This is a genomic window from Coprococcus eutactus (assembly GCF_025149915.1).
In the GTDB taxonomy this organism is placed as follows: domain Bacteria; phylum Bacillota; class Clostridia; order Lachnospirales; family Lachnospiraceae; genus Coprococcus; species Coprococcus eutactus.
In genome coordinates, this window is sequence record NZ_CP102278.1 from 2,137,843 (window position 1) to 2,253,185 (window position 115,343).

Here is a 115,343-nt window from a genome sequence, read left to right on the forward strand (position 1 = left end):
GAACGCTCGAAGTCGCTCTTCTTTGCTGCCTGCTCACGATATGCCTCGATGTCTGACCAGTTGCCGATCTCATCCTTGTACTTGTCAAGGATTGGATGCTCTGGTGAAACTACCATGTATGTTACTCCGAACAGTGTGTCGCATCTTGTTGTATATATGCGGAGCTTGTCCTCTTTGCCCTTTACTGAGAAATCTACCTCAGCTCCTGTTGATCGTCCGATCCAGTTCTTCTGTGAAACCTTTACACGCTCGATGTAATCCACGCCGTCAAGTCCCTCGATGAGCTTGTCTGCGTAATCTGTGATCTTGAGCATCCACTCAGACTTAACCTTGCGGACAACCTCGCTGCCGCAACGCTCACATACGCCGTTGACAACTTCCTCATTTGCAAGACCAACCTTACATGATGTACACCAGTTGATAGGCATCTCCTTCTTGTATGCGAGACCAGCCTTGAAAAGCTTAAGGAATATCCACTGTGTCCACTTGTAGTATTCAGGGTCTGTTGTGTTGATCTCTCTGTCCCAGTCGAATGAGTATCCAAGTGAGTGGAGCTGTTTCTTGAATCTTGCAACATTGGTCTTGGTTACTTCCTTTGGATGGATCTTGTTCTTGATCGCATAGTTCTCTGTAGGGAGACCAAATGCATCCCAGCCCATTGGATACAGAACGTTGTAGCCCTGCATTCTTCTCTTTCTTGCCACTATATCCAGCGCTGTGTATGGTCTTGGGTGACCTACGTGAAGTCCCTGTCCTGATGGGTATGGGAATTCAACTAACGCATAGTACTTTGGTTTTGAATAATCATCTGTAGCAGCAAATGCCTTGTTGTCATCCCAGACCTTCTGCCACTTTCCTTCAACGACTTTGTGGTTGTATGTCTCAGCCATTTTTGAAAATGCCTCCTTGAAATTATTCTTTGATATCTTTAATATCAATCAATTTTTGATAATTCTGATGCTTTATGCTTTGATCATTATCTGTTCAGGCTGCAGCGTATTTTCAGCCTTATTCTCTCTAATCTTAACTATATTAGCATATTAGCTGTGTTTTTCAAACTATTTTTTAGTATATACCCTGCATATTCTTTGTTCACCATGATATGCCGGTTTTTGCTTTTCTCTCACTTTCTGCATATCACAAACTGCCGCTCTTATCCAAATACTTTCTTGATGCTGTCATAGTGAAGGAATATCCCCTGTTCTGCATATTCCTTTATCTCATCCAGAGTTGCCAGCTTGAAACCATCGGTCTCCGCCTCCTGAGGTCTGACATCCTTTTCTTCAAAGTCACCTGTGAATTTGTACACATCCACAAAGTAGTTGTCCTTCTCATCCGGGTTATCTCTTCTATATGTAAACTGCAGACCTCCATCGAAATCGCTTATGTCTATACCAGTCTCCTCAATCACCTCTCGTCTGACAGCCTCTATGGATGATTCTCCCGCCTGCACTCCGCCGCCGGATACCTCCCACCAGCCTGCTGCCCACGCCTTTGTCATGACACGCTTGGTTATCAGATATTTTCCCTCTCTGTTCTGAAGCACACCGAGCACTGTGAGGTGATAATCCCCCGGCTTCATATTCCAGTCATTTCTCTTCATAGTGCGCCCTGTCGGCTGCTTGTTCACATCGTAAATATCCCAGTATTCCATCTCTACTTGTCCTCTTTCTTCCTTCTTTAATTGCTCATATTTTTTCCTTATGCTACAATATATTATATGTGAATTATTGAAATTCACAAGTAGCTGACAAGTTTTTTTACGAAATATGGGGGTATACATATATGAAAAAAGGATTATCTTTTCTTGCCGTTGCTGCATTTGCAGCTGCCATTACACTGACCGGATCTATCCCTGCATTTGCACGGGACTCATACGATGCACCTTCTGGTTATCACATCGGCACTTCTGAATCATCCAGTTCCGATGAACAAGACTCTTCTCTGAGTGAGATTGAAAAGGATTTTTCTGCAGATCTTGCAGATATCGCATCTACTCAGACTTATATAAGTTTATATGCTCTTGACTCGTCATACGCAGATATGCTGACTATCCCTGAGTCCTATAACCAGAACTACCAGTTAGGCAAATATGGTCTCACCGGTGCTTTGACATACGAAGTCATAAGTGGTGAATCTGTAAAGGTATCTGACTCTGGTCTGGTTGAGCCCAATTGCGAAATATGGTACTGGCTGAATGGTTTTGGTTCATCATCTCCTATGGAAGGAGCTACCAAAACATATGAATATATAACGGGCAAATCTGTTGTAAGAATCTCAAATGGTAAGAAGTCAACAGATATAACCTTCAATGTTGTGAATTATGCTTACCACTATGCAGATGAAATCCAGAAAACTTTCATTGCAAATAGCATCTCAGATTCCATGACAGAATACCAAAAACTTGAAGCTATAACCAATTATGTAGCAGATACATACAACTACAGCCCAGATTATTCCTCAGGAATATCCATGATAATATCTGGCGGCGGTGACTGCTGGGCAAGCTGTGACCTTATCATGAGTCTCTGCGATCTGGTTGGGATCAAAAATCATGTACGCATAGCTAACAGAGATCCAGGTGCCGGAAGCGGACACCGGAATGTAGTTGCCCTGTGTGATGGTAAACTATACATAGCGGATGCAGGATATGTTGGCGATGCTCCAAGGGGGCGTGACCTGTATGAGACGACTGCATTTTCTAACGACAACGGCGTACTCTACCAGTATGATGGCTTTGACGATGATATAGTCATTCCAGATGGTATCACCGCAATTGGTGAGGAAAGCAATAACGTATTTTATTACTCAGCAAACTATGATTCCATCACTGCAATATCCATCCCTTCAAGCGTATCGTATATATCAAATGTTGCATTTGCCGGAACAAAAAAGCTCAAGAATCTATATGTGGACAGTGCCAATAAATTCTATAAAAGTATAGATGGCGTTTTATATACCAAAGATGGCAAGACCATATACACGGTTCCGAATGGCAAGAGCAAAGTCAGCATACCTCGTGGGGTTGCCACCATTGGAGATTACTGCTTCTATTACAGTTCATCAATTTCATCAGTATCTATTCCGGATACAGTGACCTCTATTGGTGTAGGCGCATTTGGCGATTGTCTTTCACTTTCGTCAATAAAAATTCCAAAGTCAGTCAAAACCATAGGTGACTTCGCCTTCTATAATGACTCCTGCAGAGTCATTATTCTTTCAAAGGACGTGGTGTTTGGCAAAAATGTGGCACCTTATTGCACTCTTGTTGGCTATTCAGGAAGCAGTACAGAAAAATACGCAAAAGAAAACAATATTGGTTTTATTGCCCTTGAATCAGACGGACGCTACATAGGCACAGTCAACGGGAAAACATGCATCAGGGATGCATACGGTAAGATCGTGAACTTCACCGGACTCAGAAATGTAAAAGGTGTTTTAACTTATTTCAAAAACGGCATTAAATGCAATGACAAAACCCTTGTAAAATACAAAAACAAATACTACTTTGTAAAGAATGGCACTATATGCAGAGCCAGATCTCTTGTAAAATACAAAAACAGATATTACTATGTAAAAAATGGTACCATATTCAAGAAAACCCTTATAACCGAACTAAACAAAAAGAAATATTATATCAAGAATGGTATCTGGTGTAGCAAGACCACTGCTCTCGTCAAATATAACAAAAAAATATATTATATAAGAAAGGGTGCAGTCTATACCAAATTTACAGGACTGAAGAAATACAAAGGACATGTATATTCTATTCGAAAGGGCATCGTTGTAAAGAAGGTCAGATGATATGTTTTATAATTACCGGAGGCTGATATGAACACTTATGAAATATTCGCCAGCGTCTATGATGAATTGATGGACAACATTCCATACGATGACTGGTGCACATATATAATAGAAGTTTTAAAAAAATACGGAGTAAACAACGGTCTGGTCTGTGAACTTGGCTGCGGCACCGGTGAAGTCACGGAAAGGCTGGCGGACGCAGGATATGACATGATCGGCATTGACAATTCATACGAGATGCTTGAAGTGGCAAATGAAAAAAAGCTCGATACCGGTCACGAATCCATTTTATATCTCATGCAGGACATGAGGGAGTTTGAGCTGTTTGGCACGGTGAATGCGATAGTATGTGTGTGCGACAGTATCAACTATCTCACCGAGCTTTCTGATATCACACATGTTTTCAGGCTGGCGAACAACTATCTTGAGTCAAGGGGTATATTTGTCTGCGACTTCAAGACACGACATTACTTTAGGGACGTAGTAGCTGACAGCACCATAGCCGAGGACAGGGATGATGTGAGTTTCATATGGGATAACTACTATGATGCAGAAACCGACATCAATGAGCTTGCACTCAGTCTGTTTCTCCCTGAAGAACCTGATGACGAGTGTCCACTATACCGGAAATATCAGGAATTCCATTACCAGCGCGGTCTCACTCTTGAGGACATGAGAAAATGCGTAGCCGATTCGGGTATGGAACTTGTCGCCATGTATGATGCATTTACATTTGAGCCCGCCACAGATTCAAGCGAGCGTGTATATGTGGTTGCAAGGGAGACGCATCAGGATAACAAACACTATGAATAGACTTGTCTTACCGTCATTAGTAATATAAAATAGTGAAGATTGTCCTATATACATCATTATTATAATGAGATTACCACCGAGGTGACAGGACAGATCTCAAAATATAATAACACTAATAAACATAGAACAGAGAGGTATATAACATGAGTGATCATATAATAAGAGGTATGGCAGCGAACAATCAGGTAAGATTCTTCGCCGGTACAACAAGAGATATCGTGGAGACCGCAAGGTCTATCCACAACACAAGCCCTGTGGCAACGGCTGCACTGGGAAGACTGCTCACAGCAGGAGCACTTATGGGCGCACAGTGCAAGAATGAATCCGATGTACTTACACTTCAGATCCAGTGCAATGGTCCGATAGGCGGACTGACCGTAACTGCAGATGCACACTCCAGAGTCAAAGGCTATGTCAACAATCCCAATGTGATACTTCACGCAAATGACAAGGGCAAGCTGGATGTTGCAAAAGCCCTCGATCTGGGTGTTTTGTCAGTCATCAAGGATATAGGCCTCAAGGAGCCTTATGTCGGTCAGACGCAGCTCGTATCCGGTGAGATCGCCGAGGATCTGACATATTACTTTGCAACATCAGAGCAGATCCCTACTTCTGTCGCCCTTGGCGTACTTATGGAGAAAGATAACACAGTAAAACAGGCTGGCGGATTCATCATCCAGCTCATGCCATTTGCATCGGATGAACTCATCGACGTTCTCGAAAAGAGACTGAACGAGTTCTCATCCATCACAAGTTTACTTGATGAAGGCAAGACTCCTCTCGACATCATCAAGGATGTATTTGAGGGATATGATGTGGTCGTGACGGATGAACTCCCTACAGAGTGGCACTGCAACTGCAGCAAGGAGAGATACTACAATGCGGTACTCAGCCTCGGGAAGAAAGAGATCGCAAGTCTCCTTGAGGAGGGCGAACCTATAGAGGTCAACTGCCAGTTCTGCAACTCACATTACAAGTTCTCACCAGACGAACTTAAGGAGATGCTTCTTAAGGCGGCTGCCAGATAAACAAGCATCCCGCCATAAAACCCCGGATGGCTTCGCACCACATGCAAAACCATCCGGGGTTATTTAATATCAGGTTATCACCAAAACCTTATACTATTTCCTAAGCCAGTTTTCCGGCATCAAGATGATAACATCTATCACACAGAAGATCGATATCATCCGAGTTATGGGATGACAGTAAAATAGTCGTTTCCTTTTCTTTCTCTTTGATAAGGATCTGCCTTATATCTTTTACCATTTCCTTATCAAGGCCATTAAATGGTTCATCCAAAATGAGTAATTGCGGCTGCTCCATGAGCGCCTGGGCAAGTCCCAGTCTCTGACGCATTCCAAGGGAATACTTTCTGACTGAGCGTCTGAGTTTCGGATCAAGACCGACCAGTTCCATATATGAACATATATCCTCTTCCGTTATTTTCCCGCGCAGGTCAGCCAATATTTTTAAATTCTTAAAACCACTGTAGTAGGGGATAAATCCGGGATTCTCTATAATTATTCCTACATTCTCAGGGAAATCAATATCTTTTCCTATCTCCTTCCCCCCCACTTCTATCGTTCCGCTGTAGTCATTGTAAAATCCGCAGATACACTTCATAAGCATAGTCTTTCCTGAACCGTTTCCTCCTACAAGTCCTACTATCTCGCCCTTATCAACCTTTATGGATACATTATCCAATATTGTATATTCCTTCGTCTTTAACGTTACGTTATTTACTTCTATCATCTATTCCTGTTCCCCCCTTAATCTGTCAACATTTAACTTCTTTGAAAAATGCATAACAAGTAAATATCCCACCACAAGTAACACCCCCAATATCAATATGGATATCCAAGGCGACATGACATATTTCCTATAATAGTTCTGGAAATGTATCCATAATATGGAATGACTTACAGGGAAAACCCACATCCACTTTGACTTCACTGCACAAAATACTATTCCTACTGCTATGGATATCATCACCACCCAGAATGTCAAAGTCTTTTTTCCATATATAGATGCTAATAACATGGCTAAACTACAGGATAACAGGAACATAAACAGCAACAGATAGCTAATTGCAAATGCCTCATACGGCGACATCTGGTTGTACAAATTCATAGGTATCAGATCGTACATTGCACTGCTCTTATCACTTTCTGTAACCACAAGACTCCACCCATTTATCAGGAATGAAAATGAAACGGTCTGTACCAGTGTTGATATTATGACAAATAACAGATATGTGAGAAGACTTACTATCTGAAAAACAATCTGTCCCATGATCCAGTTAATTCGGCCTGTCCTTGTAAGATAAAAATATGTATTCCCACTTACTCTGGGGAAATCTGCCATTATAACCAGATAAACCAGAGGCATAAGCAGAAGCAATACTCCTGAATTTGCTACTGCTATAACCGGCTCCATCGCGTTTATCGGCTGCCCCATCCCCATTGATAGATTCCGCATTGGGAGAAGTACGATTTCTCTAACCATCACAACCAGTACCACACACATCAGCATCCTGGGATTTGTAATCCACTCTATATATTCTCTTCTGAAAACACACGTGATCTGTCTTGGAGAGATCTTTCTGTTCATGCACGCACCCCCCTATACTTTTTTATCCACAGCTTGTATCCCATATAATAGAAAATAACCGCCAATATAATAAACATATATATCTTTAAATTGAACAGAACATGTGCTGCAACATAGTTCAATAAAAACGGCACACACAATACAATATATATATTCTGGGTAATACTCACTAGCCCACATGATATTATGCTTAACAAGGCTCCCCAGCAGATCATGTTAAGGCTGTATTTTACCACCTGCCATAACATTCCAAATATATTTTGGTCTTCCAGTCCTACAACCTGACTCTGTCCAAAATCATAATAAGAGGGAAAGAACACACATACAATCGATGCAAATAATAAGAACCCCATAAGCAATGCAGCCACACCACCAATCAGGCTGCTGCAATATTTACTATGAATATATTTTTTTACTCCTATCCTGCTAAAATGGAAATAATTATTATTCGTTCTAAGTTCATCACATATGATCGGAAGGGATGCCACAGAAGTGATGAGTGGAAGTGCAAGATACAGATTACCATAAAGCACAACCGAAAAAGCATCTGCCCAGGTGGTGATCCTCCTGATATCATCATATCCATACACGATAACCTCTATTATAGAGACCGTCTTTTCCCCACTCACTCCAATTCCACTGCAAAGACACATAGACAAAATAACAAACACATTTATCAGCACAAAATAACCATTAATGTTGTTAATCAATCTCCGCATTAATATTTTACCTCCAGTTAATTTCTGTACATTAACCTCTAATTTCCATGGAAACTGTTTGCAGCAAAATCATCAGTGACCGTTCCATCGATCATGTCTACGTTGATATACACTAGACCATTTTCCTCGTCTGAAAATGAATAAGAAAAATCATCTTCCTGATAACCATTTGGTATAAGGAACGAATAAACCGGTCTTGCCTCCATGATTATTCCCTCATCTTCTACTGACTCTTTCTCCGGATCATATAGTGGTCTGAGTACATATTCGATCCGCACTTCCACCACATTAAGCCTGTTAAAGCCTGACATTTTCTCCTCAACGAGTTTTAACGCACTATTGAAATCAATTACTTTATCAGCCATATCCTCACTTTCTACATCTACATTGAGCTGTGTTACACAATCTGATACCGTATCAGGCTTTTCCACATCCAGATCAACGCCTGATGTCATAGCCACTATAACCACCCCACCACCTGAAATATTATTATCCATGGGATACGTCAAATAAGACAAACCGACACCTTTATACATCGGCTGGTAAAACAATCCAACATAGTCGTTTCCCTGATCGTCCGTTCTGACATACACGGTCTTGGCTTTATATGTAAGATCACCTTTCAAATACTTGAATTCATTCACCCACCTATCTGTTCCTGCGATCACATCCTTCAGGCTTACGGATGTTCCATCCAGATTACAGACCAAATCCGGACAATCTTCTCTGCCTAAATACACACGATTGGTTATCTTCAAATAATTATCCGATCTCACATACTGATTATAACGCCCTAACCAAAATCCAAATGTACCATTGTCCTGTATCCATCCTTCACTGTCTTTGTCATAAAAATTCCATCCGCCTCCAGCGGTTTCTGATCTTTCCCAGTCCACATCGCCTTTCCCAATAAGATCAGCGAATTCATCTCTGTTATCAGTGAACTTTTCTTTGGCCTTAAAATATACCACGCCAACATCTTCTACATCAGAAAAGTCTATCTTAGATGGCAGCTCCAGATTATCCGGCTTGTACGTTATATCCTCGATATCAACATTCTTTAACTCCTGCGGGCTGCAGTAATCCACCCCTTCAAGATCTATCTGCTTGCTTTCGCCGTAGCCGTTCATATTTTTCTTTACCTGATCCGGTGCTTCCTGACATCCGGATAGTATGCATACACATCCCAGAAAAGCCAACAGTAATTTTTTCATTGTAAATTCCCCCTTCACGTCAAATAGCCAGACAGTATTTTGATTACAATCTGGCTATTCTATGTTTATATTACCATTATATCTTTTTCCTTTATAATTTAGAAAATAAAATATCCCGAACTGTAAAGAGAATTTAATATACTTGGGTTTGTTATTGCGGCCCTACCTGTTACACTTGTTCCTTTTTTTACCTTATCTGGTGAATCAACAGACTTACAGGTATTTAAAAATACACTCAAGCCACCTGAAGATGATTGAACATATACCCATCCGTTACCACTGCAACTGAAGCTTGAAATTACAGCACTCACTACCTTAGTTGAACTCATAGTTCCCGATACAGTCTTACTTGTGATCACATCACTTGATGGCGCTCCCTTAGTATATCTCAAAGACCATCCAGCCGTTGCAGCCTTAGTGGAAATTGCAGTTATCATTATTGCAGCCACTACCAATATTACGATCTTCCCCATATTTAATATCGACTTTTTACTATTCATATACACTTGCTCCCTTCTGATTTATTTGTGTTACTTTCTTTTACCGTTTTCCTGCTTCTGTGTTTATCAATACTTCTGGCCGCTTGGGTTCATACAGGAGCCCCCAACAATTATGACCGGCTTTCTCTCTTGCAACCCACTCAACAACTTTTGCAAGACCTGTATAAATCATCTTTTTCCTGTCATTCACTCCCCCTGTCCTCCTTTCACTAAAATCTTATTATGCCCTTATATTTAGTATATCTTTATACTAACATTATTTTTGTTACTTACAAGTACATTGGTCATGAACGACATATTTCTGGTCGCAATCGACATTTTTCACACTTATCTTTCATCACTTATTTTATTTATATATGCTATAATATATTTATATAATTAATTGAAAGGAAAACACTTATATGGAATATATATGGGAATTATTTATAAATTTACTTGGCACATCCCTTTTTTTTATATTTGCAAATGGCAAACTGGACAGAAAAGAAATACGATATATCTACGCTAAACAGACCATTGCCTGCATTATCATTTCTATAGTATTGTGGATTATGAATATATACAACATGCCTACCATATTAACAATACTTTTTGTTCTCATTTTATTTCATTACATATATGTGGAAATCTTTTTTTCGGCTTCACATATAGAGAAGTTCTTTTGGGTAATCGTCTTTGCAATGACATCCATATTTGCGGAAGCACTTACCACAATAATTCCCACACAGCTTTTTCACATAGACCTGTCCGAAGAACTAATGGGGGGAACTCTGAGAATTCCATTCACATTACTTTACATGCTGCTCATCGCAGTGTTTGTCATCACACTATTATGTTTTTCATCCAGAACATTTAAACTTAACTTCATAGAAAAGATCAGTTTTATTTTTATATCCGTACTATGTATAATAATCGAAAATCTAATTGTCGTAACACAGACAGTTAAGTACAAATCTCATATAAGATTACTTACAAACACCTTGTATATGGTGTTCTTCCTTGTACTAGCTTTATTTGTGGCACTCACTATATATGTATATCAACTTGGGATTCAAAGAGAAAGATTTCTCCAATTGTCTAAAGAACAAATTATTTCTGATATGGAAAACAAGCAATACGAACAGATTATAAGTTCAATAGCTGAACTCAGATATTTAAAGCATGATATTTATAACCATCTTAATGCTTTAAATACATTGTTATCCAATCAGGATTATATCGAAGCCCAACATTATATACATGAATTGTCCGACTCAATAGAATCCGACCATTATATATTAACTAGTGGTAATTCTACCATGGACAGTATTCTCACAAACAAGTTCATACAATGCAAATCGTCTGGAATTAAAGTCAACTACTCTGTTTTTTTACCAGAATGTATACCTCTTTCCGACATCGAGATATGCTCAATTATCGGCAATCTATTTGACAATGCCATTGAGGCCTGCTTAAGAATATCTAGTGACGACGAAAAATGCATAGACCTAAATATAAAACCTTTTCAACAAATGTTATCAATTGTGATATTAAATACCTCTGACGGTATATATATCCCACACAAGTCACACACATTTGCATCAAGAAAAACCGAATTGTCTAATATAAATCACGGACTTGGTTTATCACGTATAGAAACCATCGTGAAAAAACATAACGGAATGATGGACATCACTCCATCAAAAAAGGATTTCACTGTATCAATACTGCTACCATTATCTGAAAGCGAGGTATAGGTTGATGAATATTAAAATTGCTATATTAGAAGATAACAACATACAAGCTGGACAATTGATTAAAATTATAAATAATTGGGGAAATAATAAATTGCACGCTATTTCAATTACACACTACAAAACATCAAGTGATATTCTTAATGATGAAAATGCGATAAATTGTAATCTGCTTTTCTCTGATATAGAACTAGAAAAAAATCTACGCAAAACGGACACAATAGAACCTTGTGACCAAAACGGAATTGAAATTTGTATTCAACTTCGAAAAAATGGTTTCAAAGGCGATATAATTTTTCTCACAGCTTTTAAAGACTATGTTTTTGATGGTTATCATGTACAGGCAACAAACTATCTTCTAAAACCTGTAACTTACGAGACCATAGAAAAATGTCTTAACAACTATACAGCCTTACATCAAGCCGATTATTATTATATACATAAAGATAAAAACATAAAGCAAATTCCATACAATTCTATAATTTCTATAAGCAGATTGGGACATGATTGCTGTATTAATACTACGTCCGGACTTTATACAGAACGTACCTCTCTTCAAACTATAGAAAAACATATGCCTGTCCAATTTGTCAGATGTCATAAATCATGCATTATAAACATGAATTACGTTACATCCCTTTCAGGTTCCACTATACATCTTTCAAATAAACAGACGCAACTTGTCGGTAGAACTTATTACGAAAGTATAAAAAATGCACTATTAAAAATGGTTCGGAATTCGTACTAAGGAGATACAAATGATTGAAAAAATTTCTTCCAAACTTGCTATTAATTTATTAAATAAAATTCATGTGGATGATCATGATACACAATACGAGATACTGGAATATGGAATAGAATGTATTATAAATATGCTTATTCCTATATCCTTTTATACTATACTTGCTGTTTACATAAAATTTTTACCCCAAATGCTAATATGGCTTTTCTTTTTTCTCTTTTATCGTAATTTGATAGGCGGTTACCATGCCGACTCGCACATAAAATGTATTTTTTTTAGTTCTCTTTATGGTTTAACAGCTATATATTCAATTCAATTATTATCATGTATAAATCTCTATCTCCAAATAATTACACTTTTTTTACTTTTTATAATTCACATATTAACAAAACCTATCATTCATCATTTAGATGATGATACTCCAGAATATATAAGAAAATATAGAATTAAAATCTTCATATTCTTTGTTATTTCATGTGTTTTGATTCTTATTTGCAACAGTCCTATGACATCAATCAGTACTGCCATATTTACTGGTCTAATCAGTGCTGAAATATTATATGTAATTGCGTGTTTTAAACATAGATACCACTAATATTTCTAATATGTCATCTGTTTAACTATTCCTACCTTGCATCCCTCACTCATGCCATCAAATTTTCGCCATTTGCCCTTATTTTTACTATATTTTTGTACATTATAATTATTGCATTGGTTTTTTCACTATGCTAGAATGTTAAACGTTGTAAAGTAGACTAAATTAGAAAGAAAGAGTGAAAATTATGAAGATAACAAGAGATGATATCAGAAATGTGGCTATCATCGCCCACGTTGACCATGGTAAGACAACACTTGTAGACGAGCTCTTAAAGCAGAGCGGTGTATTCCGTGACAACCAGGAGGTCGCTGAGCGTGTCATGGATTCCAACGATATCGAGCGTGAAAGAGGTATCACTATCCTCTCCAAGAACACTGCCGTAACATATGGGAACACCAAGATCAACATCATTGATACTCCGGGTCATGCCGACTTCGGCGGTGAGGTCGAGCGAGTTCTGAAGATGGTAAACGGCGTAATCCTCGTTGTTGACGCATTTGAGGGACCTATGCCACAGACTAAGTTCGTTCTGAAAAAAGCTCTTGAGCTTAATCTTGCAGTTATCGTATGTGTAAATAAATGTGATCGTCCGGAGGCACGCCCTGATGAGGTCGTTGACGAAGTTCTTGAGCTTCTCATCGAGCTTGATGCAAATGAAGATCAGCTTGACTGTCCATTTGTATTTGCTTCCGCAAAGTCTGGATATGCAACCCTTGACTCATCTGCGCCGGGTACAGACATGAAGCCTCTGTTCGACACTATCATTGATTACATTCCTGCCCCTACAGGTGATCCTGATGCAGGTGTACAGATGCTTGTCAGCACCATCGACTACAACGAGTACGTTGGACGTATCGGTGTCGGCAAAGTCGACAACGGTGTCCTCAAGATAAATGAGGATCTCGTCATCGTAAACGAGCATGACCCAGACAAGCTTGAGAAGGTTCGTATCGGAAAGCTTTTCGAGTATGAAGGACTTAACAAGATAGAAGTCAAGGAAGCACAGATCGGCTCTATAGTTGCAGTTTCAGGTATCGCAGATGTACAGATAGGTGATACTCTCTGCTCCCCTGAGAATCCTGATCCAATTCCTTTCCAGAAGATTTCTGAGCCAACCATCGCCATGACATTCATGGTAAATGACTCTCCTCTCGCAGGCAAGGAAGGCAAGTTCGTGACATCAAGACATCTCCGTGAGAGACTTTTCAGAGAGCTGAACACAGATGTCAGCCTCAGAGTTGAGGAGACAGACACAACTGAGGCATTCAAGGTTTCAGGTCGTGGTGAGCTCCACCTGTCAGTCCTCATCGAGAACATGAGACGTGAGGGTTACGAGTTTGCAGTAAGTAAGGCTGAGGTTATCTACAAGGAAGATGAGCTCGGACATAAGCTTGAGCCATTTGAGATCGCTTATATAGATGTACCGGATGAATTTGCCGGAACAATAATCAACATGCTGAACCAGAGAAAAGGTGAGCTCCAGGGAATGGCTCCTACAGGAAACGGAACCACAAGACTTGAGTTCTCTGTTCCATCCCGTGGACTTATCGGATTCCGTGGAGACTTCATGACTGCTACCAAGGGTACCGGAATCATCAACACAACATTCGATGAGTATCTCCCATACAAGGGTGACATGAGCTACCGTTCAAAAGGCTCACTCATCGCATTTGAGTCAGGTACTTCGATCACATACGGTCTGTTCAACGCACAGGAGCGTGGAACTCTGTTTATCGGACCAGGTGAGCAGGTTTATGCCGGTATGGTTGTCGGTGAGAATCCTCGTGCAGAGGACATGGAAGTCAATGTCTGCAAGAAGAAGCAGCTTACCAATACTCGTTCTTCAGGATCAGATGACGCCCTTAAGCTTTCACCTCCAAAGGTGATGAGTCTTGAGCAGGCTCTTGATTTCATCGACACTGATGAGCTCCTTGAGATCACACCAAAGTCATTCAGGATCCGTAAGAAGATTCTTGACCACACTCTGCGTTACAGAGCTAACAGAAAGTAGACCGACGAACGAAATATAACTATAACATAAAAGAGATAACTCACACTCTGATGCGAATTATCTCTTTTCTTTTTTATGCTATTTATCGGCGGTTATTTATCTACTTGTTTTTTAGGGTCTTTTTTTGTCTTTTTTATGTAGTTTATCTATTTGTCCTTTGGGGCTTTTGGGCTTTTTATGTAATTTATCTATTTGGGCTTTTCTGTCTTTTCTGTAAATCATCTTAACCCATGGGCATCCTGACCCATGTAATTTGTAACACCATGTTTTTCTATTTTGTTTAGAATTCAAATGTATTTGATACAAAATTATACTAACTTCCAGCAGGAGTCGCATTCTAGGATAACTTCTTTATTTTTTATACCTTGCCCCCAATTACAGGATGATTCAGGATAATTTTATCCTTTTTATCCATAAACAGACCGATTAGGGAAAAACTCTTTATCTACAAACAGACCGATCATAGAAAACCATATTTAATTCAAATGGAAGTCAGAGCACATAAGACTATCCGATCATTCAGCTCCCTCAGTTTAAAAAACGCCCTATTTTAACGCCATATTCTCTTCTAGCTTCTATCTTCTGGCTTCTATCTTCTGGTCACTGCGTCTATCGGTCTGAGTTTCGTGGCCCAGCGCGCCGGGAAGTAGCCCGCTGCCACACCGAGAACCACAGAGCCCATCATCCCGGCAAGCGCCAGCCACCAAGGTATATATGATATATTTGTCCCCTTCGCCAGATGGAACATACTTACAGCACATTTGTCTATGATCACCTTTACTCCGTAAGAACAGCCAACCCCAAGTACACCGCCTGCCGCACCAATAATCGCTGCCTCGGCAAGGAACAGAAGTCTCAGCTCATCAATATCGCAGCCGAGAACTTTGAGTATTCCTATCTCATTTACACGGTCAAATACCGAAGTGGTCATGGTATTGCTTATTCCGATCACGGCTACCACGAGCGCTATCGTTCCTATGCCTCCAAGGAGCAGCTGTATCATCTTCAGATACTTTTGTATGGTGTCAAGGTATTCCTTTGCATTCTCTGTCTGGTATCCCATGTCCTGAAACTTCTTAACAATAGCATCCACATTGTTGGTGTCGTCCACTGTCACGATCGCCGCAGTGTATATGAACTCCCGGTAGCTATTGCCATTTCCATCCACCGGCTGCCCTTCAAGCTTTCCATCCACGCTCACTCTCTTTAACAGACTCTTCAAATAATCCATATCACAATAAATCGTCTGTGACTTTTCACTGTAGGTTGAAGTATACACCTCTCCCTCTGTATTATCTGAATCGTCATCGGAAGCTATGTCTGCACTCCCATCTGCCAGCACACCCGTAAGTTTCAGCTTGACTGTCTTTGCATTCTCATCCCCCCAGCCAAATACCGTATCAAATCGCCTGCCTGTAAGTGAACCAATGCCCTTTTTCTCTTTTTTTTCAAAGCTCGTATAGGTGTTCGGATTAAAGAACAATTTTCCTACACTGCTCCCTGCCGCAAAGCCCTTGCCATCTGAGTCTTTTATCACATTTTCGCCATTTATAAGTTTCCATGTTGAAAGTTCATCGCCAGGAACACCCACAAGATTTCCATAATACTCATATTCCCCATACTTCATAGTGACAGGAACTTCGTATACCGAATAACATCCACTCACATTCGAAAATTTTGAGAATGTCTCTATCGTTTTGTCTGTTATCATCCTGTCCTTGTGCTTGCCTCCGGTCTCACTGTATACCTTTATCTGATTAACACTTCCGCTATCTACGACAGAATCTATCATCTCTTTTTTCACACCGAGTCCTACAGACATCAGCGCAACTACTGAGATAACACCTATCATTACTCCCAGAACGGTCAGAAAGGTTCGAATCTTTCTCCTTTTCATATTCATAAGGCACAAATGCCATATCCATCCCATATATCATCTTCCCCCTGTATATTGAAATATCAAGTTTTCATAGAAAACTTGATACATCCATATTAAACACCAGCCACACCCTAGAACTCTTCAAGGATTCTCTTCTTTCTCTTATTTCTTCTAATCGTTCCCGCTATCAGTGCCACTATCAAAATTACAGCTATACACACTGCGATTATGATATTCTTATTTATTTTCGTTGTTGTATCTTTTATCTTTTCCACATTATCATACACAGGAGAATTCACAGTCACTTTAAACTTTCCTGTCAGCTCTGTCTCATTTCCCTCTTTGTCCTCATATGTAACCACAACATTTGACAATTCACCCGTCTCACTTGTAGTTGCAGATGCATTCGTCAGGATATCAATGCTTCCACTTTTTCCAGTGTCTATATTTCCTATAAATGTATCATTCTCCTCCAGATAATTACTCTCCACTCTCACTCTGACATTGTAGAGCATGCCTGCCCCCATATTGTTGACACTGCCTATGACCTCTACAGAATCTCCAAGCACAGCATCGTCATCCACATACAGATCAGTGATGGATGCCCTCTGCTCAAGTTTCACCGGAAGATATATCACATCTGTAGCAGAATACGGATTTCCCCATATATCGTCATATTCATTTACTACACTGAGCTTATAACTCTTTTCCGCAAGTCCGTCAGCAGCCCGGAGCCTGAATGTAAATGTGCTCTCCTCTCCGTTTGGAAGCTCCTCCAAAAATCCATTGCCTGCACCTTCAGCGGGCACGATATCTCCTGTATCTGATGTGACAGATATTTTTAGATTATCTACATATCTGCTGCCGGTATTCTTTATCGTCACTGCAAGATCAAACGTCTGCCCTGCAATGATCTCCTTCTGTACTATCTTACAATCCACGACCATGACCTTTGGCTGAGATGCCTGCACTGTCATGGCAAATGGCTGCATACACAGGCACACTATCACAGTCATCATCAGCACTGCATATTTTTTTACTATAGTCAATTTACTTTTCATCATATTTATCATCCCTTCTATTGAACACCCAACATACAAAATAGCCCTCATTGTATGATTACATTTCGACACAGCATAATTGATCAACGACGTCTAGTGCCATGTCTCTTTTTGTTCTGTGCCAGTTTTTCAGTACGTCTTATTCCACTATCTTTCCATCAGCTATCTTTATTATCCTGTCTGCCTCCCTCGCAAGGTCAATGTTGTGCGTTATGAGCACCAGAGTCTGATTCAGTTTCTTCACAGAATCCTGGAGCAATGTCAGAACCTCATTTCCATTCTTTGAATCCAGCGCTCCGGTAGGCTCATCTGCCAGCACCAATGCCGGTCTGTTGGCAAGTGCCCTTGCTATTGCCGCCCTCTGCTGCTGCCCACCGGAGAGCTGATTTGGCAGATACTTTTTTCTGTCCTTAAGTCCCAGCATCTCTATAATGTGGTCTATATAATCTCTGTCCGGTTTTCTGTGATCAAGGAGTATCGGCATTCTTATATTCTCCTCCACCGTCAGAACCGGGATCAGATGATAAGCCTGAAATACAAATCCTATCTTTCTCCGCCTGAACACCGACATTTCCTCATCGTTAAGTCTCGTTATATCCTTGCCGTCTATGATGACATTTCCACTGTTAGGAGTATCCACTCCTCCCATAACATGCAGCATGGTAGATTTGCCGGAGCCTGACGCACCAACTATAGCAACTGTCTCTCCCTTTTCTATGGAAAGGCTCACATCATCGAGTCCCCATACTCTCGTGTCACCCTCACCGTATATTTTTGTGACATGCTCCATCTTTACTATCTCCATGTGATACATTCCTCCTATCTTCCATATCTATCTTGTGTATTACCAACTCTTGTGTTTGTACACTTTCTGTTTCATGTTATCTTTGATTTAAAGTTAATCTAAGCGCATCTCCTACTCCTCAAGTGTCAGATCTTCCGCCATACTCTTCGGAAGTTTTCTAAGTGGCAAATATATACTTCCAAACACCAGTATGACCGACAGAAGTATCCCTGCTGCTATCGCCAACACAGATGGTGTAAATCTCATCGGAATTACAAGTTTTAAGAAACTGTATTCACCAAAATATATCGCCGTGCCTGTCACTATTCCTATCACATCTGCAAGTGCTACCGCCATGATTCCCTCAAGCATAACCGTCTTTAAGAGTATTTTTCTCGACATTCCTATGACCCTCAGCTGCGCAAATTCCTTCCGTCTCATATGAAGATTGCCCGCTGTTGCATTTATGATGTTTACTGCGCCAAGTGCAAACACAAGAGCAGCTATCATCAGGATCACTCTGTTAATACTCTTAAAGCCCTTGATCATAATCATACTGTCAAAATACATATTCATCTCATAAATACCGTCTTCTGTATAAATGTCTGACTGTATATCGACGATCTCTCCATTGGTTATCTTATTCGAATCGATCTGATATTCCATTCCGGATATTTGATTTTCTGTATACCCGGTCTCAGCAAAATAATTGTCCAGAGTTGTGTATACCTGTAATCCTTCATCCCCGATAACCTTATCACCCATATCAAGGATTCCCTCCACCGTGTATGTGTGACAGCGGCCTTCCGCCACAAGCCTGTTATACACGTCATTTGCTATATGCATTCTTTTTTCAGTTCCCCGATCAGCCTTATCGCAGCCATTTACTGCATTATCGGCATCTTCCACAGCCTTCTGAGTCTCCGAAAACAGAAGTGCCGTATCTACTATCGATATGGTATCTCCAACCTTATAATCATTCATCAGCAGATGATTCAGAGTTTCATATGTGATATCTCCATTCCACAGTTCGTTATCATGCTCTGCACTTCCACCTGCCACCACCAGTATTCCACGGTCGCTCAAATCCACTGTGCCATCCGTCAGATATTGGTTCAAATCTGTGAGGTCATCTTTATTGAATCCCCTGAATCTGATCGCCGACAGTGAAGTCTGCGCGGTCACTGACGATAGATCCTTTTCATATCTTTTTTTCGTAGAGCTGAGTACTTCGCCGTACATAGTTTTGTTCAGATAATCTTCCGTGAATCTTGAATACAGCTCCTCCGCATCAGGCACATATGCATTTGTCTCATACACCTTTCTTGCAGATATGACATTTCTGCTGTCTGCAATCCTCCTCATGTGTTCTGCATCCGGAAGTCCTGCCTCCACGGTATCAATGTCCTGAAACTGCGAAGGCAGGTCATATACGGACAGCTGGTATGGTCCGTATTTGCTGTCTAAATAATCAACAGCATTATCCAGTGTTCCCGCCACACTCATCACTGCTATAAGCGCTGCTATACTTACCGAAAGAGAAGCAACCGTCTTTACGAATCTCCCTTGGTTTCTGAGTACGCTTTTTCTTGCGTATTCGCCTTCCATTCCAAAGATCCTGCCCATAAGCCCTCTGCCCCGATCCTTTATCCGGCCGGCTTTTATCCTGAACTGTCCTCTGACAGCACTTATAGGTGTCATGCTCACAATGACCTTACAGTTATCTCTCATAACAAAATACAGATCTCCAAGATAACAGATGAGCACAGGGATAACCGGCACCAGATGATATCCGGCACTGACTCCTGTAAACACTCCAATTACAATGGTGATCAGTCCCCCCAGTATAATCCCTATAAGTATTCCAATACACTCAAGCAATGCTCCCATTAGATATACTATTCTCTTGAGCTGTCCCTTTGTTGCTCCGATACATCTGAGTATTCCATAATCCTTTATCTGCTCCATCATAAACATCTGTACAGTGTTTCTGATGATCCCAACTGCAAATATGGCAAATATATACGCTATGAGAAGTATTGTCCATACAATGACCATGAGCATGGAGCCGTCTGTCGTTCCGTCCTGAAAATATAGCAGCGCCAGACCATCGTTCAGCTCCGCATTTATATCATATTTTTCTGCAATAACATTCATATTGTGTTCCATGCGGTATGGATTATTTCCTGTGGCGTATATCGCATTCTTATACAACACCTTGTCTGGAGAATCCCCACTCCAATCAGTATATTCATATCTGCCTATATATGCCTTCTCAATCATATCGTCAGCTGCTATCTGCTCTGCCTGGGATCTGCTCTCCGCCATTAACACAAACTCGTAATCCCTGTCTTTGCGCTCTTCATCCCGGGCATGAAGGAGATAAGAATACGCAATATTAAGTCCGCCATACAACACTATCACTGTGATCACCACACCTATGATAGTAATAAGACTTCTTCCCCTGTTTGCCTTCAGATATTTTTTTGCCAGATCTTTATAATCCCCCACTTCAGTTCCTCCCTGTATAAGTCCTGCCACACAAAAAAGATGGCATGCATCATCTCTTCATTCAATAATGATACATTACCATCTCTTTCTTACTTTTCAGTGACTATATGATTTTCTTTTCTTACAGTTTAGTAAGATAACACCTTTTCCGGGGACGGAGGTACCTGCCCCCTCCGTCCCCACAGGTCATTATATTATATATGTACAAATGTTATCTCAAAACATGTATACTCGTTCAACACGCTCTTGACTGTTATCCTGCCTCCCATACCTTCCACGATAGACTTTGTGAGAGAAAGTCCTATTCCCACACTGTTAGGATTGACCTCCTGGTTCACTCTGTAAAACCTTTTAAATATATTTGGAAGTTCGCTCTCCGGAATTCCCATTCCATGATCCATGACATATATTCTCGCAAACAGATCATTCTGTTCCACGCTGAGATCGATCTCCGTTCCATTTTCAGAATAGTCTGAAGCATTCTTGAGCAGATTGATGATTGCCTCTGTCAGCCAGTCTCCGTCACATTCCAGCTTTATGTTACTATCACACTTTATGACAACCTTCTGTTCTCTCTTATCAGTCAGATAACGCACTCCATCCGCAGCCTGGGCACAGATGACCTCCATATTCCAGCTCTGTTTCTGAAATTCTATCGCTCCTGCCTCAATACGTGCAAGCTTAAGCAGGGACAGCACCATCCACTCCATCCTTGAAAGCTGATTCCGAGCCTCTGTAAGCACCTGTCTTTTCCTATCGGGATCTGTGACCTTATCATCCAGCAACATATCCACGAATATATTGAGTGAGGCAAGCGGGGTCTTAAGCTGGTGCGATATATCTGATATTATATCTCTGAGAAATATTTTCTCTGAGAGCTCCTTTTCCCTGCTCTCCCGCAGAAAAGACACCATCTTATAAAAATTCGTATATAATATACCAATGGTTCCCTGCCTGAATTCCTCCTCAGTAACAACGTCAGGAGAATCCATCACCTTCACCATCTTTTCAGATATATTCTCAACCTCACTGTACACTTCATCCATGCGCCTGTAACCTACTATGCCTGATATCACCAGCGCCGCCGCTATCATCACTGTAGATATGACCGTATATAGTACATTCCCGCCAAATGCAATATACAGCCACACAGCAAGTATCACAATTGATACAAAACCTATCCATACAAAGCTGTATATATATTTCTTTCTCTCATACGAACTCTTCATCTGTTAATCCCTGTTGTTGTCCCCTGAATTTCTGCAGAACCTGTATCCTACGCCTCGCACAGTCTCTATACAAGAAGCATCATCTCTCAATTTTGTTCTGAGCCTTTTCATATACACCGAAAGCGTATTGTCATCGATCAGTACGCCATCCACATCGTATAGTCTGTCAAGCAGAGTCGCCCGTGAAAGTACGATTCCCTCATTTGCCACAAGTTCCTTTAAAAGTCTCAGCTCATTCTGCGTACAATCTATGAGCTTATCACCCTCATACAGCCTGAATTCCGATATAACAAACCTGTGATTTCCAAAAGTATACACATCACATACGCCTTTCCCGGACATATCATATCGTCTGAGATTTGCGGAGATCCTTGAAAGCAGTTCCTTAAGTCTATATGGTTTGGCAACATAATCATCTGCCCCAAGTTCAAGTCCCTGCACTATATTGATCTCCTCAGACATAGCTGTGAGGAATATTATCGGGATTCTTACTCCAGTATCTCTCAGATATCTGCAAAAATCATATCCACTGCCATCCGGCAGCATGACATCCAACAATATAAGGTCTACAGTCTCTCCCATAAGTGATCTGGCCGACTTTATATTCATCGCATGCTTTACTTTATATCCCTCTGCCTCAAGTACGAACACTGTCCCCATTGCAAGAGCCTTATCATCCTCAACTAATAAAATAGTCTTTTCTGCCATTTTATTTGCGCCTCCGCTTATCACATCTTAAATCCACCATTCTTGTATGCATTTTCTGTTCCTGGATTGCCGTCATCACTCCCGATCTCCACAGAATGGTATTCTACATCTCTTCATTTATGATAACGCTCTTTATTCCTGCTACACTATTGAGGGCTTTCAGTATACCTGTTACCGCCATGTTGCAATTTTCTTCTGATACACCGCCAAGGTCAAGATATATCATTATCTGGTCTTCACCCTTATATACATCAATATACCCCATATAGTTTTCTTCATCACCATTTTGTGAAGAATAATCCGACATCACCTGCTGGATCTCTTCTGCTTTCTCATCTGTCACACCGCCGTCAAAATACACACTATATAAAAAGCTCTCTCCGTCAAATCCAGCGACATGTGCCTCATAGTTCAGATCAAGCTGATCTATTCCTAATATACTGTCAAAGTCGAATTCTTCATCTTCTCCAAATCCATCTTCGTCATATTCCCCATAATTATCTGCCATATCTTTATTCTCCTCCCCTGTTTTCTTTTCTTCTTCTGCTGCCTGCTTATCTGCCTCTTCTTCCGCTGCCACTTCCTCCGGTCTTCTCTCAAACCGCGCATATCCACTGTCATATTTTAGATATATGACATTCTTTTCTTCTTTACTGATGTATATTTCCTGTCCAATCTTGAGATCGATCCCCGCTGCCGAATAATTCTTTGTCGGCGGATCACTTCTGTCAACTGTATCGATCACACCTGCACCCTCATAACCTTCCGGTAAAGCCTCATCTCTCCCCGTTGCAAAATAATAATACATTTTTCCATTATACATTACCTGCGGCTGCTCAATGACTCCCCTATCCATCCCTGTGGAATTCTCCCCCGTGGATGTCACATTTCCATTAGCACCTGAAACACCCTCGCCTGAATTGCCACAAGCCGTACATGCCATGATGGATATAATCGCAGCACATATCACTATCCCTCTTCTTATCCTCATACAATTCTCCCTTTATATTTTTCAGATTATGGTTTATCAACATTATTGCTGATCTGCTGTATGTTCATGTTAACATGTCCCAGACTTTATTTCCACTCACATAATCTTAATAAGTTCTAGCACGCATTCTCTACTTCCGTCCATCCATATCCTCATCCCGGACATATCTCGCATTGAACTCCATATTGATCTCACGGAGCTCCTTCTTCCCATCAATATAATCCTGGTACATCTCTGTGATACCACACATGCATCCGTCACAATAAGCATCTATATTTCCCAGAGAATCGGCAACTATCTGCTCCCGCTCCTGTCTAGTCGTATCCTTGATAAGATATCCCGCCATAAAAACCTCCTCGCAATAAAAACAGGCACTTGTAGTTTTCTGACGAAGAATATGAAACATATATACAAACGATAGTGAAAGCGACCGATCTTCAGCGCTTACCTGCTGATGTGAAAGCCGCAGCGCCCTTATCGCGGCTGAAACATCACGCAGATGTAAGCCAGCTGAAGTGAGGGTAGCTGAATGTGTTTGTATATATGTCTTCATATTCGAGTCTAAAAATCACAAGTGCCGTCCGTCTATCTAAATTACTGTCTAACCTTAATGTGAACCTCACGGAGCTGCTGCTCTGTAACCTCGCCAGGTGCTCCACACATAAGATCCTGTGCATTTCCATTCATTGGGAATGGGATGACCTCTCTGATGTTCTCCTCATTTCTAAGGAGCATGATCATTCTGTCCACACCAGGAGCCATACCTGCATGAGGTGGTGCTCCGAACTGGAATGCATTGTAGAGTGCTCCGAACTTCTCCTTCAAATCATCCTCTGTGTATCCTGCGATCTCAAATGCCTTGACCATGATCTTCATGTCATGGTTTCTTACAGCGCCTGATGAAAGCTCGATACCGTTGCAGACGATGTCGTACTGGTAAGCCAGGATATCAAGTGGATCCTTCTCATTTAACGCCTCAAGTCCGCCCTGTGGCATTGAGAACGGATTGTGTGTGAAGATGATCTTCTTGCTCTCCTTGTCGTACTCGTACATTGGGAAGTCATTTATATAGCAGAAACGGAATGCGTTCTTCTCGTTGAGGTCAAGTCTGTTGCCAAGCTCAACTCTGATCTGTCCTGCAAATGACGCTGCAATCTCAGGCGTATCTGCGATGAAGAAGATAGTATCTCCAGCCGTAAGGCCTGCAAGCTCTGCGATCTCACCCTTCATATCATCAGGAATGAACTTGTCGATAGGTCCCTTGTATGACATATCATCAAGAATCTCCAGATATCCAAGACCGCCCATGCCGATGCTCTGTGCAAACTTGAGCATCTTCTCATGCTGTCCCTTTGAAAGTTTCTTGTGTACATTGATGGCACGCACTGTCTTGCCATGGAATGGCTTGAATGTACATCTCTGGAAGAAATCTGTGAGATCTATTATTCTGAGTGGGTTTCTGAGGTCAGGCTTATCTGTACCGAACTCAAGCATAGCCTGCTTGTAGCTGATGATAGGATATGGAGCCTGTGTAACCACTGCGCCCTCAGGTGCAAACTTCTCAAATGTTGCTGAGAGGACTTCCTCTCCAACCTTGAATACGTCCTCCTGTGTTGCAAAGCTCATCTCAAAGTCAAGCTGGTAGAACTCACCAGGTGAACGGTCTGCTCTTGCATCCTCATCTCTGAAACAAGGAGCTATCTGGAAGTACTTGTCAAATCCTGATACCATAAGAAGCTGCTTGTACTGCTGAGGTGCCTGTGGAAGTGCATAGAACTTGCCCTTGAACTTTCTTGATGGCACGATGTAATCTCTTGCGCCCTCAGGTGATGAAGCGCAGAGGATAGGTGTCTGGATCTCAAGGAATCCCATCTCAGTCATCTTCTGACGAAGGTAGCTGATGACCTGACTTCTGAATATCATGTTGTCCTTAACCTTTTTGTTTCTAAGGTCAAGATATCTGTACTTGAGTCTCACATCCTCACGTGTCTCCTTGGATGTCTGAATCTCAAATGGAATCTGCTTATATACCTTACCGAGTATCTCTACAGTCTTCGCCTCAAGCTCGATAGTACCTGTAGGGATCTTTGGGTTGTATGTCTCCTCATCTCTGTGCTCAACGATACCCTCAATTGATACACAGTCCTCCTTTGTTATTCCGTCAAGAAGTGAAGTGTCTCTCATTACTACCTGGAGCACTCCATACATATCACGCAGATCGATAAATGATACTCCACCATGGTCACGGATATTCTCTACCCATCCGGCAACCTTAAGTGTCTGTCCCACATCGCCCTCAGTGATCTCGTTCATTGTTCTGTTACGATAAATGTTCTCGATTGTCATCTGTTCTCTCCTTTTCTTTACTATTTGCCTGTGGCTTTATATCCACATTGACTTTTTCAGGATTACGCACCGGCTATTATTTTTCTTGCAAATAGAAAAAGCTTATGTTCATCCTGAATCAGATGCACATATACATATGCAAATATTCAGGACGAACATAAGCTCTCTCAAATTCCATGTCGGTTACTTGTCTGCTCTAATGTCCGCGGTACCACCTGATTTACTGTTCTGCGATCTTATAAATACATCATCGCACCCCAGTCCCTCTCAGTCACCTTGTTCATGACCTCTCTGCGTATCGTGCAGCTACGGCTCCCCTACTCGACATATAACACGCATCCCACTATGGGCTATGTCTTTCAGCTTGCGGCTGGTAAAGTGTTATTCACATATATTCACTCCGCCGGACTCCCACCACCACCGGCTCTCTGTGGGCGATAATCTATGCTACTTCTCTTCGTCATTGCCTTCTATATGGCGTCAGCAAATATCTAACGCCACATTATTATATTCTAGTGATTCAGGTTCTGTCAACTATATTTATGTATATTCCCATCATCATCCTACAATCTCTGCACCAAACGGCATGAGCGCCAGCTTCGCAATCTTAAAGAACTGAAGACCAAACGGAATACCGATTATCGTTATGCAAAGCAGCAGCCCCAAACAGGCGTTCTCTATCGCCATAGGTATGCCACAGCAGAGCAGCCATATGATATTCGCTATCAGTGAGCCAACACCACCTCCATACACGATCTCCTTTCCAAATGGGAAGAATGCAAGTCCCGCAAATTTAAAGCACTGCATTCCAAGTGGAATTCCTATTATCGTTATACAGCATAGCACCCCGCTTGCCACCCATGAAATTCCGCTCAATATTCCGCCACATAAAAACCATATACAATTTCCAAGACATCCCATGATATCATCTCCTATCTGCACAGTGCAGCCAGCACCCTGACTGCCGCCTCATACTCACCATTATCTCTCGTCTTCCGAATCTTCTTAAGAGCCTTCTCAGCTCCTTCCATATCAACGAACAGCCTCGACCAGTAAGCCCACAGCTCCTTCATCTTGAACATCGTGTTGCCCCTGCCCACATCCGACTCACAATAATTCCTGTATAGTTCATCGTGGAACGTGAAGAATCTGTTCCAGTCATATGTTCTGCCAGTGGCAGTGCTCTTTATCCGCTCTGCAAGACAAGGGTCAGCGATCATTCCCCTGCCTATCATAACCTTCATTATATCAGGGTAATTACCGATGAACCTCTCGTAATCCGCCACACTGTTTATATCTCCATTGTAGCACACTGTATCTGTTCTTCCATACGCAGCCACACCTTCGGCAAACACTTCCATGTTTGGCGTATTCTTATAGAAGTCCGTCTGTACACGCGGATGTATTATAAGTTCACTCACCGGATACTTCTTATATATATCTATTATATCCTCAAACTCCACAGAACTGTCTCTTCCTATTCTGGTCTTTATAGACACATCCATCACACCAGCGGCAAACACTTCATACAAGAAATTGTCAAGTCTCTCTGTATCATACAGCAGACCTGCACCTTTATACTTTGTTACTACAGTCTTTGATGGACATCCAAGGTTGATATTCACCTCACCGTATCCAAGTTTCTTTAAAAACTTTGCCGCCTTCACAAATCCCTCACCGCTGTTGGTCAGAAGCTGCGGCACCACATTTATCCCCTGATTGTTTTCCGGCAGCACATCCCTTAACTCTCTGTTTCTGAGTGGTCGTCCTTTCGCCGGGGCAATGAACGGCATAAAGTATTTGTCAACGCCTCCAAAATATTTGTGGTGTGCATTCCTGTATATGTATCCTGTTATCCCCTCCATCGGGGCAAGATATATCAAACCATCCCTGTTGTTCATACATCATTCTCCCATTAAACTCGGTATAAATATCCTGCAAACGACATTCCATACGAAAAAAATATAGAGACATTCATCACTCACATGACAAATGCCTCTACATTATAAACTATATTGTTCTATTTGAACAGATTCGTAACAAACTGTACAAAGTCGATTCCAAATGACTGGAGGAGTAACAACGCAAGCAGTACCGGTGCCACAAACTTTACCATGACAATATAGAGTCCCTTTCTTACAAACTTCTCGCCATTTCTTGTAACCTCGTCTATAACCGTCTTAGGCTTTACTACCCAGCCGATAAGTATACATGACAGGATAGCCACAAGCGGCATGAAGATGTTGTTACTCAGGTAATCCATCACATCGAGAATCTGGGCTGTAGCTCCATTTGGAAGCTTGAGCTCAAAGTACCATATGTTGTAACCGAAACATACGACCAACATTCCGACAACCGCATATACAGTTGTTATGACCGCACTCTTCTTTCTCGTGAGATGGAACTTATCCATAAGTCCTGACACTATCGCTTCCATGACCGATACTGAGGATGTGATCGCCGCAAATGTAACCATGATGAAGAACAGGGCTCCGATGACTGTTCCGACCTTACCCATGGCATTGAATACCTTTGGCAGTGATATAAACATAAGTCCAGGGCCCGCTGACATACCTTCCGTTCCAGAGAACACATACACCGCAGGGACTATCATCAGACCAGCAAGAAATGCCACAGCCGTGTCAAATATCTCTATCTGATTGATCGACTTCATAAGGTTAACATCATTCTTAACATATGAGCCATATGCAACCATGATACCCATGGCGACACTTATCGAGAAGAATAGCTGTCCCATGGCATCCATGACAACCATGAAGATATCCCTGAATGTCATTCCCTTAAAATCAGGAATCAAATATACCTTCAGTCCATCAAATCCTGTTCTGATCGTACCATCATCACCAGTATGCTTGATCGTCAGTGAGTAGATTGAAATTCCAATTATAAGAAGTACCAATATTGGCATGAGCACCTTGCTAAACTTCTCTATTCCCTTTTCAACACCACAGAATACGACAACGCCTGTGGCCGTAAGGAATATAAGTGCAAATACTATAGGCGCAGTCTGGGCTGTTATAAAACCGGTGAAATAACCATCACCAGTGGCAGCCTCTGTCTGACCTGTAAAATATGCTGTCATATACTTCAGAACCCATCCTCCGATAGTACAGTAATATGGAAGGATTATGACCGGTACGATCCATGCCAGACCGCCAAGCCATTTCCACTTCTTATGTATAAGACCATAAGCTGTGAGCGGTCCCTGCTGAGTCTTTCTTCCTATTGCAATATCTGTTGTGAGCAGTGTGAATCCAAATGTAAGTGCAAGTATTATATACACAAGTATAAACACACCACCGTTGTCCTTTGCCGCAAGATATGGGAATCTCCATATATTTCCAAGTCCTACCGCGCTTCCCGCTGCTGCCATAACAAAGCCCAGCGTCCCCGTAAAATTACTTCTTTCCTTCTTATTCATAATCTCCCTTTCTGTTTTTGCTTTTATTTTTTGCTGCCCAGTCCCCTGTCTGAACAGTTACTTTTTCTTTTAGCCTTCAGCTTTGCCGATGCCGCAAAATATGCACGGCATCTAGCAGGATAATTTCTGAATGCGCCATATATATTATATAAATAAAAACCATATGTCAAGAATTTACCGGCAGGTCCGATCTTGTCCTTCAGTGTCTTCGGATATCTTCTTCCGCCAACCTCAGGATGATTTCCGTCATTTATATAATTTATCAGGTCATCCTCAGTGCATATATTCTCTGGCAGATATGTTCCCGCCAGCCCTACACAATTCTCCTTATGGGCATCACTTCCACCGAAAACCGGTATGTCATAATAAGCTGCCAGCCTTCTAGCCATCTTATTCCTCTTGTCCGACTCACAGCAATTATAACCCTCTATAAAATCAAAGTGCTGTGCATACAGCCGATGCTCGATCATTCCCAGCCTTCTCGTACTGCCAAAGCTCATGAACTTTTCTCCAAACGGATGTGCCGGACCTATTATCCCACCACACTCATGCACAAGCCATATTACTCTGATAAGTGCCATTCCTCTATGCTCAAACAGTTCATAAACTTCCTCAGGCGTATCAGATGGCAATACTATAAGAAAATGTCCATAGTCAAATGTATCGTATTCTATTCCTCTCAGGACAATAAAATCCTTAACTTTTTCCTTCTGACTCAAGTATGCCCTGAAGCCATTATATGAATCGTGATCAGTGACAAGCATCCCATGAAATCCACGCTGCTTTAACAACTGAGTATAATCAACTATCTTTACTTTTGCATCAGGCGAACCCTCAGCTGTATGACAATGCATATCAAATCTCACTTTATGTGTATATCCACCCATGTAACCATCTCCTCTGATCGTAGCCAAAGACACGCCATTAATATTCTGCCCCGCTGCCGAGCCATTTTATCTGTGAAAACGGATAATATATAAATTCAGCCTTAGCAAGTATCTTCTCCCGCTTTACATATGTATTTGTCCAGAATCTGGAATCAGCTGAATTGGTTCTGTTATCCCCGAGCATAAGATAACAGTCCTCCGGAACATCATAGACTTCCCTAGATCCAGAATCCGTGTACATGCCTTCGCTCAGATAGTCCTCCTTCAGTGGAGTATCACTGCCATTTATATACACCTTTCCATCCTTTATCTCAACCTTATCACCAGGAAGCCCAATTATTCTCTTGATGTATATCTCATTCTCATCATCCGGCCACCTGAATATCGCTATATCACCACGTTCCGGATCAGAAAACTTATATGTAAGCCTGCTGCCTATGATATTGTCGTCAAGCTGTATAGTCTCAAGCATAGATCCCGTTGGTACGTTGCAATTCAGTATCACAAAATGCCCGATCAGGAATGCCAATACTGCTGCTATCACAACTGTGACTATACAATCAAGTACCTCACTTTTATAGTCACGTTTTATATTGCTTTTCTCCAGCCTCATCTGATGCCATACAGCACCGCCGTGCTGCGAATCGCACACCCCCTCATCCACAAATCCAAACTGTGCATAAAAAGGAATCATGTTCTCCTTACATGTCAATACAACTCCATCCAGCTTGCATCTTGCAGCCTCCTGAACAACCTCGTGCATCACCTTTGATGCATAACCATTATGCTGATACTCAGGAAGTGTTGACACGCCAAATATCATCAGCCAGCTTCCTTTTTTATCATATAACTCTTCCCCCGCATACATGGCATCACACAAATCTCTTTCATTAGTAGTCATGCCATTTATGCCGGCAATTATTCTTCCACTTTTTTTCAGCACCCAGAAAGTCTCTCTGTGCGTTTTTAATCTCCGCTCTATGGACTCCCTGCTGGCAGCTTCAGCGGTAGGAAATGTCTCATTTTCAAGTATCACGAGCTGTTCAAGGTCCTTTTTACCTGGGTTAGTAACCTTCATAAATGTCTAAACACCTCTTTTCTAAAACACCTATTCTCCATTATCTCACATTAGAATATTGTGTCAAGAAAAAAGGACACATACAAATCAAATGTTTCTTAGTAATTGTTCCACCCTATGAAACATCTGCTTTATATATGTCCTTTTATCGTCTATTGTGCAGACGCATGAAAGGCGCTTCGCGCAGCGTCTGCGATATTACTCTACACTGTAGTTTGGTGCTTCTTTTGTAATGTGGATGTCGTGTGGATGGCTCTCCTTGAGTGATGCTGCTGAGATCTTTACGAACTCTGCCTTCTCATGAAGCTCCTCGATATTCTTGGCACCACAGTAACCCATACCTGAACGAAGACCACCTATAAGCTGGAATACTGTATCCTCAAGTGATCCCTTGTATGCAACACGACCTTCAACTCCCTCTGGAACAAGCTTTCTTGCGTTCTCCTGGAAATATCTGTCCTTAGAGCCATTCTCCATAGCTGCTATAGAGCCCATGCCTCTGTATACCTTATACTTACGTCCCTGATAAAGCTCAAAATCACCAGGTGCCTCATCTGTTCCTGCAAACAGACTTCCCATCATACATACATTAGCACCGGCTGCAAGAGCCTTTGTGATGTCTCCTGAATACTTGATTCCGCCATCTGCGATAACTGGGATTCCCGCGTTCATAGCAGCATCATATGCCTGCATGATAGCAGTGATCTGTGGAACACCGATACCAGCAACAACTCTTGTTGTACATATGGAACCCGGTCCGATACCGATCTTAACTGCATCTACACCCATATCTATCATGGCCTGTGCACCAGATCTTGTCGCTACGTTACCTGCGATAACCTGAAGGTCTGGATACTTCTCCTTAACCATCTTGAATGTTCTCAGAACGTTTGCTGAATGTCCATGTGCTGTATCTATAACTATGGCATCAACTTTTGCTGATACAAGCTCTGCAACTCTGTCGAGAATGTTGGCTGTACATCCAACTGCTGCTGCGCAGAGAAGTCTTCCCTGAGCATCATGTGCTGAATATGGATACTTAATCTGTTTCTCTATATCCTTTATTGTGATAAGTCCCTTGAGATGGAAGTCATCATCAACGATAGGGAGTTTCTCCTTACGTGCCTTTCCAAGAATCTCTCTTGCCTCATCAAGTGTGATTCCTTCCTTGGCTGTGACAAGTCCCTCTGATGTCATTGACTCCTTGATCTTCTTGGTGTAATCCTTCTCAAACTTGAGATCACGGTTTGTGATAATACCTACAAGTTTTCCATTCTCTGTGATCGGTACGCCTGAGATCCTGAACTTGCTCATGAGTTCATCTGCATCAGCAAGTGTATGCTCTGGAGATAAATAAAATGGATCTGATATTACACCGTTCTCTGATCGCTTTACCTTGTCAACTTCCTCTGCCTGTTTTTCGATCGTCATATTCTTATGAATAACTCCGATACCACCCTGACGAGCCATGGCTATTGCCATTCTGTGCTCTGTAACTGTGTCCATACCAGCACTCATAAGAGGAATATTCAACTTAATCTTCTGTGTCAGCTGTGTTGTAAGGTCTACGTCATTTGGTAATACCTCTGAATAAGCAGGTACCAATAAAACGTCATCAAATGTAATTCCTTCGCCAATAATCTTACCCATTTTCTTATCTCTCTTTCTGTAAAATATTATAATAAATGCACTTGCCGTGCTTATTATCTGTCTCAATCTGCCTTTATAGAGAAAACACATCACCCAACACTTATCGCGTTGGGTGATGTTACTTTTTAAACATGCTAACAAATTATAAACTGCTTGTCAAGGAAGTTCTGTCTGCCACCTATCTGTCACTTCTCTGTTGTGGATATTACAGACTCCGTTCCTACATTTGTCTCTATTACATCAGGATCAGCAGGGTCTCCCGGATACACGTAAGTATCCTCAACGCCAAAGTCAATACTGTCGTCGCCCACCTGAGCTATAGATATCTCCTGTCCAGCATCAAATGCCTGATTTCTTGGGAGAAACAATGTATTTCTGTCTATATATATCGTCTCACTGAGAAATGCATCATCCAGCCACACAAATGTACACTCATTGAAATTTCTTCCATGGATATAATAACCCTGAAGTTGTTCAACGGTATCTGCCTGAGCCCCAGCCGATATCTCTGTACTTTCCTGCTCCTCCGTTGTCTGACCGGTTTCCGTCTCATCCGCAGGTGGTAAATATATTCCCTTTTCCACGTGAGATATGCTGATCTTTTCTATTCCATATCTCATATTTGTCGGTTCATATGGCCAGCCGTCAGGATACATATATCTCTTGCCATAAAGCATATCATACTCTATGTTCTCAAGCTCATCATCGTAGTTCTCATCGCCAGGCTTATACTTGGACTGGAACTTCTGAACATAGCTCTTCTCAAATCCCAGCATATCAAACACCTTTGTGCTGAGCTGATATGCTGCCAGGTCCTCATCCTCCACTGGGAAGTTATCCATATTGCTCCACACAAAGTACTCTGTCTGGTAAAGGTTACCGTTCTCTACATCATCATCTGTGAGTTCAAATCCCGGCAGATGGTCTCCATACATTACAAGCACCACAGGCTCATTGAAGAGCTTAAGACGCTCTATGATCTGTCCTATAAACTCATCCATCTCGTGCAGCTGATTACAATAATATGTCCACTGCGTATCAAGAGCCTCATCGCCTGTTCCGGCAACCCTTATCGGATAGCTGTAATTCTCCTCATCAAGTTCAGAAGGATATCTTCCATGTCCCTGAACACTAACCGTAAAGATGAAATCCCTAGACGTAGTGAAGGTGAGAGTCTTCATGATCTCACCAGTCAGAACATCATCCTTCTCCCAGTTTTTCTGAGTGAGATGCAGATTATACATATACTCCATCGGTGTAAATGTGTCAAATCCCATATTCTTGTACACCTTATATCTGTCATAGAATGTACCGTCATGGTTATGCATTGCATGTGTTGAATATCCGTCAAGCTTGAGCTGTGTAGCCATCGTCTCTATGGTCTGTTTGCCCAGAATCGTCTTATATGGATACTCTCCTGCGCCAAAATATGCCACATTGAACCCCGACAACACCTCAAACTCAGAATTGGCTGTACCTGCGCCAATGGCAGGCATCGTCAAGAATCCTGACGTACACTCCTCCTTCAGCTTTGTGAAGTTCGGTATAGGATTCTCATTGAATGTGAGATACTTCACATAGGACGGATCCATGAACGACTCAAGCTGCACAAATATCACATTTGGCTTATCCTTACCCAGAGTTGAATCTGTTGTACCTACGCTGTCCAGATCATCCTTTATCTCCAGCATCTTATCCTCGCTGTAATCGCTCGGCTGTCCGATCCCGACATCCACAACACTGTTGGAGAAACAATATACAAATCCATAATTGTTATACGCCGTTGCAAGATTTGCAAAATTGTCCGATATAGTCTGTGCATTAAGGGCTATCTTGGTGAACAACATTACACAGAAGAACGTTGCCACTATGAACACCGTGGTCCTCGTCCTGTATATGTTGCCCGTAACAGTTGGTGACTTTATGAACAATATGATCACTCCCGCAAGTGCAACAAAGAGCAGGGCTGCAATGAGAACTATCTGCCAAACATCAAAATATTTGTCTATGATAGTTATCGTATTTCTTGCCATCAGCATATCTATGGCTGAGAATGGTGTTATTCTAAATCCAAGAACTATACAGTTGGTTATACCCAGTATCAGCCAGGCAAATGAAATAACACAATATCCAAAAATTCTCTTTCTCATAAGCAGCGAAAGCGTCAGGGTAAAGAAAATAATGGAACAATTATATAAAAAGATCAATGGCTGATTCCATACATATTCCACCGCTTTGAATAACGAATGTCTTCCAAGTGCTTCTAGAACGACATCCAGCACAATCGCCAGGATCAGGCAGATGAAAACTGCCGAATGATGAAAATTCTTAAGTCTTTCTTTCATAACTTACATATTACCTCATAAACAATTATTTTTATTTTGCAAATTTCTAAATTATTCATTTTAAATTTACATTTATTACCATTATTCAACTAATATCTAATACTAAACGATTGTGATTGATTATATCACTACATTCCATTTATTCAATAGTAAAAATATATTAAATTTTATTACCAATGTAGGCAATCATTGATTTATGGCACAAAAAAAGCCAGGAGAAAAATCCTGACTGTGAATTAATAAGAAAGAGCGCGAGACGGGAATCGAACCCGCGACCCTCTCCTTGGCAAGGAGATGCTCCACCGCTGAGCCACTCGCGCTTATCTGCTGTGTTTCTCACAACAATATGGATAATACCACATCAAAGCCAAATTGCCAACATTTTTTTGAAAATTTTTTACAATTTTCTCAAATTAATTTTTCAAAAACCCTATCAAGCTATATTTTTCACAGTGTATCCGGCTTTCTCCACGCATCTTATAAGTTCATCATCCGTAGCCTCTCTTCCAAGCTTTACGACAGCCTTCTGTTTCTTCAGATCAACTTTTGCGTTCACATTCTCCAAACTGTTGAGTGCATTCTGCACCCTCGCCGAACAGTTGCCGCAGTGCATGCCCTCTATATAAATGGTTTTTACAGCCACAACTTTTTTTATCTTGTCACCTTTAATCTTCACAAAGCCGCCACCACCACAGCAGCCGCCCTCTCCTTTAAAATGCTTTGCAGAACTGATAACCGCGCCTACAACTATAAGCAGCAGTATGCATATAACAAGTATCGTTCCACCCATTTTTACTCATCTCCTTCGTCTCTAACAACAAGTACCGCATCCGCACGGCTTTACACTTACACCTGTAACTGCCTGATTCTCAATATAGCCACCAGCCATCAACCCTGCTCTTATTATACGGTTCCATTCTTTTGCCGACAATTCTATGCTCGATGAATCATCAAGCTCGATGACACAAGCATCCTCTATTCCACAGCTTTCTCCGCAGGCAACCTTATACATATTTTTTCTGTTGATCGCCCCAATATCCTCCAGTGTATTCACCATTCTGTACACTGTAGCCGAACCGATCTTGCTGTCCTGCTTTGCCGCTTTATAATATATCTCCTTACAGGACGAGCATTCCTCCCCAAGGATTATATCCAGAAGTATCATTCTCTGTCTTGTTATCCTGCAGCCACGCTCTCTCAGTCTGCTGATAACGATCTCCTTCTGCATCGCTGTTCGCTGGATACCTGTATCATCTATATTCTTCTTGTCCGTCACTGTTTTATTGTCAGTCATCATACACGCCTCCTTGAAATAGTCTCAAACAAATCCAATTGCTAATTGATAATATTATCGCCAAGGTTAGTATGCACTAACATAAATTAGTTGTCAATAACGAATTGCAGTAAATCAAGATAAACCAAATCAAGATAAATTACTTTTGTATAATAATCCTTCCAGTTTATACATGTCCTACTTTTATGCATCTGCTTTTATGTTTTTATCTTTGAACTCTATAACTGCCTTGAACAGATCACCATCTATGCTCAGCTTAAAGTCAGCCCTCATGAGTGTGCAAAGGCTGTTTGCTATAGAAAGTCCCAAACCGCTGCCCTCTGTATTTCGCGAACTGTCCCCACGGACAAATCTCTCCATAAGCTCATCACTTGACACATTTAAAGCCTCTCTGGAGATGTTCTTGAACTCAATTCTCACTGAACCGGCTTCATGGATCACGGATGCATACACTCTGGTTCCAGGCATTGCGTATTTGCTTATATTGGCAAGGAGATTATCAAATACTCTCCACAGATGCTGTCCATCAGCCCTTATGACTGCCGGCACCTCTGATCTTGTGAATACGACCTTAAGCCCGGCATTTGCAAGTTTATCCTCATATTCTGCAACAGCCTGCTCAAGCAGCATATTTGCATCTATCTCTGCCCAATTTATCTGGATATTGCCGGTGGATGCCTTGGATGCCTCGACCAGATCCTCTATGAGTTTTTTCAGTCTCGCGGACTGCCTTGAGAGAACTTCTATATATTCCTGTCTTGTCTTCTCATCCATATCATCCTTCTGCAGCAGATCTACATAGTTGATTATGGATGTAAGCGGGGTCTTTATATCGTGAGATACATTTGTTATGAGTTCCGTCTTCAAATGCTCGCTCTTCATTCTGGCCTCAACGGCCTTTGACATGCCGTCACTTATCTGGTTGAGATGTTCACCGTGTGCACGGAATACCCAGAACATCTTGCTTGTGTCCGCTTTCCTGTCCAGGTTGCCCTCCGCCATCTCCTTAGCGCATTTGTATAACTCCTGTGTCTGAATGATATATGCCACTATTCCGACTATGCACAGCCATTTTAAAATGATATAAATCACTACCCAAAGGAGGCCTCTCATGCTGCCAGCCGCCAGGATTGCCACAAAAATTATCTCTACTATTGTTATACCTATATAAGCCCATACGCCCTTCTGCGTCAGGGACATATGACTTTTCACATACCTGAAACAAGCTTTCGCCTTTCCTGCTATCCACTTCAGTGCGCGGATTATCAGACAGTCTGCCAAAAATGTTCCCGCCTTCACCTTCGCAACCATGTTGTTAAAGAAAAATAACGCCACAGAATATAGACATGCCACCGGCACCAGAAACGCAATGTACTGTATATTTTCTGATACAAATATATTTTCTGATTCAAATGTGTAGTTCCTATACTGATTCACACACATGGATGCAATACCGCTTTCAACGCAGATCCCTACTGCTGCTGCAACAGAGCATACTACCATAGCCAGCACAAGCTCCGTCGGAGCCCTCTCAAATCTACCGAGTGTTATCGTCTCCTTCCCTGTCTTTACGCCGGCGTTGACCATTGAAAATATTGACATGACGATGCACAGCAGCAACACAACTGCAAATCCTGCCAGTATCCCCTTACTCTTCGTATTCCATACTCCAATGTATTGGACCATTTCTGGATTTGACGCTTTGATGTTGTCTACAGCAGCCTCCACATCCACATAGCACTTTCCCGTGATATTTATAAATGAATATGTATCATAGCTTAGCACAAGACAGTAGCCATTCCCAGATGAACTGCCAATCTCGTCTGTGTCGTCAAAATACAGTTTTTCAACTGAACTCGGGTAATAATCGCCATACATGATATCCTGTGTGGTGATAGACTTGCCATCCGCTGTCAATACAGAATCTGTATCATTCTCCACAGTATCATTTTCGTCATTTTCTTCATTATACGTGTATTCGTCATAATATGGATCGTTCTCCCACAGCAGGGCATTGATATACTGCTCCCCCTGTTCCATATCACCTAGATTGTTAAACACAATATATCTTTTAACAGGCACTTCTATCGTGCTGTCATAATCGTTCGTATATATATTGTCGTCCAGTCGAGCTTCGTCATTTATCAGCTTTATATTTCCGGTCGTTACTTTTATCTTTCCAGTATTTGCATTTGCATCATCACTGCAGGCTGCCGTCAGCATATAGCCGATATCGCCTCGTTCGCTCATATCCGCATACCGGTATGACGACTTGATCGCAGATGTTGTATCCGCGTTGGTCAATCTCCGGAAAACATCAGCCGCGGTTATAACCTTATCTCCGTTATGATCGGCGCTCACGAGCTGACTATATGTTGTAATGCTTTCCAGCTGCGACCTTGTATCCTGGATGTAAGCATTCACCTTTTCGGTAAGCGCATAATTTGTGTCCTCCACATAATCATTTACAAGCCTCTCATACGGCGTAGCGCCCTGATCATCATCACTGTACACTCCAAGGTAGCTTCCCTGCAGCACCAGACCGCCTGTATACAGCGTTCCATATGCCAGCACCGCCACAAGAATATATATTCCAAGTTTAAAGAACACATTTCCTCGTATCTTATAAATCGCCTTATCCACTATTGTACCTCCATTTTATAACCTCTTCCCCAGATAACCTTTATATATCTTGGGTCTGAAGGATTTATCTCTATCTTTTCTCTAAGATGTCTTATGTGTACTGCAACAGATCCTTCCGCTCCCATAGGATCCTCCTTCCACACTGCCCTGTATATTTCTTTTGTAGAAAATACCTTTCCCACATTCTGCATAAGAAGTTTCAGGATGTCATACTCCGTTGGGGTGAGGGGCATAACTTCTCCATCAAGTGTGACCTGTTTGGATTTGTCGTCAAGCTCTATTCCTCCGATAACCAGCTTATCCTTTGGTGTCTCTCCACCTCCCAGCTGCATGTAACGCCTGAGCTGGGACTTTACCCTTGCCAGAAGTTCCACCGGATTGAATGGTTTTGTCACATAGTCATCTGCGCCGACCTCAAGTCCCAGCACCTTGTCGGTATCCTCACTCTTTGCCGTCAGCATGATAACCGGCACATTGCTGTTTTCTCTTATCTTTGCCATGGCTGTTATACCGTCCATCTGAGGCATCATGACATCCATTAGCACAAGCTGTATATCTTTGGCATTTACCATGTCAACAGCTTCCTTTCCGTTATAAGCTTTGTATACCGAATACCCGGCTGTCTTGAGATATATCTCTATCGCTGATACTATGTCTTTTTCATCGTCACATATTAATATATTGTACATTTTTCATAACCTCACCTTTTAATCATTTAACATCAGCCTGCCGGAGTCTTATCAGGCAAATAGCTGACGCAGCATATCAGGTTTTGCATGAAGACCTGGCACACACATTTATTCTCAGCATACCACAATCACCTCCTATTCTCAATTATCCTCATACTGCCATTAAGAAACAACCGTTCGAAAGTTTAAGATATCTTTAAGGCTTGCACAATTTTGTGGTATACTGGACAAAGATATCAAAATAGAAATGGAGTTTTATTTATGACAAAAAAAGATGTACTTGAGATCAGGCACCAGTTTGCCCCATCCACATGTTCTATCAGTAAGATCTGCGGATGCTATGTGGACGGTGACAACAAAAAGGTTGCAACTATAAAAGAACAGTTCCTCACCATGCCAGAGGAAGAGACATTCAAATATTTTGAGATATTTAAGAAAACCCTTTCAGGAAGCATAGGAAAGAATCTGGTGACAATGCCATTTCCAACCTCACAGGAGTTTGATGGCGGCACTCAGGAATTTCTCAACAGACTGAGAAAGAGTAATCTTGAGGACGATGAGCTTATAGATGAATTCTATGATAAGGTCATCGAAAACTATGACTACACAGGTAACTACCTTATCTTATTGATACATGATACATACGACGTTCCCGGCAAGACCACGGATGGAATCATGATGGATGATGCATCTGACGAAGTATACGAATATATCATGTGTTCTATATGCCACGTCAACCTATCCAAGGCAGGTCTCAGCTACTTTGATATGGACAGCACATTCCACAACAGGGTACGCGACTGGGTGGTTGATATGCCTGACATCGGATTCCTGTTCCCAGCATTTATAGACAGGGGCACTGACATCCACAATGTCCTGTATTACACCAAGAAACCTGAGGAGCTACACGACAATTTCATCAGCAACCTGCTCGGCACCTCACTTCCTATAACAGCAAGTGAGCAGAAGGATGTATTTCAGGAAATCGTCACCGAAACACTGGGAGATGACTGCAACTACGAGATGGTAAAGACTATCCACGACAATCTCAATGAGATGATAGAGCAGAGAAAGGACAGTCCTGAACCTCTAACTCTCTCCAAGAACACTATAAAGAACCTGCTGACCGAGAGCGGAGTATCAGACGAGAAGATGGCAGACTTTGACGCCCACTATGAGAAGGTAACCGCTGCGGCAGCACCGCCTGAACAGACATCTGAGAACCCTGATGATGAACCAGCCATAGTTGTACCACGTGAGAAGTCAACCGTCATGTACGCAACAAATGTTGCGAACACCAAAACTTTTGAGGTGAAGACTCCGGATGTTGTCATCAAGGTAAATCCCGAGCGCACAGATCTCGTGGAAACCATGGAGATCGACGGAAGGAAATGCATAGTCATCCAGATATCTGATCAAGTCGAGGTAAACGGAATACCTATCAACAACAACTAGCGGCTGTTGCTTATTTTAAAATCCAGGATAAAGTGTTTGCACACCGCTACTGCCTGAAACAAACAGATAGCGTTTTCAGCTTGTTACACAAACAAAAAAATCAAAACGGGAGCTGTTCTCACAGTTCCCGTTTTCATAATCACCTAAATACAATAATGCATTTATACATATATATTATCTTTGAAGCTATGTGCCAGCATTTCAGCACATTTGCTTTCCTGTTTATCAGTTTCCCACTGCTTGAGCAGCTCTTCCTACTGCTTGAGCATCTTCTTTTTCTTCAATATCAAGGCTATCACAATACTTATAACGAGTATTATACCGCACACTATCTCAAAGCCATACGGTACATTTGCAAACGGCATCCACTTTGTGCCCACATTCATTCCATACACACCCGATATAACTGTTGGTACAGCCATGACAATGGTTATAGCTGCAAGGAACTTCATGGCATTGTTCAATCTGTTGTTGATAATCGTAGTCATGAGCTCCCTCGTACCACTTATGATATCTCTGTATATCTGTGTCATCTCTATAGCCTGCTTATTCTCCACCAAAACGTCGTCAAGCAATTCCTTATCCTCCGGATACTGCTTGATCCTACCATATCTGGTCAGCTTGTCGAGGACTACCCCGTTCGCTCTCAGTGACGTAGCGAAGTATACAAGGTTGGACTCCAGCTCATGAAGATCTATGAGATCTGTATCCTCAGTCTCATCCTGGATACGCTGCTCTATGAGCGTTCTTCTTCTATCCATGACTCTCAGATAATACTGATATGTTGTACAGTTTCTGTAGAGTATCTGATACATGAACCTCATCCTCTTCTTGGTACTAAATTCTCTCACCTTGCCTTCCATGAACGCCTCAAGCACAGGCGTCTCCTCAGCACATATGGTGATGATACAGTCTGCAACAAGTATGATACCAAGAGGGATTGTGGTATATGCCTCTCTCTCATTTCTTATCTCTATAGAAGGGATATCCACGATTATCAGTGTGTAGTTGTCCTCCACCTGAACACGCGAGCTCTCCTCATCATCCAAGGCAGCTCTTACATCCGCCAGATCTATCTCAAATCTCTCGGCTATGCTCTTGCTCTCATCTATGGTCGGCTTTGTCATCACTATCCAGGCTCCAGGACCATATTCCTGTATTTCACTCAAAATTCTGTCATCTGTTCTGTACAGTGTGATCATTTCCTGCGCCTCCTGCCACATAGATTACAGCATGTCTCAAATGCACAATACCGCCTGATAATATTAACATAAAAAACACGGCCTTTCAACAAAGTTTTATGTAAAGGCCGTGTAATATCTATGTATATGTTCCGACGTTTATACCGCGTCCACACGCATTTGTATCCGACGCTAATCAAGTGCCTTTCTGTGGGCTACTGTAACCGTCTCCTCGTAACACGAGAAGGCATCCTCGACCTTCTTCTGGTCAGGCTTCTTCGTGAACAAGCTCACAATAGGAACTATGATGAGACCGCCCACCATTGCAACCGCACCACAGTTAATAGGTGACTGCATCACTGATGGGAATTTGAACAATCCCCATGTGTTGCTTATAAAGTTCAACGTCATGATTCCTGTTCCCCATACAAAACATGTCCAACACGCTGCAACTGTTGTCTTCTTCCAGTATAAACCATACAGGAACGGTGCAAGGAACGCACCTGCTATAGCGCCCCATGAAACGCCCATGAGCTGTGCTATGAATGTGATCCTGCTTGAGTACTGCACGATGGCAATAACAGCCGATACAGCAACAAACATAACAAGCATGATTCTCATGACAAATATCTGTTTCTTCTCACCCATCTTAGGAGCAATGACCGGCTTTATAAAGTCGATGGTGAGAGTTGAGCTGGATGTAAGGACCAGCGAAGAAAGTGTGGACATAGATGCTGAGAGCACCAGTATGACCACAAGTCCCATAAGGGCTGCAGGGAGTTTCTCAAGCAGATGCGGAATGATGGCATCGAATCCCTCTACAGCAACATCGGTTCCTGTCAATCTTCCAAAACCACCGAGGAAGTAACATCCACCGGCAACTATGATAGCAAATAGAGTCGATACAACCGTACCTGTCTTGATTGATCTCTCATCCTTGATAGCATAGAACTTCTGTACCATCTGTGGAAGTCCCCATGTTCCAAGCGAAGTCAGCACGACAACGCAGAACAGATTGAACACATCAGGTCCTAAGAATGACGCAAACACCCCTGGGGTATCTGACACCGCAGGATCATTTATCCTTGCAAGACTGTCAAGTGCTCCTGTGAGTCCTCCATAATTGTTCAGTACTGCATATATAACTGCAACGATGCCCACCAGCATGATAAGCCCCTGAATAAAGTCATTGATGGCCGTCGCCATGTATCCTCCAACAATTACATATATACCTGTAAGTGCAGCCATTACGATAACGCAAATCTTATAATCAACATTGAACGCCATTCCAAACAATCTGGAAAGTCCGTTGTACAAAGATGCAGTGTAAGGTATCAGGAATATAAAAATGATGACCGACGAGAACAGCTTCAGTGATTTGCTGGAATATCTCTTCTCGAAAAACTCCGGCATAGTTCTAGTGTCAAGCTCCTGTGTGAGAAGCCTTGTACGTCTTCCAAGAACTACCCATGCCACCAGCGAACCGAGCAGCGCGTTTCCAATTCCTATCCATGTGGATGCAATTCCATACTTCCATCCAAACTGTCCAGCATATCCGATGAATATGACCGCCGAAAAATAAGATGTTCCATAGGCAAATGCCGTGAGCCATGGGCCAACGCTTCTGCCGCCAAGAACAAATCCATTCACATCTTTTGTGTGTTTTCTTGAGTAAAATCCAACTCCCAGCATAATTGCAAAGAAAACAACAAGCATAATAACTTTGAGTACCATAGTATCCTCCCAATACATTTTTTGTCCGCCTTTTGCTTTATTGCGTTGAAGTGTATCAACTTTAAAGTTTTGCGGTTTAAATTGCTACATCTGATTATAAGTTATACCCCTAACATAGTCAAGAAATATCCACAAAAAAATGCAGCGTGCATATCAATCACTGCACGCTGTATTTTTTTAATCTAACTCTTCCGGTTCATAATCATCACATATAAGGCTGTCCCCATTTATTTGATATCTACGACATATAATTCTTGTACATAATATAAGCAAAATATACCGCATACACAGCCAGCATCACTATTCCGCCCGGCTTGGTGAGTTTCTTCTTTCTAGCGCTGCATACCCAGAGAAGTACAGCTGCGACTATTGCCATGATGCCGTCCACAAGGAAATTCTTCTCAAACTGCACCGGAGTTATGAGCATCGTAGTTCCGGCAACGAAAAGTATGTTGAATATATTGCTTCCAACTATGTTGCCTATGGCTATATCTGTCTGCCCCTTCTTTGCTGCTGTACATGATGTCACAAGCTCCGGAAGAGATGTACCAAATGCCACGATGGTGAGTCCTATAAGTCTCTCTGTCATGCCTAACTTGCCGGCTATATATGACGCTGCATTTACAGTAAAGTTACTTCCAACCACAACAAGTGCCAATCCTATGATTATGAACAATATAAGTCTCGGTGCCTTATCCTTCTCCGTAATCACTATAGAATCACTCTCACTATTTCCTTTTTTTGCACTGATAACCAGATATACAAGGAATATGATAAACACGATATAGAATATCACGCCCTCAAGTCTGCTGAGCACACCGTCAAAATAACCCATGCCAAGTATCATGATAGATGCAGCAATTACAAATGGTATATCTATTCTGAGCGTATTTTTCTTTATAGGGAGTGCTGCAATAAGTGCTGTGACTCCAAGGATTACCAGTATATTTATTATATTGCTTCCAAGTACATTTCCAACGGTGATCCCGGCCCCCTCTGGCGATAATGCCGCTTTTATGCTGACTGCCGCCTCTGGAGCACTTGTGCCCATCGCTACTATGGTAAGGCCTACTACCATCTCTGGAATATTACACTTTACCGCTATCTTGGATGCACCGTCCACAAATATATCCGCGCCCTTTATCATAAACACAAAGCCGAGCACCAACAACAGTATCTGACCTAACATTTTTAATATCTCCATACACTATCCCCTTACAATTAACTAATTTCTTTATCTATATTTTTCTCATTTTATTATTCGTTCTATTTTTCTTTATATTCTTTAATTAGATTCTTTAGCTCATTATGTTACGCGTAAACGCTTAAAGCTCTCTTCGTACCATTATCATTCCCGCAACACTGTCGAGCAATTCCTCAATTCCAAGACCATCCGCCTTGATATTGATATGGCAATATTTCTCATAGAGCTTTGTCCTCTCGTCATACAGATCCTTCAATGTCTGTCCAGTCTTGAGTACAACTCCCCTTCTCTTTATATTTCCAAGTCTGTTTGCGATTTCCTCGTACGGAAGGTTGATGTATATGACCATATCCTCCGCCATATACTTCTCCATAGCCTCCCTGCAGTACACCGCACTGCCGCCTGTAGCTATAACCATATGCTGCTCCGTTATCCCCTTGTTTACATCATTCTCTATCTTTAGGAAACCTTCGTCACCATACTTTGCTATTATCTCTCTAAGCAACATACCCTGACTGTCCTGAATAAGTATATCCGCATCGACGAATTTGTAACCTAAAACCTTTGCAAGCAGTACGCCTATCGTGCTTTTCCCAGCTCCCGGCATTCCTGTCAATACTATATTGTTCATTGTTTCTTTACCTCCGGTATAACTGATACCTCATCCTTCAGCGTCTTTAACACAAAATGTGTCTCCGTTGCGGACACTCCCTCGTATCCTTTTACAAATCTGTACACCTCATCCAGTCCAGCTGCAGAATCTGTCACTATCTTAAGTATAAAATCAAAATCCCCCGTCATATAGAAACACGCGACAATACTGTCATTTGTCTGTATAAGCTGAGCAAATTCATCATAATACTTTGGATGTTTTAATCTAACCTCCATAATGGCAACCATCTCATTGCCGAGTTTTTTCTGATCAACCTCGATCGTATACCCTTTTATGACTCCGCTGCTCTCCATCTTTCTTATCCTCTCTATCACCGCCGAGACAGAGAGATTGATTTCTTCACTGATAGATGACGCTGTCAGTCTGGCATTCTTCTTCAGGCACCCCAGTATCTTGTAATCAATATTATCCATTCATCCAACCTCTGTAAAAAAATTTATGAGGATATGTGATCCTCTTTATCTCTATTAAATCGCTCCCAAACATTTTAACACAAACACCCACATAGTCAACGTTACAGATGACAATAATGTGGATATAACGATTATATTTGACGACAGGACATAATCATTATCCATGTTCTTTGCCATTATGTAGCCGGAAACCGTTGCAGGAGCTCCCACCATGATGAGTATCGCCACGATCTCACTAGAATCAAATCCCATCCAAATGGCTGCCGGTAAAAATATTATCGGCAGTATCACCAGCTTTATCACTGTTGCAATCAAAGAAGGCTTAAGTCTTGTTATCGCCTGCTGAGAGTCAAATCCCGCTCCTATTGCTATGAGTGCTATCGGCGTTGCCGTCTGCGCTATGTATCCTATCGTTCTGAGCGGAATTGCCGGGATAGGTATGTCAAATACTGAAAATGGAACTCCGAGAACAATTCCGATTATGATCGGATTCTTCAATATATTGATAAACGCCTTCTTTATTCCTGCAGTTCCTCTCTGCCTGTCATTTCCTCCAAATGTGAGTGCTATGACAGATATGACATTATACATCGGCACTGCCGCCACTATCATGAGTGGTGCCATCCCCGAGTTGCCACATATATTTTCAACAAATGCAACGCCAAGCACCGCAGCACTTCCTCTGGCTGCCCCCTGAACAAATGCTCCCACCATGGATCTGTCTTTGCAATAGATCAACGCGAACAACCATACAAGCCCAAACATTATTATCGTTCCAAAAAAACAGAAAAGGACAAACCTTATATTCAGATCATCCAATATGGATGTTGTAGCTATATCCCGGAACAGCAAAACAGGAAGAGCAACTTTGAATACGTATTTGTTTGCTACATTAGCAAACTCTTCCGTTATGAGATGTATCTTCATAAGAAACCACCCCAGAAGTATCACCAGAAATATCGGTATCGTCGCGTTTATACTAAAAACAAAGTTACTCATTATCTTACGACCTCACAAATTAAAATTTTTTCAAAATACCTATTGACATTTTCCCCTATAATGCATATAATGCAAAAGTCGGTTTGATGAACAGGCAATAATGCCTGATTCAATATAACACAACAGCCAATTATTTTCAAAACGTTTTCGAAAGAAATCAAAAAAAAATAAAAAAAGTTGTTGACAAACAAAACTGACTAGTATATAATAGGTTTTGCGTTGGTCGCAAAGGACTAACGGGGTGTGGCTCAGCTTGGCTAGAGCGCTTGATTTGGGATCAAGAGGTCGCAGGTTCGAATCCTGTCACCCCGACTTTCAAACCAAAACACTGTTAAGCATTATGCGGGTGTAGTTCAATGGTAGAACACTAGCCTTCCAAGCTAGATACGTGGGTTCGATTCCCATCACCCGCTCTTTATTTTCGCTAATATAGCGGGAATTGGTACGTGTCCGTAGCTCAGCTGGATAGAGCAACGGCCTTCTAAGCCGTGGGTCGGGGGTTCGAATCCCTTCGGGCACACTTTTGTATCTTAGCTACTACTCTTTTAGCAAGCTAAGATATATTTTTATAAAATTGCACTTAGGTGTAATTTATATAAGCCTATGGTGGGTATGGCGCAGTTGGCTAGCGCGCCAGATTGTGGCTCTGGAGGCCGAGGGTTCGAGTCCCTCTATCCACCCTATTCTTTATCGCGAATATTAGCGATGCTATTGGGTTATCGCCAAGCGGTAAGGCACAGGACTTTGACTCCTGCATTCGCTGGTTCGAATCCAGCTAGCCCAGTTATTAAAGTCCAAGTATATTTGGGCCATTAGCTCAGGCGGTAGAGCACTTGACTTTTAATCAAGTTGTCCGGGGTTCGAGTCCCCGATGGCTCACTTTCCCCTTCTTACGTGAAGGGTTATTTTTATTTTACAAATAAACAGCATACTATATATTTATCTATAATCATATAATTTATACATGCGGATATGGCGGAACTGGCAGACGCGCTAGACTTAGGATCTAGTCCTTCGGGGTGCAGGTTCGATTCCTGTTATCCGCATTTTTTATTATTCATTTTCCCTACCCAAATCAAGCCTACCCATTTTAGGCACAAAAATAACTGCTACCCTGTCGGATAGCAGTTATTTTTATCTCTTATCAAAACTGATATCGCTATTACTCTGCATCAGCTGTAACATCTGCTGCTGCCTCTGGAGCAGGAGCCTCAACCTCATCTTCCTCGTCATCGAAGAAATCATCATCGAAGTCATCATCGAAATCATCATCGAAGTCATCGAGGAAATCCGGAGTGAGATATGAATATACTGCATATGCAATACCTGCGATAGCTGCAACAGCTCCAATGATAACAAGGATCACAAATAATGTGCTTTTTGCCTTCTCCTCTGTTGCGTCGCCCTTAACTAAAATTACGTCATTACTCTTCATCGTTACAATCCACCCTTTCTTAACCCTACAATGGGTTTCATTATGATATTATATTGATTTGAAAGATAAAACATACTGTCTAAGTCTTCCAATACCTGTAAAAAATTATATCATACACCATCCATTATTTCTATATATAATTTATAAATAAATCTGACATTATACCAGCGGTGTAAGATTATTCACTTTTCTTTAATTTGGCAAACGAAGCAAACATTTTTCTTACTCCGCATCTGTCAAAGTTCACAGTAACCTCGTAATCCTTGTCGCCCTTCTCAAGGTTTTCTACAGTTCCCACACCAAACTTGATATGTCTGACTCTGTCTCCAACCTCATAATCAGGCTTTCCAGATGCACTTACAACAAAGGCTTTGCCAAATGCCGGCTGTGTCGACGGCTGGCCATAGGATTTCTGTCTTGCATAGCTGCTATATGGATTCTTCTGTCCATATTCTTTTCCAGGGGTTCTCGGCTTATAGTTATATGAGCTGCCATATGAGCTGTCGCTGTATAAGTCTCCTCTGTTGTACCTGTCCACCGATTCCGTCTCTCTTCTCTTTGCCATGTTTCTCATATCCGCTTCATGTTCAAACAGCAGTGGCGGAATCTCCCTTATGAATCTGGACACATCACTGCTGATACGGTTACCATGCATCATTCGCTCTCTAGCCGCGCTCAGATACAGTTTCTTCATCGCCCTTGTGATTCCCACATAGCAAAGTCTCCTCTCCTCCTCAAGTGCGTCAGGATCGTCTGAATTTAACGCCATTCCACTAGGGAATACCCTGTCTTCCATTCCGCATATAAACACATACGGGAACTCCAGTCCCTTTGCACTGTGAAGAGTCATGAGCTTCACCTGGTTGTCATCTTCCGACATGGAATCAAGATCTGACACCAGCGCAATTTCCTCAAGGAATTCGCTCAGTCCAGCCTCCTCATTCTCGTCAACAAATTCCACTACTTTATTCCGGAGTTCATCTATATTCTCAAGTCTTGTCATTGATTCCTCTGTATGCTCTGCTATGAGTTCCGACTCATAGCCCGTATCCTCAAGAATCCTGTCATACACAGCATCTAGGCTCTCACCGTCCTGCAGCATATCCCGGAAAGACTGTATAAGCGTTGCAAACTGCTTTATCTTTCCGGAGGTTTTCACCGCCATTCCTGGTATCTCATCAGCCCTTGCTGCGGCATCCATCATTGACAGTCCATATGCATCCGCAAATGATTCCACCTTGCTGAGGCTAGCCTCACCTATCCCTCGCTTTGGCACATTTACCACTCTTCTAAAATAGAGATTATCCGTGGTATTGTTTATAACCTTGAGATACGCAAGCACATCCTTTATCTCTTTTCTCGCATAGAAATTCGTGCCGCCATACACTCTATATGGAATGTTGGCATACACCATCTTCTCACCGAGCACACGGGACTGGGCATTTGTTCTGTAGAGTATGGCTATATCCCTGTAGCCAACACCTTGCCTTACAAGCGTCTTTATACGGCTGGCAACCAGATCTCCCTCCGCATACTCCGTATCGCACTGATCAAACGATATCTTCTCTCCAGCATCCTGATCTGTCCAAAGCGCCTTATCTTTTCTGCCCTCATTGTGCTGTATGACAGCATTTGCAGCCGCCAGAATATTGCCGCACGATCTGTAGTTCTGTTCCAGCTTTATGACCTTTGCATCCTCATACTCCTTCTCAAAGTTGAGTATATTGGTTATATTCGCGCCTCTGAACTTGTATATAGACTGATCGTCATCACCCACCACGCAGAGATTCCTGTACTTTCTCGCAAGCATCTTCACCATCAGGAACTGGATATGGTTTGTATCCTGATACTCATCCACCATGATGTATCTGAATCTGTTCTGATATGTATCGAGGACGTCCGGATTATGCTCAAACAGCTCCACCGTCTTATATATGAGATCATCAAAGTCCATGGCATTGTTCTTCTTGAGTCTTCCCTGATATTCCGTGTACACCTCCGCCACCTTGGTAGCCGCATAGTCCGCGGCATTTCTGCGCGCAAATTCATCAGGAGACATATACTTCTCCTTCGCCTTTGATATCTCACTCATAAACATCTTTTCGGGATATCTCTTAGGATCTATCTGAAAATCCTTCAATATACTCTTGACTGTACTCTTCTGATCATCAGAATCATATATATCAAAATTCTTTTCATATCCGATCTTATCTGCATATCTTCTGAGTATCCTGACGCAAAGAGAATGAAATGTACTCACCCATACACGGTCTGCACCCTCACCAACTATCAGATCAACTCTGTCTCTCATCTCTCTGGCCGCTTTGTTTGTAAATGTTATAGCCAGTATATTAAGAGGATTCACCCCCTCATGATCCATGAGATAGGCAACCCTGTGTGTTATCACTCGTGTCTTTCCGCTTCCTGCACCGGCAAGTATGAGAAGTGGTCCATCCACATGCTCACAAGCCTGCTGCTGCATATCATTAAGTCCTGCCATAATTCCTCCTGTATAAATAAAAAACGCCATTATGTATATACCAAACATATGTTTTATTTCATCTGTTCAGTATAACATAACAGCGTTTATTTGCAAATGAATATATTATTATTTATCTGCCGCCTACACAAGCTTTGTTCCGCAGTTACCACAGAACTTAGCTCCGTTTGTCGGCTGTCCACAGTTCGGGCAGAACTTCGGTGCAACACCATTTCCTGCTGCCTGGCCGCCCATCTGATTATTCATCTGATTATTCATCTGGTTCATTGTTCCTGCCATCTGATTGGCCATCGCCATTCCCATCTGCATTCCTACCATGGCATTCGCCATATCCGTTGCATTGCTTCCGGCTGTTCCCGCATGGCCACCCCTTGCCATGGAATCAACCATATTGACCTGCTGGAATCTATTCATATCCCCAATCATTGAATACTCAGCAGCCTGATCCGCACGTTTCTGTATGTTCTCCGGATATGTAAACTCACTAATTCTGAAATCTGTGATGGTGAGTCCGATTCCCAGAAGCTCCATGTCCAAATCTTCCTTGATACCCTTAGCTATATCAACCGAGTTTGCCATGAGGTTGAATACATCCCCTCCAACCTTTGTTATCCACTTCATGAGAAGGCCATCCAGAATGCCTCTGATACGATCTCTTATATCATCAACAGTAAACTGCTGCTTGATACCGGCAACCTTCTCAATAAGAACATTGTAGTCGTCTATCTTGAATGAGAACTTACCATTTGATCTTACCGGAAGTCCACCAGGAAGTCCAGGAGCCTGAAGTCTGATAGGCGAACTGGTTCCCCAGTTACATGTAAATTCCTTTGTATTTACAAACAGCACCTCTGCGCGAAGTCCTGAATTGAAACCAAACTTGAATCCCTTAAGTGTTGAAAGGAATGGTATGATCTGTGAATCAATAGTATAGCTTCCCGACTCTGTAAATATACCTTCCACAGCTCCATTATACAGGAATATAGCATCCTGCCCCGGCTTGATGATAAGCTTTGAGTCCTTCTTTATCTCTCTGTTGGTCCACTTCCAGAAGATGACGTCATCTCTGTACTCTTCCCACTCTACAACATTTGCAAACTGATTTGAAAATAATCCCATCTATATGCTCCTCTCTGTCAAAAGGATTTACTGTAATCCCATCTTTGCCTTAAGTGCTGCAAGCTCATCCTGTACATCAGCATTAGGTGCTGCATCGTACTTGCTTGCAAGATCATCAACTGAATCTGCAGCTGATGAGTTAAGCTCGCTCATGGCGTTTGCCTTGTCAAGCATTGCGTCTGCCTTTGCTTCCATTCTTGCAAATGCATCCATAGAAGCTGATGAATCGCCGATACCGCCCATCATCTTGTTCATACGCTCCTGAGTCTTAGCAACCTGAACCTTAGCCTTGATTGTCTCTTTTCTTGCATTCAGATCACCGACATCCTTTGTGAGCTTGTCATGCATCTGTCTCATCTTTGCTGCGTTTGCTGCGGCTGCGTCATATGCCTGCTGGAGAGCTACCTGTTTCTGTGTGAGCTGGTTCTTCTTCTCGAGGAACTTCATTGCGTCTCCCTCGTTGCCGGCAACAAGTGCCTTCTCTGCATATGTCTGCATCTTAGCTATCTCAGCATCACACTCATCTAACTGTCTCTTGCATCTCTGCTCCTCTGCCATAACTGTTGCTGTCTCTGACTTAACCTTTCTGAGATCCTCCTGAAGGTCTCTAAGATACTGATCGATCATCTTCTCTGGATCCTCAGCCTTGTCAAGAAGTGCATTGATGTTTGATGACATGATGTCCTTAAATCTCTTTAAAATTCCCATAATTATACCTCCGCTTTGTAAATGAATAGTTATATATAATATTAATGTTGTCTCCTGTCGACGACACCATCATTATATGATGTATATGTTCCATCCTCAATGCAAAGACCGAAATGTTGCTTTATCATATAATCTGTTTATAGACACGTTACCCCCTGTAAAGTATCAGTCGCCACCTTATTCAACATTAACAATCATATCTGTGCTAAAAATCCTATACAACTCCGTCGTTAATATCGTCGAAGTCATCGGATATACGTCCGCCTATTCTGAAATCAGGCTTTCCGCCATTTTCTGATGCTCCACCCTTTGCGCTGTCGTCTGTGATGGACTCCTCAAGTCTGACCGGTGTCCTGTCTCCAAATCTTTTCTTTTTGTCATCTGGGTCATTGTCCCTTATGACATGTATAGAAGAATCCTTCTCCATTATGTCCTGCGCTCTGACCGGCTCCCTTGACGCCTTTACTCTGATTGGCTCCTGTTCTTTCTTTTCATCAAAGTCAAACTCCCACTGAACCATCTCCGGCTCGCCGCTGTTTTCCTTATGACTCTCTTCCTTTGAATGATTCTTCTCATAATAAAGCTCATTTGCAAGAAGCTGGCTTATCTCGAGTATGTCTGCATATCTCTCCTGCTTCTTCATATCCATAAGACCTTCCATGAGTTCTTTCTTGTTGTTCTCTATTATTTCAGACTTCTTTCTGAGTGACTCAAGAACTCTGTCGCTCTCCATGCTTATCATGTTGTATGCCTGGTTGACAGTCTCATTGATCTCCATGAGCATCTCATTGGTGTATATAATGGATGCAGCATATATCTCGTTGGCTGTTCTGAGCGCCTGTCTGTCCTGCTTGCCAAGACTCTTTACTTTTCTATCGACAAATAATGGACTTGGCTTACTAAGTCTAATTCTAGATGCAGCTTCCTCAGCATCTGCGATTATCTCGTCTGCCTCCTGCTCTGCTTCCTTGATTATCTTGCTACGTTTATCAGTTATCTCATGATATGCCTTCAGTTCCAAATCTATAGTTGTCTTGAGTTCTTCAACGATCTCAAGTACTTCTTCTTTATTGACCAAAACCTTGCCAGCTGCAAATGGTACATTCTGACCTTCTCCGACTATATCCTGTATTCTATCAAGCAGCTGTTTAGCTTTTCCGTTCTCCATAATAGTGCCTCCGCAATAGTGCCTTTGTAAATAATCTGTTTTATCATATAGATATATACTAGTTTATTCTAGCATCTTTCATAGTTCATTTCAACAAATGCCCTTGATTTATTTCTTAACATTGCACGCTTTATGTCAATCGATGGCAGGCTTTGCATCATCCCTTGGGATTCCAAGGAAATCCTGTATGAGGTGTCTCGAAAAGAGTCTACCCTCCTCACTCTCAAAAATACGCTCCGGATGCCACTGAAATGCAAGTATGCTCATTGCTGGTGACACGAAAGCCTCCACAGATTCATTTTCTTCGTCGACCACTATCGGATAAAACATAGTCGACATATTCTCAAGATACACACAGTCGCTATGGAAATTATTTATCTTGACATATCTGTCCGTATTGACTATCCGAGCCAGATGATCCACCCCTCTAGGTCTCGGGACTTTAAATCTTGCTGAATAAGATATCTTTCCGCCAAACAGCGCATTTATATGCTGCATCCCCCTGCACACACCTATCACCGGTATGTTGTTGTGAACACAGTACATTATGAGCTGTTCCTCCATGGCGTCACGTCTTGGCTGCAGTTCCGCATTATGCGGTTCTAGGTAATGTCTCGGATGCAGGGTTCCGCCCCCGGTCACTATCAGCAGATCAAACTGCTGGTCTACCACCGCATCAAAATCCTTCGTAAAGTTGGATACTGGCAGAAGCCTTATCCCCATACTCTCATAGAATTCAACATATGCAGCCTCCAGAACATCCGTGGATTTGCCATACATGTTATGTCCTTCTCTCTGTGTTATAAGTGCGCGCAGCATATGTCATTCTCCTTCCATTATCTTCCCCTTTGCACAGTCAAGTGTTATACAGATCTGCTTTTCTACAAAACTGTATATGCAGTCGCCACATCCTATCGCGGCAGGAATGTTAAATTCTGCACACCTTATCGCCATATGCGACGCCACACCGCCGTACTTGGTTATAAATCCTTTTATCCCCTTTGCAAATATCCAGTCATAGCCTGGATCTGCTTTTGGGAGAACCACTATTTTCCCAGCCACATCTGCAATATCCTCATGATCTTCATTTTCATAATTCTCAAGAAGTACCACCTCACCGGTCACACATTCTGAGGTGATAAAATTCGGTCTTGCCTCCCAGACTTCTATACATCCAAGCTGCCCCGGGCTGTACACAACATCCGGGAATATCAGCATGGAATCTGTCTCAAATGCTTTCTTATTCTTCTCTATTATCCTCAGCCAGTTTTTCTTTATCTCACCGGCCGGCTGGCTCACGGCGAGCTGTATATCCGTAACTTCCAGATAAGCCATATCCTCCTTGGCTATTCCAAGCTTATCCCCTATGTCTATGAGTATGTCTATAGCAAGGCTGAGTGTCTTCGTAAACTCAAATTTGAAATACTCTCTCTCCTCCATCGAGTCGCGTAGGAAATCAACAAATTCTTTAAGTTCCACGTAAAAGCCTATATCTTCTAGGGCATCCAGCATCTTTACCATATCCAGGGACGTATGCTTAAGCTGTTCTATTGTCTGCCTCTGTTTTCTTGCCACTGCGCTTCCTTTTGACAGATCGAACTCGCGGTGGGCATAGGTATCACATGTTATATCATATGTTCCGGATCTCAGATGACCGTATTTTTCGTCAAATGTCACCCTGGTTATCCGTCCATCGACAAGATCTTGAAAATCAGAATCGTACTCTGATGCCACTGTGTAAATTGACATCATGAAATCATCTATATCCTTGTCCGTAAACAATCCACGATACACAAGTGACCTGCTTATAGCCTTTGAGATAAACGCAAGCCTTGCCTGCCTTGCAAATTTGGGTGTGCCATAGTGCTTGATGCTCTCTATGAGCTGGACGAAAAACTGCAGCAGTGTTATGACATCATTGTGTGCCATTAGCCAGTTGCTTCTGGTATTTTCCCGGTGAACCCTGAGGCCATTTAATGCCCGAAGATCCTTCATCCTGTTCCGGTTGAAATTGCATATCGCATTGTTGGTGAGATTAAACAGAGAGTCCGAGAGATCCTGTATCTCCTCGCGGGTGAAGCCCTGTGTTTCCAGCTTCCTAAGTTTGTCCTCCGTTGCAAAATCATACTCTGAAAATGCAATCTCAAACTCTATCTTGTCGTGAGCAGTCGGATCCGCTATAAGCTTTCTGTTGTAATACTCCAGAAGTTTTTTCTCCAGCCTGTCATCCACATCATCAGGCATAAGCCCAAGGAATGACTTTCTAAGCGATATATACGGCTTGTTGCCAAGCTTGTACATAAGATCCCCGTCAACTTCCTTATACCCTATGTAACTCAGCCCCTGATTCCACGCGGAGGATGTTATGATCTCCCTGTAGAGCGAATAGTCAAGTGGGTGCGGATTTTCTCCTATCATCTCAGCCGGATTCCAAAATGCCATATCTGAAAGTATCGTATTCTTTTCACCAAGCAGGTCGCCTATCTCCCTGTATTTTTGGCATGCCCTGTCCGCCGCAGCAAATATCTCCTCGTCAGAAATGGAACATTTCTCTGCTCTGATGCTGGCCGCCAGCGGTCTCACCTGAAATATAATCACAGCATTCTTCTCATCCACGGCAAATTCAACGTCGATAGGATAATCTGAAAATACACCCTCAAGCTCTCTCATCGCCCTTATGAGTGCATGCCAGTGCTCCGGCAGACTGTCCTCATGTGCATTTCTTAATATATATACTGTCTTCCCTCCGCGGCCGCTTGTGACCGCATCTGTGGAATCCTCATCGTATGTTATCGCATAATACGGTCTGTTCTTCTTCAGCTCCCTGGAAAATATAACTCCGCTGTAACTTATACTTTCGACCTGAGTCTGTATAAGCACCTGCTCATCTGTGACATCATCGAGGTCGCATTTGTATGATTCAAGCACCTCTCTGATAGCCCTCATAACCTCCTCGGGATTTCCCGGATCAACGCCGAGAACGCTCTCGTAATGCCCGGCATTTGAGGTGTTCATGCCATCTTCGTTGGAAGACGAACTTCTCACCACGATCTTTCCAGCTCCAAATTCCCCACCTATATCCTTCGCCATGCTATACGGATCCCTCTCAAACTCTCCGCCAGTCACGATCCTCATTTTCTCTATTCTTGAATATTTCAGTTTTCCATACAGATTCTTAAGTACATCCGCTTTTGAAGTAATCTCGCCAGTCATCTCCGGACTCCTTTCTGATTTTAACCTGCCCTCACCGGACATTCAAAGAAAAAAGCTGCACTTAGTGTATACTAAAATGCAGCTTACATCAATTCTAATTTGGGTATTTAATTATGTGTTATCTTACTGTGAACAGATCATCCACTGACTTCCTCGGAGGCATCTCCGGTGCAAATGCAGGATAACCCATGGCTACAACTGTAGCCACTGTCTGCCCATCAGGTATTCCAACTATCTCTCCAACCTTGGCATCATCAAATATTCCAAGGATAACAGTTCCAACACCTTTTGCATGAGCAGCAAGGCAAAATGTCTGTGTTGCAATACCGGCATCGAACATTTCCCAGCCGCTTCCCTTGCTCGTGCTGGCCTCTCCGTTCTTCTCATATCCACATATGCCGTCCTTCTTTGTTATGACCATGAGCTGTTTTGACCTGCTGACCGTTTTCTGATTCAACGGGAAGTCCATGACTCCCTCGGCAGCGATCTTGGCGATCACAGCTTCGTCCTCAACAAGAATATACCTGATCACCTGTGTATTCTTCCATGATGGAGAGTAGGATGCAAGCTCAACTATGTCTTTGACAACGTCAACCGGCACCTTCTCATCTGTAAATTTTCTCACACTTCTTCTCGTCTTAATACATTCAATTGCGTCCATACTTTCCTCCTTATCGGCATTGTTTTTATCTTGTTTTTTCATACTTATATAAGTCCCTGGATATACAGTATTCCGCTTGTAAACTTGTCCCCTATATTGTTCACATAGTCTCTGTACTCCCTATAGTCTATATAATACTTCTTTCCCCAGGAAGATACAACAAGATATTCCTTTCCTCTTACATTTCTGACACCGGTTACAGTAACATAATGTGAATGGACATTCTCCCTTATGGATGTCTTGATGTTTCCATCCTTTTCCACATACATGCTGATTCCCTTCTTTCCAAATGGATTGTATCTGTTAGGTCCTATAGACAGTATCACCGGCTTGTTCTTGCGTATAAGATGCTTTATATCCTTGATCATTGCATCATCGGACTGCATCATCTTCCATTTTGCCTTGAGTCCGATATCGTTGAGCATAAAATATCTGTTCATCGTATGTTTGAGTGCTATGCCCAGCATTCCTTTGTGCATCATAAGTATGACATAGTGAACGTAGAAGAACTTTACATACTCCAGATAATCATGCTTATTGTAAAGCCCTTTCGGCTTGTTTATCTTCCTTATGGCATCAGTCATCATATTCGGATTCTGCTCCGCAAGATACATTGTCAGGTCTGCCATGGCTATGACTCCACATCCCACCTTCTGCATCTTCTTCGACTTTGACCAGTTCTGGTTGCCGCCATAGCTTATGAGGTTCATATTCTTTATCTTCACGTAATCTCTATTGGTTAAATATAAATCTTCCATATTATTCCTTTCCGATCTACGCATATATGCGTTCAAACAAAAATCTCATGGATCGTTACCCGTATTGTAACACGATTCTTCATCGACATCAAGCATTCTTAACTGTATTAAGTAGTATTAAAAACTACATTGTTTCGACGCATTTAGGTCTTTACTTTTTCCGGATGTTCTGCTATAAGATTATATGAGTTGGATAAGTGATCGCGGCTGCATTTATGCAGGTGAGGAAAGTCCGGGCTTCACAGGGCAGGATGCCGGATAACGTCCGGTGGAGGCGACTCCCAGGCCAGTGCAACAGAAATAAACCGCCATATCCGGTATTTATACAGATATGGTAAGGGTGGAAAGGCGAGGTAAGAGCTCACCGCTGCTGTGGTAACATAGCAGGCTCTGTAAACCCCATCCGAAGCAAGACCAAATATGGTTCCCGAGTGGAACCTGTGGAATGATACAGTTGCCCGCTGCATTCCAGGTAGGTCGCTTGAGATTTATGGCAACATAACTCCTAGATAGATGATCACTCTCGACATAACCCGGCTTACAGTCCAACTCATTATATCTGAATAACAAAAACGGAGATGACAATCAACACTTTTGATTTGTCATCTCCGTTTTGTATTAATATATAATTTGAAACATCTCAGATGTCAAAGCAACCTCCGCCTACAAACTCTCTGAGTATTGAGTCTGCGGGGATATACTCTAGATCTATATCTCTGAACATATCCACAAATCTCAGGAGCCGCTGAGCCTCTTCATAGTATTCCGAGTCAGATGAAACAGCTTGCAGAAGTGGCTTTGCAGACCTTCCGACCGCAGTGTACTCATAAATAAGTCCCGAATTGAACATCGCATCAGCTTCATTCTCATACGGAAAGATATGTGTCTCCTCGCCCTTTCTTACCGACTTCCACATCGACAGGGTTTTCTCCACATCATTTCCTCGTGTTCTGTGGTCGCGGACCATTCTCCTGAGAAGTCTGCCGTCCATAGTGGATACTTTTACCTGCTGCTCGTCACCGCCGTCCACATACAGCTGGTTCAACGGACTTATGTATATCTTGTACTTATCAGCTTCATCCAGCGCATATGTCATCGCCGGATTGAGAGAATGTATGCCCTCCATTATCAACACATCCGAATCTGCAATCTGAAGATGATTTCCGCGATACTCTCTCTTTCCTGTTCTGAAGTTGAACACCGGCAGTTCTATCCTCTCACCGGAGAGCAGCTTGCACATATCTGTGTTTAGCTTTTCAAGATCCATCGCCTCTATGCACTCAAAGTCATAGTTGCCATTCTCGTCCTTCGGATTATCCTCTCTGTTGACAAAATAATTGTCCGCCGCGATGGCGTGGGGGCTCAATCCCAACGCCATAAGCTGTATACCCAGCCTGTGGGAAAATGTAGTCTTGCCAGCAGAGCTTGGTCCCGATATCAATATTATTCTTCTTTTTTCAGCAGCAATTCTTCTGGCGATCTCATAGATACTGTTGCTCTGCATCACCTCACACACCAGCACCAGTTCCATTCCGCGCCCTGAATCTATCATCGCATTCAGTTTCTCAACTGAGTCAATGCCGACCTTTCTCGCCCATTCCTTCGAAGTTTCTTTCAGGGATGATACACCCTTATCCAGACTTTTTTTGACCATAATAACTACCAACTTCCATTTGTCATATTAACTCAAGAGCCCGCTCTATACACTCCTGTTCATGGCGCAGCTCCAGGCATCGCTTTCTCGCATTATCCGTTTTCGCATGTTCAAGTCCGGATATGATATTGACAAGAGATCGACTTCTGTCCTCCAGATAATCCTTCAAAACAGCGCTGTGGCTTTCCAGAAGTCTGCGTCCATACTTGAAATATATTTCCTGCAAGTCAGAATTATGTGCGAATCTATCATTTTCAGATCTGGCTATACCGGCTATGTCATTACCGGTTGCATCCATTCCATTCCTGTCATTCCCGGCCCTGACCATGTCATTTGTTTTTTCTTCATTCCTCGAAGATTCGCCCACATCAACGCTCATGACAACATAATATTTGCCTGCATCCACAAGCATCTTCTCATCGGTTATGAACCATCCCTGTTCATGTATATATCTTCTGACATGTTCAAGCTCCGACTGGGGCTGCAGCACGAGCTGTTTTGCGGTGTCCACAACCGTTTTTCCGGCACTTAGTATATCAGTTATTAGTATTCCGCCCATGCCGGCTATTATTATCGAATCTGTCTCCCCTGGCTTTACCGTGTCAAGTCCATCGCCGAGCCTCAGGTCTATCCTGTCATCCATACCCCATCTTGCTATATTTTCCCTTGCTATCGCGCATGGACCCGTCCTTACATCAGACGCTATGACATGATCAGCAATGCCATTTGCCACAAGGTATATGGACACAAATGCATGGTCGCAACCTATGTCACACACGCGTCCGCCGGGCTGCACCATATCCGCAACGGTCTGCATTCTGAGTGACAGCTCTATATTCTTTTTATTTGTATCATCCGCCATTATATTCGCAGAGCCAGCCTTCAATTCCGGCTGGCCCATTCTCCATTTCATTATACATTTATTAGTTGTAGAGGAAATCCTTGAGCTTTCTGCTTCTGTTTGGATGTCTCAGCTTTCTGAGTGCCTTTGCCTCTATCTGACGAATACGCTCTCTGGTTACGTTGAATTCCTTTCCAACCTCCTCAAGTGTTCTAGGCCTTCCATCATCCCATCCAAATCTGAGCTTTATAACTCTCTGCTCTCTCTCTGTGAGTGTGCTGACAACATCATCGAGCTGCTCATGGAGCAGTGTCTGATTTGTAGCCTCAACAGGTGTCGGAATGCTCTCATCCTGAATGAAATCTCCAAGATGGCTGTCCTCCTCCTCACCGATAGGTGTCTCAAGAGATACCGGTTCCTGTGCGATCTTCATGATCTCCTGTACTCTCTCCTTTGGAAGTCCCATAACCTCGCCGACCTCCTCTGGAAGAGGCTCTCTGCCGAGTTTCTGAAGAAGATCTCTGCTGACTCTTGTTACCTTGTTGATGGTCTCAACCATATGAACAGGGATACGGATAGTTCTCGCCTGGTCAGCGATGGCTCTTGTGATAGCCTGTCTGATCCACCATGTAGCGTATGTTGAGAATTTGTATCCCTTTCTGTAATCGAACTTCTCAACAGCCTTGAGAAGTCCAAGGTTACCCTCCTGTATAAGGTCAAGGAACAACATTCCACGGCCAACATATCTCTTTGCAATGCTTACAACAAGACGAAGGTTTGACTCTGCAAGTTTCTTCTTTGCGGCCTCATCACCGGCCTCCATTCTCTTTGCAAGTTCTATCTCCTCCTCTGCGCTTAGCAGTGGTACCTTACCGATATCCTTGAGATACATTTTGACGGGATCCTGGGTAGTACTTGAAATATCCCCTGTATCGGTGAAGTCGATCTTCTCAACCTCCTCCCCCTCTGCGATGACGTCCTCGTCAAGTGCTGGCTCCTCCTCATCCGTATCTGTGATCTGGAGAATATCCACGCCATTTTGCTCAAGAAAATTGAATATCTTCTGCATGGTATCAAGATCCAGTGCAACCTCCTTGAGGTCGTTGAAGTGCTTTATAAGCTCTGTGTCCTCGATAACGTTCTTCTTGCTGTGCGCAATTGAAAGGAGATCCTGAAGTTTCGCATTAAACTTCGCGTTGATCGCCTCATCATCGCTCACCTTTATCATCTCATTCTCATTTGTGTTTGTTGTATCCATTGTACTCATATTATTCCTCCACATTATATTGTTGATCAGATCACAACTCTGAATTTTTCAATTTTCTTTCTGTCTTTTATAAGCTGCTGCACTTTCGTAATGTCATTCTCGCTCTCTAGATGCTTCTTTATACTTGCAAGCTTGATCTTCTTCACCACATCAGTTATGGCTCCGCTAATCTCCTCCTCCGTCATGTCTATGGACAGATCGGTCTGAAGCATGGATGCCACTAGTCTCTGCTCCTCCACATCCTGAAACGTGTTAACTACGATAGCAGGCTCCACCTTGTGCTGCTCCCGGTACTGGGAAAACAGCTTCTCAGCAACAGTCCTGAAAACCCCCGGATCAAAGTCCTCCTCGCTTATAACACCGTCAAGCTTTTCAAAAAGCGATGGCTCATTGACAAGCCATGTAAGCAGCAGTCTAGCTGTTTTATTTTCCCCGACATCTCTGCCCTGTCTTCCATGTGATGCTGTCCCGCTGCCGGTTCCCGAATCAGGGTTCGTCGTCTGTTCCTCAAGCCGGCGCTCCTCTCTCTCCACAACATCTGGTTTTGGGGTTCCCGCCACTCCATAGTCGTGAACCTTCTCCGCAAGAGCGTCCCTGTTTATCACATAAGCACGTGCTATTGCATCTATATAATTATTGCGTTCAAGCGGATCTTCTATATATGAAATCTCTTTCGCCACCTGATTCTGGAACTTGGTGCGCTCCCCAGGATCGCTCTGGTCATACTCCTCAGAATATATCCTGGCAAGGAACATCATTCCACTCTCCGCTTTCTTTATCCGATCCTCAAATGCCTCGCTGCCAAGATTTCGTATAAACTCATCCGGATCCTTGTACGGACGCATATTTATAACTCTCGCACCGACTCCGACCTCACGGAGTATTGCAATGACCTTCTTTGTAGCCGCAACGCCTGCGCCATCACTGTCATATGCCAGATACACCTCGTCGGCATATCTCTTGATTATATTGGCATGTCCAAATGTAAACGCAGTTCCGAGGGACGCCACCGCATTGTCAAATCCCGCCTGATGCATAGATATGACATCCATATATCCCTCACAGCATATAAATCCCTTTCTCCGGCTCCGCCTTGCAATATTCATGGCAAACAGCGTATGACTCTTGTCAAAAACCGCAGTGTCACTGGTGTTGATGTACTTTGGCTTTCCATCGCCCAGCACACGTCCGCCAAATGCTATGACCTTGCCATTGATATCCAGTATCGGGATCATGGCTCTGTTCCAGAACTTGTCCACGCCGCCGTCCTTCTCCGTGATATCCACAAGCCCGGAATTCTTAAGCTGTTCATCTGTATATCCCTTGTTCTTCAGATACCGGTACAGATCATCCCTGTATATATCTGCATATCCAAGGGCAAATCTATTTATAGTTTCATCCGTGAGACCTCTAGTATCACGGAAGTACTCATAAGCCTTCTCTCCCCGCTGTCCATGCTTCAGTATATAATGGAAATATGCCGCCGCAGTCTTGTTCATCTCCTTCAGAGCAATCTTGTACTGCTCTCTGGAACGTTCTTGAGCACTCATGGACTTCTCTGGCAGCTGTATGCCAGCCCTCTCGGCAAGCCGCTCAACCGCCTCCGGGAAATTGAGATTTTCATATTCCATGACAAATGTAAATACATTTCCTCCGACACCGCAGCCGAAACAATGATACATCTGCTTTTCTCTGTTTACCTTAAAAGATGGAGTCTTTTCGTGATGGAAAGGACAGCAGGCCTCATAGTTGCTTCCCTTCTTCTTCAGGCTCGCATAACTGCCAATGACATCCACGATATCATTGCGCGACAAAACCTCGTTTATCACTTCATCCGAATAATACAATCCGCTTCCTCCTCAAACTTTCCAGGACTTAGGTATATATATGCTCTTGAACATCTCTATAGCATAATTATCCGTCATCCCGGCTATATAGTCACACACAACTGTTTTGGGGTCCTCCCCCATATATATCATCTCAACACATTCATTGGTAAGTCTGCTTGCATCCTCGCTGAAATATTCATACAGTATCCTGAGCATCTTATCCGCCTTGATCTCTTCGCTCTTCGCTATCGGGTTTGTGTAGAGATATGTAAACATGTACTTTCTGAGCTTACCAAGCGCATCGCCTATATCTGGCGACATGCTCACCTGGTCCTTGCCCATACTGGTCTTTATGACATCATGTATAAGACAGTTGAGCCTTGTTCTTGTAGTCTTGCCAAGTATATCAGTAATATTCCCAGGAAGATCCTCCTCCTTCAGTATATTGCCCCTTATGGCATCGTCTATATCGTGGTTTACATAAGCTATCTTGTCCGCAAGTCTGACGCACTGTCCCTCTAGAGTATGCGGAGTGCACGATGTCTTGTGGTTCAGTATTCCGTCCCTGACTTCCCATGTCAGATTGAGTCCCTCACCTCTGTTTTCAAGGCGCTCAACCACCCTGACACTCTGTACGTTATGACTGAAATTGTTGCCTGCGCATGATGCAAGTGTGCGCTCGCCAACATGTCCAAATGGCGTGTGCCCAAGGTCGTGTCCAAGTGCTATCGCCTCAGTGAGATCCTCGTTGAGCCTAAGTGACCTGGCGATCGTCCTCGCTATCTGTGCCACCTCCAGGGTGTGTGTAAGTCTAGTTCTGTAATGATCATCTCCGGGGGACAAAAATACCTGTGTCTTGTGCTTGAGCCGTCTGAACGATTTACAATGCAAAATACGATCCCTGTCCCTCTGGTATACCGTTCTCAGATCACACTGTTCCTCCTGCCTGTCGCGCCCCCTTGACTGGTCACTGAATGATGCATAAGGGCTCAAGATCTGATGTTCCTGTAATTCCTGTTCTTCACGTATTGTCATAGTTTTCTCCTATCCACATATACAAACAAAACCTAACAATATCTCTTACAAATCATATTTTATTAGCCACACATTTTTATTATTCTGTATTTTTTCTCATAATCCTTTTTTTATTTTTCTTTTTTTCAAAGTTTTTTGAAAAAACTAAAAAGTGCACACTCAGACAGCATATTTTTCTCATAGCCTTTATGAATGTACACTTTAATATTTTTTTCAAACACGCAATATCAATTTTTGCCAAATCGGGATTTATCCTGCGCAATACCGACCTCGCTTCCATCCCTCGCATCTATCATCACAAGCTGTATAGGATACGAGTCGTCATTGCCTCTTTCTCTATCAAGCTGAGCAAACACATACACCGGTATCGCCTCATACTCTCCATCGCCGGTCTTTATCCTGAAATATGTAAGTCTCACATCATTAAACTCCACCTTGTTATATCCGGTGTAATCTGCAAAGTGCTCAGTCATACATTTTTTCAGACTCTCAACAGCTTCATCCCAGCTTATGAGAGAGCCCGCTTCCACCGCATCCTCATCTGAATACATCGGCCATGTACATATAAACGAGACAAGCCCGTCGCTGTCAAATGTTATACTGTACTGCGACTTCTCCATATAGTAGTAATTATTCGGATCAAAATTACCTTCATCACTCTGATGAGATATGGTGTCTACACCAAATGCTTCAGGCTGATACAGCGGCTGTCCGCTGACTGCTGCCCCAAAGCTAACTGAATATCCGTTTTTTTCATCCCAACACACCTCCGAACCACCGTTTGCGTCATAGTATCCATATTCCCTGTAGATCTCATTTTCGGAAGTGGCTGCCGCATCCTTAAACCCCCACTTTGCCATATAATCCATAGTCTTTGTCAAAGCCTCGCTCTGGGAAAGTCCACATTTGTTGTCCTCATCGACCGCCGCCCATATCGGGGCATTTCTGTTGATGCCGTCAAGTTCCTCGCTGTCATATGTCATATACGACACATATGTTGCCCCAAGCTTCTGCATATCCTCTGGCACTTCTCTCTCCGTTGCAAGCTGCAGTTCAAATCCCTCATCCGTGGACCAGGACTGGTCAAAGAAATACAATATGTATTCCGTGCCGTCGATCTTACCTATAAAATAGTCACTGCCGTAATCAACCGCTGCCCCTTTATTCTCAAATATTGCGTCCTTCTGGGCCTGGCTCACTTCATCTTTGAGATCGTATGGATACTCAAACACTCCATCTTCCTCATCAAATATATTTTTTAATATAGTCTCTCTATCTGCCACGCCGATCTTGCCCATTGTGAATTTTTTCACATACATCCTATCTGCATCTGGAATCTTTATCTTGTCCGTCTTTATACATGCCGACTCTACGGTTCCGCAGTTATCCGCAGGAATGTCTATGTCAGCACTTCCCGGTATTCCCAGTGTTCTCGCAATTCCACTCACACTGTCGTCATTTTCTGTAGTAGCTTCCGTGGTTTCATTTACAGTCGGAGCATCGCTTCCACTGCTGTATTCCTTCACATCATCCCCCTCTATAACCGACACATTTGTTCCTGTGCTGTCATCTGCCTTATCTCTACATCCACTGCATGCCAGCACCATGCACAGTGCCGCAGCGCATACCATCCATCTTCGCCTCTTCATATTTATCCTCCCTACTTTCCTTCACCAAGGTAAACTGATATATAATCATACTTCTGCGAATATCCATCATCGTTGGATATCGACATATATGAATCTTCTATCTCACTCTCATCTACAAGGAAATACACCTTCAGATCGTGTTTCTCGCCGTCCCTGTTCATGGTTATTCCTACGTCCACAAGATCCGCTTTCTGTCCATCGATCTCTGCATATACCGGCGATGCAAATGTCACCGATCTGCTGTTCTGTGCACTCACATCCTCTCCTGAATAAAAATAATTTGTTGTCACTGGAGGCTGCAGCTCATTGGACTCATCTATCTCTCCTCTGTCCAGGTAGAAAGAAAGTGTATCAACTACCCCATCTTTACTGTATGAAACATCACTCTCATATGTCATGTCCACAGTAACAAGCCTAAGACTGCTGTCGTTATAGTCTCCCCAGCCTGCAAATTCATCATCAGATGTCTCTACAAGTCTCCTGCACCTAAAAGTCTTGAACTTTCCATTTGCGTCCACAAGGCTGCTGTCCAGGCCGCCGAACCAATACACGATGTCCCTTTCCGGTATATCACCGATATTGTCATTTATCTCTATATCGTTGACTGTCATCTTATATCCTGATCTGAAAAACTGTTCTTTCAGATCCACGCATGAAAATGTATCTTCTTTCAAGGTCGCGCTGGCTGCTGTATCATCTGTTATTCCAGAATCGTCATATACAAATTCTCCCACAAAAGTCCATTTTGAAGGATCTTCACCTATAGCTTCATTTACCGACATTCCCTCGATAACTTTATCCAGATCCTCGTCCGTGATCGCGCGGCCTGCATATATGGTTATGATGATTGATTTCTCTTTTATCGGAATATATACCAGCTTGTTGAAGGAGTAATCTACACCGCCCCTCTCAAACAGCAGACACTCGTACTCCCCTGCTTTCAAAGTCCTGGCATTTGCAATATCCCTGTTAACCACGTCATACGATTCGCCGTCCCACTGGGATGCCGCCACCGATATTCCCATGTCCGGATCCCCATTATCATATTTATCTGCCTCAAAGCGGATCATACCGGCAGGCAGATAACTGAAATTTATCTCAACATATCTTCCAGCAGGATTTATACTATATGAATAGCCATCACTTCCGACCACGGAATACTCATCTGCAGAATCATATTTTTCTACAGTCTTTTCCTTCTCAACATCAGTTTTCTCTTCAGCATCGTCACCCATCGTACCAAAGTCTTCCGAGACTTTTTCCTGTGAGGCACCATCCTTATTCACCTGTATCGTGCCCGTCGCAGTATGTCCATCCTGACTGACCGTAAATTTGTATATCGTGACAGCAGCATGTATCGACACCGGGATCAAAATCACCGCAAATATGAGTATCGCAGCCACACGGGCAAACCGTCTAAACTGCCCATATTCTTTTTTTAGTCCCGTCTGGCCTTTTATTGTCTCAGAATCTTTCGTATTCTCATAATCTTTTATTCCAAGCAGGATCCTCTGTTTTCTGTCCTCATACTCTGCCGAAAATACATGAACACTCTCATTATCCGGATCATTCTGTGTGCTTTTTTGTGCACTATCCTGTATATATTCCTGCTTTTTCTTATTCTCCATACAGCATCATCTCCTTCACAAGTAATTTGTGTGCCCGGCTGACAGCTCTCTCATACTTCTTTCTCACAGCAGATTCCGACATATTCATGATCGCCGCCGTCTCCCTCACACTGAGCTGCCGCTCCGCTCTGAACCTTATCACCAGTGCATCGTCATCCGAGAGCTTCCCCATCACAGCATCCAGGATCTGTCTGTTCTCAACAGTCTCGGTCATATCACTCTGTCCGACAGAACCGCCACCCTGCCAGATCATATTTTCAAAGACATCAGCTGATTCGGAATCTCCTGAAAACGCACACACCTTCTCAGTAGCTTTTTTGTTCTTTCTGTACATATCTATGGCAATACTTTTTGCGATCCTGGTTATGTATGCAGCCCTCTTCTCCTCAGACATCCTCCGCACGGTATCTCTGTGTCTGATTATCCGAAGAAAGGTTTCCTGAACCGCCTCCTCTGCCTGCCATTTATCTCCCAATATGACATTTGACAATCTGAAAATCTTCTGCTCATACATGTTGTAATATTCTTCTATAAGTTCACTGTCTTTTTTATCTTTATGCATGATCTCCCTGTTCCTTTTTCGTGTTCTATCCAAAACACATTTTTGAAATACCATATAGGCATGTCCTTTTGAACGTTCACTATATATAACGAATAGATTACCACAAATGTGACATCTTTTTTTATTTTGTCCAAACTTTATTCTGATGCTCACACAATTCTTATTCTCACACAAAAAGGACAGTCACATCCTGCTGTGAAATCCACTGCAAAATATGACTGTCCTTTATTCCCTTAGTTTATTGTGTTTAATTTTTGTTGATCTTTTTTATTCTTTTGTTTATTCTACTTCATAAGGCCCTGATCGTTCAGATCTGTTGCCATATCCAAAAGGCTGAAATTCTTCCATGTATCATCCTTGTAGACGACACCTCCCTTGTCATCACAGCTATCTATCCACTCCTGCTTTGTCTTCTCAAGTTCTGTGTCCACCTGAGATTCCGCGGTTTGGTAAGCGAAGCTCTCTAAAATATCACTGTCATGATCGGTTAATACCGCAATGGCATAATATGCATTCTGGGACTCATATACCTCTGTGCACTTGCCTGCTGTGAGTTTGTCCATAACATCGTTCATATCGTCCGAATATCCGCCCACATAACTCTGTTTCTCCTCTGAATAGCTGTCCACGCCATATTTCTTGGCAACCTCTTTGGCATCTGCACCGCTGTTGATCTCCTTTACGGCTGTCTCTGCCTTCGACTTCATATCAGCAAGCTCCTTGTCTTCAAGATTTTCATAATTGCCACCGTCATCAGTCATTGGATTGCCATCATCGTCTAGCTTAACCTTTGGGAATGTTAGATAGTATATCTTCTGAAAATTGTAATCCTTATACTGCTTCTTGATGTCGGCGGTCAGCTTCTTTCCAAGTTCGTTACGTGTGTTTGTCTCTATCTTGTTCATTATAGAGGTGTCATTGAACACTGAGTCAATCAGCTCATCGCTTATTCCATATTTTTCACGAACTGACTTCGGCACATACGAAGTGAAATCACTGATCAGTCTGTCTCTGGTATTCTCATCATCTTCCGTGAACTCCATTCCTGCATCCTTAGCTGCATCCCCTGCCATCTTGGTCTCCACGATATTATCTATAACCGTCTGCTTGTACTTATCCTCATCATTTTTGATATCATCATACTGAACCGTTCCTGACAGTATCTCAAGTATACTGTGCAGCATGAGTTCACCTTTACCTATATTATATTCACCAACAGTCATGACCGCATCACTGCTGTCTGTACCGCTCGCCTCACTCTGTGACTTGCTTTCCGATGCGCTTCCAGTCGTATCTGATGTACTTCCACATCCTGTCAACATAGACAGTCCAAGTACCACCGCACATATACAGCTTGTCAATCTTAATCTCTTCATAATCTACATCCTCTGAATTCTAGATTTCTCTATTTATTATAAACTGAAATCCATGTGCTACCTAAACCGTAAACCCCCAGTTTCCGAAGCACATGTTCCTCACTTGTTATCGCCCCTATTCACTATCTCCTTCAAAATAGCTACTTAATATTGTCTTTATCGTCCCCGCCTTCATCTTCATCAAGGAGCTCGTCTAGATCATCATCATTGAGATCCTTTTCATCTAACTTCAGTCTGGTGATATCGACAAGCTGTTTTGTGACCTTGCCCACTGTGCTGTCATCATCTTCCTCATCTGTCTCAACAGCTTCTCCATCCGGATTCTCTATCTTATCGTACAGTCTCACTACAACCATGGAACTTGCATACGCAATGACTCCTATAAGTATAATAAGCCATAACACCCATGTGTAATAGAGGATCTTATTGTTTGACGCATAGAGCGCTATAGGCAGTACCCATATAAAAAACATATAGAACCATGATCCAAGATTCGCAATACATATCAGAAATGAGTTCTTTATATAGTTACCTGTCGTGTTCTCATATCTGGCCACCATCGGGAAAAGCATTGGAAGTGTAAAACTGAGGAACACTGCCTCAAGTGCCATAAGTCCGAGGATCAGTGCGTATCCCAGGCCTCCCATCGAAAACGAAAGTACATATTCCACATACATCGCTGCCAATATGACCAATATGACAAGCCACACCTTGGTGGCCGGTTTGAAGTTCTTCTTAAATGCAGACCAGTAGCTCTTCCATACCGGTCCCTCCTGATCCTTCACAAGCTTTGTTGTAAAGGCATACATAGCAGTAGTTGCCGCTCCTATGGTAAAAATGGGAATACTTGTGATTATAAACAAAATATTGATTATAAATAAGTCTCCGAATTTCTCCAGCTTCTGAAATATATTTGTTTTGATATTTCCATTCTGTGCCATATGTTCTCCTCAAAAAATACAAGGCACACAATTGCTTGTGTACCTTGTGTGATAAATATTGTATATTGTTGCAATTAACCCTTTACAGCTCCACTTGTCATACCAGCAACGATATTCTTTGCCAGGCACAAGTAAACTATGATAACTGGGAGGATTGAACATGCGATGAACATGTAAACCTGACCCATATCAAACTTAAGGAAGTCAGCTCCACGAAGAAGTGCTATCAGGATAGGCAATGTCTTCTTGTTGTCTTTCTTAAGAATAAGAGCTGGTGTGAAGTAGTTATTCCAGCTTGAAACGAATGAGAAGATCGCCTGTACTGCAATAGATGGCTTCATAAGCGGAAGCGCTATCTGATTGAAGATACGGAACTCTCCTGCACCGTCTATACGTGCTGACTCAAGCAGCTCCTTCGGAAGTCCTGCGTCCATGGACTGCTTCATGTAGAAGAATACTACAGGTGAAGCAATTGCTGGAACGATCAGCGGAATAAAGCTGTCCATAAGTCCCATCTTGTCAACCAACTGAACGAAACCTAATGCAGTTACCTGTGTAGGGATCATCATGATTGCAAGTATGAATGTGAATATTACCTTCTTCAACTTGAAGTCGTATGCATAGATTGCAAACGCTGTTACTGTTGAGAAGTATGTACATAAGAATGCTGTGCATGCAGCAACTATAAAACTGTTAAGCAAACCTGTAAATATAGGCTGTGAACCATGGATAATATTTTTGAAGTTCTGAGCAGCATATTTACTTGGAATCATGGTGAATCCACGATTAAGTTCAGCATTCGATCTTGTCGCATTTATAAAAAGTACATAGAACCAGAACAGACACAGAATTGATATAATAACGAATACTGTATACGCTATCACTCGTCTCGTCTTGACTGGCAAACCTTTTTCTTTCTTTCCGTCCATATTCATCCCCCTTTCTATTTCTCGGTCTGCTTATTCATTTTGAATACAATCATACTCAAGATACCGGTTACAATGAACATGAATACGGAAAGGGCACCGCCCATACCATAATTCTTACTGAACAAGTGCTTGTTCAGAGCCATGATAAGTGTCATGGTTGTGTTCTTCGGTCCACCTGCACCGTTTGTCAGGATCTGCGGAACATCGAACATCTGGAGACCACCGATAAGAGATGTGATCATAACATATATCAAGATAGGTCTCAGTATAGGAAGTGTGATCTTGAAGAACACCTGGTTAGATGTAGCTCCATCCACCTCGGCCGCCTCATAAAGTGATGTGTCAATTCCAAGCATACCTGCCAGAAGAAGAATCGTTGTATTACCAAACCACATCAAGAAGTTCATGAATGCAACAAGTGTTCTTGCTGAACCTGTATGTCCAAGGAAATCGTATGGACTTCCCTCAGCTACTACTCCCATGCTCTGTAACATGCCATTGATAGGGCCAACCTTGGAGAACAGAGCAAAGAACAGCATCGCAAAAGCAGATGCCATGATCAGGTTTGGAAGATATATAACTGTCTGGAAGAATGCCTTACCCTTGAGTTTCAGGCTTGGGTTAGCAAACCATGATGCAAGGAGAAGTGATATAAGGATCTGTGGAATGAATCCCATGATCCACATGATCATTGTATTTCCTAAATATTTCCAAATGTCGCTACCAGAAAACATTGTTTTATAGTTATCCAATCCCACCGGGTCAGGACCAATTTCCATAATTCCATCAAAGAAGTGCTTGAAAAAACTGTTATAGATAGTTGAGCACAGAGGAACCAACTGGAAAATTATGAAAACAACCGCAAACGGAATCAAGAAAAAGTATCCCCAACGGTTATAGCGTACTACATTGCCTTTTTTACTTTTCATTCTATAACCTCCCTAGTCAAATCTGTATGAGCATAAAAAACGTGCCTGTCTGGCACCTGCCAGACAGGCACGCGTATAATACTATGCTTGTGTTATACAGACCTATTATTGATTACTCTACTGTGATTGCTGGATACTTTGTAGCAACATCCTGCTTGAATGCCTCAATAGCCTCATCATATGTAGCGTACTGACCTGAGAAGTAATCCTTCATGATCTTCTGGAATGACTCGTTACATCCCTGATCGTAAGCTGAAAGGTTTGAAAGATCAATCTTCTCAACATTCTCTGTGAATAATCCGAATGGGTTCTGTCCACCAAGAACTGAGAATCCAAATGAATCATCTGATGCTAAGCTTGACAGAACGTTCTTATTGTTTATACAATCACTATCCTTTGAAACGATATCCTTAAGGATTGTCTCATCTGTTGTCATCTTTCTCATGATATCAGCAACAAGTGTTGGGTTGTCTGTACCTGTAGCTGCACAGATCCATGTACCGCCCCAGTAGAATGCCTGAGGTCCTTCTGTTGCGCCCCAACCGCCTGCATGTGCGATTGACTTCTCATCATCCTGACCCATTGAGAAGTTGATCAGCCAAGCTGGTCCGAAGTATGCGAATACCTTACCGTCTGGATAGAATCCTGCTGACCACTCATCGCTCCAAAGGTCACCAGTTGTTGTCTGTCCAGCTTCGTATGATGCCTTCTCTGCATCTGCCCAAGCCTTGAACTGTGGATCGATGTTGAGCTTGCCATCCTCAACCCACTTGCTTGATACGTTGTTTGAATATACACGGTATGAGTCATTAACTGTTGCTGTGAGCTTGTAACCCTTAGCTGCTAACTCTGAACCTGTTGCATAGAATGTATCCCAATCTGATACGTGCTTCTGAACCTCTGCAGGATCATCTGATCCCCACATATCCTTTGCGATTTCTCTGTTGTAGATAAGAACACCAGGTGTTGACTGCCATGATACACCCTTAAGTACTCCGTTTGAATCCTCAAGAATCTTCTTTGTGTAATCATACTGGTTAGCAAGTTCATCATCTGTGATACCAAGATCTGATACTGCCATTGTATAATCTGTATCACTGTACTTAAGTGCGTAATCAGCCTCTACGAGGAAGATATCGATCTTGTCATCTGCTGATGCATCTGCCTGCTTAAGTAACTGCTGATCCAGGTTGTTCTGGTATGCATTGTCATTGTTTGGTGTGATTGTCCAAACAACGTCTACATCACCAATCTTACCATGTGTTGCATCAACCTCTTCGTATCCTGGATAGTGATCTGTAATTCTTGACTTGAACTCCTCGTTCCAAGCGTAGATGTTAAGAACCTTGCCCTCATCACTGCCGCTTACTTCTGCCTCTGAAGTAGCATCTGATGCGTCGTCCTTTGCTGCCTCTGTTGTTGTGTCGTCCTTCTTAGCCTCTGTTGTTGCGTCATCATTACCACCACAAGCTACGAGTGAAAGTCCCATAGCACATGCTAATGAAAGAACTAATGCCTTCTTGAATTTTCTCACAAAAAAACCCTCCTTAAAAAATATAATCTTTTACTCAAATGTGGCAACTTGCCAAACCCCTTTCATACCGGCTAGGCAACCAATAATCAGTCATCTGTCAATTTAGCCAACTTTCGAGTTTGTTTTATGAACTTGATAAGCAATTTTACTAATCGTTGCTAACAGTTCATTACCCATTTTACATCGCTTTTCCTTAGCGACAATGTCATTATAGGACATATTAGACAATAATGCAAGTACTTTTTTCGCTTTTTTATGGTAAATTTGTAAATAACTCAGCTAAATAGCCTTATTTAACCCTGCTGCCTATGTATTCTTTGATCAAATCCGCCTCTTTTTGTGGATTATATACAATCAAGCGGTCAGGACCAGACATTTCGGTCATCTCTACATTGCTGTGCGACTCTGCATATTCTTTATAGTATGAATTGTATGTGCCAGCAGGGTCTTCCTCGGAATTTTGCACCAGATCTTCGTATGTCTCCAGTGTATCATCATCCTGATGGAGAAACGGATCTGTAAAAGGATTGCAGTATATCATATACATAGGTGTATTTTGTGGAAAACCAAGTGCAGCCACCTTGTTAGCATTTTTCACAAGGTTCTTGTCCTCATTGTACATACCCTGGGTATAAAGTCCCTTTTCAATAATGGCATTTCTCCTATCCATCTGATCCTTTGTGTATATATTGTAGGAATTATCAGGCAGCACACTGTCTGAAAGTCTCTGTCCGCCAATCTTGACAAGCTCAAGCATGATTTTATTTTCAAACGAACAATATGCATCCTCATCCATTCCCTCATACTGATCTGGGAAATACATCTGGAGTCCCACTATCGCCTCCACCTCGTCAGGATACTCATCTGCCCAATCCACAGCCAATGTTCCGCCGCTCTTGCTCGCCACAAGTATATATGAAGTTCTTCCTGTGACAGTCTTGACTGCCGCTCTTGTCTCGGCCAGCATTGAGTCTATGTCCTTCGGCGCATCCCAGTCATCACTGTAGCCACTTCCGCTCCTGTCCACATATATGAGTTCATAGTCAGAAAGTTCATCGAACAACGGTTCAAGTGCTATAGAATCATCTGCAGTCTTATTCGAGTGTATGAACACAAGAGCATGCTTCGCTGTTTCATCTCCCCTATGTACGACATGTATCTCATGTCCGTCTATCTCCACCATCTGTCCCGGAGGGGTCATATACTTCTCCTCTTCCTTAAGTGCTTTCCTATGTTTTACATTTGCATAGATAAGCACGCTGCCAAGTGTCACGATAGTCGCCAGCAGGACTATCCCCACGGCCTTAAGGATCATTTTCCCCAGTTTCTTTCGCTCTTTATTCTTTTCTTCCTTTGTCATACCCATGCTCACCGACTTCAGCGGCTCATTATGCGCAAGTTTCGGGATCATCTTCTCCCCCCCGGCTGTCGCGCTCTTCTTTTGTGCATTTCTCTCGTTAACTTTCTCATTGCTTTTTCCATTTGTTTTCTTGTCAATACTCATACCCGCGCTTTTACCTCTATCTATTTTTAGTAATTGTGTCCAATTTTATATGGCACAGCATAATACAATCTATCATATACCAACAAATGTTAAAAGTAAATAAATTCTAATTTACCTCGGTTTACTTATATTTTTCTTTATGCTACTATCAAATACAGAACAGGCCAAAAGTCTTTCTTAAATAATATAGAAAGGACATAACATCAAATACTATGTCAGGAAAGAACAAGAAATCAAAGAATAAGCGCTCATCCTCCAACTCGCAGGTAAAGCCGGAGGCTCTGGCTAAACAGACGAAACAGGCAGTTCAGGATGTGCCAGCAAAACAGACGAAACAGGCTGCTCAATCCGGGCTTCAGGAAAACAGGGACATCAAGGCAGCCGATTACCAAAAGTGCAAGCAAAAGGCTAACAGCAAGCCGGAAACAAATGGCAAATCCGAACCCGATATCAAGTCAAAATCAACCGGCAAAATAGAGGTTGCCACAGAGAACCAGCCAGTGAAATTCCGCAGGATAAGCGTAGAGGGTGTGGACGACCGAATGCCCCACAGCAAACCGGCGAAGAAAAGCCTCCACGCTGACAGCAACCTTGATATGCTGGGAATGAGTAAAAAGCAGCGCCGCGCTGCCAGAAAAGAGCTCTATCAAAAGAACACAGAGGGAATGTCCCGAAGGGAAAAGTTCTCCTATTTCTTTGACTATTACAAATGGAGAGTGATAACTCCTATCCTTGTCGTTGCATTTTTATGTTATCTCGGAGGCACCATATACATGAACAAAAGACCAGTCGCCCTGGGGTTTGTCGTGTTGAACGCACAGGATGCAGACATTGTCAACCTGTCATTTGAAGATGACTATATCGACCACTTCGGCATAACCGGCAGCTATCAGTTCAAGGAGTCGGTCGGACTCGATATCGACTACGACTATTACCTCGAGCACTCCGAATACGTCCAGACCAGCAATAGCACCGACTACAGCATCCTGTCATCGGACTGTGATCTTGGATCTTATGATGTAATAATCAGCAACACCACAGGAGTTAAGTACTGTGCAGCTCAGAACATAGCAAAGCCCTTAAAAGGTTATCTGAGCGAGGACGCATACGCCAAGCTCGAACCTTATATGGTAGAATTTAACGATCCAAACGGAACAGCAAGAACATACGCCATCGATATCAGTGACACACAGTTTGCAAAGGATCTGGATACCGGATACGCAGATGTATACGTAGCATTTCCGGGAGTCATAGACAGAAATTATACCAACTCACTCAGGTTACTGAATTATGTCCTCGGCATAGATCTAACCGAATAATAGATCACTGTAAATCATATAAAAGGGAAAAACGCATGATGCATTTGCCTCCCGTCACACGGAAAGGATAAAATACATCATGCGTTTTTCGTTTGCTCATATCAATATATTCTATTATATATATTTTTGGGGGATCTGCCGCTATCAGTCCTCAGAATCCATATTCATAACCTGTCTCTTTCTTGCAAGCTCGTCATTAGCAAGATACTCATCATATGTAGTCTGCTTGTCTATGAGACCGGTGTTTGTTATCTCTATAATTCTATTGGCTGTTGTCTGCACAAACTGGTGATCCTGTGAGGAGAACAATACGACTCCAGGGAACTTGATAAGTCCGTTATTGAGCGCTGTGATCGACTCCATATCCAGATGGTTTGTAGGCTCATCAAGGATCAGTGTGTTTGAACCCATGATCATAAGCTTTGACAGAAGGCATCTAACCTTCTCTCCTCCTGAGAGGACTTTGACCTTCTTAACTCCATCCTCACCTGCAAAGAGCATTCTTCCAAGGAAACCTCTTACATATGTGGCATCCTTCTCATCTGAATACTGAGTGAGCCAGTCTACTATCACAAGGTCGTTGTCGAACTCCTTGGTGTTGTCCTTAGGGAAATATCCCTGTGAAGTTGTAACACCCCACTTGTAACTTCCCTCATCAGGCTCCTCCTCGCCTGCAAGTATCTTAAAGAGCATGGTTGTTGACTTTGTATTTGGTCCTACAAATGCTATCTTGTCGTCATGTCCAACTGTGAATGAGATATCATCTAGAAGCTTCTCACCGTCAACTATCTTGGAAATATGTGACACGGTAAGCACTTCATTTCCGATCTCTCTCTTAGGTCTGAAATCGATATATGGGTACTTTCTGCTCGATGGTTTAATATCATCCAGCTCGATCTTCTCAAGAGCACGCTTACGTGATGTCGCCTGCTTGGACTTTGATGCATTTGCCGAGAATCTCTGAATGAACTCCTGGAGCTCCTTGATCTTCTCTTCCTTCTTCTTGTTCGCTTCCTTCATCTGCTTGATCATCAGCTGGCTCGACTCATACCAGAAATCGTAGTTTCCTGCGTAGAGCTGGATCTTGCTGTAATCTATATCTGCTATATGTGTACATACCTTATTAAGGAAATATCTGTCATGTGATACAACGATGACTGTGTTCTCAAAGTTGATGAGGAACTCCTCAAGCCATGCAATAGCATCCATATCAAGGTGGTTAGTAGGCTCATCTAGAAGAAGCACATCTGGATTGCCGAAAAGAGCCTGTGCAAGAAGTACCTTGACCTTGAGTCCGCCGTCCAGATCCTTCATCAGGCTGTAGTGATACTCTGTGCCTACACCAAGGCCATTCAAAAGTGTTGAGGCATCTGACTCAGCCTCCCAGCCGTTCATCTCAGCAAATTCAGCCTCAAGCTCTGCCGCCTTTACTCCATCCTCATCTGAAAAATCTTCCTTCATATATATAGCGTCTTTCTCCTTCATAATCTCGTAGAGGCGCTTATTTCCCATAATTACTGTGTCAAGCACTTGATAATCATCATACTTGTAGTGATCCTGCTGAAGTACTGAGAGTCTCTCTCCGTCATTCATGGTCACATCACCCTTTGAAGGCTCTATCTCTCCTGAGAGTATCTTTAGGAATGTCGACTTTCCGGCACCATTTGCACCGATGAGTCCATAACAATTGCCCTCTGTGAACTTGATATTCACATCCTCGAACAAAGCTTTCTTACCAAATCTCAATGTTACATTATTAGCACTAATCATTGACGTATATACCTTTCACTATTTGTTCTGTCTGCGTCCGCAGACGTCTCCATTATCAGTGATTAAGTATATCAATACATACCTTTGGTGTCAACTTTACTTTATGTACAGGGCTGACACATTTGTCACGCATCAGCCCTGCTCTTCCATCGTCATTTACGCTTTTCCGCTTTTTATTTGAGATTTCTGACTATCGGATCATACAGATCAAGTTCGCAGTGCTCTGTGTCTGTAAAATGATCACAACTCAGACAGCTCTTGCCTGTCACATCATTTGTGTGACCCTTGCATGAACACCTCTTCTCATATGCACTGCATCTCTCTGCTACTTCCTTGTAAGTTTCTGCTGAACTTCTCATGTCAATCTCTCCTTTGCTCTGTTTGCTATACATTTTTCTGCTGCCCTATTATTATCTGCATTTTTCACCACCATATTCATATAAGATCAGATTTTCGATCTTCGCCATATCTTTGCCATTCAGATGTTTGAATTCTTGACATTGCACTATATATTAAGTACAATCAAAAATAAAAATTTTTAAATGATTGGAGATGAAGTTTTGGGCGCGGGTTCCATAATAAACATTATAATTCTGGTGGTGCTAGTGGCACTGTCTGCATTCTTTTCATCAGCTGAGACGGCTCTTACAACCGTCAGCAAATTCTCCCTTAGATCGCTTGCTGACAACGGCAACAAAAGAGCATCAAGGGTTCTAAAAGTCACTGAGAATTCAAGCAAGCTGATAAGCACTATTCTTATAGGAAACAACATAGTCAATATATCGGCATCATCTCTCACAACTACATTTGTCACAAAGGCTTTCGGAAGTGCAGCAGTTGGAATCGCAACAGGTATCCTCACACTCGTTGTTCTTCTCTTTGGCGAGATCACTCCAAAGACTATTGCGCAGAGATATAACCTGAAGATATCACTACTGTATATCGACATAATCCAGTTCCTCATGGTTGTTCTCACGCCTGTGATATTTATTGTAAACAAAATTGCAGATTTTATTTTCTGGGTAATAAGGCTTGACAAGGACGGTGGGAACCAGAAGATGACCGAAGACGAACTCATAAGCATGGTAAACGTCAGTGAGGAAGAGGGGGTCATCGAGGGCAAGGAAAAAGAAATGATAACCAACGTTGTGGACTTCGGAGATTCCATCGCCCGTGATGTCATGATACCAAGGGCAGACATGACGATCGCATCTGTGGATATGGCATACGAGGATCTGCTGAATCTGTACATGGAAGTTCCATATACCAGAATTCCTGTGTATGAGGATTCAAGGGACAACGTGATCGGCATTCTCCATGTGAAGGACTTATTCTTCTACAAAGCAACACATAACATCAACAATTTCAGTGTGCGCAATATCATGAGAAAGCCACTGTATGTATATGAGTATCAGAAAACAAATGATCTTCTGCACTCCATGAAGTCCGATTCCAACACAATGGCGATAGTACTCGACGAGTACGGCATTTGTATCGGACTGATAACCATCGAAGATCTCATCGAAGAAATCATCGGAGATATCAAGGACGAATATGACATAGAGGAGCACAACAATATCATCAAGATCGATGATGGTCATTACAACATAGATGGATCTATCAAGCTTGATGACTTAAATGACGCACTTGAACTAAACATAGAGTCCGAGGATTATGATTCTCTCGGAGGTTACATCACAGAGCTTTTGGACCATATTCCATCAAAGGGTGAATCCGTTACAGACAATGCCTGCATATACAAGGTTATCGAGATGGATAAAAAACGAGTTGCCAGAGTGCTTGTGACAATGATGCCAAAGGCACACAATGATAACGAAGAATAAATGCAGATTTTTCAAATAACTACAAAACAAACGGCTATGTGAATGATTCCATAGCCGTTTGCTTTGCGCATTTTCACCATTTTCACAAATTTATATGTTTTATCGTAAAACAACCTTGTAATGTAGTTTTGAATACTATATAATATGTCATGTTGGCTTTAACATAGCAATTTGCGCATTTGGCGCAGCGATACAGACATACTACTATCCAAATATAACAAGAGGTGTCTACATGGATAAAAAGACTAACATAAAAGATATAATATCAATGGCCGGAGGCCTTGATTACATAAACCCGAAGGATATCCCGTCGATCGACCTGTACATGGATCAGCTAACAACATTCATGGAGGATCAGCTTGGCAAGAATAGGCGCAACGACGAGGACAAGGTGATGACGAAGACAATGATCAACAATTACACCAAGAACAACCTCCTCCCATCGCCCAACAAAAAGAGATATTCCAAACAGCACTTGATTCTGCTCATATATATTTATTACCTGAAAAATATGCTCAGCATAAATGATATACAGACACTGCTGCAGCCACTTATTGACGGATATTTCAACGCGAACAAGGACGGCAAGGATATATCAGATATATACGCCCATCTCTATGAACATCTGTCGCAGCATTACGGTGACATCATAAAGGACATTGTGAGAACTGCCAACAAGGCGGATGCGATGTACGATCCTGAGAAGGATTCATATCTCCATGACCTGAGCATGATATCATTGCTGTCCGTAGACATATACGCCAAGAAGAAATATGTTGAGCACCTTGTAGATAAACTGAGACTCGAATCCGAGGACGAGGCACGAGTTCAGGCACAGAAAACACAAAAAGCACAGAAAGCAAAGGAACAACAGGCTGCCACCAAAAAGTCCAGACAGCAGGCTGCCGCAAAGTCAGCAAAAAACCAGCAGAGCAGACCTTCAGGCGACAAATAATTCATATAATAAATAAAAAATGCCGGCACAGATACGCATGAGGTACCTCCTCAATATGCATTATCCGTGCCGGCATTTTTTATTTCTGACTGTCGTCCTTCTTGTCAGGCTGCTGAAAACTCTTCATTCTGGAGAATACCAGCTCATATCCATCCTTGCCATAGTTCAAAGATCTGTTGACTCTACTTATTGTAGCTGTGGACGCTCCAGTCTTCTCCGCCACCTCGAGATATGTATTATCCTCTTTCAGCATCTTTGCCACTGCAAACCGTTGTGCTATAGATAACAGCTCATTCACCGTACAAACATCCTCAAAGAAATTAAAGCACTCTTCCTCTGTCTCCAATGTAAGTATTGCCTCAAACAGATCCTGTACTGCTTCTGTGTGTACTGTTTTTCCCATAATCAAGCTCCTTTATAACTTTCACAACTTTAGTGTGATAAAGTAGTTATACTATATACCACTTTTTTATAATTTGCAATCCTTTTTGATCCACACTGAAAGTCCTCGTCTGTTCACATAGAACTCACCGCAGCCTTCTTCGTCTATCTTTATATCATACTTGGCATTGCCCATAACGTCAGCGAAATGTGTGCCAGCAAACTGTCTGCCGACATACATCCTCTTGGTTCCGCCAACGCCGTCTGACATAACAACTGCCAGTCCAGAATCTTTATGTTCCTCATCGCCCTCTCTAGTCCAGCCAACCACGTCGCTGTGATCAAAATAATCATGCTGATTACCATAGGCATATTTCTTTCTGAGTTTCAAAAGCTTGTTTAATATAGTCTTCTTGGACTTCACCTTTATCTGCGGTATTCCGGCGTAATCGCCGATGTACAGGCACGGATACCCTTGCTGTCTGAGCAGAACAACCGCGTATGCCAGAGGCTTGAACCAGTCCTCAACATACGACTCAAGTATTCCTCCAACCTGTGATTCGTGGTTGTCAACGAACGTGACTGCCTTCTCTGGATTGCTCATCATCAGTGATCCCTTGAGAAGATCCGCCATGTTATACGCTCCATCGGCAACTGACGCATCGTGGAAGTTGAAATGCAAAGGCACATCAAACAGAGCCGCCTGATCATCCGTTGCCTTTATATATCCATTCAGATAATCCACATTCCAGTGCCAGAAATCTCCCACTGCAAATATGTCTTTATGTATAAACTCAGGTGCATCCTCATTAGTCTTCTTCCTTGATGTCACTGGTATATCAGAAACCGCTGCAACAAAGTCCTTTATAAACCATGCCGGTATAGCCTCAGCCTCCTGGAATCTGTATCCATCCACATCTGTATTCTTCTCATACCACTGCGCCCAGCTCATGAGCTCGTCATAAACTTCCTGATTGTAGAAATCTATCTCGCAGCCAACGATATAATCATACTTTGAAAATTCCTTCTCTGCCTCCTCAGGATTTCTTCCCTCAAGCGCGCACACACGCTTTCTGAATTCGTCCTGCTGCCAGTCTATTCCCGCAAAATGCCTCCAGTTCCACTTGAACTTTGAATATTTTGTCTTTCTACCTGGGAATGTGAACTTTGAAAGTGCACCCACTGTCTTTTTGTTTCCTATCATCTGTGGAATATCCTTGGAATTGAAGTCCGCAGCTGTCACCTTCTCTATCTTATCTGCACCGAGCTTCTGTCTCACTGCCACATCTGCATACACATTGATACCCTCAGCCTTCATAGCCTTGATGGCTGCCAGATATTCTTCCTTCGTTCCATACCGGGTTCCCACCGAACCCTTCTGATCAAACTCACCCAAGTCGTACAGATCATAAGGTGCATAACCCATATCCTCTTTGCCCTGTGCCCCCTTTGTTGCAGGCGGAAACCATACAGCCGTAGCCCCCATCTTCTTGAGTGCAGCAGCATCCTCTGCTGCTTTCTTCCACAAATTCTGGCTATCGGTCGTATTTGCTGTAAAATACTGAACCAAAAGTCCGTTATCCTTCATCTCAATACCTCCGTTTTTGGCATTTAATCACCCTTATGAATCATTATATCAAATCTGAATATATGAGTAAAGACCGACAGACAAAAACAGTTCGGGACTTCACTCGTCAAAAGGAAGTCCCGAACTGTTTTTATATAGTATAGCATACATACGAAAAGCAATCATAATAGCGTCCGCGCATATCATAAGCAGTCACCGGCTAAAGCCCTATGACCATTTATAACATATTAAAGATTCTTTATTCTCTCTATAGCCTCAACTGTATTCTCGTATGTTCCGAATGCTGTGAGTCTGAAGTATCCCTCACCGCTTGGGCCGAATCCTGAACCTGGAGTTCCGACTACATTTGCGTTCTCAAGCAGGTAATCGAAGAAATCCCATGAAGACATGTTATCAGGTGTCTTGAGCCAGATATATGGTGCATTTACGCCGCCTGACACAGTATATCCTGCATCCTTAAGCCCCTGTGATATAACCTTTGCATTGTTCATGTAATATGCGATCTGTGCCTTTGTCTGAGCCTTGCCCTCGTCTGAATATACAGCATCACCTGCTGCCTGAACAATGTAAGGAGCTCCGTTGAACTTGGTTCCATGTCTTCTTGCCCAGAGGCTATGCATGGACACTCCGTCAGCATCCTTAAGATCCTTTGGAACTACAGTATATCCAAGACGGGTTCCTGTAAATCCTGCATTCTTTGAGAAGCTTTTAAGCTCGATGGCACATGTTTTTGCGCCCTCACACTCGTATATAGTATGCGGAACATCCTCCTCGCTTATATATGCCTCGTATGCAGCATCATAAATAATGACCGCACCGACTTTATTTGCGTAGTCTACCCACTCCTGGAGCTGCGCTTTCTTGATGGTGGCACCTGTAGGGTTGTTCGGGAAACACAGATATATGATATCAGGTGTCTTCTTTGGAAGTTCTGGTGCAAAGTTGTTGTCAGCCAAGCATGGCATGTATATTACATCGCTCCAAAGTTCTGTATCCTTGTCGTATGTGCCAGTTCTTCCAGCCATTACATTTGAGTCAACATACACTGGATATACAGGGTCACATACTGCTATCTTGCTGTCAGCTGTGAATATCTCCTGGATATTTGCTGAATCGCTCTTTGCTCCATCACTTACAAATATTTCATCGGCAGATATGTCTACGCCTCTATCAGCGTAATCGTTCTTTGCTATTGTATTTCTGAGAAACTCATAGCCGAGATCAGGGGCATATCCCTTGAATGTCTCTGCCACTGCCATCTCATCTACTGCTTTGTGAAGTCTCTCAATGATCGCAGGTGCAAGTGGCTGTGTCACATCCCCGATGCTGAGTCTGATAACCTTCTTGTCTGGATGCGCAGCGCTGTACTCTCTCTGCTTTCTTCCAACTGTTGAGAAAAGGTAACTTCCTGGAAGCTTTAAATAGTTTTCATTTGCCTTAAACATGTTATTCCTCCTGTGAAAATATATCAACCTGACCGTCAAACACTTTTCTCGCCGGTCCTGTCATATTTATTGTTTTTTTATTTCTATCGTATTCTATGTGAAGTTCTCCCCCGCCAAGCTGAACCGTCACCACATTGTTTGTATAGTTTTTCGCCATGCATGCCGCAGCTGCAGCACATGCTCCAGTGCCACACGCCATAGTCTCTCCCGAACCGCGTTCCCACACTCTTATCTGAATAAGATCCCGGTCAATAACTCTAACGAATTCCACATTTGTTCCCGAGGGAAATGCATCATGTTTTTCCATTAATGCCCCTATAGACATAGTCTTTTCACCGTCAGTCACACAAGCCACATCTAGACCATCTAGCCACACGACCGCATGAGGATTGCCCATGGATACCCGGATAAACGATATCATTTTACCAGATACATCAATCCGCTCCTCCAGCATTTTCTCAGTTAGAGCAGCATCCACTGTCATTCTATCCCGGCCTATCTCCGGAGCACCCATGTCCACAGTGACAATGCTCTGCCTCCTGTCACCCGATATGCACCTTAGATATTTTATCCCTGCAAGCGTCTCTACAGAAATTCTTCTACTCTCTGTCATATGATTGTCATACACATATTTGCATACGCATCTTATCCCATTTCCGCACATCTCGGCTATACTACCGTCAGAGTTATAGACAGCCATACTAAAATCAGCTTTATCAGAGGGACCAATAAGGATAAGGCCATCACTTCCAACACCGCGGTGTCTGTCGCTAAGCAGCCTCGCCAGTCTCTGCGGATCATCCACTTTCTCTTCAAAGCAATTCACATATACATAGTCATTTCCCAAGCCTTCCATCTTCGTGAAATGCATTCATGACCTCCAGAACATATTTTGTCAAATACACGACTTTCTCTGTAGCGCAGGCTATCAGAAAGAATCCGTATTATTTAATATCATATATGCCATCTCAACTATATTGATACCATGATCCATACTTTTCTTCTGCAGGTATCTGTGTGCCCCCTGCTCATCATACTCATAGTCATTCATAAGTTTGAGCTTCGCTGCCTTGATAACTTTCTTTTCTTCTTCTGTTCGTTCCTTCGGCTGAGACTTACGTTTTTTTCTCTCCCACAACAGATTCTCTATGGTGAGAGATACAGTATTTACAAAGTCCGCTGATTTGACAGGCATAGAAATACATACCACACCGCTGTCCCGTACTTCCTCGTAGTTCTTCCGGCTACTTAGAACTATCATGTCAAAATACTTCGGGATATAACTCTCCAGGTCAGTATACATCATATCCGAGAATTTGTATCCACATATTATAACTCCATCATCACAGGCGTCCGCTGCCTGGGCGGCCTGTGAACCAGTTGTACACACCTTTGTCACACTTATACCGTTGCGGATGAGCAGGTTCTTAACGCTTTTTGCCTCTTCTATTTTGGGAAACACCACTATTACATTTACCAAATCTGTGTCCTCTCAATCGTGTGCCTATATCTCTTCAAATATATAGGTAAGCAATTCCCCGAACCGCTTACCTATACCACTCATCGTTTTTTTAATTGTAAAAAATCAGACTTTATAAAGATAATTTGAAATCTCCCAGTCTGTAACCTGTCTTGTATACTCATTCCACTCATCCATCTTGGCTTTTGTATATCTCTCAAAGATATGATTGCCGACAGCCTCCTTCATGAAGTCACTCTCGCTCATGGCGAGTGTTGCCTCTCTGAGGTTTGCTGGAAGGCTGTGGATATGGCGTTCCTTCTTCTCCTCTGCTGTGAGGTTGAATATGTTTGTATCTACGCTTGCTGGGACTGGAAGCTGACGCTTAATTCCATCAAGACCAGCCTTGAGGCATACAGCCATTGCAAGGTATGGGTTTGCTGTTGGATCTGGACATCTGAGCTCAACTCTTGTACCAGCGCCTCTTGCACTTGGTATTCTGATGAGTGGGCTTCTGTTCTTTGCTGACCATGCGATGTAGATAGGAGCCTCGTAGCCAGGAACAAGTCTCTTGTATGAGTTTACAAGAGGGTTTGTGATGGCTGTCATCTCTTTCATATGCTCCATGATACCTGCGATGAACCAATATGCCTCCTGACTAAGACCAAGCTTATCGTTCTCATCTGCAAATATGTTCTTGCCATCCTTCTGAAGCGACATGTTCATATGCATACCCGAACCACATACACCGTATTTTGGCTTTGGCATAAACGTTGCGCAAAGGCCATGTCTCTTTGCAATAGTCTTGACAACGAGCTTGAATGTCTCGATGTTGTCAGCTGTCTTAAGTGCCTCTCCATACTTGAAATCTATCTCATGCTGTGCAGGAGCAACCTCATGGTGTGATGCCTCTATCTCAAATCCCATCTGCTCAAGAGTAAGTACCATGTCTCTTCTTGCATTCTCGCCGAAATCTAATGGGCCAAGATCAAAATAGCTTGCTCTCTCATATGTATTTGTGGTAGGCATACCATTCTCATCTGTCTGGAAGAGGAAGAACTCGCACTCAGGGCCAACGTTCATCTTGTATCCCATCTCCTTGGCCTCTGCCAGAGCTCTCTTAAGTACATATCTAGGATCGCCCTCGAAAGGTGTTCCATCCGGCTTATACACATCACATATAAGTCTCGCAACTTTTCCCTGCTGTGGTCTCCATGGGAATGTCTCATATGTATCATAATCAGGATACAGGTACATATCTGACTCCTCTATTCTGGCAAATCCCTCGATCGATGAACCATCAAACATGATCTTATTGTCAAGTGCCTTCTCGATCTGGCTCGCAGTTATCGCTACGTTCTTAAGGTCACCAAAAATGTCTGTAAACTGGAGTCTGATAAACTCTACGTCATCTTCTTTAACCTTCTTCAATATGTCTTCCTTTGTGTACTTTCCCATCGTTATACTCCTTTTCTACACATTCTCTGAGCAGCCGCATGCCACTGCACATATATGCAGCATCTGCGCACTGCGTAGCTAGAGTAATAATAAACTTTGACAGTCTTTTTGTCAACACGGTTGAACCGATGCTTTTTTATCATTATCTCAGATCTCTTCTGCGAAATACCGTCCATGTAGCTACTATCATTGCCACACCATAAACTGCCGCGATACCCATTGCTATTCCAGCATGTCCCCAATCAATATTCCATCCCCCCATCTCATTCACTGCCACAAATGGCAGATATGACAGGAACTTTTCCAGCTTTTCTGACTGAAATATCAACGGCATGACTGTAAGTCCAAGGTCTATCACAAAAAACAGCAGTATATTTATCGACACTGATGCAGCCTTTGATGTCAGTGAAAATGCGATGAATACGCACGTCATGAACATCATTGTCAGAACAAAGCCTTCACACACTATCGATCTCAACATATATAATGCGACATCCCCATCAAAAGCCCTTCCAAATCCTCCTGCAATAGAAGAACCAACTACATATACAAGTATATCCTCCGCAGCTAGTATCCATATAGCCACAACATATACTATGATCTTCGAAAACATTATATGTACACGACTGTGTCCCTGTGCAATGGCACACTGTATATCTCGCGACTTATAATCGCTGGTGATCAGAGATGCCGCCATGAATCCAAATAACATTCCGGACACCGTACTTCCTGAAAATGCTGTCAGAAGATAATTAAACTGTTCAAAACCATTCAATTCCATCCCGAGCAGATCTCCCACAAATCCTACAGATAACAGATATATCACATCCTGAATAAAGAACACTATGAGGCAAACCCTGAACCCCACACTCTTCCATAACTTATAGAATTCTGCTGACAATAATCTACGCATGGCTGCCACCCCCTATCATCCTTATAAAGTAATTCTCCAGGCTCTCCTCCTCCATGTGATACTCCGCCACAAATACCCTCTCGTTGTACAGTACCCACGCAAATTCATCAGGGTCTACTGGTCTGTCTATCACCATCTCCGGCCCGTTCACGAACACCTGGGTAATGTTGTATCTCTCTGCAAGAATCGACAATACTTTCTGCACATCATTTGTCTTCAGCTTTATCCTGCGGCCGCATCTCGCATCTAACTGCTGAGCAGAAATGCAGTCCTTTATACATCCGTGATCTATGATTATATAATCAGTCGCCAGCTCATGAAGCTCTGTAAGTATATGGCTTGATATGAGCATAGTAACCCCAAATCTCTTGTTGAGCTGTTTAAGAAGATTCCTAATCTCCACTATCCCCACAGGATCAAGGCCGTTGATCGGTTCGTCTAGCAGCAGCAGTTCAGGGCCAGACAGCATGGCACAACCTATTGCAAGTCTCTGTTTCATTCCCATAGAGTAATTACGAAACTTTCGAGGGCCAACACCACTAAGCCCTACATTGTTGATTGTCCTCTGCACCAGCTCGTCATTATCTATTCCCCTAAGTTTCATATTGAGCTTTATATTTTCCCTCGCATTGTAATTCGCATGTAGGCCCGCATGCTCACTTACAGTTCCTATCCTTGTCCTCGCCTGAACCAAGCCTTTTTTGTCCGAACTTCCAAACAGTTCTATCGTCCCCTCATCTGGAAACAGGAGTCCATTGATATGATTGATCATGGTTGTCTTTCCAGCACCATTTTGTCCTATAAAACCATATATTTTTCCTCGTTCAAGCGTTATATTCACCCCCGACAAAACTTTGTTTTTGCCGTATGACTTGGTGAGATTGCTCACCTTTACTACCGTATCCACCATTTTCCCTCCACCTTTCTCTATTTTCTTCTTATAACATACCTCACAAATAAGCATTAAAATCGTATAAAAAAACCACTATCCAATAATAACATTGAATAGTGGTTCTGTATACACTTATCACTGATAAGAATTAATCCTGAACGTATGGTAATACTGCAATCTGTCTAGCTCTCTTGACAGCAATTGTGATTGCTCTCTGATGCTTAGCACATGTTCCTGTGATTCTTCTAGGAAGGATCTTACCTCTCTCTGAGATATACTTTCTGAGTGCGTTTGAATCCTTGTAATCAATCACAGCCTCTTTATTAGCACAATACTCGCAGACTTTCTTTCTTCTACGGATATTTCTTCTCTTCATTGGAGCGTCAGCTCTATCAGTTTTATTGTAAGCCATTGTATTTACCTCCTGTTTTATTTGAATGGTAAATCGTCCTCTATACCTTCTGGTATGCTCATGAATCCCTCAGTGCCTGCATTGCTCGGCTCAGGTCTTCCTGCCGGCTGATATCCACCACCTGATGTCTGTCCACTGGCAGCTTTGCTCTCTGCAAACTCCTGCTCCTCAATGACAACATCTGTTGTGTATACCTTGTTACCATCCTTATTCGTGTAGCTACCAGTCTGAATTCTGCCTGTAACGGCAATCTTAGTACCCTGCTTAAGATACTTCTCTGCGAACTCTGCACTCTTGCCGAATGCAACACAGCCTATGAAATCTGCATTCTGGTCGCCATTTCTATTAAATCTTCTGTCTACAGCCAATGTATATCTTGCGATGGCCATCTGACCGTCACTTGAGTTTGACTGTGAATATCTAACTTCTGGGTCTCTTGTAAGTCTACCCATCAATATTACCTTGTTCATTATAGAATACCTCCTATTACTCGGCGTCTAATCTAACGCAAAGATATCTAAGAACGGATTCCATAATACGAATGTTAGCCTCAAGCTGAGCTGGAACATCAGCGTCTGCATCAAACTGAATGAAGTAGTAGTATGCTTCGCCCATCTTCTGAATCTCATAAGCAAGCTTCTTAAGTCCACACTCGTTAACATCTGTAATTGTTGCGTTAGCCTTCTCAATATAAGACTTAACCTTATCAACAACAGCTGTTCTGGCTTCCTCATCAATCTTTGCACTAACAACTAAAGTCAATTCATATTTGTTCATTACATTGCACCTCCTTATGGTCTCTGGCCCACAGCTGTCTGTGAGCAAGGAATATGATTAATACATCACAAGGATTGATATTATCATATTTTTCCAGGCAATTCAAGCACTTTTTTGTTGAAAATAAGTTGCAAAAACGGATAAAAAACAACTTATTGCATTTACCTGAATTCAGTTGCATGCTTTCTTATCCATAGCGGGAACAAATTCCTCTGGCATCTGTAGTTTTCTCTATGTTCTATGGCTACCGCACTGAAAAACGTTCTCCACATATCCGTGTATTCATCCTCCTCATACTCCGCCCGCTCCAGAGTCGTGAACTCCTCATCCGTAAGATGCTTCACATACATACATTCATCTGCCGGATGCACCACAGCCGTGCGTCTGCCGTCATCGACTATAACCCAGTGTTCCGACGGCATCCTGTCAGCAAAATGCCCCGCCACCAAAAGCGACACGTCGCACCGAGGCTCTATATGGCTTACATACACTTTTCTGTCCACCGATGTGAAACGCGTCATCTCACGGAACTTGTGTGACTCATTGCTGACATTTCTCACAAGCTCCATAATGCACATGACCTCCCGTTTTATAAGCATGTGCTCGATATCTTTTCCCACTTTGAACGCAAGTATCAGATACCTGTACACCGCATCCACAGCATCTTCCCGCCAAGAGCGGAGCGCATAGAACACATTCCGGTAGACCAGATCTGATATACGCCTCACCGATCTGGTAAACTTCTCTGCCTTATCCGAGTCAGCATCAACATGTACATACTCTGCAAACATATCAAGCTGTGCAACTGGTTCCCTGACTATCCTGACATCGTCATGTCCTACTTTCAATGCATACTCCCACGCCGAATATATGCAGGATGCCGCATCCTCATAACTGCCTCCACACGTAAAAATCATCATAACGCGCTTCCTCCTTGAAGTCCTATATCGAACAACGTCATCTGCCTGTACTGTTCATTCTGATGGGTGACCTGCCAGTTCTCCCTGCGGCTCATATCAGTCATCTCACCGACGATATAATCTCGCTCGATCGGAATTCTGTACATCATACGCCCACCGCATGTTATAAAGTAATGCGCTCTCTTCAGCACCACCCCCATCTTCTTCATACTGTCAAAGTCAAGGCTTCCGTATCTACGCGCCCTGACTATCCTCGCCGCTGACTTTGGTCCTATTCCGGGAATGCGAAGCAAAAGATCATACGGCGCAGTTTGTACCTCAACCGGAAACTGATCTAGATGTCTAACAGCCCAGTTGCACTTTGGATCCATGCGCTGATCCAGATTCGGTTCATCAGCCGTGACTATCTCATCAGCACGAAATCCATAATACCTGAGAAGCCAGTCAGCCTGATAGAGTCTGTGTTCTCTCAGCAACGGAACCTCTGTCCCCAGTGACGGAAGTGCTGAATCATCGTTGATTGGTATGTATGCCGAATAAAACACCCTCTTCAGGTCGTAACTCTGATAAAGTCTCTGAGCAGTATGAATAAGAGTATAATCCGAACCTCCATCAGCACCCACTATCATCTGTGTACTTTGTCCTGCCGGTGCAAATGGTCTTCTTCTGTCTGTATCTCCAAACATAGACGGAAGCACTGTACCTGTTCCGCCGACAGTTGAAATACTAATTTCGTCTGCAGATTCTCGCAATGTACTAGCTTGAAGTGATGACGCTTTGTCTGTGTCCGGAAGTTCGACTTGTCCTGCTGCCACATCAGATGCCAGAAGATCCTGCTCCAGATTCTTCTCGTTGAATATGCTCCCAGTCAGATATCTGTTTATACTGCTTCTCTCCATGCGCGCAGACTTTCCAATCGCCAACCTGTGCGACTGTATCGTGCTGGTAAGCTTGCCCATGGGGTCAAGAATGGTCTTAAAACTCTTATTTGGAGCAAGTCGTTCCAGCCCCTCCTCAGTTGGCAGTTCCATATTAACACTTACCCTGTCCGCTAAATACCCCACCATACTTATAAGTTCATCGGGAGCTCCCGGTATCGTCTTGACATGTATATAGCCGTTGAACCTGTACTTTGTCCGCAGCATATAGAGTGCCTCACACATGAGCTGCATGGTATATGTAGGGTTCTTCATAACCCCGGAACTCAGGAACAGGCCCTCTATATAATTCCTCTTGTAAAACTCCACGACTAGATCGCACAGTTCTTCCGGTGCAAATGCGGTTCGTGGTACATCATTGCTCTTTCTATTCAGACAATACTTGCAGTCGTATACACAGTGATTGGTCATAAGGACCTTCAGGAGTGATATGCACCGTCCATCTGCAGCAAAGCTGTGGCATATCCCGCAGGACACACTATTGCCAAGGGCTCCTTTCTCGCCTTTTCTGTCCACTCCGCTGGATGTACAAGCCACATCATACTTGGCCGCATCAGCCAGTATCTTTAATTTTTCATTTGTTGTAAGTCCTTTTATTATCTCGCTCATACGTTCTATTATACGAACATTAGTTCGATAATACAAGTAATTTTATACAAATTTCTGTCGGTGTCCTTCCTGTCCCAGGTTGGCATAAAAGGGGTCAGGTACCTCCGTCCCCAAAGAATCCGCAGAGACTGAAAAACCGGATATATCCAGGCATAACGCCTTGAATATATCCGGTTTGCATATTGCTTATATTGTCTAACTGTTTGTCAGTTTATATCTTAGAGCTGTGGACCTGCAGCAACTAATGCCTTACCTGCTGCATTTCCCTCATACTTAGCAAAGTTCTTCTGGAATCTTGCTGCAAGATCCTTAGCCTTTGTCTCCCACTCTGAAGCATCAGCGTATGTGTCACGTGGGTCAAGGATTGCTGGATCTACACCAGGAAGCTCTGTTGGAACCTCGAAGTCGAACATAGGGATCTTCTTTGTAGGAGCCTCATTGATAGCACCGCTAAGGATTGCATCGATGATTCCTCTTGTATCCTTGATAGAGATTCTCTTGCCTGTTCCATTCCATCCTGTGTTGACAAGATATGCCTTAGCACCACTCTTCTCCATCTTCTTAACAAGCTCCTCTGCATACTTTGTAGGATGCAGCTCGAGGAATGCCTGACCGAAGCAAGCTGAGAATGTAGGTGTTGGCTCTGTGATACCTCTCTCTGTACCAGCAAGCTTTGCTGTGAATCCTGACAGGAAGTAGTACTGTGTCTGCTCTGGTGTAAGGATTGATACTGGAGGAAGTACTCCAAACGCATCTGCTGAAAGGAAGATTACGTTCTTTGCAGCTGGTGCTGATGATATAGGTCTTACAATGTTCTTGATGTGATCTATTGGGTAAGATACACGAGTATTCTCTGTTACGCTCTTATCAGTGAAATCAATCTTGCCGTTTGCATCAAGTGTAACGTTCTCAAGAAGAGCGTTTCTCTTGATAGCGTTGTAGATGTCTGGCTCTGAATCCTTGTCAAGGTCGATAACCTTAGCGTAGCATCCACCCTCGAAGTTGAATACGCCGTTGTCATCCCAGCCGTGCTCATCATCACCGATGAGGAGACGCTTTGGATCTGTTGAAAGTGTTGTCTTACCTGTTCCTGAAAGGCCGAAGAAGATAGCTGTGTTCTCACCGTTCATATCTGTGTTAGCTGAGCAGTGCATTGAAGCCATTCCCTTAAGTGGAAGGTAGTAGTTCATCATTGAGAACATACCCTTCTTCATCTCTCCGCCGTACCATGTGTTAACTATAACCTGCTCATGGCTTGTGATGTTGAATGCTACACATGTCTCTGAGTTAAGTCCTAACTCCTTGTAGTTCTCAACCTTAGCCTTTGATGCATTGTATACTACGAAATCTGGCTCGAAATTCTTAAGCTCTTCCTCAGTTGGCTTGATGAACATGTTTGTTACGAAATGAGCCTGCCAAGCAACCTCAACGATGAAACGGATAGCCATACGAGTATCAGCATTTGCTCCGCAGAATGCATCAACTACGAAAAGTCTCTTGTTTGAGAGCTCCTTCTTTGCAAGGTCCTTAACTGATGCCCATGTCTCCTCTGTCATTGGATGGTTATCGTTCTTGTACTCATCTGATGTCCACCATACAGTATCCTTTGAATTCTCATCTACTACGATATACTTATCTTTAGGTGAACGGCCTGTATAAATACCAGTCATAACGTTAACTGCGCCAAGTTCACTAACCTGTCCCTTCTCGTATCCCTGAAGGTCAGCCTTTGTCTCTTCCTCGAATAACAATTCATATGAAGGATTGTGTACGATCTCTGTTGTGCCTGTAATGCCATACTTAGTTAAATCAACTGTTGCCATTTTTCTTAACTCCTTTTCTTTAAATGTATTTCATTGATAGGTGCATGTCGCCTGTACCCTGCCGGCACCGCAACTATACAGCACTCAATAATCTGAAAATAAATATGAACACTTTCTCTCATATTCAGTTGAAAGTATACCCAATTAGTCAAAATAAATCAATATGATTATTGAGTTTTTTTTGTAGTTTACAGAAACTTCTCAATTATAATCTGAATTTTATATTTATTACTTGCATAACCTAAGATAATGAGCTTCCACGTCTCTTCTCAAGGAATTTTGACTTCACTATCAGAATATCACCTGTCTGTATCTTCAGATCACCTGTCGGCAGTATAGACATATTATCCCTGAGTACCATATATATATTCACACCATACTCCTCCGTAGCCTGGAGTATGGTCCTGCCGCAAAACTTGCTCACATCATCTACGAGCAGTTCTCCAATCTCGTCCACATCAACAACTTTGGACTCCTCGTTAGCATTGTTCTGATACTGCTCTACAAATCCGGCACTTATGATACCTGTAGGTATCGCTACCAGCAGAACTCCCATAAATGCTATGACTATCGCCATGCATTTGCCCATCAGCGTGATCGGGTAAATGTCTCCATATCCCACGGTAAGAACCGTGGACACCGCCCACCATATTCCGCTGAAAGCATTGCTGAACACCCCTGGCTGTGCAGCGTGTTCCGTGCTGTACATGCACAGACTGCTCGCCATCATCAATATAAATATGATGAACATAGATGAAATAATCTGCCTGCTCTTTCTTACCAGTACAATCTTGATGACATTGAAACTATCATACCTCGAGTTGATCCTGAACAGATGAAATATCCTGACGACCCTGAGCATTCTGAATGCCACAAAACCAGAAAGGAAAAATACCGGTATGATTGTCAAAAGATCGACAACACCGTCATACGATATTAGAAACTTTCCTATCGCCTTTCCTCTGGTGCATGTGGGATACAAAAAGTCCGCCGTCCATATGCGGAGGGTGTACTCAACACAGAATACGCCTGTAGTCACCCACTCGATAACACTCAGTATTCCATAATATGGTTCAAGCTGATCGTAGGTCTGCAGGAACATCACCGATATGTTAGACAATATGACAATCACTATAAATATGTCAAATGCCCTGCTCAGCAGATTGCTTTTGTCTCCTATCTGTATTATGTCAAATATTTGTTTTTTTAGTTTTGTCTTGTTTACCGCCATTGTATCCCTCTTGATTATGCCTGTTAGCTATAGTCCTTCCCCTGCAGATGGCCTATTTATCCTTGAGAATATCCATCATCTCATCTATCATCTCTTCATCCTGAAGTCTGAACTTTATCTCAACACGTCTGGATGCATCCATGTCAACCTCTCCATCATCACCATATATCGGATTGCTGTAGGACTTTCCATTTGCCGTAAGCACTGTCCTCAGCTGTTCTTCCTGCCCACTGCTGATTATGCCATTGCTCTCCGTCAGGCAGTACCTTGCCACCGAAAATGCTCTCTGCTGTGAAAGTTCGAGATTGTATATATAGGAACCATTCGTATCCGTATGTCCCTCTATGATTATCTCCGAAACGTAATCCCTGTAATCATCACTTAAAAGTACACTACAATACTTAGGAAGAAACTGGTTGATAAATTTCTTTCCATCCTCCTTCAGTTCACTGTCCGACACGTCAAACAGCACTCCAGCGTCAAATGTGATCGCACCGGTCTTCTCATCTATCTTAACATTTAGTGAGCTGCCTGAAAACTCATCCCTGAGTGCCTTTACCAGATCACTTCTGATTCCAGCAATTCTGTCGAGTTCTTTCTGCTGCTCACCAAGCATCTTCTCCTGATCAGCAATTATCTTCTTCTGCTCGTCAAGCTGTTCCTGTTTGCTCTCATACTGCCTCTTGGACTGCATGAGTGTGAACGATATAATAAGAATAAATATCAGAAGCAGAGCAGCCATCATGTCCGAATATGACAACCAGTAGGACGTTTCTTCATCCTCGTGTCTTCTTCTCTTTCTGCTCATGACCTATCCTCCCCACTATTTACACCTATAGCCCTCGGACGGTTTATACGCCCTCTGAATATGTCATTCTGATCCCTTGTCAGTGTTCGGATATCCTCTATATTCTCCCCCATAGCTCTGAGATATGGAAGAAGTTTTTCCTCTATAGCCTTCTGTGTTGCAAGCATCGCCTCGAGCTGTTTTTTCTGGAAGTGAAGCTCCAGATTGCCGTTGTCGTACGCCGCATCCGGCTTGACGTATCTCTTGAATTCAAATATAAACCCATCAAGCTTATGATATGCCTGTTCAAGCACTGACTTAAATATCAGGTTAAATGTCAGAGAAAATATCATTCCATATATGGACGTATGGAATGCTACCTTTATTCCATCCATAAGAGGTCCGATACTGTTTGTTATCTCCTCCGCCGAGCCCGTGTTGAACGCCTGGAGTCCAATGGAAAGTCCGATGAATGTTCCAAGAATACCAAGTCCCGTCATGGCTCCCGGCACCAGCGAGAGCCTGCCCTTCTCGACCGCATCATCGATAAGCTGATAGTTTATGAAATCCTCGATATCACAGGAATACTTTCCTTCCTCGTCATTTTCAAGACGTTTCATCTCCTCAATGTAATCAACATACGAGTTTCTGAGATGTTCCTCGTTAAATATACCATATCTGGTCTCCGTGCGGTAGAGTTCCCACAGAAGCTTCTTTTCCTTGGCATAGTCACCCTTTATGTAGCTTATCGCTATATGAAAATCCTCACCCATCTGGTCGATGTGCTTCAGATGCTTATATGCGTACACAAATATAGCACCGGTTATGGCAAACATACACGCACTTATCATCACATTTGCCAGATTCAGGCTGTCATTCGTGACGTTAAGAAGAATACATATCCCCAGCATCGCCACGTACACAACCGGAAGCCATTTCTTGTTCAGTTCCACCCTCATATTCTGCTTCTTGCGAAACGATCTTGCAGCCTTCTCATTCTGCGGTCTGACTGTCTTCAGTCTGTTTCTTTTGTTCATATTGTTTCCTCCCATTGAACACCAGCCATGCAAAATTTGCCTTCGGCAAATGGCTGGCGCTACATGTCAAGTTTTCATAGAAAACTTGACACATCCATACAATATATCCTTTCTGCCATGTTTTAAACAACCGGCAGCAGCAGACTCCCCCGTTCCACCTTTTCTATTTTATCATAGTTAAAAAACAGGGATTTTACCAGTTGAAATACTTACTCTTTTTAATATTTTTAACTGCTATATCCATCACAATGTGCACACCGCACAATTCGCCATATCCTTTTTGTGCATTTTACAAATAAGGTCATATTTTTTTAAATTTTGAAGATTTTATTTTGCAAAACGTTTTTTTTCTGTACATATTCTGTTCATATTTTATGTTTATACTGAACTCAGTTGTTAAGGAGAACGTAATTTACTCTTTGTTGTTTAAGTTGTTGTAAAAAAGAACCGCTGAGATTTATCAAGTGGTTCTTTTTTTGCGCTTTTTTAGTCTTTTTCCCCAGCAACTTATCGTCTTCACATGTTGCCTATTATCCATAACTTGGCTATTTAGGCGTTAAAGGAATAAAAGCTGATATACAGATGAGATCAGAACCTGTACACCAGCTTTCCTTGTATTTATCTTTTTTATATTTATCTTTATATATTCATCTTCATGTCTATATCTGTCAACTCAATATGCAAGGACGTATTTCCTACTCTGTAGGAAGCTTTGCCTGCTCAAATATCTCAGCAACCTTGTCATCAGGCTTCTTTGTGAGAAGTGAGACCACAATGGCTGTGATAAATGCTGCTGCAAATCCAGGAACGATCTCATAAAGTCCTGTTGGTGTTGCAAGGAACTTGTACCAGAGCATGTCAACAGCAAATCCGACTATGATAGAAGCAAGCGCTCCGTTGTAATTCAGTCGCTTCCAGTACAGTGACAGAACGATGACCGGTCCAAACGCTGAACCGAAAGCGCCCCATGCATTTGACACGAGTGCCATGATTCCCTCGCAGTCTGGGTTCATAGCTATGGCAAGTGCCACAACTGAGATGATGATTACCACAATTCTTCCTGCCCAGAGCATCTCCTTGTCAGATGCACTCTTCCTGAATATAGGCTTGTACACATCAGACGAAAATGCTGATGATGAAGCAAGGAGCTGTGAATCAGCTGTACTCATGGACGCTGCAAGGATAGCTGAGAGAAGTATACCAGCTACAAGTGCAGGGAACACGCCTCTTACAAGTCTGATGAATACCTGTGAGTTGTCTGTAAGTCCGCCACCGAGATACTTAAGGCCGACCATACCAACTACGGATGCCATAACGAGAATGATTCCTGTCCAGCAAGTACCGACTATTCTGGACTTCTTCATCTCCTTCTCTGACTTGATCGAAATGTATCTTATAAGAATATGTGGCATACCCATATATCCAAGTCCCCATGCAAGTCCTGATATGATATTGATCACACTGGTCTTGTCAAATGAACCACTTATAAGGGCATTGTAATAATTGTCTGGAATGACAACATCAGGTGCTATAAAGCCAGCGCCCTGCATGGTGATGACCGCAATGATAGGTGCGATCATGAGAGCTGCAAGCATCAGAAGTCCCTGGAAGAAATCCGTCCAGCACACTGCATTAAAACCACCAAGGAATGTGTACACGATGATGATGACTGCAGCGCCGATCATGGCTGTATTCCTGTCGATGCCCATAACAGTATTGAACAGAGTACCGCAGGCCGATATACTTGACGCAGCGTATATACAATATGCAACCACAAATATAACTGCACATATTATGAGAAGCAGCTTATTGTCTGACTGAAAACGATTTGTCAGATACTGAGGTATAGTGATCGAATCGTTGTACGCTATCGAGAATCTTCTGAGTCTCGGTGCTATGAATATCCAAGCACATGCTGTTCCGATGAACAGACCAACTGATATCCACATGTTGCTGAGTCCTGTCGCATAGAATGCTCCGGGCAGTCCCATGAGAACCCACGCACTCATATCAGAGGCTCCGGCGCTGAGTGCAGCCACCAGACCATTCATATCTCTTCCTCCAAGGAAATAATCCTTCTCTCCGGCATTCCCCTTGGATTTGAAGAAGAAATAAATTCCTACACCGATTACCAGGACAAAATACGCTATAAACGCAATCATCTCGTAAACATTCATTAGTTAATCCACCTTCCATAATAATTATAATTTATCTGCTCCGCACCAACTTTACCACTGCAGTGCAGTATCTCACTGTCAGTGCACATAACAAAGCAAATTTTACACGGAAATATACCAAAATGCAAGGTTTTTCAGCATTTAGCGATTTTATCTGTTTTGCCAGTTTTCTGGCGGCAGGCCTCACAGCTGATATCTGCCAGTGCAAACCTCCCAAGCTAACTGCCTGATCCCTTCCTGATAAAACAGCCGGCTCACGGCGGCATGTCCGGTCGCGATCCCGGAAAGCTCACCATTGAGCCGGCTGTTTTATTCTCTCTATATAGTCTTTTAATCTCAAACTTTTCAGTCCTGTGATTCGTCTGACTAGCTAAGCTTACTAATTAGAATCCGATATGTCTGTTATCTGTGATTCTCTTTGCCTTACCCTCTGAACGTGGAATGGTCTTAGGCGGAACCAGCTCAACCTTTGCGCTGATAAGCAGTGTCTGCTTGATATTTGTCTTGATGCGGGATGCAATAGCCGCAAGCTTTGCAGCATCGCCCATATCCACATCTTCCTTGAGCTCTACCTGAACTGTCAGCTTATCCTGTGAATTCACACGATCAACCACGATCATATAATGAGCTGAAGCCTCCTCCACGCCGAGAAGGACTGACTCTATCTGACTAGGGAATACATTTACACCACGGATTACAAGCATGTCGTCTGTACGGCCTGTGATACGGCTCATCTTGACTGTTGTTCTTCCACATGCACATGTGCCGTGTGTTAGTGTGCATATGTCATGTGTCCTGTATCTGATCATAGGTGTACCTGTCTTGGTAAGGGTTGTAAACACAAGCTCTCCAGGAACTCCGTCTGGAAGCGGCTCCTCTGTGACAGGATCAATGATCTCTGCAAGAACATGATCCTCGTTGATGTGCATTCCGTTCTTCTCGAAGCACTCAAATGCAACACCAGGTCCACCGATCTCTGTTAGTCCATATATATCAAATGCATCGAAGTCAAGAAGCTCCTCAAGGTGCTGTCTCATCTCCTCTGTCCAAGGTTCTGCTCCGAAGTAGCCTGACTTGATCTTCAGTTCTGATGGATCGATGCCCATTTCCCTGATGGTCTCTGCGAGGTATGTAGCATATGAAGGTGTACAGCAAAGCATGGTTGCGCCGAGCTCTTTCATCATCATGATCTGTCTCTGTGTGTTGCCTGATGACATCGGAACTACCATGGCACCAACCTTAGTCGCGCCCTGATGTGCTCCAAGTCCACCTGTGAACAATCCATAACCATAAGCTATCTGGATGACATCATCCTCTCCGCCACCAGCGCACTTGATAGCTCTGGCTACCATCTCCGTCCACACATCTATATCATTCTGGGTGTAGCCAGATACAACAGGCTTACCTGTGGTTCCTGATGAACCCTGGATTCTGATGATGTCCTTCCTGTCTGCTGCAAACAGTCCAAATGGGAAGTTATCCCTGAGATCTGTCTTCTGCATAAATGGCAGCTTGACGATATCGTCTATGCTGTTTATATCCTCCGGCTTTACTCCCGCCTCGTCCATTCTGGCTCTGTATGCCGGTACATTTGCATATTCAAGTTCTACTGTCTTTCTGAGTCTCTCACCCTGAAGCTTTCTTCTCTCCTCAGGATCCATACACTCCATCTCTTTATTGTAGATGTAATGAATCTTCTTCTGTCTCATAACTTCACTGTCCTCCATAAGATAAATCAGGTCAACCTTTGTGCAACCTGCCGATTTTGTATAACGCTTTAGCGCGCCAAACAACTAAATTGTACATATATATAAGGACTATGTCAAGGAAAAGCCATTAATCGCGGAATATTCGCAGGATAATTTCCATATATTTCTGAGTCAGCATCGAATATTTGCGGTAAAAAGACATCTTTGCCACATAACTTGCTCTTGCATTCCGGATTTTCAAGTCGTATATTAGTATTTGATAACAAAATAAGGACGCGGGAGCTTGTAGTACAGGCTGAGAGGAAGGTACAACCTTCGACCGAAAACCTGATTTGGATAATGCCAACGTAGGGATGCCTAATAGTGAACGGCTGTAAGCTCTTTAATGCTTCACACAAGCCGGTTCTTTTCCATAACATCTAGGAATTTATTAGAGTGCAAATTTTATTGGAGTTACCAGATCGGTAACTCCTTTTTTGTGCAGATAAAAGACTTTGGAGGAAAGTGCTATGGTAACAGTGAACGGAAAAGCTCTCGACATCACCGGCCAGAATCTGGCGGCATTTCTCGAGGAATCCGGCTACAAACCGGTGCGCATAGTTGTTGAGATCAACGAGGAGATCATACCGAGAGAGACTTACGCAGACATTACATTTAACGACGGCGACTGTGTGGAGGTCGTGAGTTTCATGGGAGGAGGAGCATTATAATGAAAGAAGACAAGCTGATAATCGGAGGACACGAATTCAATTCAAGATTTATTCTGGGTTCAGGAAAGTATTCCATGAAGCTGATCAAATCAGCCATAAAGGACGCTGGAGCAGAAATCATCACTCTGGCCGTCCGCCGTGCAAATACAAAGGAAGAGGAAAATATACTTGATTTCATACCGGAGGGAGTTACTCTCCTGCCAAATACAAGCGGCGCGAGGAATGCCGAGGAGGCCGTGCGCATAGCAAGGCTTGCAAGGGCTTTGGGCTGTGGAGACTTCGTGAAGGTTGAGATCATGCGTGACAGCAAATATCTCCTTCCCGACAACCAGGAAACGATAAGGGCAACCGAAGCACTGGCAAATGAAGGATTTGTTGTATTGCCTTACATGTACCCGGACCTGAATGCCGCCCGTGATCTGGTAAACGCGGGAGCCGCAGCAGTCATGCCCCTTGCATCACCTATAGGCTCTAATAAGGGACTGGCTACTAAAGACTTCATCCAGATCCTCATCGACGAGATCGAGCTTCCGATCATAGTTGACGCCGGTATCGGAAGGCCATCCCAGGCATGTGAAGCCATGGAGATGGGCGCTGCCGCCATCATGGCCAACACTGCCCTCGCCACAGCCGGAAATCTGCCACTCATGGCATCGGCATTCAAGGACGCAATAAATGCAGGCCGAAAGGCTTATCTGGCAGGTCTTGGAAGAGTTCTCACCAGAGGGGCATCCGCTTCAGATCCACTGACCGGATTTCTGCATGACTAAAGGAGGGGCTCAGATGGACAATAAAAAATCAATCAAACACTCACAGACGGAGTCCCCGATAAATCATTTTCTGATAGACTCCGAATATCTTTCACCGGAGGCGCTTGCTATCAAGCACCGTCTGGAGACAGATCCATCGTCAAGGAAAAGCCATATGGAATACCTTCCGGGCATGGAGGTTATTGAATCTGACATCCGCAGCAAGGTCATGGAGCACATGGATAGCTACGACTACAGCAGTTACACAGGCAGAGACGTCATGGCTGCCCTTGAACACGAGACGTGCAGCATAGAGGACTTCAAGGCTCTGCTCTCCCCCGCCGCCGAACCATTTCTTGAGATGATGGCGCAGCGTGCAAGCTGTGAGACTAGCAGTCACTTCGGCAATACTGTCTACATGTTCACACCACTCTACATAGCCAATTACTGTGAGAACTACTGCGTATACTGCGGATTCAACTGCTACAATCACATCAACCGAATGAAGCTCTCCTCGGAGCAGATTGAGAAGGAGATGAAGATCATCGCAGACAGCGGCATGGAGGAGATCCTTATACTAACCGGTGAGAGCCGCAGCCAGAGCGACGTAAAATATATCGGCGAGGCATGCAAGCTTGCAAGGAAATACTTCCGCATGGTCGGTCTCGAGATATATCCGGTGAACACCGATGAATACCGTTATCTCCACGAATGTGGCGCAGACTACGTGACAGTATTCCAGGAAACCTACGATGCAGACAAATACGAAACTCTTCACCTGATGGGGCACAAGAGGGTGTGGCCATATCGTTTCGACGCGCAGGAGCGCGCCCTCATGGGCGGAATGAGGGGCGTTGCATTCTCGGCACTGTTAGGACTCTCCGACTTCCGCAAGGATGCACTGGCAACAGCCCTTCACGCGTATTTTCTTCAGAGGAAATACCCGCACGCAGAGATTTCTCTCTCCTGTCCAAGACTAAGGCCGATCATCAACAACGATCAGATCAATCCTCTAGACGTACATGAGAAGCAGCTCTGTCAGATACTGTGCGCATACAGAATATTCTTGCCATTTGCCGGAATAACTGTATCATCAAGGGAGAGTGCCGACTTCAGGAATGGTATAGTAAAGATCGCAGCAACCAAGGTATCGGCAGGCGTGTCAACAGGAATCGGCGACCATGAGAGCAAATACAGCGGCAAGGATTCCGGAAGCGAGCAGGGTGATGAACAGTTCGAGATCAACGACAACAGAAGTCTTGAACATATGTATTCAGACATAGAAGGTGAGGGACTGCAGCCAGTCCTCAACGACTATCTGTATGTGTAATATCACCTGATTAAGCAAATACAGATCTGAGCAATCTACGCACTATAACATACCGCCACTTGCAGGCGGAGAAAGGAAATGTAAATGTATACATTTAATCCTACTTTATATTTTATAACTGACAGCACCGGTCTGTCCGAGGAGGAATTTCTATACAGGGTGGAATGTGCCCTCGACGGCGGTGCAACGCTCATACAGCTTCGGGAAAAGGATCGTACAACCCGTGAGTACATACATCTAGCGTACAAGGTGCATTCCATAGCGCGCCGCTACAATGTACCACTCATCGTAGACGACCGTGTTGATGTAGCTTTGGCGGTTGGCACCGAAGGCGTCCATGTGGGACAGACCGACATGCCTGTCTCCATAGCCAGAAAACTCATGGGGCCTGACCGCATCGTGGGTGCAACCACCAAAACTGTCACTCAGGCCGTGGAGGCATATGAGCAGGGGGCTGATTATCTAGGAGTCGGAGCCATCTACCCTACTACCACCAAGGTCAAGACTGTACTCACGACCACAGACACACTGAGGGATATCTGTGCAGCCGTACCTATCCCTGTAAACGCTATCGGAGGACTGAACAAAACCAATCTGGATGTTCTCACTGGAATACCCATCGCAGGAATATGTGTCGTATCTGCGATAATGAAGTCCGATAATCCATGTAAATCGGCCCACGACCTACTGATTTTGTCAAAACAACTCCAAAATAAGCTTCAAAATGGAAAATAACGTCCTTATAAACCAGGGAATGCATCAAAATGTCAATAAATACCTAATAAAATTAATTTTATGATTGCAAATCTTCACATTTCCATATAGAATTAGTAATACGAGGTGAAATTATGGAAAATTTAGCAATCGAAAATACAGACAACAATAACAACGACAAAAAATCGAATATTGTCGTAAATCAGAAAAGTAATTTTAGACGCGGTTCTGTAGAATTGATGGTTCTCTATCTCCTGAGCCAGAAGGACTGCTATGGATATCAGTTAACACAGCTCATCGAGGAACTTACAGACGGTGTCATTTGTATCCCTATCGGTTCCCTGTACCCAGCACTTTACAAGCTCATTGACGCAGGATACATTTCCGATGACAAAAGACTTGTTGGCAAGAGAATGGAGCGAGTTTATTATCACATCGAGGATACTGGAAGAGAGAGACTTAAGATTCTTCTTGAGGATTATTCAGCAACAACAATCGCTATCCAGACTGTACTTGCTTATCATCCAACCAAAGGAAAAGAGGGCAAACGTAAGAAAGACTAAACAGTCAACTAGGAGCGTATGAGCATTTTGTTCATACGCTTTTTTATTAGTTTTTCTACGCAATTATTTATATATATTTGTGCTTCTCCTTGGGATATATTTTGTTCCCGCCAGCTATATTTCAATAAATTTTTGTCAAATTATACAGCTAAATTGTCAAAAAATTATTGAATTGTATATACGCTAGTATATAATATGTATAGAAATCTTAAATATTGTTACGCAGAGGAATTTTATATGAAAAGTGACTTGCAATTCAAAGAAGACTCAAAACTAATACATGAATACTTGAAAGCAATCAAAAAGAAGCTACGCCCTCATACTAAAGCAGAAAAGAAATATCTGACCGAACTTAAAAATGCCATGTATGATTATGCTGAATCCTCTGGCGACAAACCAATAACAATGGAGGAACTCATTGAGAAATTTGGAGAGCCTAAGGAGTGTGCAAATCAATATAATGTAGAATTTGATACCACACACACTGATAGCAAAAGTAAGAGACTTACTGCCGTTGTAATATCACTTGTATTATTCATTGCTCTAATTATTACCATCTGCTTTACAATCTTTCTGCGCAGCGAATTGAAAAATTCCCGCAATTCTGAAATTTCAAAAATCGAGTCTAAAACAATAATAATACAAGAACAAACGGCAACGGAAACCGATTACCAGGAGAGTCGCAAAATCACTCCAGTTTCTCAACCAACTATTAAATAAAAATGGAGGGATTATCTATGAAACAAAAACTTATTACATTAGGTCTTATTGTCGCAATGCTCATCTCTGTTATATATGTAGCACCTGTACAGGCAGCTGAAGCAGATGATGACTCCGAAATTATAACATGCAAAGTTATTATATACGAATACCCTACTGAACCCACTGAAAATTCAGCAGCAAGAGCAACCTCTACAAAATCAGCTTCTAAAACAGTCGTCTTCCAAAATGCAAATGGCGATGTTCTTTGGCAGGTAACTCTTGATGCAACTTTCAGATATAACGGATCCACAAGTGTTTGTACAGCTGCAAATGCATCAACTCAGACCTTTTCATCCAGTTGGAAAACTCGGGTATCCAGCTGCTCTAAATCTCAAAACAGAGCATATGCAAGTGCATACGGCAATCGATACTCTGTCAAAGGCAAATTACTAGAGACTGTAACTCAAAATGTTACCCTAACATGTTCAAAAACAGGAGCTATATCATAACCTGTATATACACTCAAACAAAACAGTCTAAATAAAAACCCTGTTATCTTATTTTTGGCACATAAGATGACAGGGTTTTTTATTTTATTATCCACTTCTTATTTTACTATCTTGAACGTTCTTGTGATTGATCCTGAATATCGTCCGCTAAAGGTGATAACAACTTTGTATGTTCCAACCTTTGATCTGGACTTTGGATATGTAATCTTATAATACTTTGCCGAGACTGTCTTGCCATCGCTGTCCCTGACTACAACCGAAGGTGTCTTTGCCTTTCCATCATACTTATAGGATGTTTTCGACAAATTCACACTCTTTACAGATTTTACTGTAATGTATCTCTTATTGCCACATACTTTGCATGTGTGAAGTACTTTTCCATCTGTCTTTGTTGTCGCATATTTCACAACCTTGCCCGAATATGAATGGCGGCACTTTCCAGATACTGTCACGGTAAATGATGCAGATTTTGTCCCTATCTTAGCAGTAATCTTCGTTGTTCCCTTCTTGAGGCCTGTCACGACACCCGACTGGCTGACTCTGGCAACAGACGGATTAGATGATGTCCACTTCACACTTGACGTAACCTTATATGAAGTTTTTGAATAATTTCCAAGCACCGCTCTCAGTGCGTATGTGGACTTCTGTGCACGGTCTATTGTCTTCGGTCCCGTCACCTTGAGTGAAGTTATATTCTTCGTACTGACTTCCACTGTGGCGCTGCACTTACCTGTTGCCTTTGCCACTTTCTCCGACTGGGTTCCAGCTCCCATGAACTGGGCAACCGTTGTATTGTAGAACGACGCTGAATCATTGAGAAATGTACCTATTCCCACATACCTGTTGTTCGGATCTATCATCGATGTGTAGTGACCAGTCACAGCATTCTTGGTTCCTGCCACATAATCCGCCTTCTCGCTTGCCCACTGGTCAATAGCCATCGTCATGCCCTCCGACCAGTTCCATGCTATAACCTCGGACGTAACCCATCCGCTTCCCGGATACTTGAAACTGAATACGTTTTTTCCGTTCAATCTCTGGTGATACATAGTTACACTCGACTCTGCCGCCCTAATACGCGCTATCTTTTCAAGTCCTGCAGACCACTTTATAGGAACATAATCCTTAAGTGTCAGTTTTTTACCGTTCATCTTAATTCCCTGCTTACATGCCTGGTATCGAAGCTGGTTAATCTTCTTAACCGCTGCCGCAGCGCCCGATGCATACTGTCCTCCCATCGCTATGAACACACATCCTGAGGAAGGTTTCGATACATCCGCCGGTATAGTTGCAGCCTGAGCCTTATTGACATCAACCGGTATCAATGACAACAGCATCGCCAGCCCCAGCACAGCTGTGATAATCCTGCCAAATACTTTTTTCTTTCGTACTCCCATACTTTTCCTCTCCTTTAAACATATTTTTTTATTATACACTATATGGGAGCATATTTCATCAATATCTATGCAATGCTTTCGCTACAGATATCGCTATAACAAATTCCAACACTGTAGTTACCACATATATCGCTATACATATAGCCACTTTCTTACCAGAAGACAGTTTCTTGTTATTCACAATCGTCGTAGTTATGGTTGCCATGGTCGCATTGATCAATGCACCTACCGCACCGCCAAGCACCGCAAAAATATTTATAATATACAACACATAGAACACAACGACCCAGCCCGGCAACTTTGGCACCTGGTACTGTTGTCCTGTGCTCATATCTATTCCATCCATCAAAAGCACAACTCCGTCTATCTGGCCTATCACCAATGTCAGTTCCTTTCCAGCCAGCGGCACAGTATAACTCATTCTTGAAGGTATAAACTTTCTCTTGTATTCCAGCGATCTGAGCTTGAACGCCTCACCGCCATTGATATACACACTGCCCTTCATATACTCCACCAGATACACAACTCCATTTATCTGGACATTCCAACTGTACCTCTCCACATTTGCCATAAATTTGTTCCTCCTATAAAATAAAATTAGCAATAAGTAAATTATAAAAAAACATATCATCCTACAAGCTATTTATGGTTGCAAGTCTCGCAACCGGCAGTTGCAAGCCTTGATTTTATTGACTTTCTCCTGTTTTCGAGCTTTCATTAACTATCAAATCGCTATTCATGTGCTCATTCTTTATATGATTTCTGCAGATGCAAAAGCCCCACACCGTACGAAATATCTCTAAGATATATCATAACAGTGTGGGGCTTTTGATCGTAACTGATGATCAGATCAACCAGCTTTTACACGTAACTTGTTGTGTTGATCTTGACACCAGGTCCCATTGTTGAAGCAATTACAACACTCTTAAGGTACTGACCCTTAGCAGCTGCTGGCTTTGCCTTAACAATAGCATTTATTAAAGTCTGGAAATTCTCGTTTAACTGTTCCTCTGTGAAAGAAACCTTTCCCACTGGCACATGGATAATGTTGGCTTTGTCAAGTCTGTACTCTATCTTACCAGCTTTGATATCTGTGATAGCCTTTGTTACATCCATAGTAACTGTTCCAGCCTTAGGGTTTGGCATGAGACCCTTTGGTCCAAGTACACGGCCAAGACGTCCTACAACGCCCATCATATCAGGTGTTGCAACTACAACGTCGAAATCTAACCATCCCTCGTTCTGGATCTTTGGTACGAGCTCGTCTCCACCAGCGTAATCAGCGCCTGCTGCAAGAGCCTCGTCAACCTTTGCACCCTTAGCAAATACGAGAACTTTAACAGTCTTACCTGTTCCGTGTGGAAGTACTACAGCACCACGAACCTGCTGATCAGCGTGACGTCCATCAACACCGAGTCTGAGGTGTGCCTCTACTGTCTCATCAAACTTAGCTGAAGCCATCTTCTTAACTAAAGCAACAGCCTCTGTTGCCTCGTAAGCAGCTGTCTTATCATAGAGCTTGCTTGCATCTACATATTTCTTACTCTTTATCATTATTATAAACCTCCTGTGGTCATATCGGGAGCGACCCTCCCACTAAATATCTGTATTACTCTTCAACTGTAACGCCCATTGAACGAGCTGTTCCAGCGATCATGCTCATAGCAGCCTCAAGGCTTGCAGCGTTCAGATCCTTCATCTTAAGTTCAGCGATCTCCTGAACCTTAGCCTTAGAAATTGTTGCAACCTTAGTCTTCTTTGAGTTTGCAGAACCTGACTTGATGTTACATGCCTTCTTAATAAGAAGTGCTGCAGGTGGAGTCTTTGTAATGAAGCTGAAGCTCTTATCCTGGTATACTGTGATAACAACAGGAATAACCATGTCACCCTCATTAGCTGTTCTTGCATTGAATTCCTTTGTGAAAGCAACGATATTTACACCGTGCTGACCAAGTGCTGGTCCAACAGGTGGTGCAGGAGTTGCCTTTCCTGCAGGTATCTGTAATTTGATGTATCCTTCTACTTTCTTTGCCATTTTAGCATTCCTCCAAAATACTGTGGTAATAACGGGCAAAACCCTTCCACTTGATAATTACAACTTCTTGATATCAGCAAACGCAATATCAACAGTATTTACTCGACCAAACATTTCTACTTCGATGGCTACGGTCTGTTTTGCAGTATTAATTGCCTTAATTGTTGCTACTGTGCCTTCCCAGGCACCTGAAGTAACCGTGATAGAATCACCCACTTCAACGTCGATGACAACCTCATCTGAAGTCTGATACAGATTGCTCAGTTCTTCCTCTGTGAGCGGAACAGGCTTTCTTGGATCTGATCCAACAAATCCTGTGACACCTCTTGTATTACGAACAACATACCATGTAACATCATTCATGATCATGTTGATGAGAACGTAACCAGGAAGTATCTTCCTTTCTATTGACTTTGGCTTGCCATTCTTAATCTCTGTGGCATCCTCTACAGGTACGACTACCTCAATGATCTGGTCCTGTAAATTTCTGTTTTCTTTTGTTTTCTCAATATCAGCCTTTACTTTGTTTTCATATCCTGAGTATGTATGAACAACATACCATCTTGCATTCTCTGCCTCTGACATATTCTCCACCATCCTTTACCCAACTATGAAATTCAAACCAATCTGGATCAGCCAATCCACAATAGCTATGATACAGCCGAGAACAACTGTCGATAAAACTACCGCAACTGACTGCCTTGCAAGGGATTTCTTATCAAGCCATGTTATCTTGTTAAATTCTCCCTTTAATTCCTGAAACCAGCTTCTCTTGAGAGTATTTGACTTTTCTTCTTTATTAGATTTAGACATAACTCTTTTCCTCCTTACTGGTTCAGACTATTTTGTCTCCTTGTGTACTGTATGAGCCTTGCAGAATCTACAGTACTTCTTTGTTTCCATTCTGTCTGGATGCGTTTTCTTATCCTTTGTCATATTGTAATTACGCTGTTTACAATCCTGACATGCCAATGTTATTTTAACGCGCATTTCCACTTACCTCCATTGTTATTTTAAGGCACAAAAAAAAGACCTCTTTCATCGCAAAGTCTACAATAACACAATCAGACTATGCAAGTCAAGAAGTCTTTTATAAAATTTTGCTTTATAAAGGTAATATTTTTGTACTTTCCGCTATCTCGCGTTTGAGCTCATGTCCTTTATCATATCAATGAGCTCCATATCTGAACTGGTGAGCTTGACGTTGGTACATATCGCCTTTCCCTCCGTGTCAGTTATCTTTACTTCTATTATATAGCCCTCTTTTATTCCTGTGGCTGATGCTGCCCTGAGGAACATCGGAAACTTTGGATGATTGTTCACGAATTTGTCCCACGCGCTCTTTATCTTAAACAGCATTGCTGGATTCATAGCCATATTCATTCTTCCTTTCTGGTATTACTTCTTACATACTACTTCAGCAGTCCTATGGCGCCAAATACTCCCACGCTGCCGAGATACATTATAACTCCTGCCATGACGACTCCAAGCATGACCATGATAACGCTTTTCCTCCAGTCAAGTTCGAGGAAGCTTGCTGCCAGAGTTCCCGTCCAGGCTCCCGTTCCCGGAAGTGGTATCCCCACAAACAAGAGCAGTGCAATATACACACCCACGCCAGACTTTTCCATAAGTTTCTGTCCGCCCCGCTCTCCTTTGACCAGGCACCATGTGAAAAATCTCCCTATAAACCTCTTATCTTTTCCCCACTCAAGCACTCTTCTGGCAAACCAATATATAAATGGTACTGGTATCATATTTCCTATAACGCACACTATGAACGATGGTATACTTGGAAGTCCAAATCCTACCGAATAAGGTATAGCTCCACGAAGCTCGAGTATAGGAACCATGGAAATTAAAAATATAGTCAGGTATTTTTTCAGCATAATAAACCCCTTGTCTTATTTTTTTAATATGCACATACTATCATGTATACGCACATATATGCAATATCATTTTAAGGTCTGCTGCTGTCTATTCCTCTGAATCAGAATTTTCTTCTTCTGTATCTTCTGACACATTCTCTGCTGTCTTTTCTGTAGCTGCATAGCCTTCTCTTGTATAGAACGGGTCTGTCATGCGTATAGTCTGACTTCCAAGAGATCCCTTTGATGTGACGAAAGCTATCTCTATTCCAAATGAATGCGGCTTTAACAGAGGTATAAGTCCTGCTATTACCGGTTTTTCATCCTCACCCTCTGCCATATCGAGTGTTATGAGATACTTATCTTCCTTACCAGCTTCCTCCATCATCTGAATATATGCTCTGTTGACATTTCCCTTTTCCTCAAGATACTTTGTTGCTTCCTCAAGCATATTTATAGGCTGATACTTTGGCTTTCTGAGTTTTACCTTTGTTCCTGGCTTGATCTTATTCTCGACAAGACCTGTATCCTGATGCTCCCTGTATTGTCTTATGAAATCTCCTGACACAAAACAATTCTCTGTAAATGGATTCATTGCAATTCCGCCAATTCCACCCTTGGAGTTTAGTACGAGATCCTCAACTTGCTTGTAAGCAAATATGATTCTCTTGAATCCCTCATTGAACTGTGATGCAGCAAATGTATCCTCATCCGTGAAACAAGGAAGAACCTTCTCCCCATTGCCGTTTGTAAGCAGTGCAAAGTTAATCTTAACACCCTGCTCAAGGGTCTGTTTTCCATCGGCTGTGACAACCGGATCTTTATCAAATGTTGCAGGCACTACAAACACTGCATGTACTACTGCTCCAAAGAAAGCTCTCAGTGTCTCACTGTTCTCATTCTCTCTGAGTTTCTTCATCGCCTCCAGTAATACCGGATTCTCAACCTTTTTTCCTATATCTTTTGCGTCCATGTATTTTCCCTTTCATATTTAAATTTAAAATCTTCTTGATTATTTTATTACTTTATTTTTTATTCTATGTATGCCTTCTTACTTCTTGTCACCTTCACCGAAATGATCTTTGTACTCCGCAACCATATGCTCATATGTCGCTTCGTCCGACTTTGCCTGCTCTGAACGC

Annotated in this window: 107 protein-coding genes, 8 tRNA genes, 1 other RNA gene and 1 riboswitch (2 of these 117 only partly in view); of the genes, 26 read left to right on the forward strand and 90 right to left on the reverse strand. The window is 42.7% G+C overall.

Annotation, left to right across the window (positions count from 1 at the left end; translation table 11 throughout):
- Window positions 1–890 carry the start of a leucine--tRNA ligase gene (gene leuS / locus NQ536_RS09295; RefSeq protein WP_044997757.1) on the reverse strand. It extends 1,528 nt beyond the left edge of the window, so the window shows 890 of its 2,418 coding nt (coding positions 1–890); the start codon lies at window positions 888–890; the stop codon falls past the left edge of the window.
- A 263-nt stretch (window positions 891–1,153) separates the two neighbouring features.
- A complete protein-coding gene (locus tag NQ536_RS09300) occupies window positions 1,154–1,654 on the reverse strand; it encodes an NUDIX hydrolase (protein ID WP_022058184.1) in 501 nt (166 codons plus the stop codon).
- A gap of 131 nt (window positions 1,655–1,785) precedes the next feature.
- On the opposite strand from NQ536_RS09300, the gene NQ536_RS09305 reads away from it, so the two are divergent.
- From NQ536_RS09305 to hslO, 3 genes are all read left to right on the forward strand, one after another.
- The gene (locus NQ536_RS09305; RefSeq protein ID WP_004849237.1) at window positions 1,786–3,804 is read left to right on the forward strand and encodes a leucine-rich repeat domain-containing protein; all 2,019 of its coding nucleotides are present in this window, start codon (window positions 1,786–1,788) and stop codon (window positions 3,802–3,804) included.
- A gap of 27 nt (window positions 3,805–3,831) precedes the next feature.
- Window positions 3,832–4,617 (forward strand): class I SAM-dependent DNA methyltransferase, encoded by a 786-nt coding sequence (locus tag NQ536_RS09310; protein ID WP_004849239.1) that lies wholly within the window; start codon window positions 3,832–3,834, stop codon window positions 4,615–4,617.
- Window positions 4,618–4,760: 143 nt separating this feature from the next.
- Window positions 4,761–5,645 (forward strand): Hsp33 family molecular chaperone HslO, encoded by an 885-nt coding sequence (hslO, locus tag NQ536_RS09315; RefSeq protein ID WP_004849241.1) that lies wholly within the window; start codon window positions 4,761–4,763, stop codon window positions 5,643–5,645.
- A 100-nt stretch (window positions 5,646–5,745) separates the two neighbouring features.
- On the opposite strand, the gene NQ536_RS09320 is transcribed toward hslO, so the two are convergent.
- From NQ536_RS09320 to NQ536_RS09345, 6 genes are all read right to left on the reverse strand, one after another.
- The gene (locus tag NQ536_RS09320) at window positions 5,746–6,369 is read right to left on the reverse strand and encodes an ABC transporter ATP-binding protein (RefSeq protein ID WP_004849242.1); all 624 of its coding nucleotides are present in this window, start codon (window positions 6,367–6,369) and stop codon (window positions 5,746–5,748) included.
- A complete protein-coding gene (locus tag NQ536_RS09325) occupies window positions 6,370–7,227 on the reverse strand; it encodes a hypothetical protein (RefSeq protein ID WP_004849244.1) in 858 nt (285 codons plus the stop codon).
- A complete protein-coding gene (locus tag NQ536_RS09330; RefSeq protein WP_004849246.1) occupies window positions 7,224–7,946 on the reverse strand; it encodes a hypothetical protein in 723 nt (240 codons plus the stop codon). The genes NQ536_RS09325 and NQ536_RS09330 overlap by 4 nt, the downstream gene beginning before the upstream one ends.
- Before the next feature lie 38 nt (window positions 7,947–7,984).
- Complete coding sequence (locus NQ536_RS09335) at window positions 7,985–9,160, reverse strand: hypothetical protein (RefSeq protein WP_022058190.1); 1,176 nt, start codon at window positions 9,158–9,160, stop codon at window positions 7,985–7,987.
- 98 nt (window positions 9,161–9,258) lie between these two features.
- A complete protein-coding gene (locus tag NQ536_RS09340) occupies window positions 9,259–9,660 on the reverse strand; it encodes a hypothetical protein (RefSeq protein ID WP_004849250.1) in 402 nt (133 codons plus the stop codon).
- 40 nt (window positions 9,661–9,700) lie between these two features.
- Complete coding sequence (locus NQ536_RS09345) at window positions 9,701–9,850, reverse strand: cyclic lactone autoinducer peptide (protein WP_004849252.1); 150 nt, start codon at window positions 9,848–9,850, stop codon at window positions 9,701–9,703.
- 211 nt (window positions 9,851–10,061) lie between these two features.
- Here NQ536_RS09345 and NQ536_RS09350 point away from each other — a divergent pair, with 211 nt between their 5' ends.
- The 4 genes from NQ536_RS09350 (at window position 10,062) to typA (ending at window position 14,744) form a co-directional block, all read left to right on the forward strand.
- Window positions 10,062–11,396, forward strand: coding sequence for a sensor histidine kinase (locus tag NQ536_RS09350; protein ID WP_004849254.1), 1,335 nt, complete (start codon window positions 10,062–10,064; stop codon window positions 11,394–11,396).
- A gap of 4 nt (window positions 11,397–11,400) precedes the next feature.
- Complete coding sequence (locus NQ536_RS09355; protein WP_004849256.1) at window positions 11,401–12,141, forward strand: LytR/AlgR family response regulator transcription factor; 741 nt, start codon at window positions 11,401–11,403, stop codon at window positions 12,139–12,141.
- A 10-nt stretch (window positions 12,142–12,151) separates the two neighbouring features.
- The gene (locus tag NQ536_RS14035) at window positions 12,152–12,730 is read left to right on the forward strand and encodes an accessory gene regulator B family protein (RefSeq protein WP_004849258.1); all 579 of its coding nucleotides are present in this window, start codon (window positions 12,152–12,154) and stop codon (window positions 12,728–12,730) included.
- A gap of 187 nt (window positions 12,731–12,917) precedes the next feature.
- The gene (typA, locus tag NQ536_RS09360; RefSeq protein WP_004849259.1) at window positions 12,918–14,744 is read left to right on the forward strand and encodes a translational GTPase TypA; all 1,827 of its coding nucleotides are present in this window, start codon (window positions 12,918–12,920) and stop codon (window positions 14,742–14,744) included.
- Between the two features lie 589 nt (window positions 14,745–15,333).
- Here typA and NQ536_RS09365 read toward each other — a convergent pair.
- The 21 genes from NQ536_RS09365 to NQ536_RS09465 form a co-directional block, all read right to left on the reverse strand.
- Window positions 15,334–16,641, reverse strand: a complete 1,308-nt coding sequence (locus NQ536_RS09365) for an ABC transporter permease (protein ID WP_259805294.1) — start codon at window positions 16,639–16,641, stop codon at window positions 15,334–15,336.
- 113 nt (window positions 16,642–16,754) lie between these two features.
- Window positions 16,755–17,687, reverse strand: coding sequence for a COG1361 S-layer family protein (locus NQ536_RS09370; RefSeq protein ID WP_022058192.1), 933 nt, complete (start codon window positions 17,685–17,687; stop codon window positions 16,755–16,757).
- A gap of 136 nt (window positions 17,688–17,823) precedes the next feature.
- Window positions 17,824–18,489 (reverse strand): ABC transporter ATP-binding protein, encoded by a 666-nt coding sequence (locus NQ536_RS09375; protein ID WP_004849266.1) that lies wholly within the window; start codon window positions 18,487–18,489, stop codon window positions 17,824–17,826.
- A gap of 111 nt (window positions 18,490–18,600) precedes the next feature.
- Window positions 18,601–20,979: an ABC transporter permease gene (locus NQ536_RS09380; RefSeq protein ID WP_022058193.1), complete on the reverse strand. Its 2,379-nt coding sequence runs from the start codon at window positions 20,977–20,979 to the stop codon at window positions 18,601–18,603.
- Between the two features lie 194 nt (window positions 20,980–21,173).
- Window positions 21,174–22,208: a sensor histidine kinase gene (locus NQ536_RS09385; RefSeq protein ID WP_004849271.1), complete on the reverse strand. Its 1,035-nt coding sequence runs from the start codon at window positions 22,206–22,208 to the stop codon at window positions 21,174–21,176.
- Window positions 22,209–22,211: 3 nt separating this feature from the next.
- Window positions 22,212–22,916 (reverse strand): response regulator transcription factor, encoded by a 705-nt coding sequence (locus NQ536_RS09390; RefSeq protein WP_022058195.1) that lies wholly within the window; start codon window positions 22,914–22,916, stop codon window positions 22,212–22,214.
- A gap of 103 nt (window positions 22,917–23,019) precedes the next feature.
- Window positions 23,020–23,907, reverse strand: a complete 888-nt coding sequence (locus tag NQ536_RS09395; RefSeq protein ID WP_004849275.1) for a hypothetical protein — start codon at window positions 23,905–23,907, stop codon at window positions 23,020–23,022.
- A 130-nt stretch (window positions 23,908–24,037) separates the two neighbouring features.
- Window positions 24,038–24,253 carry a hypothetical protein gene (locus tag NQ536_RS09400; RefSeq protein ID WP_022058197.1) on the reverse strand — a complete coding sequence of 72 codons (216 nt, stop codon included), beginning with the start codon at window positions 24,251–24,253 and terminating at the stop codon, window positions 24,038–24,040.
- Between the two features lie 248 nt (window positions 24,254–24,501).
- Complete coding sequence (aspS, locus tag NQ536_RS09405; RefSeq protein WP_004849277.1) at window positions 24,502–26,253, reverse strand: aspartate--tRNA ligase; 1,752 nt, start codon at window positions 26,251–26,253, stop codon at window positions 24,502–24,504.
- Between the two features lie 558 nt (window positions 26,254–26,811).
- The gene (locus tag NQ536_RS09410; protein WP_044997758.1) at window positions 26,812–27,174 is read right to left on the reverse strand and encodes a YccF domain-containing protein; all 363 of its coding nucleotides are present in this window, start codon (window positions 27,172–27,174) and stop codon (window positions 26,812–26,814) included.
- 11 nt (window positions 27,175–27,185) lie between these two features.
- Window positions 27,186–28,154, reverse strand: a complete 969-nt coding sequence (locus NQ536_RS09415; protein ID WP_004849280.1) for a tRNA dihydrouridine synthase — start codon at window positions 28,152–28,154, stop codon at window positions 27,186–27,188.
- A gap of 119 nt (window positions 28,155–28,273) precedes the next feature.
- The gene (locus NQ536_RS09420; protein ID WP_004849281.1) at window positions 28,274–29,695 is read right to left on the reverse strand and encodes a sodium-dependent transporter; all 1,422 of its coding nucleotides are present in this window, start codon (window positions 29,693–29,695) and stop codon (window positions 28,274–28,276) included.
- Between the two features lie 23 nt (window positions 29,696–29,718).
- The gene (locus NQ536_RS09425) at window positions 29,719–30,609 is read right to left on the reverse strand and encodes a PHP domain-containing protein (protein ID WP_259805295.1); all 891 of its coding nucleotides are present in this window, start codon (window positions 30,607–30,609) and stop codon (window positions 29,719–29,721) included.
- A 10-nt stretch (window positions 30,610–30,619) separates the two neighbouring features.
- Window positions 30,620–31,660 carry a signal peptidase I gene (lepB, locus tag NQ536_RS09430; RefSeq protein ID WP_004849285.1) on the reverse strand — a complete coding sequence of 347 codons (1,041 nt, stop codon included), beginning with the start codon at window positions 31,658–31,660 and terminating at the stop codon, window positions 30,620–30,622.
- A gap of 198 nt (window positions 31,661–31,858) precedes the next feature.
- Window positions 31,859–33,310 carry an IMP dehydrogenase gene (guaB, locus tag NQ536_RS09435; RefSeq protein WP_022058203.1) on the reverse strand — a complete coding sequence of 484 codons (1,452 nt, stop codon included), beginning with the start codon at window positions 33,308–33,310 and terminating at the stop codon, window positions 31,859–31,861.
- Window positions 33,311–33,495: 185 nt separating this feature from the next.
- Window positions 33,496–35,655, reverse strand: coding sequence for an LTA synthase family protein (locus NQ536_RS09440; RefSeq protein WP_004849289.1), 2,160 nt, complete (start codon window positions 35,653–35,655; stop codon window positions 33,496–33,498).
- Window positions 35,656–35,903: 248 nt separating this feature from the next.
- Window positions 35,904–35,975: transfer RNA gene (locus NQ536_RS09445), tRNA-Gly, on the reverse strand.
- A gap of 113 nt (window positions 35,976–36,088) precedes the next feature.
- Window positions 36,089–36,445 carry a heavy-metal-associated domain-containing protein gene (locus NQ536_RS09450; RefSeq protein ID WP_004849291.1) on the reverse strand — a complete coding sequence of 119 codons (357 nt, stop codon included), beginning with the start codon at window positions 36,443–36,445 and terminating at the stop codon, window positions 36,089–36,091.
- A gap of 21 nt (window positions 36,446–36,466) precedes the next feature.
- Window positions 36,467–36,949, reverse strand: coding sequence for a transcriptional repressor (locus tag NQ536_RS09455; protein WP_044997759.1), 483 nt, complete (start codon window positions 36,947–36,949; stop codon window positions 36,467–36,469).
- 183 nt (window positions 36,950–37,132) lie between these two features.
- Window positions 37,133–39,592, reverse strand: a complete 2,460-nt coding sequence (locus NQ536_RS09460) for a sensor histidine kinase (RefSeq protein WP_004849294.1) — start codon at window positions 39,590–39,592, stop codon at window positions 37,133–37,135.
- Window positions 39,592–40,281, reverse strand: a complete 690-nt coding sequence (locus NQ536_RS09465) for a response regulator transcription factor (RefSeq protein ID WP_004849296.1) — start codon at window positions 40,279–40,281, stop codon at window positions 39,592–39,594. Before NQ536_RS09465 ends, NQ536_RS09460 begins: the two co-directional genes overlap by 1 nt.
- A 261-nt stretch (window positions 40,282–40,542) precedes the next feature.
- On the opposite strand from NQ536_RS09465, the gene NQ536_RS09470 reads away from it, so the two are divergent.
- Window positions 40,543–41,736, forward strand: a complete 1,194-nt coding sequence (locus NQ536_RS09470; protein WP_004849297.1) for a DUF4317 domain-containing protein — start codon at window positions 40,543–40,545, stop codon at window positions 41,734–41,736.
- A gap of 254 nt (window positions 41,737–41,990) precedes the next feature.
- Here the strand turns inward: NQ536_RS09470 and NQ536_RS09475 are convergent, their stop codons facing one another.
- The 6 genes from NQ536_RS09475 to NQ536_RS09500 all read right to left on the reverse strand — a co-directional run bounded on the left by NQ536_RS09475 (window position 41,991) and on the right by NQ536_RS09500 (window position 47,940).
- Complete coding sequence (locus NQ536_RS09475) at window positions 41,991–42,938, reverse strand: magnesium transporter CorA family protein (RefSeq protein ID WP_022058206.1); 948 nt, start codon at window positions 42,936–42,938, stop codon at window positions 41,991–41,993.
- A 171-nt stretch (window positions 42,939–43,109) separates the two neighbouring features.
- Window positions 43,110–44,651 carry a sodium:solute symporter family protein gene (locus tag NQ536_RS09480; RefSeq protein WP_022058207.1) on the reverse strand — a complete coding sequence of 514 codons (1,542 nt, stop codon included), beginning with the start codon at window positions 44,649–44,651 and terminating at the stop codon, window positions 43,110–43,112.
- 238 nt (window positions 44,652–44,889) lie between these two features.
- The gene (locus tag NQ536_RS09485; RefSeq protein WP_004849304.1) at window positions 44,890–45,855 is read right to left on the reverse strand and encodes a calcium/sodium antiporter; all 966 of its coding nucleotides are present in this window, start codon (window positions 45,853–45,855) and stop codon (window positions 44,890–44,892) included.
- Window positions 45,856–45,976: 121 nt separating this feature from the next.
- Complete coding sequence (locus NQ536_RS09490; RefSeq protein ID WP_004849306.1) at window positions 45,977–46,486, reverse strand: shikimate kinase; 510 nt, start codon at window positions 46,484–46,486, stop codon at window positions 45,977–45,979.
- Window positions 46,483–46,941, reverse strand: coding sequence for an Lrp/AsnC family transcriptional regulator (locus tag NQ536_RS09495; protein ID WP_004849309.1), 459 nt, complete (start codon window positions 46,939–46,941; stop codon window positions 46,483–46,485). The genes NQ536_RS09490 and NQ536_RS09495 overlap by 4 nt, the downstream gene beginning before the upstream one ends.
- 54 nt (window positions 46,942–46,995) lie before the next feature.
- Entirely contained in the window at window positions 46,996–47,940 is a 945-nt protein-coding gene (locus NQ536_RS09500; protein ID WP_004849311.1) for an AEC family transporter, read from the reverse strand.
- A 237-nt stretch (window positions 47,941–48,177) separates the two neighbouring features.
- On the opposite strand from NQ536_RS09500, the gene NQ536_RS09505 reads away from it, so the two are divergent.
- From NQ536_RS09505 to NQ536_RS09535, 7 genes are all read left to right on the forward strand, one after another.
- Window positions 48,178–48,252: transfer RNA gene (locus NQ536_RS09505), tRNA-Pro, on the forward strand.
- Window positions 48,253–48,282: 30 nt separating this feature from the next.
- A tRNA-Gly gene (locus tag NQ536_RS09510) sits at window positions 48,283–48,353 on the forward strand.
- Between the two features lie 33 nt (window positions 48,354–48,386).
- Window positions 48,387–48,460, forward strand: a tRNA-Arg gene (locus NQ536_RS09515).
- Window positions 48,461–48,546: 86 nt separating this feature from the next.
- Window positions 48,547–48,620 (forward strand) — tRNA-His (locus NQ536_RS09520).
- Between the two features lie 32 nt (window positions 48,621–48,652).
- Window positions 48,653–48,724, forward strand: a tRNA-Gln gene (locus tag NQ536_RS09525).
- A gap of 22 nt (window positions 48,725–48,746) precedes the next feature.
- Window positions 48,747–48,819: transfer RNA gene (locus NQ536_RS09530), tRNA-Lys, on the forward strand.
- An 87-nt stretch (window positions 48,820–48,906) separates the two neighbouring features.
- Window positions 48,907–48,986, forward strand: a tRNA-Leu gene (locus NQ536_RS09535).
- Window positions 48,987–49,102: 116 nt separating this feature from the next.
- Here the strand turns inward: NQ536_RS09535 and NQ536_RS09540 are convergent.
- From NQ536_RS09540 to NQ536_RS09580, 9 genes are all read right to left on the reverse strand, one after another.
- Complete coding sequence (locus tag NQ536_RS09540; RefSeq protein ID WP_004849314.1) at window positions 49,103–49,375, reverse strand: hypothetical protein; 273 nt, start codon at window positions 49,373–49,375, stop codon at window positions 49,103–49,105.
- 178 nt (window positions 49,376–49,553) lie between these two features.
- On the reverse strand, window positions 49,554–51,875 hold the full coding sequence (pcrA, locus tag NQ536_RS09545; protein ID WP_044997760.1) for a DNA helicase PcrA: 2,322 nt from the start codon (window positions 51,873–51,875) through the stop codon (window positions 49,554–49,556).
- Window positions 51,876–51,998: 123 nt separating this feature from the next.
- Window positions 51,999–52,994, reverse strand: coding sequence for an SPFH domain-containing protein (locus tag NQ536_RS09550; RefSeq protein WP_004849318.1), 996 nt, complete (start codon window positions 52,992–52,994; stop codon window positions 51,999–52,001).
- A 27-nt stretch (window positions 52,995–53,021) separates the two neighbouring features.
- On the reverse strand, window positions 53,022–53,702 hold the full coding sequence (locus tag NQ536_RS09555; RefSeq protein ID WP_004849320.1) for a PspA/IM30 family protein: 681 nt from the start codon (window positions 53,700–53,702) through the stop codon (window positions 53,022–53,024).
- Window positions 53,703–53,916: 214 nt separating this feature from the next.
- Window positions 53,917–54,870, reverse strand: coding sequence for a hypothetical protein (locus NQ536_RS09560; protein WP_004849324.1), 954 nt, complete (start codon window positions 54,868–54,870; stop codon window positions 53,917–53,919).
- A gap of 135 nt (window positions 54,871–55,005) precedes the next feature.
- Window positions 55,006–55,689: a gamma-glutamyl-gamma-aminobutyrate hydrolase family protein gene (locus tag NQ536_RS09565; protein WP_004849326.1), complete on the reverse strand. Its 684-nt coding sequence runs from the start codon at window positions 55,687–55,689 to the stop codon at window positions 55,006–55,008.
- Window positions 55,690–55,692: 3 nt separating this feature from the next.
- Window positions 55,693–58,083, reverse strand: a complete 2,391-nt coding sequence (locus NQ536_RS09570) for a PEP-utilizing enzyme (protein ID WP_119202389.1) — start codon at window positions 58,081–58,083, stop codon at window positions 55,693–55,695.
- Window positions 58,084–58,201: 118 nt separating this feature from the next.
- Window positions 58,202–58,744 carry a nitroreductase family protein gene (locus NQ536_RS09575; protein WP_022059633.1) on the reverse strand — a complete coding sequence of 181 codons (543 nt, stop codon included), beginning with the start codon at window positions 58,742–58,744 and terminating at the stop codon, window positions 58,202–58,204.
- 44 nt (window positions 58,745–58,788) lie between these two features.
- Window positions 58,789–59,502: a hypothetical protein gene (locus NQ536_RS09580; RefSeq protein ID WP_004849332.1), complete on the reverse strand. Its 714-nt coding sequence runs from the start codon at window positions 59,500–59,502 to the stop codon at window positions 58,789–58,791.
- Between the two features lie 185 nt (window positions 59,503–59,687).
- Here NQ536_RS09580 and rnpB point away from each other — a divergent pair.
- Window positions 59,688–60,059: RNase P RNA component class A (gene rnpB, locus NQ536_RS09585), an RNA gene on the forward strand.
- A gap of 83 nt (window positions 60,060–60,142) precedes the next feature.
- Here the strand turns inward: rnpB and NQ536_RS09590 are convergent.
- The 14 genes from NQ536_RS09590 to NQ536_RS09655 all read right to left on the reverse strand — a co-directional run bounded on the left by NQ536_RS09590 (window position 60,143) and on the right by NQ536_RS09655 (window position 77,180).
- Complete coding sequence (locus NQ536_RS09590) at window positions 60,143–61,156, reverse strand: nucleoside kinase (protein ID WP_004849334.1); 1,014 nt, start codon at window positions 61,154–61,156, stop codon at window positions 60,143–60,145.
- 22 nt (window positions 61,157–61,178) lie between these two features.
- A complete protein-coding gene (locus tag NQ536_RS09595) occupies window positions 61,179–62,069 on the reverse strand; it encodes a tRNA (adenine(22)-N(1))-methyltransferase (RefSeq protein WP_004849336.1) in 891 nt (296 codons plus the stop codon).
- Window positions 62,070–62,079: 10 nt separating this feature from the next.
- Window positions 62,080–63,264, reverse strand: a complete 1,185-nt coding sequence (gene rpoD, locus NQ536_RS09600; protein ID WP_022059636.1) for an RNA polymerase sigma factor RpoD — start codon at window positions 63,262–63,264, stop codon at window positions 62,080–62,082.
- A 26-nt stretch (window positions 63,265–63,290) separates the two neighbouring features.
- Window positions 63,291–65,111, reverse strand: a complete 1,821-nt coding sequence (dnaG, locus tag NQ536_RS09605; RefSeq protein WP_044997761.1) for a DNA primase — start codon at window positions 65,109–65,111, stop codon at window positions 63,291–63,293.
- A gap of 12 nt (window positions 65,112–65,123) precedes the next feature.
- Window positions 65,124–66,128 carry a deoxyguanosinetriphosphate triphosphohydrolase gene (locus tag NQ536_RS09610; RefSeq protein ID WP_004849342.1) on the reverse strand — a complete coding sequence of 335 codons (1,005 nt, stop codon included), beginning with the start codon at window positions 66,126–66,128 and terminating at the stop codon, window positions 65,124–65,126.
- Between the two features lie 227 nt (window positions 66,129–66,355).
- On the reverse strand, window positions 66,356–67,777 hold the full coding sequence (locus NQ536_RS09615) for a hypothetical protein (protein WP_004849346.1): 1,422 nt from the start codon (window positions 67,775–67,777) through the stop codon (window positions 66,356–66,358).
- Window positions 67,778–67,788: 11 nt separating this feature from the next.
- Window positions 67,789–69,405 carry a hypothetical protein gene (locus NQ536_RS09620; protein ID WP_004849348.1) on the reverse strand — a complete coding sequence of 539 codons (1,617 nt, stop codon included), beginning with the start codon at window positions 69,403–69,405 and terminating at the stop codon, window positions 67,789–67,791.
- Window positions 69,395–69,967, reverse strand: coding sequence for an RNA polymerase sigma factor (locus NQ536_RS09625; protein ID WP_147566221.1), 573 nt, complete (start codon window positions 69,965–69,967; stop codon window positions 69,395–69,397). The genes NQ536_RS09620 and NQ536_RS09625 overlap by 11 nt, the downstream gene beginning before the upstream one ends.
- Before the next feature lie 284 nt (window positions 69,968–70,251).
- Entirely contained in the window at window positions 70,252–71,343 is a 1,092-nt protein-coding gene (locus NQ536_RS09630) for a peptidylprolyl isomerase (protein ID WP_044997762.1), read from the reverse strand.
- A 140-nt stretch (window positions 71,344–71,483) separates the two neighbouring features.
- On the reverse strand, window positions 71,484–72,284 hold the full coding sequence (locus tag NQ536_RS09635) for a YesL family protein (protein ID WP_004849353.1): 801 nt from the start codon (window positions 72,282–72,284) through the stop codon (window positions 71,484–71,486).
- A gap of 74 nt (window positions 72,285–72,358) precedes the next feature.
- The gene (locus tag NQ536_RS09640; RefSeq protein WP_004849355.1) at window positions 72,359–73,219 is read right to left on the reverse strand and encodes a carbohydrate ABC transporter permease; all 861 of its coding nucleotides are present in this window, start codon (window positions 73,217–73,219) and stop codon (window positions 72,359–72,361) included.
- 8 nt (window positions 73,220–73,227) lie between these two features.
- On the reverse strand, window positions 73,228–74,142 hold the full coding sequence (locus tag NQ536_RS09645) for a carbohydrate ABC transporter permease (RefSeq protein ID WP_004849357.1): 915 nt from the start codon (window positions 74,140–74,142) through the stop codon (window positions 73,228–73,230).
- A gap of 112 nt (window positions 74,143–74,254) precedes the next feature.
- Entirely contained in the window at window positions 74,255–75,631 is a 1,377-nt protein-coding gene (locus NQ536_RS09650; RefSeq protein ID WP_004849359.1) for a type 2 periplasmic-binding domain-containing protein, read from the reverse strand.
- Window positions 75,632–75,965: 334 nt separating this feature from the next.
- Window positions 75,966–77,180 (reverse strand): alpha/beta fold hydrolase, encoded by a 1,215-nt coding sequence (locus tag NQ536_RS09655; RefSeq protein WP_004849360.1) that lies wholly within the window; start codon window positions 77,178–77,180, stop codon window positions 75,966–75,968.
- Window positions 77,181–77,392: 212 nt separating this feature from the next.
- Between NQ536_RS09655 and NQ536_RS09660 the strand changes: the two genes are divergently transcribed.
- Window positions 77,393–78,499, forward strand: a complete 1,107-nt coding sequence (locus NQ536_RS09660) for a hypothetical protein (RefSeq protein ID WP_004849362.1) — start codon at window positions 77,393–77,395, stop codon at window positions 78,497–78,499.
- Window positions 78,500–78,643: 144 nt separating this feature from the next.
- On the opposite strand, the gene NQ536_RS09665 is transcribed toward NQ536_RS09660, so the two are convergent.
- Together NQ536_RS09665 and NQ536_RS09670 are read right to left on the reverse strand one after the other, a co-directional pair.
- Entirely contained in the window at window positions 78,644–80,269 is a 1,626-nt protein-coding gene (locus NQ536_RS09665; protein ID WP_004849364.1) for an ABC-F family ATP-binding cassette domain-containing protein, read from the reverse strand.
- Window positions 80,270–80,442: 173 nt separating this feature from the next.
- Window positions 80,443–80,628 carry a hypothetical protein gene (locus tag NQ536_RS09670; protein WP_004849366.1) on the reverse strand — a complete coding sequence of 62 codons (186 nt, stop codon included), beginning with the start codon at window positions 80,626–80,628 and terminating at the stop codon, window positions 80,443–80,445.
- Window positions 80,629–80,811: 183 nt separating this feature from the next.
- On the opposite strand from NQ536_RS09670, the gene NQ536_RS09675 reads away from it, so the two are divergent.
- Window positions 80,812–82,113, forward strand: a complete 1,302-nt coding sequence (locus NQ536_RS09675; RefSeq protein WP_004849368.1) for an HlyC/CorC family transporter — start codon at window positions 80,812–80,814, stop codon at window positions 82,111–82,113.
- Window positions 82,114–82,345: 232 nt separating this feature from the next.
- Entirely contained in the window at window positions 82,346–83,068 is a 723-nt protein-coding gene (locus tag NQ536_RS09680; protein WP_004849370.1) for a DUF1836 domain-containing protein, read from the forward strand.
- Between the two features lie 79 nt (window positions 83,069–83,147).
- Here the strand turns inward: NQ536_RS09680 and NQ536_RS09685 are convergent, their stop codons facing one another.
- The 19 genes from NQ536_RS09685 to NQ536_RS09775 all read right to left on the reverse strand — a co-directional run bounded on the left by NQ536_RS09685 (window position 83,148) and on the right by NQ536_RS09775 (window position 103,642).
- A complete protein-coding gene (locus tag NQ536_RS09685; RefSeq protein WP_004849372.1) occupies window positions 83,148–83,471 on the reverse strand; it encodes a YerC/YecD family TrpR-related protein in 324 nt (107 codons plus the stop codon).
- Between the two features lie 66 nt (window positions 83,472–83,537).
- Window positions 83,538–85,037, reverse strand: coding sequence for an alpha-amylase (locus NQ536_RS09690; protein ID WP_004849374.1), 1,500 nt, complete (start codon window positions 85,035–85,037; stop codon window positions 83,538–83,540).
- A gap of 227 nt (window positions 85,038–85,264) precedes the next feature.
- On the reverse strand, window positions 85,265–86,482 hold the full coding sequence (locus NQ536_RS09695) for an LL-diaminopimelate aminotransferase (protein ID WP_004849376.1): 1,218 nt from the start codon (window positions 86,480–86,482) through the stop codon (window positions 85,265–85,267).
- Window position 86,483: 1 nt separating this feature from the next.
- Window positions 86,484–87,353: a diaminopimelate epimerase gene (dapF, locus tag NQ536_RS09700; RefSeq protein WP_004849378.1), complete on the reverse strand. Its 870-nt coding sequence runs from the start codon at window positions 87,351–87,353 to the stop codon at window positions 86,484–86,486.
- Between the two features lie 57 nt (window positions 87,354–87,410).
- Window positions 87,411–87,962, reverse strand: a complete 552-nt coding sequence (locus NQ536_RS09705) for an ANTAR domain-containing response regulator (protein WP_044997763.1) — start codon at window positions 87,960–87,962, stop codon at window positions 87,411–87,413.
- Between the two features lie 105 nt (window positions 87,963–88,067).
- Window positions 88,068–89,399 (reverse strand): type I glutamate--ammonia ligase, encoded by a 1,332-nt coding sequence (gene glnA, locus NQ536_RS09710; RefSeq protein ID WP_004849383.1) that lies wholly within the window; start codon window positions 89,397–89,399, stop codon window positions 88,068–88,070.
- Window positions 89,400–89,541: 142 nt separating this feature from the next.
- Complete coding sequence (locus NQ536_RS09715) at window positions 89,542–90,312, reverse strand: ABC transporter permease (RefSeq protein WP_004849387.1); 771 nt, start codon at window positions 90,310–90,312, stop codon at window positions 89,542–89,544.
- A complete protein-coding gene (locus NQ536_RS09720; RefSeq protein WP_044997764.1) occupies window positions 90,305–91,222 on the reverse strand; it encodes an ABC transporter ATP-binding protein in 918 nt (305 codons plus the stop codon). Before NQ536_RS09720 ends, NQ536_RS09715 begins: the two co-directional genes overlap by 8 nt.
- Window positions 91,223–91,352: 130 nt before the next feature.
- Entirely contained in the window at window positions 91,353–91,616 is a 264-nt protein-coding gene (gene rpsR / locus NQ536_RS09725; protein WP_004849390.1) for a 30S ribosomal protein S18, read from the reverse strand.
- Window positions 91,617–91,633: 17 nt separating this feature from the next.
- Entirely contained in the window at window positions 91,634–92,086 is a 453-nt protein-coding gene (locus NQ536_RS09730) for a single-stranded DNA-binding protein (protein WP_004849392.1), read from the reverse strand.
- 16 nt (window positions 92,087–92,102) lie between these two features.
- The gene (gene rpsF / locus NQ536_RS09735) at window positions 92,103–92,393 is read right to left on the reverse strand and encodes a 30S ribosomal protein S6 (RefSeq protein WP_004849395.1); all 291 of its coding nucleotides are present in this window, start codon (window positions 92,391–92,393) and stop codon (window positions 92,103–92,105) included.
- A gap of 161 nt (window positions 92,394–92,554) precedes the next feature.
- Window positions 92,555–93,313: a TIGR03915 family putative DNA repair protein gene (locus NQ536_RS09740; RefSeq protein ID WP_004849396.1), complete on the reverse strand. Its 759-nt coding sequence runs from the start codon at window positions 93,311–93,313 to the stop codon at window positions 92,555–92,557.
- On the reverse strand, window positions 93,310–94,860 hold the full coding sequence (locus NQ536_RS09745; RefSeq protein ID WP_004849397.1) for a putative DNA modification/repair radical SAM protein: 1,551 nt from the start codon (window positions 94,858–94,860) through the stop codon (window positions 93,310–93,312). The genes NQ536_RS09740 and NQ536_RS09745 overlap by 4 nt, the downstream gene beginning before the upstream one ends.
- Window positions 94,861–95,078: 218 nt before the next feature.
- The gene (pckA, locus tag NQ536_RS09750) at window positions 95,079–96,683 is read right to left on the reverse strand and encodes a phosphoenolpyruvate carboxykinase (ATP) (RefSeq protein WP_004849399.1); all 1,605 of its coding nucleotides are present in this window, start codon (window positions 96,681–96,683) and stop codon (window positions 95,079–95,081) included.
- 241 nt (window positions 96,684–96,924) lie between these two features.
- Complete coding sequence (locus NQ536_RS09755) at window positions 96,925–97,914, reverse strand: ion transporter (RefSeq protein WP_004849401.1); 990 nt, start codon at window positions 97,912–97,914, stop codon at window positions 96,925–96,927.
- A gap of 52 nt (window positions 97,915–97,966) precedes the next feature.
- Entirely contained in the window at window positions 97,967–98,722 is a 756-nt protein-coding gene (locus NQ536_RS09760; RefSeq protein WP_004849403.1) for an OmpA family protein, read from the reverse strand.
- Window positions 98,719–99,738, reverse strand: a complete 1,020-nt coding sequence (locus NQ536_RS09765) for a MotA/TolQ/ExbB proton channel family protein (protein ID WP_155803769.1) — start codon at window positions 99,736–99,738, stop codon at window positions 98,719–98,721. Before NQ536_RS09765 ends, NQ536_RS09760 begins: the two co-directional genes overlap by 4 nt.
- A gap of 695 nt (window positions 99,739–100,433) precedes the next feature.
- The gene (putP, locus tag NQ536_RS09770; RefSeq protein ID WP_004849408.1) at window positions 100,434–101,915 is read right to left on the reverse strand and encodes a sodium/proline symporter PutP; all 1,482 of its coding nucleotides are present in this window, start codon (window positions 101,913–101,915) and stop codon (window positions 100,434–100,436) included.
- Between the two features lie 383 nt (window positions 101,916–102,298).
- Window positions 102,299–103,642: a phenylacetate--CoA ligase family protein gene (locus tag NQ536_RS09775; RefSeq protein WP_004849411.1), complete on the reverse strand. Its 1,344-nt coding sequence runs from the start codon at window positions 103,640–103,642 to the stop codon at window positions 102,299–102,301.
- 247 nt (window positions 103,643–103,889) lie between these two features.
- Window positions 103,890–103,995: riboswitch (TPP riboswitch) on the forward strand.
- Between the two features lie 138 nt (window positions 103,996–104,133).
- Here NQ536_RS09775 and thiS point away from each other — a divergent pair.
- From thiS to NQ536_RS09810, 7 genes are all read left to right on the forward strand, one after another.
- Entirely contained in the window at window positions 104,134–104,334 is a 201-nt protein-coding gene (gene thiS / locus NQ536_RS09780; protein WP_004849415.1) for a sulfur carrier protein ThiS, read from the forward strand.
- A complete protein-coding gene (locus NQ536_RS09785) occupies window positions 104,334–105,104 on the forward strand; it encodes a thiazole synthase (RefSeq protein ID WP_004849417.1) in 771 nt (256 codons plus the stop codon). Before thiS ends, NQ536_RS09785 begins: the two co-directional genes overlap by 1 nt.
- 13 nt (window positions 105,105–105,117) lie before the next feature.
- Window positions 105,118–106,413 (forward strand): 2-iminoacetate synthase ThiH, encoded by a 1,296-nt coding sequence (gene thiH, locus NQ536_RS09790; protein ID WP_044997766.1) that lies wholly within the window; start codon window positions 105,118–105,120, stop codon window positions 106,411–106,413.
- 84 nt (window positions 106,414–106,497) lie between these two features.
- Entirely contained in the window at window positions 106,498–107,148 is a 651-nt protein-coding gene (thiE, locus tag NQ536_RS09795; RefSeq protein WP_004849419.1) for a thiamine phosphate synthase, read from the forward strand.
- 113 nt (window positions 107,149–107,261) lie between these two features.
- Entirely contained in the window at window positions 107,262–107,690 is a 429-nt protein-coding gene (locus NQ536_RS09800) for a PadR family transcriptional regulator (RefSeq protein WP_004849421.1), read from the forward strand.
- A gap of 237 nt (window positions 107,691–107,927) precedes the next feature.
- Window positions 107,928–108,410, forward strand: a complete 483-nt coding sequence (locus tag NQ536_RS09805; protein ID WP_044997767.1) for a DUF6120 family protein — start codon at window positions 107,928–107,930, stop codon at window positions 108,408–108,410.
- A 17-nt stretch (window positions 108,411–108,427) separates the two neighbouring features.
- Window positions 108,428–108,901 carry a hypothetical protein gene (locus NQ536_RS09810; protein WP_044997768.1) on the forward strand — a complete coding sequence of 158 codons (474 nt, stop codon included), beginning with the start codon at window positions 108,428–108,430 and terminating at the stop codon, window positions 108,899–108,901.
- 98 nt (window positions 108,902–108,999) lie between these two features.
- Here the strand turns inward: NQ536_RS09810 and NQ536_RS09815 are convergent, their stop codons facing one another.
- The 11 genes from NQ536_RS09815 to NQ536_RS09865 form a co-directional block, all read right to left on the reverse strand.
- Window positions 109,000–110,298, reverse strand: coding sequence for a CAP domain-containing protein (locus NQ536_RS09815; protein WP_004849432.1), 1,299 nt, complete (start codon window positions 110,296–110,298; stop codon window positions 109,000–109,002).
- A gap of 58 nt (window positions 110,299–110,356) precedes the next feature.
- Entirely contained in the window at window positions 110,357–110,869 is a 513-nt protein-coding gene (locus tag NQ536_RS09820) for a hypothetical protein (RefSeq protein ID WP_022058865.1), read from the reverse strand.
- Window positions 110,870–111,159: 290 nt separating this feature from the next.
- On the reverse strand, window positions 111,160–111,852 hold the full coding sequence (gene rplA, locus NQ536_RS09825; RefSeq protein WP_004849435.1) for a 50S ribosomal protein L1: 693 nt from the start codon (window positions 111,850–111,852) through the stop codon (window positions 111,160–111,162).
- A gap of 55 nt (window positions 111,853–111,907) precedes the next feature.
- Window positions 111,908–112,333, reverse strand: coding sequence for a 50S ribosomal protein L11 (rplK, locus tag NQ536_RS09830; RefSeq protein WP_004849436.1), 426 nt, complete (start codon window positions 112,331–112,333; stop codon window positions 111,908–111,910).
- A 57-nt stretch (window positions 112,334–112,390) separates the two neighbouring features.
- Window positions 112,391–112,918, reverse strand: coding sequence for a transcription termination/antitermination protein NusG (gene nusG / locus NQ536_RS09835; RefSeq protein WP_022058864.1), 528 nt, complete (start codon window positions 112,916–112,918; stop codon window positions 112,391–112,393).
- A 15-nt stretch (window positions 112,919–112,933) separates the two neighbouring features.
- Window positions 112,934–113,146: a preprotein translocase subunit SecE gene (gene secE, locus NQ536_RS09840; protein ID WP_004849438.1), complete on the reverse strand. Its 213-nt coding sequence runs from the start codon at window positions 113,144–113,146 to the stop codon at window positions 112,934–112,936.
- Between the two features lie 27 nt (window positions 113,147–113,173).
- Complete coding sequence (gene rpmG / locus NQ536_RS09845) at window positions 113,174–113,323, reverse strand: 50S ribosomal protein L33 (RefSeq protein WP_004849439.1); 150 nt, start codon at window positions 113,321–113,323, stop codon at window positions 113,174–113,176.
- Window positions 113,324–113,467: 144 nt separating this feature from the next.
- Window positions 113,468–113,710, reverse strand: a complete 243-nt coding sequence (locus NQ536_RS09850; RefSeq protein WP_022058863.1) for a hypothetical protein — start codon at window positions 113,708–113,710, stop codon at window positions 113,468–113,470.
- A 35-nt stretch (window positions 113,711–113,745) separates the two neighbouring features.
- Window positions 113,746–114,222, reverse strand: a complete 477-nt coding sequence (locus NQ536_RS09855; RefSeq protein ID WP_004849441.1) for a COG2426 family protein — start codon at window positions 114,220–114,222, stop codon at window positions 113,746–113,748.
- Window positions 114,223–114,310: 88 nt separating this feature from the next.
- Window positions 114,311–115,174, reverse strand: coding sequence for an enhanced serine sensitivity protein SseB C-terminal domain-containing protein (locus NQ536_RS09860; protein WP_004849443.1), 864 nt, complete (start codon window positions 115,172–115,174; stop codon window positions 114,311–114,313).
- 78 nt (window positions 115,175–115,252) lie between these two features.
- On the reverse strand, window positions 115,253–115,343 hold the 3' end of the coding sequence (locus NQ536_RS09865) for a zinc ribbon domain-containing protein (protein WP_004849451.1). It continues 743 nt past the right edge of the window; 91 of the gene's 834 nt are visible here — the last part of the coding sequence; its start codon lies off the right edge, out of view; the stop codon is at window positions 115,253–115,255.

Excerpts from the sequence above, each read along its gene's own strand:
- NQ536_RS09300 (WP_022058184.1), bottom strand. The coding sequence starts at position 1,654 with ATGGAATACTGGGATATTTACGATGTGAACAAGCAGCCGACAGGGCGC.
- NQ536_RS09305 (WP_004849237.1), top strand. The coding sequence starts at position 1,786 with ATGAAAAAAGGATTATCTTTTCTTGCCGTTGCTGCATTTGCAGCTGCC.
- NQ536_RS09310 (WP_004849239.1), top strand. The coding sequence starts at position 3,832 with ATGAACACTTATGAAATATTCGCCAGCGTCTATGATGAATTGATGGAC.
- hslO (WP_004849241.1), top strand. The coding sequence starts at position 4,761 with ATGAGTGATCATATAATAAGAGGTATGGCAGCGAACAATCAGGTAAGA.
- NQ536_RS09320 (WP_004849242.1), bottom strand. The coding sequence starts at position 6,369 with ATGATAGAAGTAAATAACGTAACGTTAAAGACGAAGGAATATACAATA.
- NQ536_RS09325 (WP_004849244.1), bottom strand. The coding sequence starts at position 7,227 with ATGAACAGAAAGATCTCTCCAAGACAGATCACGTGTGTTTTCAGAAGA.
- NQ536_RS09330 (WP_004849246.1), bottom strand. The coding sequence starts at position 7,946 with ATGCGGAGATTGATTAACAACATTAATGGTTATTTTGTGCTGATAAAT.
- NQ536_RS09335 (WP_022058190.1), bottom strand. The coding sequence starts at position 9,160 with ATGAAAAAATTACTGTTGGCTTTTCTGGGATGTGTATGCATACTATCC.
- NQ536_RS09340 (WP_004849250.1), bottom strand. The coding sequence starts at position 9,660 with ATGAATAGTAAAAAGTCGATATTAAATATGGGGAAGATCGTAATATTG.
- NQ536_RS09350 (WP_004849254.1), top strand. The coding sequence starts at position 10,062 with ATGGAATATATATGGGAATTATTTATAAATTTACTTGGCACATCCCTT.
- NQ536_RS09355 (WP_004849256.1), top strand. The coding sequence starts at position 11,401 with ATGAATATTAAAATTGCTATATTAGAAGATAACAACATACAAGCTGGA.
- NQ536_RS14035 (WP_004849258.1), top strand. The coding sequence starts at position 12,152 with ATGATTGAAAAAATTTCTTCCAAACTTGCTATTAATTTATTAAATAAA.
- typA (WP_004849259.1), top strand. The coding sequence starts at position 12,918 with ATGAAGATAACAAGAGATGATATCAGAAATGTGGCTATCATCGCCCAC.
- NQ536_RS09365 (WP_259805294.1), bottom strand. The coding sequence starts at position 16,641 with ATGAAAAGGAGAAAGATTCGAACCTTTCTGACCGTTCTGGGAGTAATG.
- NQ536_RS09370 (WP_022058192.1), bottom strand. The coding sequence starts at position 17,687 with ATGATGAAAAGTAAATTGACTATAGTAAAAAAATATGCAGTGCTGATG.
- NQ536_RS09375 (WP_004849266.1), bottom strand. The coding sequence starts at position 18,489 with ATGGAGATAGTAAAGATGGAGCATGTCACAAAAATATACGGTGAGGGT.
- NQ536_RS09385 (WP_004849271.1), bottom strand. The coding sequence starts at position 22,208 with ATGAAGAGTTCGTATGAGAGAAAGAAATATATATACAGCTTTGTATGG.
- NQ536_RS09390 (WP_022058195.1), bottom strand. The coding sequence starts at position 22,916 with ATGGCAGAAAAGACTATTTTATTAGTTGAGGATGATAAGGCTCTTGCA.
- NQ536_RS09395 (WP_004849275.1), bottom strand. The coding sequence starts at position 23,907 with ATGAGGATAAGAAGAGGGATAGTGATATGTGCTGCGATTATATCCATC.
- NQ536_RS09400 (WP_022058197.1), bottom strand. The coding sequence starts at position 24,253 with ATGGCGGGATATCTTATCAAGGATACGACTAGACAGGAGCGGGAGCAG.
- aspS (WP_004849277.1), bottom strand. The coding sequence starts at position 26,253 with ATGACAATCGAGAACATTTATCGTAACAGAACAATGAACGAGATCACT.
- NQ536_RS09410 (WP_044997758.1), bottom strand. The coding sequence starts at position 27,174 with ATGGGATGTCTTGGAAATTGTATATGGTTTTTATGTGGCGGAATATTG.
- NQ536_RS09415 (WP_004849280.1), bottom strand. The coding sequence starts at position 28,154 with ATGAACAACAGGGATGGTTTGATATATCTTGCCCCGATGGAGGGGATA.
- NQ536_RS09420 (WP_004849281.1), bottom strand. The coding sequence starts at position 29,695 with ATGAATAAGAAGGAAAGAAGTAATTTTACGGGGACGCTGGGCTTTGTT.
- lepB (WP_004849285.1), bottom strand. The coding sequence starts at position 31,660 with ATGAAGGTTACTAACCCAGGTAAAAAGGACCTTGAACAGCTCGTGATA.
- guaB (WP_022058203.1), bottom strand. The coding sequence starts at position 33,310 with ATGGGTAAGATTATTGGCGAAGGAATTACATTTGATGACGTTTTATTG.
- NQ536_RS09440 (WP_004849289.1), bottom strand. The coding sequence starts at position 35,655 with ATGAAAGAAAGACTTAAGAATTTTCATCATTCGGCAGTTTTCATCTGC.
- NQ536_RS09450 (WP_004849291.1), bottom strand. The coding sequence starts at position 36,445 with ATGGGTGGAACGATACTTGTTATATGCATACTGCTGCTTATAGTTGTA.
- NQ536_RS09455 (WP_044997759.1), bottom strand. The coding sequence starts at position 36,949 with ATGACTGACAATAAAACAGTGACGGACAAGAAGAATATAGATGATACA.
- NQ536_RS09465 (WP_004849296.1), bottom strand. The coding sequence starts at position 40,281 with ATGTACAATATATTAATATGTGACGATGAAAAAGACATAGTATCAGCG.
- NQ536_RS09470 (WP_004849297.1), top strand. The coding sequence starts at position 40,543 with ATGACAAAAAAAGATGTACTTGAGATCAGGCACCAGTTTGCCCCATCC.
- NQ536_RS09475 (WP_022058206.1), bottom strand. The coding sequence starts at position 42,938 with ATGATCACACTGTACAGAACAGATGACAGAATTTTGAGTGAAATACAG.
- NQ536_RS09480 (WP_022058207.1), bottom strand. The coding sequence starts at position 44,651 with ATGGTACTCAAAGTTATTATGCTTGTTGTTTTCTTTGCAATTATGCTG.
- NQ536_RS09485 (WP_004849304.1), bottom strand. The coding sequence starts at position 45,855 with ATGGAGATATTAAAAATGTTAGGTCAGATACTGTTGTTGGTGCTCGGC.
- NQ536_RS09490 (WP_004849306.1), bottom strand. The coding sequence starts at position 46,486 with ATGAACAATATAGTATTGACAGGAATGCCGGGAGCTGGGAAAAGCACG.
- NQ536_RS09495 (WP_004849309.1), bottom strand. The coding sequence starts at position 46,941 with ATGGATAATATTGATTACAAGATACTGGGGTGCCTGAAGAAGAATGCC.
- NQ536_RS09500 (WP_004849311.1), bottom strand. The coding sequence starts at position 47,940 with ATGAGTAACTTTGTTTTTAGTATAAACGCGACGATACCGATATTTCTG.
- NQ536_RS09540 (WP_004849314.1), bottom strand. The coding sequence starts at position 49,375 with ATGAAGAGTAATGACGTAATTTTAGTTAAGGGCGACGCAACAGAGGAG.
- pcrA (WP_044997760.1), bottom strand. The coding sequence starts at position 51,875 with ATGGCAGGACTTAATGATATGCAGCAGCAGGCTTGTGAGCATGTGGAT.
- NQ536_RS09550 (WP_004849318.1), bottom strand. The coding sequence starts at position 52,994 with ATGGGATTATTTTCAAATCAGTTTGCAAATGTTGTAGAGTGGGAAGAG.
- NQ536_RS09555 (WP_004849320.1), bottom strand. The coding sequence starts at position 53,702 with ATGGGAATTTTAAAGAGATTTAAGGACATCATGTCATCAAACATCAAT.
- NQ536_RS09560 (WP_004849324.1), bottom strand. The coding sequence starts at position 54,870 with ATGGAGAACGGAAAAGCTAAACAGCTGCTTGATAGAATACAGGATATA.
- NQ536_RS09565 (WP_004849326.1), bottom strand. The coding sequence starts at position 55,689 with ATGCTGCGCGCACTTATAACACAGAGAGAAGGACATAACATGTATGGC.
- NQ536_RS09570 (WP_119202389.1), bottom strand. The coding sequence starts at position 58,083 with ATGACTGGCGAGATTACTTCAAAAGCGGATGTACTTAAGAATCTGTAT.
- NQ536_RS09575 (WP_022059633.1), bottom strand. The coding sequence starts at position 58,744 with ATGGACGCAATTGAATGTATTAAGACGAGAAGAAGTGTGAGAAAATTT.
- NQ536_RS09580 (WP_004849332.1), bottom strand. The coding sequence starts at position 59,502 with ATGGAAGATTTATATTTAACCAATAGAGATTACGTGAAGATAAAGAAT.
- NQ536_RS09590 (WP_004849334.1), bottom strand. The coding sequence starts at position 61,156 with ATGGTCAAAAAAAGTCTGGATAAGGGTGTATCATCCCTGAAAGAAACT.
- NQ536_RS09595 (WP_004849336.1), bottom strand. The coding sequence starts at position 62,069 with ATGAAATGGAGAATGGGCCAGCCGGAATTGAAGGCTGGCTCTGCGAAT.
- rpoD (WP_022059636.1), bottom strand. The coding sequence starts at position 63,264 with ATGAGTACAATGGATACAACAAACACAAATGAGAATGAGATGATAAAG.
- NQ536_RS09610 (WP_004849342.1), bottom strand. The coding sequence starts at position 66,128 with ATGACAATACGTGAAGAACAGGAATTACAGGAACATCAGATCTTGAGC.
- NQ536_RS09615 (WP_004849346.1), bottom strand. The coding sequence starts at position 67,777 with ATGAAGAGGCGAAGATGGATGGTATGCGCTGCGGCACTGTGCATGGTG.
- NQ536_RS09620 (WP_004849348.1), bottom strand. The coding sequence starts at position 69,405 with ATGGAGAATAAGAAAAAGCAGGAATATATACAGGATAGTGCACAAAAA.
- NQ536_RS09625 (WP_147566221.1), bottom strand. The coding sequence starts at position 69,967 with ATGCATAAAGATAAAAAAGACAGTGAACTTATAGAAGAATATTACAAC.
- NQ536_RS09630 (WP_044997762.1), bottom strand. The coding sequence starts at position 71,343 with ATGAAGAGATTAAGATTGACAAGCTGTATATGTGCGGTGGTACTTGGA.
- NQ536_RS09635 (WP_004849353.1), bottom strand. The coding sequence starts at position 72,284 with ATGGCACAGAATGGAAATATCAAAACAAATATATTTCAGAAGCTGGAG.
- NQ536_RS09640 (WP_004849355.1), bottom strand. The coding sequence starts at position 73,219 with ATGAATATGGACGGAAAGAAAGAAAAAGGTTTGCCAGTCAAGACGAGA.
- NQ536_RS09645 (WP_004849357.1), bottom strand. The coding sequence starts at position 74,142 with ATGAAAAGTAAAAAAGGCAATGTAGTACGCTATAACCGTTGGGGATAC.
- NQ536_RS09650 (WP_004849359.1), bottom strand. The coding sequence starts at position 75,631 with ATGGGACTTTCACTCGTAGCTTGTGGTGGTAATGATGACGCAACAACA.
- NQ536_RS09655 (WP_004849360.1), bottom strand. The coding sequence starts at position 77,180 with ATGAGTATTGACAAGAAAACAAATGGAAAAAGCAATGAGAAAGTTAAC.
- NQ536_RS09660 (WP_004849362.1), top strand. The coding sequence starts at position 77,393 with ATGTCAGGAAAGAACAAGAAATCAAAGAATAAGCGCTCATCCTCCAAC.
- NQ536_RS09665 (WP_004849364.1), bottom strand. The coding sequence starts at position 80,269 with ATGATTAGTGCTAATAATGTAACATTGAGATTTGGTAAGAAAGCTTTG.
- NQ536_RS09670 (WP_004849366.1), bottom strand. The coding sequence starts at position 80,628 with ATGAGAAGTTCAGCAGAAACTTACAAGGAAGTAGCAGAGAGATGCAGT.
- NQ536_RS09675 (WP_004849368.1), top strand. The coding sequence starts at position 80,812 with ATGATTGGAGATGAAGTTTTGGGCGCGGGTTCCATAATAAACATTATA.
- NQ536_RS09680 (WP_004849370.1), top strand. The coding sequence starts at position 82,346 with ATGGATAAAAAGACTAACATAAAAGATATAATATCAATGGCCGGAGGC.
- NQ536_RS09685 (WP_004849372.1), bottom strand. The coding sequence starts at position 83,471 with ATGGGAAAAACAGTACACACAGAAGCAGTACAGGATCTGTTTGAGGCA.
- NQ536_RS09690 (WP_004849374.1), bottom strand. The coding sequence starts at position 85,037 with ATGAAGGATAACGGACTTTTGGTTCAGTATTTTACAGCAAATACGACC.
- NQ536_RS09695 (WP_004849376.1), bottom strand. The coding sequence starts at position 86,482 with ATGTTTAAGGCAAATGAAAACTATTTAAAGCTTCCAGGAAGTTACCTT.
- dapF (WP_004849378.1), bottom strand. The coding sequence starts at position 87,353 with ATGCATTTCACGAAGATGGAAGGCTTGGGAAATGACTATGTATATGTG.
- glnA (WP_004849383.1), bottom strand. The coding sequence starts at position 89,399 with ATGGGAAAGTACACAAAGGAAGACATATTGAAGAAGGTTAAAGAAGAT.
- NQ536_RS09715 (WP_004849387.1), bottom strand. The coding sequence starts at position 90,312 with ATGCGTAGATTATTGTCAGCAGAATTCTATAAGTTATGGAAGAGTGTG.
- NQ536_RS09720 (WP_044997764.1), bottom strand. The coding sequence starts at position 91,222 with ATGGTGGATACGGTAGTAAAGGTGAGCAATCTCACCAAGTCATACGGC.
- rpsR (WP_004849390.1), bottom strand. The coding sequence starts at position 91,616 with ATGGCTTACAATAAAACTGATAGAGCTGACGCTCCAATGAAGAGAAGA.
- NQ536_RS09730 (WP_004849392.1), bottom strand. The coding sequence starts at position 92,086 with ATGAACAAGGTAATATTGATGGGTAGACTTACAAGAGACCCAGAAGTT.
- rpsF (WP_004849395.1), bottom strand. The coding sequence starts at position 92,393 with ATGAACAAATATGAATTGACTTTAGTTGTTAGTGCAAAGATTGATGAG.
- NQ536_RS09740 (WP_004849396.1), bottom strand. The coding sequence starts at position 93,313 with ATGATGATTTTTACGTGTGGAGGCAGTTATGAGGATGCGGCATCCTGC.
- NQ536_RS09745 (WP_004849397.1), bottom strand. The coding sequence starts at position 94,860 with ATGAGCGAGATAATAAAAGGACTTACAACAAATGAAAAATTAAAGATA.
- pckA (WP_004849399.1), bottom strand. The coding sequence starts at position 96,683 with ATGGCAACAGTTGATTTAACTAAGTATGGCATTACAGGCACAACAGAG.
- NQ536_RS09755 (WP_004849401.1), bottom strand. The coding sequence starts at position 97,914 with ATGGCGGTAAACAAGACAAAACTAAAAAAACAAATATTTGACATAATA.
- NQ536_RS09760 (WP_004849403.1), bottom strand. The coding sequence starts at position 98,722 with ATGAGCAGAAAGAGAAGAAGACACGAGGATGAAGAAACGTCCTACTGG.
- NQ536_RS09765 (WP_155803769.1), bottom strand. The coding sequence starts at position 99,738 with ATGAACAAAAGAAACAGACTGAAGACAGTCAGACCGCAGAATGAGAAG.
- putP (WP_004849408.1), bottom strand. The coding sequence starts at position 101,915 with ATGAATGTTTACGAGATGATTGCGTTTATAGCGTATTTTGTCCTGGTA.
- NQ536_RS09775 (WP_004849411.1), bottom strand. The coding sequence starts at position 103,642 with ATGGAGGACAGTGAAGTTATGAGACAGAAGAAGATTCATTACATCTAC.
- thiS (WP_004849415.1), top strand. The coding sequence starts at position 104,134 with ATGGTAACAGTGAACGGAAAAGCTCTCGACATCACCGGCCAGAATCTG.
- NQ536_RS09785 (WP_004849417.1), top strand. The coding sequence starts at position 104,334 with ATGAAAGAAGACAAGCTGATAATCGGAGGACACGAATTCAATTCAAGA.
- thiH (WP_044997766.1), top strand. The coding sequence starts at position 105,118 with ATGGACAATAAAAAATCAATCAAACACTCACAGACGGAGTCCCCGATA.
- thiE (WP_004849419.1), top strand. The coding sequence starts at position 106,498 with ATGTATACATTTAATCCTACTTTATATTTTATAACTGACAGCACCGGT.
- NQ536_RS09800 (WP_004849421.1), top strand. The coding sequence starts at position 107,262 with ATGGAAAATTTAGCAATCGAAAATACAGACAACAATAACAACGACAAA.
- NQ536_RS09805 (WP_044997767.1), top strand. The coding sequence starts at position 107,928 with ATGAAAAGTGACTTGCAATTCAAAGAAGACTCAAAACTAATACATGAA.
- NQ536_RS09810 (WP_044997768.1), top strand. The coding sequence starts at position 108,428 with ATGAAACAAAAACTTATTACATTAGGTCTTATTGTCGCAATGCTCATC.
- NQ536_RS09815 (WP_004849432.1), bottom strand. The coding sequence starts at position 110,298 with ATGGGAGTACGAAAGAAAAAAGTATTTGGCAGGATTATCACAGCTGTG.
- NQ536_RS09820 (WP_022058865.1), bottom strand. The coding sequence starts at position 110,869 with ATGGCAAATGTGGAGAGGTACAGTTGGAATGTCCAGATAAATGGAGTT.
- rplA (WP_004849435.1), bottom strand. The coding sequence starts at position 111,852 with ATGATAAAGAGTAAGAAATATGTAGATGCAAGCAAGCTCTATGATAAG.
- rplK (WP_004849436.1), bottom strand. The coding sequence starts at position 112,333 with ATGGCAAAGAAAGTAGAAGGATACATCAAATTACAGATACCTGCAGGA.
- nusG (WP_022058864.1), bottom strand. The coding sequence starts at position 112,918 with ATGTCAGAGGCAGAGAATGCAAGATGGTATGTTGTTCATACATACTCA.
- secE (WP_004849438.1), bottom strand. The coding sequence starts at position 113,146 with ATGTCTAAATCTAATAAAGAAGAAAAGTCAAATACTCTCAAGAGAAGC.
- rpmG (WP_004849439.1), bottom strand. The coding sequence starts at position 113,323 with ATGCGCGTTAAAATAACATTGGCATGTCAGGATTGTAAACAGCGTAAT.
- NQ536_RS09850 (WP_022058863.1), bottom strand. The coding sequence starts at position 113,710 with ATGGCTATGAATCCAGCAATGCTGTTTAAGATAAAGAGCGCGTGGGAC.
- NQ536_RS09855 (WP_004849441.1), bottom strand. The coding sequence starts at position 114,222 with ATGCTGAAAAAATACCTGACTATATTTTTAATTTCCATGGTTCCTATA.
- NQ536_RS09860 (WP_004849443.1), bottom strand. The coding sequence starts at position 115,174 with ATGGACGCAAAAGATATAGGAAAAAAGGTTGAGAATCCGGTATTACTG.